The 95,056-nt window shown below is 72.8% G+C and carries 84 protein-coding genes, 3 pseudogenes and 1 riboswitch; of the genes and pseudogenes, 50 read left to right on the forward strand and 37 right to left on the reverse strand.

What is annotated here, in order from left to right:
• Positions 1 to 167: 167 nt before the first annotated feature.
• Complete coding sequence (locus AB0873_RS22130) at positions 168 to 347, reverse strand: hypothetical protein (protein ID WP_155329164.1); 180 nt, start codon at positions 345 to 347, stop codon at positions 168 to 170.
• 203 nt (positions 348 to 550) lie between these two features.
• Between AB0873_RS22130 and AB0873_RS22135 the strand changes: the two genes are divergently transcribed.
• Positions 551 to 1,201 (forward strand): dienelactone hydrolase family protein, encoded by a 651-nt coding sequence (locus tag AB0873_RS22135; protein ID WP_155329163.1) that lies wholly within the window; start codon positions 551 to 553, stop codon positions 1,199 to 1,201.
• Here the strand turns inward: AB0873_RS22135 and AB0873_RS22140 are convergent.
• On the reverse strand, positions 1,193 to 2,302 hold the full coding sequence (locus AB0873_RS22140; RefSeq protein WP_366601795.1) for an AI-2E family transporter: 1,110 nt from the start codon (positions 2,300 to 2,302) through the stop codon (positions 1,193 to 1,195). The two genes, AB0873_RS22135 and AB0873_RS22140, sit on opposite strands and share 9 nt — an antisense overlap.
• Positions 2,303 to 2,546: 244 nt before the next feature.
• Here AB0873_RS22140 and AB0873_RS22145 point away from each other — a divergent pair, with 244 nt between their 5' ends.
• Positions 2,547 to 2,729 carry an antitoxin gene (locus AB0873_RS22145; RefSeq protein WP_155329161.1) on the forward strand — a complete coding sequence of 61 codons (183 nt, stop codon included), beginning with the start codon at positions 2,547 to 2,549 and terminating at the stop codon, positions 2,727 to 2,729.
• Positions 2,730 to 2,784: 55 nt separating this feature from the next.
• On the opposite strand, the gene AB0873_RS22150 is transcribed toward AB0873_RS22145, so the two are convergent.
• Complete coding sequence (locus tag AB0873_RS22150) at positions 2,785 to 3,384, reverse strand: hemerythrin domain-containing protein (RefSeq protein WP_366601797.1); 600 nt, start codon at positions 3,382 to 3,384, stop codon at positions 2,785 to 2,787.
• Positions 3,385 to 3,541: 157 nt separating this feature from the next.
• Between AB0873_RS22150 and AB0873_RS22155 the strand changes: the two genes are divergently transcribed.
• The 7 genes from AB0873_RS22155 (at position 3,542) to AB0873_RS22185 (ending at position 11,382) form a co-directional block, all read left to right on the forward strand.
• Entirely contained in the window at positions 3,542 to 4,795 is a 1,254-nt protein-coding gene (locus tag AB0873_RS22155) for a cyanophycinase (RefSeq protein ID WP_366601798.1), read from the forward strand.
• A 147-nt stretch (positions 4,796 to 4,942) separates the two neighbouring features.
• The gene (locus tag AB0873_RS22160) at positions 4,943 to 6,379 is read left to right on the forward strand and encodes a pre-peptidase C-terminal domain-containing protein (RefSeq protein ID WP_366601800.1); all 1,437 of its coding nucleotides are present in this window, start codon (positions 4,943 to 4,945) and stop codon (positions 6,377 to 6,379) included.
• Positions 6,380 to 6,463: 84 nt separating this feature from the next.
• Positions 6,464 to 7,384, forward strand: a complete 921-nt coding sequence (locus tag AB0873_RS22165; protein ID WP_366601802.1) for a MurR/RpiR family transcriptional regulator — start codon at positions 6,464 to 6,466, stop codon at positions 7,382 to 7,384.
• A 91-nt stretch (positions 7,385 to 7,475) separates the two neighbouring features.
• Complete coding sequence (locus AB0873_RS22170; protein ID WP_366601804.1) at positions 7,476 to 8,420, forward strand: transporter substrate-binding domain-containing protein; 945 nt, start codon at positions 7,476 to 7,478, stop codon at positions 8,418 to 8,420.
• Between the two features lie 117 nt (positions 8,421 to 8,537).
• Positions 8,538 to 9,392 (forward strand): amino acid ABC transporter permease, encoded by an 855-nt coding sequence (locus AB0873_RS22175; protein WP_366601806.1) that lies wholly within the window; start codon positions 8,538 to 8,540, stop codon positions 9,390 to 9,392.
• Positions 9,389 to 10,183 (forward strand): amino acid ABC transporter ATP-binding protein, encoded by a 795-nt coding sequence (locus AB0873_RS22180; RefSeq protein ID WP_366601808.1) that lies wholly within the window; start codon positions 9,389 to 9,391, stop codon positions 10,181 to 10,183. Before AB0873_RS22175 ends, AB0873_RS22180 begins: the two co-directional genes overlap by 4 nt.
• On the forward strand, positions 10,180 to 11,382 hold the full coding sequence (locus AB0873_RS22185) for a M20/M25/M40 family metallo-hydrolase (RefSeq protein WP_366601809.1): 1,203 nt from the start codon (positions 10,180 to 10,182) through the stop codon (positions 11,380 to 11,382). Before AB0873_RS22180 ends, AB0873_RS22185 begins: the two co-directional genes overlap by 4 nt.
• A gap of 129 nt (positions 11,383 to 11,511) precedes the next feature.
• On the opposite strand, the gene AB0873_RS22190 is transcribed toward AB0873_RS22185, so the two are convergent.
• Together AB0873_RS22190 and AB0873_RS22195 are read right to left on the reverse strand one after the other, a co-directional pair.
• A complete protein-coding gene (locus AB0873_RS22190; protein ID WP_366601810.1) occupies positions 11,512 to 12,186 on the reverse strand; it encodes a C39 family peptidase in 675 nt (224 codons plus the stop codon).
• 303 nt (positions 12,187 to 12,489) lie between these two features.
• Complete coding sequence (locus AB0873_RS22195) at positions 12,490 to 12,879, reverse strand: TIGR03618 family F420-dependent PPOX class oxidoreductase (protein WP_366601812.1); 390 nt, start codon at positions 12,877 to 12,879, stop codon at positions 12,490 to 12,492.
• 203 nt (positions 12,880 to 13,082) lie between these two features.
• Between AB0873_RS22195 and AB0873_RS22200 the strand changes: the two genes are divergently transcribed.
• On the forward strand, positions 13,083 to 13,418 hold the full coding sequence (locus AB0873_RS22200) for a YkvA family protein (RefSeq protein WP_366601814.1): 336 nt from the start codon (positions 13,083 to 13,085) through the stop codon (positions 13,416 to 13,418).
• 52 nt (positions 13,419 to 13,470) lie between these two features.
• Here the strand turns inward: AB0873_RS22200 and AB0873_RS22205 are convergent, their stop codons facing one another.
• The 5 genes from AB0873_RS22205 to eccB all read right to left on the reverse strand — a co-directional run bounded on the left by AB0873_RS22205 (position 13,471) and on the right by eccB (position 18,351).
• Entirely contained in the window at positions 13,471 to 14,280 is an 810-nt protein-coding gene (locus AB0873_RS22205; protein WP_366601815.1) for a hypothetical protein, read from the reverse strand.
• 164 nt (positions 14,281 to 14,444) lie between these two features.
• Positions 14,445 to 14,864: a hypothetical protein gene (locus tag AB0873_RS22210; protein WP_366601817.1), complete on the reverse strand. Its 420-nt coding sequence runs from the start codon at positions 14,862 to 14,864 to the stop codon at positions 14,445 to 14,447.
• 245 nt (positions 14,865 to 15,109) lie between these two features.
• Entirely contained in the window at positions 15,110 to 16,435 is a 1,326-nt protein-coding gene (locus tag AB0873_RS22215; RefSeq protein ID WP_366601818.1) for a WXG100 family type VII secretion target, read from the reverse strand.
• Positions 16,428 to 16,796 (reverse strand): hypothetical protein, encoded by a 369-nt coding sequence (locus AB0873_RS22220; RefSeq protein ID WP_366601819.1) that lies wholly within the window; start codon positions 16,794 to 16,796, stop codon positions 16,428 to 16,430. The genes AB0873_RS22215 and AB0873_RS22220 overlap by 8 nt, the downstream gene beginning before the upstream one ends.
• Before the next feature lie 97 nt (positions 16,797 to 16,893).
• Positions 16,894 to 18,351: a type VII secretion protein EccB gene (eccB, locus tag AB0873_RS22225; RefSeq protein ID WP_366601821.1), complete on the reverse strand. Its 1,458-nt coding sequence runs from the start codon at positions 18,349 to 18,351 to the stop codon at positions 16,894 to 16,896.
• 152 nt (positions 18,352 to 18,503) lie between these two features.
• Between eccB and AB0873_RS22230 the strand changes: the two genes are divergently transcribed.
• Positions 18,504 to 19,688 carry a type VII secretion protein EccE gene (locus AB0873_RS22230; RefSeq protein WP_366601823.1) on the forward strand — a complete coding sequence of 395 codons (1,185 nt, stop codon included), beginning with the start codon at positions 18,504 to 18,506 and terminating at the stop codon, positions 19,686 to 19,688.
• Between the two features lie 42 nt (positions 19,689 to 19,730).
• Here the strand turns inward: AB0873_RS22230 and eccD are convergent, their stop codons facing one another.
• Positions 19,731 to 21,128, reverse strand: a complete 1,398-nt coding sequence (gene eccD / locus AB0873_RS22235) for a type VII secretion integral membrane protein EccD (protein WP_366601825.1) — start codon at positions 21,126 to 21,128, stop codon at positions 19,731 to 19,733.
• A gap of 152 nt (positions 21,129 to 21,280) precedes the next feature.
• Between eccD and eccCa the strand changes: the two genes are divergently transcribed.
• The 6 genes from eccCa (at position 21,281) to AB0873_RS22265 (ending at position 29,556) form a co-directional block, all read left to right on the forward strand.
• Positions 21,281 to 25,243, forward strand: coding sequence for a type VII secretion protein EccCa (eccCa, locus tag AB0873_RS22240; protein ID WP_366601827.1), 3,963 nt, complete (start codon positions 21,281 to 21,283; stop codon positions 25,241 to 25,243).
• A 218-nt stretch (positions 25,244 to 25,461) separates the two neighbouring features.
• A complete protein-coding gene (locus AB0873_RS22245; protein ID WP_155329143.1) occupies positions 25,462 to 25,770 on the forward strand; it encodes a WXG100 family type VII secretion target in 309 nt (102 codons plus the stop codon).
• A gap of 28 nt (positions 25,771 to 25,798) precedes the next feature.
• On the forward strand, positions 25,799 to 26,077 hold the full coding sequence (locus AB0873_RS22250; protein ID WP_155329142.1) for a WXG100 family type VII secretion target: 279 nt from the start codon (positions 25,799 to 25,801) through the stop codon (positions 26,075 to 26,077).
• 82 nt (positions 26,078 to 26,159) lie between these two features.
• Positions 26,160 to 27,611: a type VII secretion-associated serine protease mycosin gene (gene mycP / locus AB0873_RS22255; RefSeq protein WP_366601829.1), complete on the forward strand. Its 1,452-nt coding sequence runs from the start codon at positions 26,160 to 26,162 to the stop codon at positions 27,609 to 27,611.
• Positions 27,612 to 27,642: 31 nt separating this feature from the next.
• The gene (locus AB0873_RS22260; protein WP_366601831.1) at positions 27,643 to 28,185 is read left to right on the forward strand and encodes a hypothetical protein; all 543 of its coding nucleotides are present in this window, start codon (positions 27,643 to 27,645) and stop codon (positions 28,183 to 28,185) included.
• A gap of 15 nt (positions 28,186 to 28,200) precedes the next feature.
• Positions 28,201 to 29,556: a hypothetical protein gene (locus tag AB0873_RS22265; RefSeq protein ID WP_366601833.1), complete on the forward strand. Its 1,356-nt coding sequence runs from the start codon at positions 28,201 to 28,203 to the stop codon at positions 29,554 to 29,556.
• Between the two features lie 81 nt (positions 29,557 to 29,637).
• Here the strand turns inward: AB0873_RS22265 and mycP (AB0873_RS22270) are convergent, their stop codons facing one another.
• Together mycP (AB0873_RS22270) and AB0873_RS22275 are read right to left on the reverse strand one after the other, a co-directional pair.
• Positions 29,638 to 30,873, reverse strand: a complete 1,236-nt coding sequence (gene mycP / locus AB0873_RS22270; RefSeq protein ID WP_366601835.1) for a type VII secretion-associated serine protease mycosin — start codon at positions 30,871 to 30,873, stop codon at positions 29,638 to 29,640.
• A 9-nt stretch (positions 30,874 to 30,882) separates the two neighbouring features.
• The gene (locus tag AB0873_RS22275; RefSeq protein ID WP_155329138.1) at positions 30,883 to 31,245 is read right to left on the reverse strand and encodes a MarR family winged helix-turn-helix transcriptional regulator; all 363 of its coding nucleotides are present in this window, start codon (positions 31,243 to 31,245) and stop codon (positions 30,883 to 30,885) included.
• Positions 31,246 to 31,453: 208 nt separating this feature from the next.
• Between AB0873_RS22275 and AB0873_RS22280 the strand changes: the two genes are divergently transcribed.
• Positions 31,454 to 32,179: a carbonic anhydrase gene (locus tag AB0873_RS22280; RefSeq protein WP_366601837.1), complete on the forward strand. Its 726-nt coding sequence runs from the start codon at positions 31,454 to 31,456 to the stop codon at positions 32,177 to 32,179.
• Between the two features lie 108 nt (positions 32,180 to 32,287).
• On the opposite strand, the gene AB0873_RS22285 is transcribed toward AB0873_RS22280, so the two are convergent.
• Positions 32,288 to 33,304 carry a hypothetical protein gene (locus AB0873_RS22285; RefSeq protein ID WP_155329136.1) on the reverse strand — a complete coding sequence of 339 codons (1,017 nt, stop codon included), beginning with the start codon at positions 33,302 to 33,304 and terminating at the stop codon, positions 32,288 to 32,290.
• Positions 33,305 to 33,308: 4 nt separating this feature from the next.
• A riboswitch (cyclic di-AMP (ydaO/yuaA leader) is annotated at positions 33,309 to 33,439 on the reverse strand.
• 166 nt (positions 33,440 to 33,605) lie between these two features.
• Positions 33,606 to 34,949 (reverse strand): YibE/F family protein, encoded by a 1,344-nt coding sequence (locus AB0873_RS22290; RefSeq protein WP_366601839.1) that lies wholly within the window; start codon positions 34,947 to 34,949, stop codon positions 33,606 to 33,608.
• A gap of 512 nt (positions 34,950 to 35,461) precedes the next feature.
• Between AB0873_RS22290 and AB0873_RS22295 the strand changes: the two genes are divergently transcribed.
• Positions 35,462 to 37,465: a heavy metal translocating P-type ATPase gene (locus tag AB0873_RS22295; RefSeq protein WP_366601912.1), complete on the forward strand. Its 2,004-nt coding sequence runs from the start codon at positions 35,462 to 35,464 to the stop codon at positions 37,463 to 37,465.
• 20 nt (positions 37,466 to 37,485) lie between these two features.
• On the opposite strand, the gene AB0873_RS22300 is transcribed toward AB0873_RS22295, so the two are convergent.
• Positions 37,486 to 37,788 carry a metal-sensitive transcriptional regulator gene (locus AB0873_RS22300; protein ID WP_155329133.1) on the reverse strand — a complete coding sequence of 101 codons (303 nt, stop codon included), beginning with the start codon at positions 37,786 to 37,788 and terminating at the stop codon, positions 37,486 to 37,488.
• Between the two features lie 92 nt (positions 37,789 to 37,880).
• Here AB0873_RS22300 and AB0873_RS22305 point away from each other — a divergent pair, with 92 nt between their 5' ends.
• From AB0873_RS22305 to AB0873_RS22325, 5 genes are all read left to right on the forward strand, one after another.
• On the forward strand, positions 37,881 to 38,090 hold the full coding sequence (locus AB0873_RS22305) for a cation transporter (protein ID WP_366601841.1): 210 nt from the start codon (positions 37,881 to 37,883) through the stop codon (positions 38,088 to 38,090).
• Between the two features lie 28 nt (positions 38,091 to 38,118).
• A complete protein-coding gene (locus AB0873_RS22310; RefSeq protein WP_366601843.1) occupies positions 38,119 to 39,111 on the forward strand; it encodes a hypothetical protein in 993 nt (330 codons plus the stop codon).
• An 11-nt stretch (positions 39,112 to 39,122) separates the two neighbouring features.
• The gene (locus AB0873_RS22315; protein ID WP_366601845.1) at positions 39,123 to 41,381 is read left to right on the forward strand and encodes a heavy metal translocating P-type ATPase; all 2,259 of its coding nucleotides are present in this window, start codon (positions 39,123 to 39,125) and stop codon (positions 41,379 to 41,381) included.
• A 67-nt stretch (positions 41,382 to 41,448) separates the two neighbouring features.
• Positions 41,449 to 41,622, forward strand: coding sequence for a CsbD family protein (locus AB0873_RS22320; protein WP_366601847.1), 174 nt, complete (start codon positions 41,449 to 41,451; stop codon positions 41,620 to 41,622).
• Between the two features lie 147 nt (positions 41,623 to 41,769).
• A complete protein-coding gene (locus tag AB0873_RS22325) occupies positions 41,770 to 41,913 on the forward strand; it encodes a hypothetical protein (RefSeq protein ID WP_196255966.1) in 144 nt (47 codons plus the stop codon).
• A 50-nt stretch (positions 41,914 to 41,963) separates the two neighbouring features.
• On the opposite strand, the gene AB0873_RS22330 is transcribed toward AB0873_RS22325, so the two are convergent.
• Entirely contained in the window at positions 41,964 to 42,155 is a 192-nt protein-coding gene (locus tag AB0873_RS22330) for a DUF397 domain-containing protein (protein ID WP_366601913.1), read from the reverse strand.
• A 34-nt stretch (positions 42,156 to 42,189) separates the two neighbouring features.
• Positions 42,190 to 43,257, reverse strand: coding sequence for a helix-turn-helix transcriptional regulator (locus tag AB0873_RS22335; RefSeq protein WP_366601849.1), 1,068 nt, complete (start codon positions 43,255 to 43,257; stop codon positions 42,190 to 42,192).
• Between the two features lie 353 nt (positions 43,258 to 43,610).
• Between AB0873_RS22335 and AB0873_RS22340 the strand changes: the two genes are divergently transcribed.
• Positions 43,611 to 43,847 carry a hypothetical protein gene (locus tag AB0873_RS22340; RefSeq protein WP_155329126.1) on the forward strand — a complete coding sequence of 79 codons (237 nt, stop codon included), beginning with the start codon at positions 43,611 to 43,613 and terminating at the stop codon, positions 43,845 to 43,847.
• Positions 43,844 to 44,091 (forward strand): annotated as a pseudogene (locus tag AB0873_RS22345) (flavin reductase). Before AB0873_RS22340 ends, AB0873_RS22345 begins: the two are co-directional and overlap by 4 nt.
• Before the next feature lie 16 nt (positions 44,092 to 44,107).
• Here AB0873_RS22345 and AB0873_RS22350 read toward each other — a convergent pair.
• Together AB0873_RS22350 and AB0873_RS22355 are read right to left on the reverse strand one after the other, a co-directional pair.
• Complete coding sequence (locus AB0873_RS22350) at positions 44,108 to 44,611, reverse strand: N-acetyltransferase family protein (protein ID WP_366601851.1); 504 nt, start codon at positions 44,609 to 44,611, stop codon at positions 44,108 to 44,110.
• The gene (locus tag AB0873_RS22355; protein WP_366601853.1) at positions 44,608 to 44,973 is read right to left on the reverse strand and encodes a metalloregulator ArsR/SmtB family transcription factor; all 366 of its coding nucleotides are present in this window, start codon (positions 44,971 to 44,973) and stop codon (positions 44,608 to 44,610) included. The genes AB0873_RS22350 and AB0873_RS22355 overlap by 4 nt, the downstream gene beginning before the upstream one ends.
• 80 nt (positions 44,974 to 45,053) lie before the next feature.
• Between AB0873_RS22355 and AB0873_RS22360 the strand changes: the two genes are divergently transcribed.
• Positions 45,054 to 45,518 carry an ArsI/CadI family heavy metal resistance metalloenzyme gene (locus tag AB0873_RS22360; protein ID WP_366601855.1) on the forward strand — a complete coding sequence of 155 codons (465 nt, stop codon included), beginning with the start codon at positions 45,054 to 45,056 and terminating at the stop codon, positions 45,516 to 45,518.
• Positions 45,519 to 45,645: 127 nt separating this feature from the next.
• Here AB0873_RS22360 and AB0873_RS22365 read toward each other — a convergent pair whose 3' ends face one another.
• The 5 genes from AB0873_RS22365 to AB0873_RS22385 all read right to left on the reverse strand — a co-directional run bounded on the left by AB0873_RS22365 (position 45,646) and on the right by AB0873_RS22385 (position 50,083).
• Positions 45,646 to 46,281, reverse strand: coding sequence for a dihydrofolate reductase family protein (locus AB0873_RS22365; RefSeq protein ID WP_366601857.1), 636 nt, complete (start codon positions 46,279 to 46,281; stop codon positions 45,646 to 45,648).
• A gap of 29 nt (positions 46,282 to 46,310) precedes the next feature.
• The gene (locus AB0873_RS22370; RefSeq protein WP_366601859.1) at positions 46,311 to 47,537 is read right to left on the reverse strand and encodes a DUF2786 domain-containing protein; all 1,227 of its coding nucleotides are present in this window, start codon (positions 47,535 to 47,537) and stop codon (positions 46,311 to 46,313) included.
• Positions 47,538 to 47,807: 270 nt separating this feature from the next.
• The gene (locus AB0873_RS22375; RefSeq protein ID WP_366601861.1) at positions 47,808 to 48,770 is read right to left on the reverse strand and encodes a sensor histidine kinase; all 963 of its coding nucleotides are present in this window, start codon (positions 48,768 to 48,770) and stop codon (positions 47,808 to 47,810) included.
• Positions 48,767 to 49,579, reverse strand: a complete 813-nt coding sequence (locus AB0873_RS22380; RefSeq protein WP_366601863.1) for an MEDS domain-containing protein — start codon at positions 49,577 to 49,579, stop codon at positions 48,767 to 48,769. Before AB0873_RS22380 ends, AB0873_RS22375 begins: the two co-directional genes overlap by 4 nt.
• A 75-nt stretch (positions 49,580 to 49,654) precedes the next feature.
• On the reverse strand, positions 49,655 to 50,083 hold the full coding sequence (locus AB0873_RS22385; protein WP_366601915.1) for an ATP-binding protein: 429 nt from the start codon (positions 50,081 to 50,083) through the stop codon (positions 49,655 to 49,657).
• 240 nt (positions 50,084 to 50,323) lie between these two features.
• Here AB0873_RS22385 and AB0873_RS22390 point away from each other — a divergent pair, with 240 nt between their 5' ends.
• Positions 50,324 to 51,358 carry a PHB depolymerase family esterase gene (locus AB0873_RS22390; protein ID WP_155329116.1) on the forward strand — a complete coding sequence of 345 codons (1,035 nt, stop codon included), beginning with the start codon at positions 50,324 to 50,326 and terminating at the stop codon, positions 51,356 to 51,358.
• Positions 51,359 to 51,416: 58 nt separating this feature from the next.
• Here the strand turns inward: AB0873_RS22390 and AB0873_RS22395 are convergent, their stop codons facing one another.
• Positions 51,417 to 52,460 carry a sodium:calcium antiporter gene (locus AB0873_RS22395; protein ID WP_155329115.1) on the reverse strand — a complete coding sequence of 348 codons (1,044 nt, stop codon included), beginning with the start codon at positions 52,458 to 52,460 and terminating at the stop codon, positions 51,417 to 51,419.
• Between the two features lie 57 nt (positions 52,461 to 52,517).
• On the reverse strand, positions 52,518 to 55,640 hold the full coding sequence (gene ileS, locus AB0873_RS22400) for an isoleucine--tRNA ligase (protein WP_366601865.1): 3,123 nt from the start codon (positions 55,638 to 55,640) through the stop codon (positions 52,518 to 52,520).
• Between the two features lie 83 nt (positions 55,641 to 55,723).
• On the opposite strand from ileS, the gene AB0873_RS22405 reads away from it, so the two are divergent.
• Positions 55,724 to 58,813 carry a BTAD domain-containing putative transcriptional regulator gene (locus tag AB0873_RS22405; protein WP_366601867.1) on the forward strand — a complete coding sequence of 1,030 codons (3,090 nt, stop codon included), beginning with the start codon at positions 55,724 to 55,726 and terminating at the stop codon, positions 58,811 to 58,813.
• On the opposite strand, the gene AB0873_RS22410 is transcribed toward AB0873_RS22405, so the two are convergent.
• A complete protein-coding gene (locus AB0873_RS22410) occupies positions 58,803 to 59,354 on the reverse strand; it encodes a dihydrofolate reductase family protein (protein ID WP_366601869.1) in 552 nt (183 codons plus the stop codon). The genes AB0873_RS22405 and AB0873_RS22410 overlap by 11 nt on opposite strands.
• A gap of 181 nt (positions 59,355 to 59,535) precedes the next feature.
• On the opposite strand from AB0873_RS22410, the gene AB0873_RS22415 reads away from it, so the two are divergent.
• The 10 genes from AB0873_RS22415 to AB0873_RS22460 all read left to right on the forward strand — a co-directional run bounded on the left by AB0873_RS22415 (position 59,536) and on the right by AB0873_RS22460 (position 72,473).
• Entirely contained in the window at positions 59,536 to 61,614 is a 2,079-nt protein-coding gene (locus tag AB0873_RS22415; protein ID WP_366601871.1) for an amino acid transporter, read from the forward strand.
• Positions 61,615 to 61,687: 73 nt separating this feature from the next.
• Entirely contained in the window at positions 61,688 to 62,899 is a 1,212-nt protein-coding gene (locus tag AB0873_RS22420; RefSeq protein ID WP_366601873.1) for an FUSC family protein, read from the forward strand.
• Complete coding sequence (locus tag AB0873_RS22425; protein ID WP_366601875.1) at positions 62,892 to 63,149, forward strand: hypothetical protein; 258 nt, start codon at positions 62,892 to 62,894, stop codon at positions 63,147 to 63,149. Before AB0873_RS22420 ends, AB0873_RS22425 begins: the two co-directional genes overlap by 8 nt.
• Positions 63,146 to 63,235, forward strand: coding sequence for a K(+)-transporting ATPase subunit F (gene kdpF, locus AB0873_RS22430; protein ID WP_366601876.1), 90 nt, complete (start codon positions 63,146 to 63,148; stop codon positions 63,233 to 63,235). The genes AB0873_RS22425 and kdpF overlap by 4 nt, the downstream gene beginning before the upstream one ends.
• Positions 63,235 to 64,890 (forward strand): potassium-transporting ATPase subunit KdpA, encoded by a 1,656-nt coding sequence (gene kdpA / locus AB0873_RS22435; protein WP_366601877.1) that lies wholly within the window; start codon positions 63,235 to 63,237, stop codon positions 64,888 to 64,890. Before kdpF ends, kdpA begins: the two co-directional genes overlap by 1 nt.
• Before the next feature lie 128 nt (positions 64,891 to 65,018).
• Positions 65,019 to 67,106 (forward strand): potassium-transporting ATPase subunit KdpB, encoded by a 2,088-nt coding sequence (kdpB, locus tag AB0873_RS22440; RefSeq protein ID WP_366601917.1) that lies wholly within the window; start codon positions 65,019 to 65,021, stop codon positions 67,104 to 67,106.
• A complete protein-coding gene (locus AB0873_RS22445; RefSeq protein WP_366601879.1) occupies positions 67,106 to 67,987 on the forward strand; it encodes a potassium-transporting ATPase subunit C in 882 nt (293 codons plus the stop codon). Before kdpB ends, AB0873_RS22445 begins: the two co-directional genes overlap by 1 nt.
• A gap of 73 nt (positions 67,988 to 68,060) precedes the next feature.
• Entirely contained in the window at positions 68,061 to 70,616 is a 2,556-nt protein-coding gene (locus AB0873_RS22450; protein ID WP_366601881.1) for a DUF4118 domain-containing protein, read from the forward strand.
• Positions 70,613 to 71,296 (forward strand): response regulator, encoded by a 684-nt coding sequence (locus tag AB0873_RS22455; protein ID WP_366601882.1) that lies wholly within the window; start codon positions 70,613 to 70,615, stop codon positions 71,294 to 71,296. The genes AB0873_RS22450 and AB0873_RS22455 overlap by 4 nt, the downstream gene beginning before the upstream one ends.
• Positions 71,297 to 71,366: 70 nt before the next feature.
• Positions 71,367 to 72,473, forward strand: coding sequence for a magnesium and cobalt transport protein CorA (locus AB0873_RS22460; RefSeq protein ID WP_366601884.1), 1,107 nt, complete (start codon positions 71,367 to 71,369; stop codon positions 72,471 to 72,473).
• 70 nt (positions 72,474 to 72,543) lie between these two features.
• On the opposite strand, the gene AB0873_RS22465 is transcribed toward AB0873_RS22460, so the two are convergent.
• Positions 72,544 to 73,623, reverse strand: a complete 1,080-nt coding sequence (locus AB0873_RS22465; protein ID WP_366601886.1) for a glycoside hydrolase family 19 protein — start codon at positions 73,621 to 73,623, stop codon at positions 72,544 to 72,546.
• 187 nt (positions 73,624 to 73,810) lie between these two features.
• Between AB0873_RS22465 and AB0873_RS22470 the strand changes: the two genes are divergently transcribed.
• The 6 genes from AB0873_RS22470 (at position 73,811) to AB0873_RS22495 (ending at position 80,531) form a co-directional block, all read left to right on the forward strand.
• Positions 73,811 to 74,836 carry a LacI family DNA-binding transcriptional regulator gene (locus tag AB0873_RS22470; protein WP_366601888.1) on the forward strand — a complete coding sequence of 342 codons (1,026 nt, stop codon included), beginning with the start codon at positions 73,811 to 73,813 and terminating at the stop codon, positions 74,834 to 74,836.
• Between the two features lie 388 nt (positions 74,837 to 75,224).
• Entirely contained in the window at positions 75,225 to 76,604 is a 1,380-nt protein-coding gene (locus AB0873_RS22475; RefSeq protein ID WP_366601890.1) for an extracellular solute-binding protein, read from the forward strand.
• A 206-nt stretch (positions 76,605 to 76,810) separates the two neighbouring features.
• The gene (locus AB0873_RS22480) at positions 76,811 to 77,641 is read left to right on the forward strand and encodes a sugar ABC transporter permease (RefSeq protein ID WP_366601919.1); all 831 of its coding nucleotides are present in this window, start codon (positions 76,811 to 76,813) and stop codon (positions 77,639 to 77,641) included.
• Between the two features lie 12 nt (positions 77,642 to 77,653).
• Complete coding sequence (locus tag AB0873_RS22485; protein WP_366601892.1) at positions 77,654 to 78,541, forward strand: carbohydrate ABC transporter permease; 888 nt, start codon at positions 77,654 to 77,656, stop codon at positions 78,539 to 78,541.
• 83 nt (positions 78,542 to 78,624) lie between these two features.
• A complete protein-coding gene (locus tag AB0873_RS22490; protein WP_366601894.1) occupies positions 78,625 to 80,226 on the forward strand; it encodes a glycoside hydrolase family 13 protein in 1,602 nt (533 codons plus the stop codon).
• A 29-nt stretch (positions 80,227 to 80,255) separates the two neighbouring features.
• On the forward strand, positions 80,256 to 80,531 hold the full coding sequence (locus tag AB0873_RS22495) for a hypothetical protein (RefSeq protein WP_155329097.1): 276 nt from the start codon (positions 80,256 to 80,258) through the stop codon (positions 80,529 to 80,531).
• On the opposite strand, the gene AB0873_RS22500 is transcribed toward AB0873_RS22495, so the two are convergent.
• From AB0873_RS22500 to AB0873_RS22510, 3 genes are read right to left on the reverse strand one after another with little or no spacing between them, the layout of a single operon-like run.
• Positions 80,491 to 82,308: a hypothetical protein gene (locus tag AB0873_RS22500; protein WP_366601896.1), complete on the reverse strand. Its 1,818-nt coding sequence runs from the start codon at positions 82,306 to 82,308 to the stop codon at positions 80,491 to 80,493. The two genes, AB0873_RS22495 and AB0873_RS22500, sit on opposite strands and share 41 nt — an antisense overlap.
• Positions 82,305 to 83,351 carry a macro domain-containing protein gene (locus AB0873_RS22505; protein WP_155329095.1) on the reverse strand — a complete coding sequence of 349 codons (1,047 nt, stop codon included), beginning with the start codon at positions 83,349 to 83,351 and terminating at the stop codon, positions 82,305 to 82,307. Before AB0873_RS22505 ends, AB0873_RS22500 begins: the two co-directional genes overlap by 4 nt.
• The gene (locus AB0873_RS22510) at positions 83,348 to 83,959 is read right to left on the reverse strand and encodes an NUDIX hydrolase (protein WP_155329094.1); all 612 of its coding nucleotides are present in this window, start codon (positions 83,957 to 83,959) and stop codon (positions 83,348 to 83,350) included. Before AB0873_RS22510 ends, AB0873_RS22505 begins: the two co-directional genes overlap by 4 nt.
• A gap of 131 nt (positions 83,960 to 84,090) precedes the next feature.
• On the opposite strand from AB0873_RS22510, the gene AB0873_RS22515 reads away from it, so the two are divergent.
• Both AB0873_RS22515 and AB0873_RS22520 read left to right on the forward strand, forming a co-directional pair.
• Positions 84,091 to 86,220 (forward strand): TIR domain-containing protein, encoded by a 2,130-nt coding sequence (locus tag AB0873_RS22515; RefSeq protein ID WP_366601899.1) that lies wholly within the window; start codon positions 84,091 to 84,093, stop codon positions 86,218 to 86,220.
• Complete coding sequence (locus tag AB0873_RS22520; protein ID WP_366601900.1) at positions 86,198 to 86,485, forward strand: RyR domain-containing protein; 288 nt, start codon at positions 86,198 to 86,200, stop codon at positions 86,483 to 86,485. Before AB0873_RS22515 ends, AB0873_RS22520 begins: the two co-directional genes overlap by 23 nt.
• A 579-nt stretch (positions 86,486 to 87,064) precedes the next feature.
• Here the strand turns inward: AB0873_RS22520 and AB0873_RS22525 are convergent.
• The 3 genes and pseudogenes from AB0873_RS22525 to AB0873_RS22535 form a co-directional block, all read right to left on the reverse strand.
• Positions 87,065 to 87,710, reverse strand: a pseudogene (locus AB0873_RS22525) (nucleotidyl transferase AbiEii/AbiGii toxin family protein).
• Positions 87,711 to 87,712: 2 nt separating this feature from the next.
• On the reverse strand, positions 87,713 to 88,279 hold the full coding sequence (locus AB0873_RS22530) for a hypothetical protein (protein ID WP_366601902.1): 567 nt from the start codon (positions 88,277 to 88,279) through the stop codon (positions 87,713 to 87,715).
• A 95-nt stretch (positions 88,280 to 88,374) separates the two neighbouring features.
• Entirely contained in the window at positions 88,375 to 90,723 is a 2,349-nt protein-coding gene (locus AB0873_RS22535) for a DEAD/DEAH box helicase family protein (RefSeq protein WP_366601904.1), read from the reverse strand.
• Between the two features lie 61 nt (positions 90,724 to 90,784).
• Between AB0873_RS22535 and AB0873_RS22540 the strand changes: the two genes are divergently transcribed.
• Positions 90,785 to 91,096 carry a hypothetical protein gene (locus tag AB0873_RS22540; RefSeq protein ID WP_196255783.1) on the forward strand — a complete coding sequence of 104 codons (312 nt, stop codon included), beginning with the start codon at positions 90,785 to 90,787 and terminating at the stop codon, positions 91,094 to 91,096.
• Between the two features lie 6 nt (positions 91,097 to 91,102).
• Positions 91,103 to 92,254, forward strand: a complete 1,152-nt coding sequence (locus tag AB0873_RS22545) for a hypothetical protein (protein ID WP_366601906.1) — start codon at positions 91,103 to 91,105, stop codon at positions 92,252 to 92,254.
• Between the two features lie 58 nt (positions 92,255 to 92,312).
• On the opposite strand, the gene AB0873_RS22550 is transcribed toward AB0873_RS22545, so the two are convergent.
• The gene (locus tag AB0873_RS22550) at positions 92,313 to 92,588 is read right to left on the reverse strand and encodes a hypothetical protein (protein WP_366601908.1); all 276 of its coding nucleotides are present in this window, start codon (positions 92,586 to 92,588) and stop codon (positions 92,313 to 92,315) included.
• Positions 92,589 to 93,406: 818 nt separating this feature from the next.
• Between AB0873_RS22550 and AB0873_RS22555 the strand changes: the two genes are divergently transcribed.
• Positions 93,407 to 94,597 (forward strand): IS110 family transposase, encoded by a 1,191-nt coding sequence (locus tag AB0873_RS22555; RefSeq protein WP_366601910.1) that lies wholly within the window; start codon positions 93,407 to 93,409, stop codon positions 94,595 to 94,597.
• A gap of 228 nt (positions 94,598 to 94,825) precedes the next feature.
• On the opposite strand, the pseudogene AB0873_RS22560 reads toward AB0873_RS22555, so the two are convergent.
• Positions 94,826 to 95,056 (reverse strand): annotated as a pseudogene (locus AB0873_RS22560) (hypothetical protein); the annotation flags it as partial.

A 95,056-nucleotide genomic window follows, 5' to 3' on the forward strand; every position in this document is an offset into this window, starting at 1 on the left:
AGGTCTGTCTTCACAAACGACCATCGATGCCCTCTCTACTTGCGCTGGTCAACCTGCCACGCCGCTCAACCCAGAGTTGGGAATCACTCGTCTAGCGGGATGCAAGGAAGGGGCCCCTGTTAACGCCTCCGGTAGAGGAAGGGCCCCTTCTTAACACACGTGCCGGGTCAGAGCGCTCTGCCCTGCGACGGGCGACCCGCCGCGTCGCGGGGCGCCATCGCCCGCGGATCGTCAGCGGTACGCGCCTGCGCCGCCTCGTCCGCCCAGTCCCGGTTGCGCTCGGCGTCCTGTTCCCGTCGGTCCCGCTCTGCCGGCTGCTGCCGGGACCCTCGCTGCTGCTGCGCCATGGCGATCCTCGCGATCCGTCGGGGGCGCGGTGCGCGCCGGTACGGTCTGCGGTCGCCCACCGCCTTCCCGGCGCGCCGACGGGCAAACGCGCAGGCGGCTCCCGGCGGGCGGGTGTTAACAAGGGGCCCTTTCTCTACCGGAGGCGTTAACAGGGGGCCGTTCCTTGCACGCATGGCGGTGGGGTGGGTGGGAATGTGGGGGTATGGATGTGGGGAGCAGCGAGGTGACGATCCCGGCGGGGGAGGCCCGCCTCACGGCGGACCTGCTGGTGCCGGCGGAACCGGTGGGAGTGGTGGCCTTCGCGCACGGCAGCGGAAGCTCCCGGCACAGTCCGCGCAACGTGGCGGTGGCTCACGTGCTCAACCGGAGCGCCCTCGGCACCGTTCTGGTGGACCTGCTGACCCCCGCCGAGGACGCGGTCGACGCCCGTACCGCCGAGCTGCGCTTCGACATCGGCCTGCTCGCCCGCCGGCTGGCGGCGATCGTCGACTGGCTCGCCGCCGAGCGGCCGTTCGGTGCGGTGCCGATCGGGCTGTTCGGCGCCAGTACGGGTGCGGCCGCGGCGCTCGTGGCCGCTGCCGAGCGCCCCGACCTGGTCGGGGCCGTGGTGTCCCGGGGCGGCCGGCCGGACCTCGCGGGCCCGGCGCTCGGGACGGTCCGCGCCCCGACCCTGCTGCTGGTGGGTGGCCTCGACGAGCAGGTGATCGCCCTGAACGAGCAGGCCCAGGACGCGCTCCCGGAGACGGCCGAGCTGACGATCGTCCCCGGCGCCACCCACCTCTTCGAGGAGCCCGGTGCCCTGGAACAGGTCGCCCACGAGGCGGCGACCTGGTTCACCACCCACCTACGCTGACGCACCGGACGAGGGGGCGGCGCGGTGCTGTTGGACGGTGTCGACCACCCGCCAGAGCACCGCCGTGATCGGGACGGCCACGAAGGCGCCGGCGATGCCGGCGATCAGAGTGCCGGCGGTGACCGCGACCAGGATGACGACCGGGTGCAGGTTCACCTGTCGCTTCATGATCAGCGGTTCCAGCAGGTTGCCCTCGATCTGCTGCACCGCGATCACGGCGGCCAGCACCAGCAGGGCGGTGACCGGGCCATTGGCCGCGAGCGCCACCAGCACCGCCATCGCGCCGGTCACCGTCGCGCCGATGATCGGGATGAACGCGCCGAAGAAGACGATCAGCGCGAGCGGGAACGCCAGCGGCACCCCGAGCAGCACCAGGGCGAGCCCGATGCCGATGGCGTCGATCGCCGCGATCATCAGCGTGCCCCGGCTGTACGCGCCGAGCGTGTGCCAGCCGTTCCGGCCGGCCTCGGCGGCGACCGTCCGGTTCGGCCCGGTCATCCGGTCGAGCACCCACCGCCACATCGAGCGGCCGTCCTTGAGCAGGAAGAAGAGCAGCACCAGCGCGAGCAGGGCGGATCCGAGCACCTCGGCGGCGGTGCGCGCGCCGGACACCGGGTCGAGGCCGCCGCCTCCGCCGGCCGCCTGCCGGGCCTGCTCGATCAGCCGGTCGAGCTGCTGGTCGGTGACCGGCAGGGTGCGGGTCACGAAGTTCCGCGTCTCCTGCACGCCCCGGATCAGCTCGGCGCTCAGCTTGTCGAACTGCTCCGCCGTCAGGTTCCACACCAGAGCCCCGACACCGACGAGGGCACCGATCAGCAGCACCACTGTCAGCAGCGCGGCGAGGGATCCCGGCAGTCGCAGCCGGCGCAGCAGCCGTTGCACCGGGTCGAGCATCGCGGTCAGGAAGAGGGTGGCCGCCACCGCGATGGCGAGCGGCGCCAGCAGCACCGCGATCCGGCCCAGCAGGTACAGCCCGGCGGCCACCACCACCAGGCACGCGCTCCACAGCACCGCGGAGCGAACCAACCAGGGCAGGCCGGCCCACGCTGCCCGGGGCCCCCGGTCCCTCGACTCCTCAGTCGTCCGTCCGTCGTCGACCACTCGGCCCTCCTCGATCTCCGGGCGAGTCGGTACCCGGACAGCGCTCCCGCGACACCCACGCTAGGCCCTCGGCCGGCGTCGCGGCGCGAGTCGCGGCGCGGCCGGGCGGTGACGTCGCCGCCGGCCCTGCGGGCGACGCCCGACACGTGGAGCAGTGGGGCCGGTGCGGTACCGCACGTCCGCGTTTGTGCCATCCGCCCCAGGGAACGCGGGGGACCGAACCCCGATTCGAGGAGGATCCGCCGTGAGCGACTTCATGGACAAGGCCAAGGACTTCGCGGACAAGCACGACAAGCAGGTCGACCAGGGGCTGGAGAAGGCCGGCGAACAGGCTGACCAGCGCACCGGCGGCAAGTACGACGAGCAGACCGACAAGGGCGTGGACATGGCCCAGGCACGTACCGGCCAGGGCGACCAGGCCCGCTGACCGGCGTACCCGATCCCGGGCCGTCCCCCTGCGGGGCGGCCCGGGATCGTCTGCGTCAGCTTTCCCTGTCGCGCAGCTCCGTCATCGTGGTCGGGCGACCGCTCAGCGCGTCCCGTACCCGGTCCACGAGGCCGGTGCCCGGGGCGAGCAGCTTGTTCGCCGGGGGCCGGTCCGGAGCGGCCGGGTGTGGCCGGGTCGGCGCGGCCTTCTTGGCCGCCCCGACCTTGCCGGCCAGCTCCATCAGTTCCTCGTGGGCCATCGCGGCCCGCAGCCGGGGGAAGAGGTCGGACTCCTCGTCCTGCACGTGGTGCCGGATCGTACGGGTGAGGTGGGCGAGCAGTTCGTCGAACCGGGGGTCGCTGGGGTCCGCCGACTCCAGGTCCTTCATGGTCCGCTCGGCGTCGGAGTGCTCGGCGATCTCGTGTTCGGCGATCTGGTCGCCGTCCGGCAGCGCCTTGCGGGCGGCCGGGTAGACGTACATCTCCTCGGCGACCGCGTGGCGGACCAACTCGGCGATCACCACGTCGGCCAGGTGCCGGCGGTGCTCGGGGGTGCCCTGCCGGTTCTCCAGCTCGACGAAGAGGACCTCGACCTCGCGGTGGTCGGTGATGAGGACGTCGAGGACGTCGGGTCCCGTGGTCTGGGTGTCGGTCATGTCGTGCCCCTTACCGGTTGCGGAATCGGTGCGGGCCCTCCTACCCCGGGGCCGCCGGTCGAACCCACCGGCGTCGTCCGCGCGCCCGTTGTCATCGCCGTCCGGGCTGCCGTACGCTCGGCGCGGCCCGCCCTCACGGTCCCTGTGAGGAGCAGCCATGCCCTTGAATCGTCTGCTGGCCCTTGGGGTCGGTGCTGTCACGGCGGTCGCGCTGAGCGTCCCCCTGGCCCCGGCCGCCGCCGCGGCCGGCCCGTCCCACCACCGCACGGGCGGCAGCCTGGTGCTGGTCGGTGGCGCCCTCGCCGACGACAACGCCGCCATCTACGGCGGTATCGTCCGGCTCGCCGGTGGCCCCGGCAAGGCTCGGATCGGGATCTTCACCGCGGCGGCCCCGGTGCCGTCGGAGGACCCGGACGCCGGCACCCCCGACTGCAACAACAGCGTCTGCAACGGCGAGTACTACGCGAAGATCCTCAAGAGCTTCGGCGCCGCCGACGCGCAGTGGATCCCGATCGACCTGGACCATCCCGAGAAGGCCGACGAACCCGCCGTGGTCGCCCAGATCAACTCGATGACCGGCTTCTTCTTCGGCGGCGGCGACCAGTACCGGTACGTCACCACGATGACCCGGGGTGCGGCCCAGCGGGACTCGGCGGCGCTGGCCGTGGTCCGCCGCAAGTTGCGGCAGGGCGCGGTGGTCGCCGGCACGAGCGCCGGTGCCCAGATCATGGCCGGTCGCGACATGATCACCGGCGGCTCGGTCGACCCGGGACTGCGCGACGGCGCCAGGCCGGGGTACTTCGAGGATTCGAGCATCCTCGGTTACCTCCCCAAGGGCGGGTTCGGGTTCTTCACCGACGGCCTTCTGGACACGCACTTCTCCCGGCGGGGCCGGGAGGCCCGGTCGATCCGGCTCGCGTCGGACACCCGCAACCACCGGGTCTTCGGCCTCGACGAGAACACCGCTCTGGTGGTGACCGGCGTCGGCTCGCGGCATCAGCAGTTGCGGGTCGTCGGCCAGCATGGCGTGACCGTGCTGGACCTGCGCCGGGCGCGGGTGACCGGTACCCCGGTGTGGGGCGTCGAGGGCGTGCGGTGGACGCGGCTGACCGGGGGCGACGGGTACCGCGCCGACCGCTGGCAGCCGGTCTTCGGTCCGGGCAAGCAGCGGGTGACCGGCGCGGACACCTGTGACGTGACGCCCTCCGGGGACGTCTTCTGGAACTACGGCCTGGTCAACCTCGCCGAAGGGCTGGTCGACAACGCCGGCTGCGCGTCGGTGTCCGACGTGTCGTGGGAGAACGACCCGCAGTGGGAGGCGACGCTGACCCGGGGCCGCGGCTTCGTCGCGTACCGGGCCGGTGGGTCGACGGCGTTCGCCGACGTCGTGATCGGCATCGGCGCGAAGTGAGCACCGGAGGGCCCCCGGGGGTGCCGGGGGCCCTCCTTCCGCTACGCCCGGGCTCGTCATGCGCATGTAACAACGGTTACTTATTGAGGTTAAAGATTAATGGATGTAACTTCTGTTTCATCGATCCGTGGCCCCCCGGAGGTGCCCATGTCCCGTGCCCGCCACAACCCCGTCCGCACCCGCACGGCGGTCCTCGCCGCCGTCAGCCTCGCCGCCACCATCGCGCCGATCGGCGTGCCCGCGGCCCACGCCCAGGTCATCCGCGACCGGCAGGGCAGCTCGACCGACGTCAGCCGGGCGTCGTGGTCCGGCCCGGCCTACACGTTCAACGGATCCGGCGGCGTGGTGGCCGCCACGATGACCCAGGCGATCAACGCGATCCGTGGCGGCGCCGGCTCGATCGACGTGGCCGTGCTGGCGGGCTCGGACGGCGGCACGCCCGAGTGCGACGACATCATGGGTCTGTCCGGCGTGAACTCGTGCACCACGCTGACCCTGACGAGTTCGAACGACGGCAACAACAGCCAGGTCAACGCGGACGTCCGCAACGCCGAGTTCGTCTACTTCGCCGGTGGCGACCAGTGCCGCTACGCCGCGTGGAAGGGGACTCTGCTGGAGGCGTCCGTCGAATCCGTCGTGGCCAAGGGCGGCGGCGTCGGCGGTGGCAGCGCCGGCCACCACATCAACAGCGACATCGTGTACGACGCATGCGACGGCAGCGCCACCTCCTCGATCGCGTTGGACAACCCGTACGACCGGTCGATGACCTTCACCACCGGCATGTTCCGCTGGCCGAACTTCGCCAACACGATCAACGACTCGCACTTCGTCGCGCGGGACCGGATGGGCCGGACGATGGCCTTCGTGGCCCGGGCCATCAAGGACGGACGCACCAGTGGCGGTGCCGCCTGGGGCGTCGGCGTCGAGGAGGGCGGCTCGCTGTTCGTCGACCGGAACGGACGGGCGACGCTGAGCGGCACCAGCGCGTACGTGGTCCTCGGCGACCACCAGCCGGAGGTGGCCGTCGCCGGGCAGCCGTTGACGTTCTCGAACTTCAAGATCTGGCGGCTGTCCAACGGGCAGACCTACGATTTCGCCAACCGGCCGACCTGCGGCTACTACCTGAAGAGCGTGACCAACGGGGTCCCGAGCAGCAACCTCTACAGTGGTACCCCGGTCACCGACTGCTCGACGCCGCCGCCACCCGGTGGCGGATCCAGCTACACCGAGGTCGAGCCGAACGACACGCGCAACGCCGCCAACGACGTCACCGGCAACAGCTACCCGCTGACCGTCACCGGTGACATGAAGAGCAGCAGCGACCGCGACTACTTCAAGGTGAGCCTCGCCAGCGGACAGACGCTCGGCGTGAGCTGCGCCGTCCCGTCCGCGTACGACGCCGACCTGTACCTGCTGACCTCCAACGGGAGCACGGTGGTCCGCTCGGTGAACGACGGCGCGGGGGTGGACGAGTCGGCCTCCTTCACCCGGACGTCCTCGGGGTCGGCCACCTACTACGTCGAGGTCGAGGCGTACTCCGGCTCCGGTACCGCCGACTACACCTGCACCGTGTCCAAGTCCTGATCCCATTCGAACCGGGCGGCGCTGCGCGGCGCCCGGCGGCCGTGAGGAGGCCGGACGACGTCGGTCGACGGTTAGGCTCAGCGCGTGTCGACCTCCGATCTTGCCGGCGATCCCGGCCGTCCGGCCGACGACCAGGCCGCCACCGGTCCGGACCATCCGGGGGTGGCGGCCCTGATCCGGCAGCGCCTCGGTGAGTGCAGCCCGGCGGAACGGCGAGTGGCGCGGGCGTTGCTGGCGTCGTACCCGGCCGCCGGGTTGGGCACGGTGGCCTCGCTCGCCGAGCGGGCCGAGGTGAGCGCGCCGACGGTCCTGCGCTTCCTGAGCCGACTCGGCTTCGGCGGCTATCCGGAGTTCCAGCGCGCCCTGCGGGACGAACTGGCCGAGCGGGAAACCTCGCCGTTGACCGCGTACCGCGCGGCGGAGCGTACCGGCGTCCCGCTGGCCGGAGCGCGGTCCCGGGCCGCGGCCAGCCTGCCGGACGCGGTCGCCGGCACCCTGGCCGAGTTGCCGCAGGGCGAACTGGACGCCGCCGTCCGCCTCTTCGCCGACCAGCAGCTGCGGATCACCGCCGCCGGTGGCCGGTTCTCCGGCCTGCTCGCGCACTACCTGGTGCTGCACCTGATGCAGGTGCGGGGCAACAGCCGCCTGCTCCCGGCCACCCCCGTCGAACGGACCGACATGCTGGTCGACGTGGGCCGGCGGGATCTCTTCGCGCTGTTCGACTTCCGCCGCTACGAGGAGCCGACCCTCGCCCTCGCCCGCGAGGTCACCGCCCGCGGCGCCCGGATAGTCCTGTTCACCGACCGGTGGCTCTCCCCGGTGGCCGGTCTGGCCGAGGTGGTCCTGCCCAGCCGGGTCGAGTCGCCGTCGCCGTACGACAGCTTCGTGCCGACCTTGGCGCTGGTGGAGACGCTGGTGGCCGCTCTGATGGACCGGCTCGGGCCGATCGCCGGCAAGCGCCTGAAAGCGATGGAGCAGGCGCAGCAGACGTTCGAGGAGAGCTGACCTCGCGTTACAGAAACTTGTAACTTCACAACGATCGTAATGAGCGTTACAGTCCGGGGGCTGGTTCGTCTGGCCCCCGGAAGGACACCCCATGCGCATCCGTCAGTTCGCCCTGGCCGCCGCGGCCACGGCCCTCCTCGCCGGCACCGCCGGCTGCGGTGGTGAAACCTCCACCGCAGCGGCCGGCGAGGACGTCACGACCGTCACCGTCACCATCGAGGGTGTCGGCGAGGTCACCACCGACACCGAGCTCGCCGAGAGGGTCCCCGCCGACGTCCGCGGCCGGGGCACCCTCACCGTCGCCACCAACGCCCCCTACCAGCCCTTCATCGACTTCAGGACCGAGGGCCGCACCGACGAGTTCAAGGGCCTGGACTACGACCTGTTCATGGCCGCCTCCGCCCGGCTGGGCGTCAAGGCCACCTTCAGCCAGCAGCCGTTCGACGGCCTGGTGCCGGGGCTGCAGGCCGCCAAGTACGACGCGATCGTCGGCGGCATCACCGACAAGAAGGAGCGCCAGCAGGTGGCGACCTTCGTCGACTACTCGGCCTCCGGCACCGGCTTCCTGGTCAGGACGGGCAACCCGCTGGGCGTGAAGACCGTCGCCGACCTGTGCGGCCGCAAGGTCGCCGTGCAGAAGGCCAGCAACCAGGCGAAGAACCTCGCCGAGTACAGCAAGGCCAGCTGCGCCGGTAAGGCCGTCGACGTCAAGGAGTACCCGGAGAACCCGCAGGCGGTGCAGGCGCTGATCGCCGGCAACGTCGACGTGGTCGCCGCCACCAAGGTCAACCTGGTGGACGTCGCCCCCACCCTGACCGGCAAGGCCGAGCTGGTCGACGACCCGTCCGCCCCGAACGGGTGGCTGGCCAGCCCCAACGGCTTCGGCTTCCTCAAGGCGAAGAAGGAGCTGGCCGAGGCGTACCGGGCCGCCGTGCAGTCGCTGATCGACGACGGCACGTACACCAAGATCCTCGCCCGGTGGAAGCAGGAGCCGATCGCCGTCAAGCAGGCCACGATCGACCAGGCCATCGACTGAGCACGGCGGAGGCGACCCCCTGAACCGCGGTCGCCGGGCGCCCTTCCGACTCCGTGAGGGCGGGCCCGGAAGGCGCGCCCGGCGACCGCCGCACCCGTCCCCGCTGGAGGCACCTCAATGACGAGCGACACCGAGACCGTACGGGTCGTCCCCGTCCGGCACTACGGTCGCTGGCTGACCGCGATCCTCGTGGCCGGCGTGGCGGCCCTCTTCCTCCGGGCGCTGCTGGACAGCCCCAACCTCGAACCCGCCACCATCGGCGCGTACCTCTTCAAGGACTACATCCTCGACGGCGTCGTCACGACGCTCTGGCTGACCCTGCTGGCGATGCTGCTCGGCACGGCCGGCGGCGTCCTGCTCGCGGTGATGCGGCTGTCGGCCAATCCCGTGCTGCGCGGTGTCTCCTGGGCCTTCATCTGGGTGTTCCGCGGCACGCCACTGCTGGTGCAGATCATCTTCTTCGGCTTCCTCGATGCGCTCTTCCCCCGGCTCACGCTGAGCGTGCCGTTCACCGGCACGGTGCTCTTCGACCAGCCGACCAGCGTGGTCGTCACCGGCACCGTCGCCGCCGTGCTGGCCCTGTCGCTCAACGAGATGGCGTACGCCGCCGAGGTCATCCGCGGCGGCATCCTCGCCGTCGACGCCGGCCAGAGCGAGGCCGCCGCCGCCCTCGGCATGAGCCCGGCGCTGACCCTGCGCCGGGTGGTGCTGCCCCAGGCGATGCGGGTCATCATCCCGCCGATGGGCAACGAGACCATCACCATGCTGAAGTCCACCGCGCTGGTCTCGATCATCGCCGGTCGCGACCTGATGACCGCCGTGCAGACCGTCTACCAGGGCAACTACAAGGTGATCCCGCTGCTCGTGGTGGCGGCGATCTGGTACCTCGCACTGGTCAGCCTGCTCTCGGCCGGCCAGTGGTTGATCGAGCGCCGGTTCGGGCGCGGCTTCGCCCGGGGAGGAGTCCGATGACGGCGACCGACGGGACGGTGGCTACGGCGACCCGTCCGATGGTGAAGGCCGAGGGCGTCACCAAGCGGTTCGGCCACGTCGAGGTGCTCAAGGGCATCGACCTCACCGTCGCGCCCGGCGAGGTCGCCTGCCTGCTCGGCCCCTCCGGCTCCGGCAAGTCCACCTTCCTACGCTGCGTCAACCACCTCGAACGCATCGACGGCGGGCAGCTCTGGGTCGACGGCGAGCTGGTCGGCTACCGCCGGCAGGGCGACAAGCTCTACGAGCTGAAGACCCGCGAGGTCGCCCGCCGCCGACGCGACATCGGCATGGTGTTCCAGCGGTTCAACCTCTTCCCCCACCTGACCGCACTGGGCAACGTCATGGAGGCGCCGCTGCGCGTCCTCGGCGTCCCGCGCGAGAAGGCCCGCGCCGAGGCGCTGGCCCTGCTGGAGCGCGTCGGCCTGGCGGAGAAGGCGACCGCCTACCCGACCCAGCTCTCCGGCGGCCAGCAGCAGCGGGTGGCCATCGCCCGGGCGCTGGCCATGCACCCGAAGCTGATGCTCTTCGACGAGCCAACGTCGGCCCTCGACCCGGAACTCGTCGGCGACGTGCTCGATGTCATGAAGAGCCTCGCCGCCGACGGCATGACCATGGTCGTGGTGACCCACGAGATGGGCTTCGCCCGCGAGGTCGCCGACACCGTCGCGTTCCTCGACGGCGGGGTCGTGGTGGAGGCCGGCCCGCCCGACGAGGTGCTGGGCGACCCGAGGCACGCCCGCACCCGCGCGTTCCTGGACAAGGTCCTGTGAGCGTCCACAACCCGGTGGTGGAGAGCGCCGAGCTGCTCGCCGCGGCCGGCGACCGGCTCGCGTCGTACCACCAGCGGCTCGCCCAACTCGTCGCCGTCGACTCCGGATCCGGTCACGTGGACGGCCTGCGCCAGGTCGCCGACCTGGTGCAGACCTGGTGCCTCGCGGCCGGCCTGGCGGTCGAGCGTGAGCCGGTCACCCACCCGGGCGGCACGCCCCTCGGCGACGTGCTGGTCGGCCGCCGACGTGGGCGCGGTGACCGGCGGATCCTGCTCGTCGGCCACCTGGACACCGTGTTCCCGGCGGGGACCGCCGCCGCCCGCCCGTTCCGCGTGCAGGACGGCCGGGCGTACGGGCCGGGGGTCAGCGACGACAAGGGCGGCGTGCTCGCCGGCCTGGCCGCCGTCGAGGTGCTGGCCGACCTCGGCCTCGACGGGTACGGCGAGCTGCTGCTCGTCTGCACCCCGGACGAGGAGATCGGCTCCCCGGGGAGCCGGCCGCTGCTGCGTACCCTCGGCGCCGAGGCCGACGTGGCGCTCTGCCTGGAGTGCGCCCGCGACAACGGCGACCTGGTCTCCGCCCGCAAGGGCGTCGCCGACCTGGAGGTGACCCTCCGGGGCCGTGCCGCGCACGCCGGCATCGAACCGGAGCGGGGCGCGAACGCGCTGGTCGCCGCCGCGCGGTTGGCCGTCGCGCTGGACGCCCTCAACGGTCGATGGCCCGGAGTGACGGTCAACGTCGGGCACCTCGCCTCGGGAGACCGGCCCAACGTGGTCCCCGACCGGGCGCGGATGCTGGTCGACCTACGGGCGTGGCACACCCGCGAGTACGAGGCCGCCCTCGCCGAGATCCGCCGCCTGGTCGGCGAGCCGCAGGTCGCCGGCGTACGCGCCGACCTGGCGGTGCACGCGCCCACCCCGCCGTGGGAGCACGGGCCGGCCGGCCACCGGTTGGCCGAGCTGGCCGCCAAGGTGGGTGCCGGGCTGGGTGTACCGGTGTCGCACACGGCCACCGGCGGCTGCGCCGACGCGAACCTGCTGGCCGAGGCCGGCGCGGCGGTGCTCGACGGGCTGGGCCCGGTCGGCGGCGCCGACCACAGCCCGGCCGAGTGGCTGGACCTGGACTCCGTCGTCCCCCGCACCGCGCTGCTCGCCGGGCTGATCCACGAGGTCAGCCGGGGGTGGACCGTCACCCGTTGACCGGCGGGCGCCGGCATCCCGAGCGCGGCGACGGCCGGCGCGGCTGGGCGACGCGGCCACCGCTCGGACCGTCCCCGGAGACGCCGACGGGCCGACCTCCCCGGTGAGGGGAGGCCGGCCCGTGACCGGTCAGGAGGAGTAGCCGCGCTCCGCGATCCAGTTCGCGACCTTCTCCAGGGTCATCCAGTACTCGCCCTGCGGCGCGGCCGGGTCGGCGATGCGGACGAGGTCACCGCCGTCGCGGTAGCCCACCAGGGTCAGGTAGTGGCCGCCCTCGTACGAGTGCGGGGCGCCGTCGGTGTCGACGGCCGTGCCCTTGACGTTCGCCACGACCGGACGCCCAGCGTCCACCGCGTCGAGCATGTCCTTCCGCAGCCGGTCGACCTCCTCCGGCTTGGCCAGCGGGCCCCGGATCTCGGTGGTCCGGTACTTCCCACCGGTCAGCTCGTTGAGCACCCGGGTGGTGTCCAGCGCCGAGTCGGTACCGGCCTCGGTGGTGCCCAGCATCTTCGCGACCTCGTCCTGCGGCAGCGCCTTGCCCTGCGCCGACAGCGCGATCCGGGTCGCGGCCGGGCCGCAGTAGTAGAAGTTGGGCTGGGCCTCGTACTCGATGCCCAGCATGCGCTCGGCCCGCTTGTCCCGGCCCGGCTTGTCGTTCCGGTCTCCCTTGTCGGCCCGGACCGACGTGATCGGGTCGGTGCCGGCCGGGGCGGCGTGGGCGCTGGCGGTCGGCCCGACGACGCACCCGCCGGCGACGAGCAGGCAGGCGACGGACAGGCCACTCTTCTTCGCGATGAGACTCATAAGTCGGGCTCCATTCGGGGGGTCTGACGCCTCCGGCGGGCCGGAGACGGCAAGCACCAGGAAAGGCGCTCGGCTCAGCTACGTGAAAGCCCGGGGCGGGACGGCCCGCGGGCACACCGGTTCTGCAACGGGCCGGCCCGGACGCGATTCGCGTCGGGTTCGACCACCGGAGGAGACAACAGCAGGGGAAGGGCGGGGATTCCGGGGTACGGGTGGCGCCGGTCACGCGGTACGCCTGTGCTCGGGGTGCGGCGAGGGGGCCAGGCGGCTCGTGCGCCCAACTGGGCGCATCCGGTCAGCCGGTCACAGGCTTCCCAGCAGGCGCGTCACGGTGATCTCGATGACGACCCGGGCCGGATTGGGGCGCGGGGTGCGGTAGCGCTCGGCGTACCGGCGCTCGGCCTCGGCCACCGCCGCCGGGTCGGATCGCACGACCGCCCGGCCCTCGATGGTGAGCCAGCGCCGGCCGTCCACCTGGCACACCGCCACCGGAGCGCCCTCGGCGCCCGCGGCGGCCACGTGCCGGGCCTTGAGGGACGTCCCGCTGGTGATGACGCGGGCCAGACCGGCGGCCGGGTCGAGCGTGACCCCCACCGGTACGACGTGCGGGGTGCCGTCGGCGCGCAGCGTGGTCAACGTGGCGAGGTGCCGCTCCCGGCTGAACTCGACAACCCGCGGATCCCGCAGCTCCACCCGCTTCCCCCTCCGTCCGGCCGGTCCGATCCTCCCACGCCGCCCGTCCCGTCGATCATCGACCCGCAGCGGGCGGTCTGCCCCCGCATGCCGGGTTCGCCGGGCACCGCCACTCCAGGATCACGGCGAGCGGTGCCGGGCCACGGGCGGGAGCGGCAGCGTGCGCCGGGCGAGGGTGGCCGGGTTGGGCTAGCGTGACTGGTGTGTCGCGGGAGGCCTGGCTGATCCTCGGCGTCGTGGCGGTCGCCACGCTCGTCGGCGCCGTGCTGCTGGCCATCCGGGTGTTCCGCATGCGTCGCATGCTCGGCGACCTCGGCGTCGGGGGCCGGGTCGCCTTCTACGGCGCGCTGATCTACACGATCCTGCCGGTCGACGTGCTGCCCGACCCGATCTACCTGGACGACATGGCCGTGCTGGCCGGCACCCTGCTCTACCTGGGCCGTCTCGTGCGCCAACGGCGGGCCGTCCACCGCGGCGACGCCGGGCTGCCCGGCCAGCCGACCCCACCAGCCGTCACCCGCCGGCCGGGTGCCCGGTAGGCGGGGACGGCCCGGTCGGCTGCGCGGCCGGTAGGCCGGGACCGCAAGGCGGTCAGTAGGCCGGGACGGCCGCGCGGCCTCGGGCCACCGCCGCCGTCGGCGTCACCGCCGGAATCTCCCGGGTCTGCTCCGGCTCGCGCCCGCCGATCAACGCGAGCACCGACGGTTGCTCCTCGGGGCGGCGGCGGGTCGCCGCGTACGCCTCGGTGCGCAGGGCGCGTGCCGCCTCGGCGGCGCGCTCGGCGGCCCGCCACGCCGCCTGCTCCCGCTCCCGGGCCGCACAGTGGCGGGCGGCGAGGTTGTCGCGGGCCGCCCGGCGCAGCACCAGCTCCTGCTCGACCGGGTGCAGCCGGGGATCCCACCCGTCCTGATGGGCGAGGACGGCGGTGAGCTGCTCCACCGACAGTTCACCTCGCTCGTACGCGGCCCGCGCGGCCCGGTGCAGGAACCGCTCCCGCTCGGCGTACTCCGCCGGGGTCCGGACCGTACGCGGCAGGGGCAGCGCCGCAGCCGAGGTCAACCGGTGCACCTCGGCCTCCGCCTCCTGGTACGCCGTCCAGGCCGACTCGACCCCCTCCTGCGCGGCCAGCCACTCGGTACGCAGCCGGCGGGCGGTGGTCGCCGCCCGGTCCGCGGCGACGCCGACCTCCCCGGCGTACCGGCTCAACTCCCGTTCCTCCGCCGCCCGTTCCAACTCGCTCGGCATCGCGGCACGGTGGATCCGGGCGCCGACGCCGAGGCGCAGCCGGCCGGGCCGCAGCAGCAGGGCGGCAACGGTGACGGCGACCACCGCGAGCAGGCTGAGCCAGATCACGGCGGCACGGGGAACGTCGAGGAGAACGGCGGAGAGCACGGTCTGCATCAGGTGACACCTTGCGGTCGGAGGACGAACTCGACTGTGGTGGCCCGGTGACGGGCAGGAGATCGGTGTGCCGGCGGGAAGCCGGGAACGATGCGCCCCGCGCGGGGCTTGTTCCCTTCCACGACCCGAAGGAGGAGCGCGCGTCGCGCGTCAGGGGTGCCGGATCAGGCGGTGGGCGGGCCCCGGCGGGTGGTTCCACCCTCGCCCGGCTCGCCCGCCGGCTCGTGCCGGCCGTCGGTGACCACACCGCGGCTCACGGTCAGCTCGCCGAGCGGCCGGACGACGGCTCCGCCGGCCGGCGTGGACCCGTCCCACGTCGCGGGCACGGCGGCCCACGTCGCGACGGTGCTGGTCCGCAGGGTGGGCGCATCGGCCGGCCCGGACGCCGCCACGGGATCGGCGTCGATCACGATGCCCGGTCGGGCCGCCTCGACGACCGCCGGCGGCGGTGCGGCGGTGGCGATGGCCGGGGCGCCACCGAACCCGGCGCCGAGCGCCAGCGCGACGACCGCCAGCCGTGCCACCTCGCGCAGCGACCGCAGCACGGCGCCCCACAACGGGCGGGCGGGCGCGACGGACGACACCCGACAAACCTATCGCCGGACGGCGGCCGGCGCAGCCTTCGGCGGGCACCGAAGCGGGTGACCGCGACCACGTGTGCGATGTGGACCAGTGCGGGACCGGCGCAGGTGTGCCGGCGTCCGCCGAGCACGCGCCGTCCGCTGGGCGTCACCACGATCAATCCCACGGCACCACCCGTCCGACGGTGTTCCGGACACGCGGAAGGGGCCACCGACCGGGTGGCCCCTTCCCGGGCGTGCCTGACGAATCAGTTGCCGAGCACCGGCGGCGCGCCCTCCGGGCCGTCCCGCCAGACCATCTCGTCCTCGGTGAGCCAGGTCAGCCGCCCGTCGGACGGCTCGTCGTCGCTGCCACGGCCGGCGCCGAGCAGGCCCGGGCGGGCGCCGGCGGCGGCCGTGCGGCCCGCGTCCGTACGCCCGATGCCGCTGACCGCCCGGTCACCCGGCACGCGACTGGCAGCCGTGCCCTGGCGGGTGGCGGCGTCCCGGCCGGAGCCCTCACCGCGGCGGCCGTCGACGCTACGGCCGATTCCGGTCGCGGACCGGCTGTCCGGTGTGGCGGTGCCGCCGGCGGGCCGGGCCGAGGTGGGTGCGGCGCCGCTGGAGCCGGCCAGCGCGCCGGTGCCGACGATTCCGCCGGCCGGAATGCCGCCCGGAGTGCCGAACGTCAGGCCGGGGCCGGTGCCCGGGGTCGCCGTCGCGCCGCCGCCCCGGCCCAGCGCGGCCAGGCCGGCGACGGCACCGCCGGCCAGCGCGCCGCCGAGCAGCGGGTCGGCGCCGGCGAGCGAGGTGCCGCCGACGGGTGCGGCGCCGAGCATCCCGGTGCCCGCAGCGCCGCCCCCGGCCGGGTTCGCCGTGCCCCCGGTGCCGGACGTGGGCCCGCCCGACGCCCGGTCGGGCGTCGAGACCGTCGCCCCGCCCGTGCGGGCGGACAGCCCGCTCGCGGTCGGCGCGGCCGTCGGCGTGCCGACCGCCGGGCCGCTGCGCGGCGCCGTGCCGTCACGGTCGACCGAACCCGGCGTGTCCGGTGGTGGCGGCGGTGGGGGCACCAGCCGCCCGTACGCGGAAAGGTCGTAGCCGGCGGCCAGCTCGGAGACCACGTTGACCATCCGCTGGTGCGCCTTCTCCTGCTCGGCCTTGTCCTGCTGGTGGCCGAGCAGCCCGCCGACGACCATGCCGGGCACACCGAAGACCGCGCCCTTCGCCGCGCCGGAGACCGCCTGGTCGTGGTCGTCGGTCTCGGCCGGGCTCTCGGCCTGCTCCCGGGCGGTGCGCAGGTGGTCGGCCATCAGGGTCAGCCCGCGGCTCACGTCGGCCATGCCCTCGCCCAGCGACTCCGCGTACGCGGCGACGAAGCCCAGCCGGCGCTGGAACTCCTGGCCCGCCTCGCCCGTCCACGTGTTGGCCAGCTTCTCCAGATCGCCGTTGAGCTCGCGGCGGAGGTCGTCGACGATGCCCTTCAGCGTCGTCCACTGTGCTGCGACGCCCTCGATCTGACCGGGCTGACCGGCCATCACGCCGTCGTAGAGGGCCTGGTGGCTCTCGGGCTGGTAGCGCTGGGTGTACTCAGACACGCGGCTCCTCCTTCCGGGTGATCGCCTCGTCGACCCCGGCGAGGGCGGCGGCGATGTCGGCGGAGTTGGCGGAGTTGCGGGCCTCGGCCGTGCGGTAGCGGGCCAGGATCGTGGCGGTCGCGCTCTGCGCCGCCTCGACGGCGGTGCGCAGCCGGGCGACGTGCTGGGAGTAGGCCAGGTGGATGTCGCTGTACCGTCGGGCGTTGTCGGTCGCGTCGGCGAACGTGCCCAGTGCCGGCGGCCGGCACTGCATCTCGGTGTCGAGCTTGCGCACCGCCCGCTCCGCCTCGGCCAGCCGGTCGGCGAGCTTCCGGTGGAAGTCCTCAAGGGACATCAGGTCGACTGTCGTGCGCCCGGTCATGGCAGCATCCCCGTACGTCGTGAGTCGATAACCGTTGGCGACGCTCAGGTTAGTCGACCGGGGCGACGCCGGGCGACCCACCGACGGCCGGGTCCCGTCATTCGGCGGCCGGCGAGCCGGTCGCGGCCGGCGCCGCGGGCGGGGACGGGTCGGCCGGCGCGTACCGCGTCAGCGCGTCCTCCCGGTCCAGAGTGGGGCCGGTGGGGATGAGCGCCAGCAGCGAGGCCGGTACGACCAGCGGAGTCACTCCCTCGTACCCGAGCGCGGTCTGCGCGCCGGGACCGAGGGGGTGGCGGAGCCCCTGGGGGGTGACCAGGTGCACGGTGGCGCCGGGCGCGGGTGCGCCGCTCTCCCCCGAGCCGGTCGCGGCCTGGACCAGCACGCCCTTGCCGCCGGGAAGCAGCACGGCCTCCGCCGTGCGTACGCCGTCCCGCAAGGACTGCCGGACCGGCAGCGGGCCCTCCCGGTCGGCGGACAGCTCGGCCGGGGCCCGGTCGAACACCTCGATGGTGGTGGTGGGCGGCCCGCCGTCCGCGCCCGCGCGGTACGTCGCGCAGAGCACCGACCGGCCCGGCGCGACCGGGTGCAGCGCGGGCAGGGTCTGCGGGAGGCCCTCCGCCTCCACGCGCTGATCGGTCAGCAGCCGCCCCGCCTCATCCGGAGTGATGTCGGTCACTGTCCCGCCGACCCGCAGCAGCAGGAGCGCGCTCACCTCACCGATCGAGGTCAGCCCCTCGCGGGTGAGGACGTAGTGCCGGCCCGCCGCCCGGAAGACCTGACCGATCCGGGCCTCCGAGCCGCCCACCCGGACCCGGCCCGGTTCGTCGTCCCCCGGGATGGACGGCTCGCGCAGGGTCGGGCCGGCGGGCACCGCGTTGAGCAACTGCTGGCCGACGGCGACCGTGGGCGCCCCGGCCATCCGGAGAGCGGCGATCGCCGCGTCACCGCCAACCACCTGCAGCCGGGCGTCGCCGGTGAGCAGATGGCGCTGGCCGTCGACCTGGACCAGCACCGCCCGGTCGCCGAGCGGCGTGCCGCCGGGCAGCGCCCGGTCGATCACCAGGCGGGTGGCCGAGCGGCCGGCGCCGGCCGCGTCCGGCACGTCGCAGACCGACCAGGGCAGTCCGGTGAGGGACTTCCGGTCCGGCAGGGCGTCGGGGGCGCCGACGATGCCGACCGTACGGCCGCGCGGCCGGTCCCGGATCGACGCCTGCGACATCGTGCGGATCTCGGGGTCGGCCTCGCCGAGGATCAGGCGGGCCGAGGCGTAGTTGAGCGTGGGATGCAACTGGCCGTCGAGGAAGACGTACGTCGCGCCGGTCTCCCGCTCGATCACCAGCGTGTTCTGCTCCAGCGGGGCCGTGTTGCCGGTGAGCTGCCCGTACGCGCCGACGCCGCCGAGCACCACCGCCGCGGCGATCACGCTGCCGAAGACCGCCATGCCGAGCCGCCGCATCGGCAGGTTGTTCGTCTCCGGGTCGCCCGACAGCAGCGCCGAGACGATCCGACGGGTGACGAAGCGGTACGCCTGCACCTGGTCGCGGCGGGTCCGCATGGCTAACCTCCGGCGGGGGTGGGTCCGCGACGATCGGGTCCGTGTCGGCGCCGCGGGCTTCCCTACGATAAGGGGCCGTCGGCGGGCCACCGGGACCGCCGCCCGCGCCGGTGACGCCGCCGCCGCGGTCCGTCCAGGAAGGACTGCCACCGATGACGCAGGTTCAGGCGCCTCCGGGCCGCCCCCCGCAGACCGGCGCACCGGCCCGGGCGGAGCGGCCGGCCACCGCCCCGTCCGGTCCGGCGCCCCGACGGGGTCGGCTCGGGCCCGTCGCGGTGGGGCAGCTCGTCGTCCTGGAGCTGTGCGCCCTCGCGGTCGCGGCGACGCTGGGCGGGCCGACCTGGCTCGCCCCGATCGTCGCCGTGCTCGCCGCCCTGGTCGTGGTCGCCGTGCTCGCCCGCCGGGGCGGCCGCTGGTGGTACGAGGACCTGCTGCTGCGCCGCCGCCTGCGCCGGCGCGCCGAGCGGGCGCGGAGCAGCGTCAAGGCGGGCACCGCGGTCGACCCCCGCCTGGCCCCGCTGGCGCCCGAGCTGACCGTCGTCGAGTTGACCGACCGGGGTACCCGGCTCGGTGTCGGACAGGACGCCCAGGGCTGGTTCGCCGCCGTGGCGGTGCAGGGCCGGTCCGGGCCCGGACCGGTCGAGGCCGCGGTGGTGGACCGGGCGGTCCGCGTCCTCACCGAGTTCAGCGGTCCGGTGACCCGCGCCCAGGTGGTGTCGCACACCCTGGTCTGGTACCCGGCGCCCGGCGCGCCCCCGGCCGCCCACCGGACGGTCTGGGTGGCGCTGCGGCTGTCGGTGCGCGACGCCCGGGTGGAGTCGGTCAGCCGCGGCGGCGGGATGCCCGGGGTGCACCGCACGCTCTCGGCGGGTGTCGGCCGGCTGGGCAAGGCGCTGACCGCGGCCGGCCTCGCCCACCGCCCGCTCGGCCGTGACGAGCTGCGCGCCGCGGTTCTCTCGGCGGCCGGGCTGGACCTGGCGCCCGCCCCGCCCACCGAGACCTGGACCGGGCTGCGCGGCGGCGGCTGGACGCAGCGCTGCCTCACCCTCCGGCCCCGCGCCGAGGCGTCGTACGCCACGCTCGTGGACGCGGTCACCGCGACCTCCGCACCGTCGCACACGCTCGCTGTCGGGGTGCTGCCGGGCGGCCGGCTGGCAGCGCCGCTGCTACGCGTCGCGGCGCTCGACAACCACGTCGAGGCGCTGGTGAAGGTCGTCCGGGACGTCGCCCGCAAGTGCGGTGCGCCGTCCCGCCCGGTGGACGGCCAGCACGCGCCCGGCGTCTACGCCACCGCACCGGTGGCCGCAAGCGTCGACACCCTCGCCCCGACCGCCTGAGCGCGAGCCGGTGCCCCGTCCGCGCGGGCAGCTCCCCGCGGGTCAGGGGCGGAGGTTGACGATCCAGCCGTAGAGGCCGACGACCCAGACGGCCAGCGGTACCAGCGCGATGATGAGCAGGATCTCCACGATGTCGAGCAGCCGACCCCACACCGGGGAGATCCGCTTGCCGGCCACCGTGAGGCCGTAGATCAGGCTCACCACGGCGGCGAGCAGCAGGCCGCCGAGGATGAGACCGAGCCGCAGCGCCACGGATCCGTCCGTGAAGGCGGCCGCGGCCGCCAGGCCGAGCCCGGCGGTCCCCGCGACCAGCACCGGCGTCCGCTGCGCCCGGCCGAGGAACGGCCGCGCCCGCAGCAGGGACAGCAGGGCCAGGACGAGGCAGAGCAGGACGGCCGGCAGCCGCCCGTCCAGCGCGAGCACCAGCTCGGCGCCCAGGACCAGCAACGAGACCGTCCACACCAGACCGGTGAGGAACTCGTCCGCGCGTTCGCTGAGCTGGAGCACCCGCCGCCCGTCCACGGACTCGCTGTCGGTCTTCAGGTCCTCCGGGCCGGTGGGGATGGACGGGACGGGCAGCCGGGCCAGCCGGTACGCGGCCATGGGCAGCGCCGGGACGGCCCCGAACGCCACGGCGGCCACGACCGCCGCGGCAGCCGCAGGGCCGATGCCGAACGCCAGGCAGAGCAGCGCGCCGACCGCGGTGGCCGCGCCGACCGCGCCCGCGCCGAAGAACACCGGCAGCCGGTCCCCCACGGCCAGCGCCGCCACGGCCGCGCCGAGCACGACCGCCGTGGCGGCGAGCAGCACGTGCGGGGCGGCCAGCTCGGTCAGCGTACGGTCGCCGGCCAGCAGCAGCAGGCCGCCGACGGCCGCGTACCCCAGGCCGGCCAGGGCGAGCGCCGACCCGGTGGCGCTGTCGGCGGCGGCCCGGGACAGCACCGCGGCGCCGACCAGCAGCGCGACCGCGACGAGCAGCGCGGCGAGCGCGCCGGGAAGCTGCGGTGGGCCGGTGAACAGCGCGGCCAGGGCGCCGCCGCCGAGTGCCACCGCCGCGAAGAGCACCGCGAAGGCGCGCGTGGTGCCGACCTGCCAGGCCCCCGGACGCTGGTTGGTGGCGGTCGCCACCGCGTCGACCACGTCGTCGAAGACGATCTCCGGCGCGGCCGAGGTGCGCGGGTTGAAGTAGAGGACCTCGCCGTCGCGGATGCCGAGCTGCGCGGCCGTCCGTCCCCCGTCCAGCGGCGGCCCGCCGAGCCGCGCCAGGCGCCAGCCGCCGTGCCGGACGCCCTCGTCCGCCAGGTCCTCGCCGGCGTAGCGCAGCAGCGTGGGCAGCAGGTCTGCCAGGGGTACGTCGGACGGCAGCGCCAGGTCCATCCGGGTGCGCGGCGCCACGATGGTGATCCGGCTCAGCCCACCGGTCGCCGTCTTCGTCGCCACAGTGGCCTCCTCGCTCGTCCTCCGGCCGGCCGGGCCCGCGCCGCACGGGTCCGTGACGCCCACGGGAGATTACCTACGATGGCGGGCGCGTACGATGCCCACCCGACGACCCGGGCCGCCCGCGCGATCGTCTCAGGGGGAAGGGGACAACCGTGAGCACGGTGGTTTTCCGCCGACCGCCACGCCAGGCGGGCCCGGCCCTGCCGCGGGGCGAGGTCCTGCTGGAGTCGCCGCCGGAACTGCCGGAGCCGACGCCGCGCGGGATGGGTCAGCTGCTGATGATCCTGCCGATGGTCTGCGGCGTCGGCGCGATGGCGTTCCTCTACGCCGGACGTGGCGGCGGCATGATGACGTATGTCGCCGGTGGTCTCTTCGGCATCTCGATGCTGGGGATGGCGATCGGCTCGCTGAGCCACGGCAACAACGACAAGGCGGAGCTCAACGCCGACCGCCGCGACTACATGCGGTACCTGGCGCAGATGCGCAAGCGCACCCGGCGCGCCGCCGAGCAGCAGCGGGCCGCGATGGCGTGGCGCCACCCGGAGCCGGACGCCCTGTGGTCGGTCGCCGCGTCGCGCCGGCTGTGGGAGCGGCGGATCACCGAGGACGACTTCGGCGAGACCCGCATCGCCACCGGCCCGCAGCGCCTCGCGGTGGAGATCGTGCCGCCCGAGACCAAACCGGTCGAGGACCTGGAGCCGATGAGCGCGATCGCGTTGCGCCGGTTCGTGCGCGCCCACTCGACCGTGCCGGACCTGCCGACCGCGCTGTCGGTGCGCGCGTTCAGCCGGGTGGTGCTGCGCGGCGACCGCGAGCCGGTGCTGGACCTGGCCCGTGCCGCCCTCGGCCAACTCGCGACCTTCCACGCGCCGGACGACCTGGTCGTCGCGGTGGTGGCGGCCCCCGACCGCCAGGGCGCCTGGGACTGGGTGAAGTGGTTGCCGCACGCCCACCACAGTGGACGAAGTGACGCGGCGGGTGCGCACCGGCTGGTGTTCCCGAGCCTGGCCGAGGCGGAGGAGTCGCTCGCCGGCGAGCTGGCCGGCCGGCCCCGCTTCGCCCCGGAGGCGAAGCCGCTCACGACGCTGCCGCACCTGGTGGTGGTGATCGACGGCGGCGAGGTCTCGGCGACCTGCCAGCTGATGGGGGCGGGCCTGCTCGGTGCCACCGTCATCGACCTTTCCGGCGCCGTGCCGCGCGACGCCGGCCGCTGGCTGCTCTGCCTCGACGTGGGCGACGGCACCTCGCTGGAACTGGTCCGCGGCACCACGTCGTCCCGGCTCGGCACTCCCGACCGGCTGAGCGCCTCCGCCGCCGAGGGGCTGGCGCGGCAGCTGGCCCCGTTCCGGCTCTCCCAGCAGCAGGCCACCGCCGACGAGCCGCTGGCCCGCAGCATGGAGCTGCCCGACCTGCTCGGTGTCGGCGACGCCGCCACGCTGGACGTCCACCAGAGCTGGCGGCCACGCAGCCACCGGGACCGGCTGCGCATCCCGCTCGGCGTCGGGCCGGACGGCAACGTGGTGGAGCTGGACTTCAAGGAGTCCGCGCACGAGGGCATGGGCCCGCACGGTCTGGTCATCGGGGCCACCGGTTCCGGCAAGAGCGAGCTGCTCCGGACGATCGTCGGCGCGCTCGCGGTCACCCACTCCTCGGAGGAGCTGAACTTCGTCCTGGTCGACTTCAAGGGCGGCGCGACCTTCGCCTCCCTGGAGGCGCTGCCCCACACCAGCGCGGTGATCACCAACCTCGCCGACGAGCTGCCACTGGTCGACCCTATGCGGGACGCGCTCGCCGGCGAGATGACCCGGCGGCAGGAGGTGCTGCGTGCGGCCGGCAACTACGTCTCGAGGTACGACTACGAGAAGGCCCGGGCGGCCGGCGAGCCGCTGGAGCCGATGCCGAGCCTGCTCATCATCTGTGACGAGTTCAGCGAGCTGCTCGCCGCGAAGCCCGACTTCATCGACCTCTTCGTGATGATCGGCCGGCTGGGCCGCTCGCTCGGGGTGCACCTGCTGCTGGCCAGCCAGCGCCTGGAGGAGGGCAAGCTGCGCGGTCTGGACACGCACCTGTCGTACCGGATCGGTCTGCGTACCTTCTCCGCGGTGGAGAGCCGGATCGTGCTCGGCGTGCCGGACGCGTACGAGCTGCCGAACGCCCCGGGCCACGGTTACCTGAAGACCGACACCAGCACGATGCTCCGGTTCCGGGCCGCGTACGTCTCCGGGCCGTACCGGGCGCCGGGGCAGGTGGCCGCGGCCTCACAGGCGATGGTCCAGCGGCGGATCGTGCCGTACGGAGTGGACTACCTCCCGGTGCGGGACCCGCAGGTTCCGGTGCCGGCCACCCCGGAACCGGAGCAGCCGGCCGAGGGCAAGGCCGTGGCGATGCTCGACGTGCTGATCGACCGGATCACGGGGCAGGGCCGCCCGGCGCACCAGGTCTGGCTGCCGCCGCTGGCCGACCCGCCCGGCCTCGGCGAGCTGCTGCCGGCGCTCAGCGCCCATCCGACGTACGGGCTCTGCACGGCAGACTGGGGAGGCCGCGGCCAGCTCACCGTCCCGGTGGGCGTGGTGGACCGCCCGTACGAGCAGCGCCGCGACCCGTTGCTGGTGGAGCTGGGTGGCGCCGGCGGCAACGTGGTGATCGTCGGCGCCTCGCTCAGCGGAAAGAGCACCATGCTGCGGACGCTGCTGGCGTCGCTCGCGCTGACCCACACCCCGCGCGAGGTGCAGTTCTTCTGCCTCGACTTCGGCGGTGGCGCACTGCGCAGCCTGGACGGGCTGCCGCACACGGCCGGCGTCGCCGGCCGGCGGGACACCGAGGCGGTCCGGCGGACCGTGGCCGAGGTGGTGGCGGTCCTGGACGACCGGGAGACCCGGTTCGCCCAGTACGGCATCGACTCGGTGGCGAGCTACCGCCGCCGCCGGGCCGCCGGTGAGTTCGCCGACGACCCGTTCGGTGACGTCTTCCTCGTGGTCGACGGCTGGAACACGCTGCGCCAGGAGTACGAGGAGCTGGAGCAGACCATCACGAACCTGGCCAACCGCGGGCTGGGCTTCGGCGTACACGTGATCCTGACCGCCGTCCGGTGGGCGGAGATCCGGATCAACATGCGGGACCTGCTCGGCACGAAGCTGGAACTTCGCCTCGGCGACCCGAACGAGTCGGAGATCGACCGGCGGGCCGCCGCGAACGTCCCGACCGGCTCACCTGGTCGGGGCCTGACTCGCGACAAGCTGCACTTTCTCACCGGGGTCTCGCGGATCGACGGTCGCCGGAGCATCGAGGACCTGACCGAGGCGTCGGTCGCCCTCGCCCGGCACGTCGCGGCCGCCTGGCCCGGCCGGCCGGCACCGAAGGTGCGCCTGCTGCCGCGCAAGCTGCCCGTCACGGAGCTGGCCCGGATCATCGACCGGTCGGCGCCCGGCCTGCCGATCGGTGTCAACGAGTCGGCGCTCGCCCCCGTCTACCTGGACCTGGCCAACGAACCGCACCTGACGGTGTTCGGCGACGCGGAGTGCGGCAAGACGAACCTGCTGCGCCTGATCGCCCGGGGGATCACCGAGCGGTACACGCCGGCCCAGGCCCGCCTGGTCATCGCCGACTACCGGCGCGGGCTGCTCGGCGCGGTCGAGGGGGACCACCTGCTCGACTACGCCCCCTCGAACCAGGTGTTCGCGCAGGGGCTGGCCTCGATCCGCAGCGCGCTGTCGAACCGGCTGCCCGGCCCGGACGTCACCACGGCCCAGCTCCGCGACCGCAGCTGGTGGAAGGGCCCGGACCTCTACATCCTGGTGGACGACTACGACCTGGTGGCCTCGGGCGGGAGCAACCCGCTCAGCGCGCTGCACGAGCTGTTGCCGCAGGCCCGCGACATCGGCCTGCACCTGATCGTCACGCGGCGGGTCGGCGGTGTGGCCCGGGCCCTGTACGAGCCGGTGCTGCAACGTCTCCGGGAGCTGGACTCCCCGGGCCTGCTCATGTCCGGCAACCGGGAGGAGGGCGCGGTCTTCGGCACTCTGCGGCCCAGTCCGCAACCGCCGGGGCGCGGCACGCTGGTCCGGCGGCGGGACGGTCAGCAGCTCATCCAGACCGCCTGGACGGAGCCGGCCTGAGCGGTGTCCGATATGGACGCCGGTGCTGTCGGAGTCGACATTTGTGCCAGCAACGAACGCGTCACCGTCCGTCACATTTGAGGCCGGGCGGGGCTGCGCCGCGTTGCTCCGTTCCGCTACGGTCTCCTGAGGAGTGTCCGTCGGTGGGGTTGTGTGCCTTGCCGCGGGGGAGGGGCGCGGCAGATCCGCCGCCACAAGAAGACGGAGGGGTGTGAAGCATGGCGTTCGAGGTCGAAGCAGCGACTCTACATACCGCCGCGAGTGACGTGCGGTCCACGCGCAGCGAGGTCGACGGCGAGCTCAAGAAGCTGTGGAACGTGGTCGACGATCTGGCGATCGCGTGGAAGGGCCAGGCGTCCACCGGGTTCCAGACGCTCATGCAGAACTGGAACGACAACACCGCCAAGCTGCTGACGGCGATGGACAACATCGCCGACCTGCTCGACAAGTCGGGCACGACGCACCAGGTCAACGACGAAGAGCAGCAGCAGATGCTGGACAAGTTCCACTCTGCTCTCAACCCGTGATCCGACGAGACGAGCAGGGGAGGAACTCATGAGCATCAAGGTCGATTACGCGGTCCTCGAGAACGCGAACCAGCAGATGCAGACCATCTCGCGGACCATCGACGAGAAGCTGGACACGCTGCGCTCGATGCTGTCGAAGCTCCAGTGGGACGGCCAGGACCGGGCCGCCTACGAGCAGCACCAGGCCCAGTGGGACTCGGCGGTGCGCGACATCAACCGCATCCTCAACGAGATCGGTGGCGCCGTGGGCATCGCCCGCGAGAACTACGTCAACACCGAGATGAGCAACGCCAAGGTGTGGGGCTGATCCGAACGCCGACGCGGCTCCGGTCCGGTCAGACCGGGCCGGAGCCGCGTCGTGTTCGCAGCCGAGTGTTCCTGGGGGAGTCATGGGTACGGGGAATCGTTTCCGGCCACTGCTGGCGCTGAGCGCCGCCGTCGTGGCCCTGGCCGTCGGGGCCGGTCCGCTGGTCGCGCCCGCCCCGGCCCGGGCCGCCGACACGATCCGCGGGCTCCAGTGGTATCTGGACTCGCTCAAGATCGCGCAGGCGCACCAGATCACCAAGGGACGCGGCGTGACGGTGGCCGTCGTCGACAGCGGCGTCGATCCGACCGTCCCCGAGTTGCGCGGCCAGGTGCTCAAGGGGACCGGCGTCGGGAACGCCAGCGGCTCCGACGGCCGCCGCGACGACGACAAGGAGAAGGCGCACGGCACCTCCATGTCGGGCCTCGTCGCGTCGCGTGGCGGCGGCGAGATGCGGCACCTCGGCATCGCACCCGAGGCCAGGATCCTGCCGGTCGCGGTGGGTCGGCCGTTCGACACGGACGACGTCGCCGAGGGGATCCGCTGGGCCGCCGACAACGGGGCCGACGTGATCAACGTCTCCTCCGGCGAGAAGGGTCCGCTCCCGGTGACCGCGGGCCCGGAACGCGAGCGACTGGTGCAGGCGGTGCGCCACGCCCTCGACAAGGATGCGGTCGTGGTGGCCAGCGCCGGCAACCGGAAGCAGGGTGCCACGCGGGTGAACAGCCCCGCCAACATCCCCGGCGTCATCGCCGTGACCGGCCTGACCAAGCGCGGCACCGCGTTCGCCGAGAGCGTGCACGGGCCGGAGGCGGTGCTGGCCGCGCCGATGGAGGACATCATCTCTCCGCGTCCCCGGTCGGTGTCGCCCAACGGGTACGGCATCGCGAGCGGCACCAGCGACGCCGCCGCGATCGTCTCCGGCGTGACGGCTCTGGTCCGAGCACGGTACCCGGATCTCGACGCGGCCAACGTGATCAACCTGATGATCCGCACCGCCCGCGACGGGGGCGGGCCCGGGCGCGACGACCAGTACGGCTTCGGGGCCGTCGACCCGGTCGCCGCGCTCACCCGTTCGGTGCCGGCCGTCCGGTCGAACCCGTTGCTGACGTCCCCGGCCGACGCCTCGGCCGCCCCGACGCGCACGGCGGTGGCCGACGAGGACGACGGACCGGCCGTCGCCATCACCTTCAAGAAGGGCCCCGGCGCCTGGATCAGCGGCGCGTTCTGTCTCGCCGTGCCGATCGGCCTCGTGGTTCTCGTCGTGGTGCTGATCCGGCGCTCCCGCCGCCGGCCACCGGTGGGCCCGCCCGGTCTCCGGCCACCGGGCTACCCGCCGCCCGGCGCCGGCCATCCGGTGCCGCCGGGCTTCCCGCCGGGCCAGCCGGGCTTCCCGCCGGGCCAGCCGGTCGGGCCGGGATCGGTGCCGGGGCAGGCGTACCCACCGCCGACCGGCCAGTCCGGGGTCGCGTCCGGCCCCGCGCCGTCCGGCGCGCCCGTGCCACCTCCGCCCGCACCCGGTGGGCACCAGCAGTAAGTCACATCCAGTCGGCTAGGGGGAGGAACCGATGACGGAGGACCGGGCCCAGCAGCCGGAGGAGATCCGGCTGGACAATCCGATACCGGTGCCGATCACACCGTTGGTGCCCACGATGCACCTCGACGGCGTCACGATGGACAACGTCAACCGGGCGGATCGGCCGACGGCGCTGATGCCCGGGGCGAACGAGGCCGGTGCGCGGACGGAGTGGGACGCCACCAGCCTGGAGGAGGCCATCCGGTGGCTGGAGTCGCACGCCGACTTCCTGCACAAGCAGTCGTACCAGATGGTGGAGATCCAGGACCGGATGGGCGGCAGCGCCACCGCCGGCATGCCGACCGGCACCAGCCCGCTCGGCACGTTCCCGAGGGCGCAGGACCTGGCGACGAAGCACTCCTCGCTCTTCACCACCACCCAGCAGAACGTCCGCAACCTCGCCGCGGACCTGTACCAGGCGGCGAACGCGCTGCGCGAGGTCAAGGAGAACTACGAGACGGCCGAGCGTGCCAACGCGATGTCCGCCGCCGAGATGGAGCGCGTCTTCAGCGACGCCTCCAAGCAGAAGGCCTGACGGGGAGGGGGAGCGGTGCCGAGCTGGGAAGAGATGTGCCAGCAGGTGGTGGTGGCCGGCCGGCCGGGTGACGTGGCCACCGCCGCCTCGCTCTGGGAGCAGCTGCTGAAGAACGTGACGGCGGTCAAGGAGAGCCTGGACAAGAACGTCAAGGATCTCGGCGAGGTCTGGAAGGGCGAGGCGTACGAGGCCTTCAAGACGAAGGTCACGGGAATGGCGACAAGAGCCGAGACGATCGTCCAGGACGCCGAGGGCCACGACGGCATCGTCCAGTCGCTGCGGAACGCGGCGGACCGGCTAACCGCCGCGCAGTCGGCGTTCCCGGTCCCGGCGAGCTGCGTCAACGACGTCCTGGAGGCGCGCAACGGGCGGCTCGTCATCGACACGGGCCTGTTCGAGATGCGGGTGAAGCCCGACTTCATGGGTCTGCTCGACCCGTTGACCGGCCTCTACGACTGGATCAACGACAAGTCCGAGGAGGCGGCGAAGGTCTACGGCGACGTCAGCGGCGACTACGTCGCGGTTGACCAGGGGATGCCGGGATCGAGCCCGCAACAGGTCGACACGTCGCCGGACATGCGTACGCCGGACCTCGGCACCGGCCCGGCTGGCGCGGGCGGGCTCGGCGGCGCGCCGAGCGCTGGCGGGATGCCCTCCACGGGCGGCATCGGCGGCGGCGGGCCGTCGGTCGGCGCGGGTGGCCTGCCCGGCACCGGCTCCCCGGGCATCGGCTCCGGCGCCCACCCCGACCTGGCCGGCGCCGGCGGTTACGGCTCCGGCGGCGGGTACACGCCGGGCACCGGCAGCCTCGCCGACGACTACGGCAGCGGTCTGGCCGGTGCCGGCAGCGCCACCGCGCCCGGTCTCGGCACCGGTGGCCTGCCCGGCACCACGGGTCTCGGTGCCGGCGGCGGCGGTGGCGGTGCGGGGCTGGCCGGCGGCGGCATGATCCCGGGTGGCGGTGCGCTGGGCCGCCCGGTGACCCCGGGCATGGCCCCGATGATGGGCGGCGGGATGGCCGGCGCGGGCCGCGGTGGTGGCCGCGGTGCCGGCGGCCGGCTCGGCGGGGCCGGCAAGCTCGGTGCGGGTGCTGGGATGGCGCCGATGATGGGCGGCGGTGCGGCCGGTGCCGGCCGGGGCGCGGGTGGCCGGGGTGCCGGCCGGGGAGTGCCGGGTGCCGGCGCGGCCGGCGTCGGGGGCGCCGCCGGCCGGGGTGCCGGTGCGCGTGGTGGTGTCGGCGGCGTCGCCGGAATGGGTGGCCACGGCGGGGCGGGGTACGGCGACGAGGAGGTTCCCCGCAACACCTGGCTCGAAGAGGACGAGGACGTCTGGGGCGCGGACGGCGGCGGCGCGCCCGGCGTACTGCGCTGATCCGGCGTCACGCCACCGCCCGCACCGCCCCCCACCGGGGAGCGGGTGCGGGCGGCGGCGCGTCCGGGTCCGGCGGCCTGGTCAGCTGGTCGTGGTGGGGTCGGCCGGGCGGCGGCCCGGTCGCCAGCCGCGCCGACGGCCCCGATCCAGGATCGGCTTGACGGCCAGGAGCAGCACCGCCACCAGCGCGCCGGTGGCGGCAACCCAGAGCGCCACGTCGCGTTGCCAGGCCAGCGGATCCTCGGGCGCGGCCGGAGCGGCCAACGCGTCGGGCGGCGGGTCGCTCCGGTACCCGAGCAGGGCCGACACCGCCCGGTACGGGTTGACCACACCGTGCCCGACCTCGGCGTTGTGGCCGTCGGGCGGGCTGTCCGCCGTCCGGGCGAGCCGGTCGGCCACCTGCTCCGGGTCGAGGTCCGGGTACGCGGCGCGCACCAGCGCCACCACACCGGACACGTACGCGGCGGCGAAACTGGTGCCGCCCTGCGGTTCGGCGAGGTACCCGTCGCCGCCCGGGGCGGGGCCGACGATGTTCAGGCCCGGGGCGGCGATGTCGACGTACTCGCCGCTCACCGAACTGCCCACGTGGCCGCCCTGCTCGTCCACACCGGCGACCGCGATGACGCCCGGGTACGCGGCCGGGTACGCGGGCAGGTCCTGCTGATTCTCCTGCCGGTTGCCGGCCGCCGCGACCACCACGACGCCCTCGTCCAGCGCGTACCGCACCGCGTCGGCGAGGTCCGGCCGGTCCAGGGTGACCAGCGACAGGTTGACCACGTCGGCGTCGTTGTCCACCGCCCAGCGGATCGCCCGCGCGATCTCACCCGGCAGCCCTTCGTCCACTGTGGTGCGGGTGTTCGGCAGTACGCGCACCGGAAGGATCCGGGCCTGCGGCGCGATGCCACTGAACGGGACTCCGGTCCCCTCCCGGCCGGCGATGATGCCCGCCACGATCGTGCCGTGCCCGGCCAGGTCGCACTGGCCCTGCTCCTGGGGAAGGCCGTTGAAGTCGCGCCCCGCGCGCACCTGGCCCCGCAGGGTGGGGTGGGTGGCGGAGACCCCGGAGTCGATGACCGCCACGGTGACCCCGGCACCCCGCGAGAGGCGCCAGGCCGACGCCGGTTCCAGCCGGCGCAGCGGCCACGGCGTCTCGGTGGGCGCCGTCGTGCCCGAGGGCCCGCAGCGGGGCGCCGCCACGGCCGGAGTGGGCGCGACGACGACGGTGCCGAGCAGGAGGAGGGCGACTCCACTCAGGAGGACCCGTGCCCCGGCCCGGCGGGCGAAAGCGGGCCGGCCCGGTCGGAAGCTCTCGCGCACGCGGTGAGACTACCGCCGCCCGTCGCCGGCGCGGGTGCCGCCCGTCGCGCCGTCGTCCGCCGGTTCGTCGGTGAAGAGCGCCAGGAGGGCGCCGACCTGGCGGTCGGCCTCGGCGGGGTGCCGGAAGCGGCCGGCGGGGTTCAGCGTGTACTCGTTGCGCCGGCCCACCCGCGTGCGTTGGAGGTAACCACCCGCCTCGAGGTCGGCGACGATCGCCTGCGCGGCCCGCTCGGTGACGCCGACCTCGTCGGCCACGTCCCGCAGCCGGGCCGTGGGGTTGCGGGCGATGGCGAGCAGCACGTGCCCGTGGTTGGTGAGGAAAGTCCAGTTCCGGGTGCTCCCCTGCGCTCCTGTTGTCGCCATGCCCGACATCGTATTTCCGTCGTTCCGGTTCGTGGCACGCCCGACCCGCGGCTCTCGGGGGTGATCAACAGGGCGACTGCAAGGGGCCGACGACATATGAAGCGCATATCACGCATATCTTGACGTGCGTTGTGCTGCGTGTGACGGTGGGTGACAGCCCGCGTCCAGCGCCGGTCCGGGTCCCACCAGGTTCGCCCACCCAGGACGAGGTGAGGGGATGAGTCGTCCCGGAACGCCCGGCACGCAGCCGGGCCCGGATCGGAAAGCCGCCGGCCCTGCGGGCGGGGCTGCCGCCGTCGCTGGTCCGGCCGGGCCCGAGCAGGCGCTCGCCGAGCTGTACGCCGGCAACCGGCGGTTCGTGACCGGTGAGCCGCGCCACCCCAACCAGGACGCCGGACGTCGGGCGGCGGTGGCGGACGGGCAGCAGCCGTTCGCCGTGATCGTCGGCTGCTCCGACTCCCGCCTCGCCGCCGAGATCATCTTCGATCGTGGCCTCGGTGACCTGTTCGTGGTCCGGACCGCGGGGCACACCCTCGGCCCGGAGGTGCTCGGCAGCGTCGAGTACGCGGTCACCGTGCTCGGTACGCCGCTGGTGGTCGTGCTCGGTCACGACTCCTGCGGCGCGGTCCAGGCGGCCCGTCAGGCGGACGCGACCGGCACCCGGCCAGCCGGGCACCTCGGGGCCGTGGTGGACGCCGTGGTGCCCAGCCTGCGCCGGGCCGACGCCGAGGGTGTCACCGACCTCGACGGTATCGTCGACGTCCATATCGCGCAGACCGTCGAAGCGATGCCGGAGCAGTCGGAGGCGCTCGCCGCGGCCGTGGCCGCCGGCCGGTGCGCGATCGCCGGCATGTCGTACCGTCTCGCCGCCGGTGAGGTGCGGACGGTGGCCGGGATCGGTGACCTGCCCGCCGTGGACCCGGCCGCCCACGCCGCCGCCTGACCGGCGCCGCCCGCACGGCCGCGCCGCCGGACGACACCCGCCGCCGGCCGACCGACCTACGCGAAGGGCCGCCCCGCACATCGCGGGGCGGCCCTTTCCCGTCGTCGGCTACAGCAACGAGACGTGCACGTGGTCGGTGTGGTTGGACGGCCCGCTGTACGACTTCCAGCCGGTCGCCGGGAACCAGATCTGCCGGTTCCAGATCACGTAGTAGATGCCGAGCCGGTCGGCGTTGCGGACCAGGAACGCGGTCAGGTCGTTGCCGTACCGGCGCATGTCGTTGTTGTGCCACGAGCTGAACCCGCTGTTCTGCAACGACCAGTCGCAGGCGCGCCCCTTGGGGTGCTCGAAGGGGCCGCCGGAGCGGTGGCAGCCGACGAACCGTTTGAAACCGGCCCGTCGCACCTCGTTGTACATGTGCAGGGTCCGGGGGGTGACGCAGCCGGCGGTGGTCGGGTCGTTCTCGCTGCACGACTCGGACCGCCAGTCGCCGTCCGCGGTGCGGCCGGGGGCGATCCGGGCGACCGGGGACTCGGCGCTGACCAGGCCGCCGGTGAGCCCCTGTCCGCCGACCAGGCGGAGGGCCTTCTCGGCCTCGGTCTTGCCACGCTTCAGGTCGTTGGCCAGCTTCTGCTGTTCGCGGACCTCGGCGTCGAGGGCCAGCTTGGCCTGCTGGGCACGGTTCCGCACCGCGTTGACCACGGCGAGGCGCTTGTCGTTGACGAGGTTCAGCTCGTCCAGGGCCGACGCGCGGGCGATGAACGAGTCGGGGGTGTTCGCGCCGAGCAGCATCGACATCGCGCCGATCCGGCCGGTGCGGTACGACTGGGCGGCGATCTCGTTCACCTGGGGGGCCAGGGCGTCGAGGTCGGCCTGGGCGCGCCGGAGTTCCAGTTCGAGGACGAGGCGACGCTCCCGGGACTTCTCCAGCTGCGCCTGGGCCTTGACGAATTCGCGGTTCCGGGCCTCGATGAGGTCGCCGAGCAGCTTCGGCTCCGCGTCGTGCCCGGAGGGCTTGGGGGGTGCCGTGGGGGCGGCCGAGGCCGGTACGGGCCCGGCGAACACGGCCAGCGCGGCGAGCACGGCCACCACGGGTGTCGACCAGCGGCGTAGGGGTGCCGTCACAGTGTTCCCTTCCGTCGACCGCCGACCGGGTTAGCTGACGGGTTCGGGACGGAAGCGGCCCCTACCGCTGGCGCGGATTCACCCCACGTACCTGGTTCCCCGGCTCGCCTCGCGGCGATTGGGCGGTGGCCCCGCTGGCGCCGGTGCGCGCGTTCGGCGGTGACCGGCAGCGAGGTTACCTGACAGGTGTGCTGGGGATCTACGTCCGGAAGCCGACCAAATGCGCTATTCCGTATGTGCGCTGCGTGATCAGTGACGCGTTTATCAGGCGGGTGGGACGGCGTCGTCACCGTGCGGAGTGTCACCATCCGGCGTCCGTACTCCTGTCTCGGTCGGGCCACCCACCAGGGGCGGCGGGGGTGGTGGTGCCGGCGCGCGGCGTGCTCAGCGCCTCCAGCGCCTCCGTCCGTCCGGCGGCCGGGCGGGGCGCCGGAGCGGAGGCGTCCGCGCCCGCTCTCCCGCCACCGCGCCGCCCGGCGGTGGTGACCAGGGCGGCGAGCGCGGTGGTGAGCGGAACCGCGGCGATCAGGCCGAGCGTCGCGACGGCGCTGCGGACGATCTCCTGGGCGAGGAATTCGCTGGTGAGGATCTGCGTCGCGGCCCGCGAGTCGGCGGTCAGCAGGAGCAGTACGGGCAGCGAGGCACCCGCGTACGCCAGCACGATCGTGTTGACCGTGGAGGCGATGTGTGCCCGGCCGACCCGGGTCGCGGACCGGTAGAGCTGCCCCCGGGTCAGCCCCGGGTTGGCGTGGGCCAGCTCGGTGACGGTGGCCGCCTGGGTGACGGTGACGTCGTCGAGCACGCCGAGGGAGCCGATGACGATGCCGGCCAGCAGGAGGCCGTGCAGGTCGACGTCGGCCTGGAACATCGACAGGGTGGTGGCTTCCTCGCTGCCGTACCCGGTCAGGTGCGTGGCCGCGGTGGCGAGCGTGCCGAGCACGCCGGTGAGCACCAGGCTGCCGAGCGTGCCGAGGACCGCCACCGACGTCTGGGCGGTGACGCCGTGCGTGAGGTACAGCACCACGAACATGATCAGTGCGGCGCCCACCACCGCGACCAGCAGCGGCGGCCGGCCCGCGCTGATTCCCGGCAGGACGAACGTCAGCAGGATGGCGAAGCTCGCGGCCAGGCCGGCGAGCGCGGCGAGGCCACGCCACCGGCCGAACGCGACGATCGCCGCGGCGAAGAGCGCCACCAGCCAGACCAGCGGTTCACCGCGCTGGTGCTCGGCGATGTTGTACGCGCTGACCGACGGATCGGCCGGATCGGTCAGCTCGACCAGGATGATCTCGTCGCCGACCGCGACCTCGGGCGCGCCCGGCCCGGCCGGTACCGGAGTCTCGACCTGCTGCCCCGAGTCCGGCCCCTGCTCGACCCGGACCGTCACCGTGCCGCACGCGTCACCCGTCGCCGGGCCGCCCCCGGGTGCCTCCGGCGTGGGCGGGCACGGCTCGGTCACCACCTTCGTGACGGTGCCGTGGTAGCGGGGCGGCTCGGTGCCCGCGTCGGCCTCCCGGGTGTCACGAGGCCAGAGCACCAGGGCGGCGACCAGGGTGGCGAGGAAGAGGGGGACCACCGTCGCGATGAGGATCCGCCGCACCCCGGGCGGGGTGGGCGGAGCGGGACGGGTGTGGTCGGCGCCCATCGAGTGTCTCCCAACGAATCCAGGGCGGGGTACGGGCCGGCGGGTCGAACGGTTCAGCGGCTCCCGGAACTCCTCATGAGGGGTGTCCGAGGGTGGTTCCGTGGCCACGGACCGTGCCGGCCGTGCCGGGCCGGACGCGACCGCGCGCGGTCGTCGGCGGCGTCGGAGCCCCGGCGCGGACGCGGGCCGGGTGGTGCGGAATCCGTAGGGCCATCGGCCGAATGGTAGCCAGCGCGCTCCTTCGACGCAGGTCGTGCGCTGTGGTGTCGGCGGTCGGACCTGAGGGTTGGGGCCCGCGGGCGGGCGCGGGAAGGCATGTTGGGGGCATGGTTCGGCACGGGAAGCCCGGCGGGGACCGCCCGCACGGCGACCCCGCCTCGGGCGACCAACCGCACGGCGACCACCCGCCGGGCGGCGGCGCCCGCGGTGGGCACCCGCACGGCGGGCACGACAAGCACGGCGGGCACGACAAGCACGGCGGGCACGACAAGCACGCGGGGCACGACCCGGACATGTTCCGCCGCCGGTTCTGGGTCTGCCTGGTGCTCACGCTGCCGGTGGTGGTGGCCAGCCAGATGGTCATGGAGTGGTTCGGCTACCAGCTGGAGTTCCCGGGCCGGTCGCTGGTCGGGCCGGTGCTCGGGTCGGTGGTGTTCTGGTGGGGCGGCTGGCCGTTCCTGGTCGGCGCCGTCCGGGAGGTCCGCGACCGCGCGCCGGGCATGATGCTGCTCGTCGCCATGGCGATCACGGTCGCGTACGCCGCCTCCCTCGCCACCAGCCTCGGCGCCTTCGACCTGGACTTCTGGTGGGAGCTGGCCGCCCTGGTCACCGTCATGCTGCTGGGCCACTGGCAGGAGATGAAGGCGATCGGGCAGGCGCGCGGCGCGCTCACCGCGCTGGCCGCGCTGCTGCCGGACGACACCGAGCGGGTGGGCCCCGACGGGAGCGTCACCCGGGTGCCGGTGAGTGAGCTGCGGGTCGGAGAGGTGGTGCTGGTGCGGCCGGGCGGGCGGGTGCCGGCGGACGGGCGGATCACCGGCGGGGCCGCCGAACTCGACGAGTCGATGATCACCGGGGAGTCCCGGCCGGTCACCCGGTCGGTGGGGGACCGGGTGGTGGCCGGCACCGTCGCCACCGACTCCGCCATCCGCGTCGAGGTGGCGGCGATCGGCGAGGAGACCACGCTCGCGGGCATCCAGCGGATGGTGGCGCAGGCCCAGCAGTCCAGCGGGCGGGCCCAGGTCCTGGCGGACCGCTTCGCCGCCGGGCTGTTCTACGTCGCCACCGTCACCGCCGTGGTGACCGTGGCGGCCTGGAGCGCGCTCGGCGACGCCGACCAGGCGGTGGTCCGGACGGTCACCGTCCTGGTCATCGCGTGTCCGCACGCGCTGGGCCTGGCCATCCCGCTGGTGATCGCCCTGTCCACCGCGCTCGCGGCCCGCCGCGGGATCCTGGTGAAGAACCGGCTGGCGCTGGAGCGGATGCGGACGGTGGACGCGGTGCTGTTCGACAAGACCGGCACGCTGACGCGTGGCGAGCACGTCGTCAGCGACGTGGCCGCCGCGCCGGACGTCGACGAGGGCGAGGTGCTGCGGATCGCCGCCGGTGTCGAATCCGACAGCGAGCACCCGCTGGCCCGGGCGATCGTCGCCGCCGCCGGCCGCCAGGGCGGGCCCGCCGCCGCGAGCGGCTTCCGGTCGCTCCCGGGCCGCGGGGTGCGGGCCACGGTCGAGGGCCGGGAGTACGCGGTGGGCGGCCCCGCCCTGCTGCGCGAACTCGGCGTACGGCTCCCGGGCGCGCTCGCGGCGGTGAGCGACCAGTGGTCGGACCGGGGTGCCGCCGTGCTGCACCTGGTGCGCCTGCCGGACACCGTGCTCGGTGCGCTGGCGCTGACCGACGAGGTACGCCCCGAGGCGCGCCAGGCCATCGCGGAGCTGCGGGCGGAGGGCGTCCACACCATCGCCATGATCACCGGGGACGCCCGGCCGGTCGCCGAGGCGGTCGCCGCCGACCTCGGGTTCCGCCCGGGAGTGGACGAGGTGTTCGCCGAGGTGCTGCCGGCGGAGAAGGACGGCAAGGTCACCGAGCTGCAACGGCGGGGCCTGACCGTGGCCATGGTCGGTGACGGCGTGAACGACGCGCCCGCCCTGGCCCGGGCGGACGTCGGCATCGCGATCGGTGCCGGTACGGACGTGGCGATCGAGTCCGCAGGTGTGGTGCTCGCCTCGTCCGACCCGCGCGGCGTGAGCGCGGTGGTCCGGCTCTCCCGGGCCTCGTACCGGAAGATGCGGCAGAACCTGGGCTGGGCGGCCGGCTACAACGTGGTGGCCCTGCCGCTGGCGGCCGGCGTGTTCGCGTGGGCCGGCCTGGCGTTGAGCCCGGCCCTGGCCGCGGTGCTGATGTCCGCCTCGACGATCGTGGTGGCGCTCAACGCCCAGTTGCTGCGCCGCGTGCGGCTGGACAGCAAGGAAGGGCCCCCTGTTAACGCCTCGCGTGGTGAAAGGGGCCCTTCTTAACGCGCGCCGCCCCTTCGGCGTCAGCCGCGCTTCATCAGCCGGCCGACGGCGGCCATCATCTCGCTGGCCATCTCGTCGGCCCGGCCCTCGGCGGCCCCCTCGTGCATGCAGTGCCGCGCGTGCCCGTCGAGCAGGCCGAGGGCGACCTTGTCCAGGGCGGCCTGGATCGCGGAGATCTGGGTGAGGACGTCGATGCAGTACCGGTCCTCGTCGACCATCTTCTCGATGCCCCGGACCTGACCCTCGACGCGGCGCAGCCGCGCGAGCAGCTGGTCCTTCGTGGCGGTGTAGCCCCGGATCGGGGCGGGCGTGGGTGTGGTCATGCCGGCAAGGATAGCGTACCCCTGGGGGGTATGTTAGTGTCCTCGCAGTTACCCCCTGGGGGTATCGTTGGTGACGGAGAAGGAGAGGTTCCATGGTCACCACCACGTACCAGGTGCAGGGCATGACCTGCGGGCACTGCGTGAGCTCGGTCAGCGCCGAGGTCAGCGCGATCAAGGGCGTCAGCGACGTCCAGGTGGATCTGGCCACCGGCCAGGTCACCGTCACCAGTGAGAGCCCGTTGGACATCGAGACCGTGCGCGCCGCCGTCGACGAGGCCGGCTACGACCTCGTCGGCGCCTGACGGCGACACGGGGAGACCGAGGCACCCCATGAACACGGCGACGAAGCTGAGCGGTTTCGCGCTCGGGCTCGCGGCGGTGTTCGGCGCGGCGTACGGGGTCGGTCAGGTGACCGGCCCCGTCGCCCCGACCGCCGAGACCCGCCACGACGACACCGGGCACGCCGGCGAGACCTCGCACGACGACGGAACGGGGCACGCCGACGAGGCGGCCCACCTGCCCGGCGGCCTGCTGGTGTCCGAGCGAGGCCACACCCTCCGGCCGGTCGCGGCACCCGCCGGCCAGTTCGCCTTCCAGATCACCGGAACGGACGGCGCGCCGGTGACCGCATACGAGGTGGCGCACGACAAGCGGATGCACCTGATCGTCGCCCGCCGTGACCTCAGCGGGTTCCGGCACGTGCACCCCGAGATGTCCCCGGACGGCACCTGGCGGGTCGACTCACCGCTGGCCGGGCCGGGAGTGTGGCGGGTCTTCGCCGACTTCACGCCGGGCGGCGGGGAGCCGCTGACCCTCGGCGTGGACGTGACCGTCCCCGGCGTGCTGACCGACCGGCCGCTGCCGGCACCGGCGACCAGCACCACCGTCGACGGCTACACGGTCACCCTGGCCGGAACGCCGCAGCCGGGCCGGACCAGCGAGCTGACCCTGACGGTGAGCCGGGACGGCGTACCGGTCACCGACCTGGAGCCCTACCTGGGCGCGTACGGGCACCTGGTCGCGCTGCGCCAGGGCGACCTCGCGTACCTGCACGTCCACCCGGACGGCGCGCCGGGTGACGGGCGGACCAGGCCCGGCCCCGAAGTGACCTTCTTCGCCGAGGTGCCCTCCGCCGGCACCTACCGGCTCTTCCTGGACTTCCAGCACGACGGTGTGGTCCGCACCGCCGAGTTCACCATCGTCGCCGCGGCGGCCGGCGGGACGGCCACCGCCGTCCCGGCAGCACCGACGCCGACCGGCACGAGCGCACCCGCCCCGACCGGCGCCGCCGACCACGGCACGCCCGGTCACGGGCACGACTGACGGGAGGCGGGATGACCACCACGAGCAAGCAGCCCCTGCCGATGGCGCCGCACCGGATCGAGCTGGCGATCGGCGGGATGACCTGCGCCTCCTGCGCCGCCCGCATCGAGAAGAAGCTCAACCGGATGCCGGGCGTCACCGCCACCGTCAACTACGCCACCGAGAAGGCCACCGTCGCGTACGCCGACGACGTGACCCCGGGCGACCTGATCGCCACGGTCGAGAAGACCGGCTACACGGCCGTCGTGCCGCCCCCGCCGGTCCAGGCCGGTGGTGAGCCGGCCGCCGAGCCGGTGGACGAGCTACGCGGTCTGCGTACCCGGCTGTGGGCGTCGATCGCGCTGACCGTGCCGGTGATCGTGCTGGCGATGGTGCCGGCGTGGCAGTTCACGTACTGGCAGTGGCTGTCGCTGACCCTGGCCGCCCCGGTGGTGGTCTGGGGCGGCCTGCCGTTCCACCGGGCCGCCTGGGTCAATCTGCGGCACGGCGCGGCGACCATGGACACGCTGGTGTCGCTGGGCACCCTCGCCGCATTCGGCTGGTCGGTGTGGGCGCTGTTCCTCGGCACCGCCGGCACGCCGGGGATGACCCACCCGTTCAGCTTCGACATCGTGCGCGGCGACGGTGCGGGCAACATCTACCTGGAGGCGGCGGCCGGCGTCACCACGTTCATCCTCGCCGGCCGGTACTTCGAGGCACGGTCCAAGCGCACCGCCGGGGCGGCCCTGCGGGCCCTGCTCGAGCTGGGCGCCAAGGATGTGGCGGTGCTGCGCGACGGCGTCGAGACCCGCATCCCGGTCGACCAGCTCGCGGTGGGGGACCGGTTCGTCGTCCGCCCCGGCGAGAAGGTCGCCACCGACGGCGTCGTCGACGAGGGCACCTCGGCGGTCGACGCGAGCATGCTGACCGGGGAGTCCGTTCCGGTCGAGGTGGCCCCCGGCGACACCGTGGTCGGCGCGACCGTCAACGCCGGTGGGCGGCTGGTCGTCCGGGCCACCCGGGTCGGCGGCGACACGCAGCTCGCCCAGATGGCACGCCTGGTCGAGGCCGCGCAGACCGGCAAGGCGGCCGTACAGCGGCTCGCCGACCGGATCTCCGGGGTCTTCGTCCCGATCGTGATCGCGCTCGCCGTCGGCACGCTGGGCTGGTGGCTGGGGAGCGGGGCGGGGCCGACCGCCGCGTTCACCGCCGCCGTGGCCGTGCTCATCATCGCCTGCCCGTGCGCCCTCGGGCTGGCCACGCCGACCGCTCTGCTGGTCGGCACCGGCCGGGGCGCCCAGCTCGGCATCCTGATCAAGGGGCCGGAGGTGCTGGAGTCCACCCGGCGGGTCGACACGGTGGTGCTGGACAAGACCGGCACCGTCACCACCGGCCGGATGACCCTGGTCGACGTGCTCCCGGCGACCGGGGAGGACCGGGCGGAGGTGCTCCGGATCGCCGGGGCGCTCGAAGCCGCCTCCGAGCACCCGATCGCCCGGGCCGTCGCCGCGGGCGCGGCCGAGGCCGGCGGGCTGCCACCGGTGACCGGCTTCGCCAACCTCGAAGGGCTGGGCGTGAGCGGCTCCGTGGAGGGCCGCGAGGTGCTGGTCGGCCGGCCCCGGCTGCTGCGGGAGCGGGGTGTGGACGTACCCGGGGAGGTCTCGGCGGCGGTGACCACCGCGGAGGCTGCCGGGCGGACGGCGGTCCTGGTCGGCTGGGACGGGCGGGCCCGCGGCGTGCTGGCGGTGGCCGACGTGGCCAAACCGACCAGCGCGACCGCCGTCGCGCGGCTCCGCGACCTCGGACTCAGTCCGGTGCTGCTGACCGGCGACAACGAGACCGTCGCCCGGGTGGTCGCGACCGAGGTCGGGATCGCCGAGGTGATCGCCGAGGTGCTGCCCGCGGAGAAGGTGGACGTGGTCCGGCGGCTCCAGGGTGAGGGCCGGGTCGTGGCGATGGTCGGCGACGGGATCAACGACGCCGCCGCGCTCGCCCAGGCCGACCTGGGGCTGGCCATGGGCACCGGGACCGACGTGGCGATCGAGGCCTCCGACCTGACCCTGGTTCGGGGCGACCTGGCCGCCGCCGTGGACGCGATCCGGCTCTCCCGGCGCACCCTCGCGATCATCAAGGGCAACCTGTTCTGGGCCTTCGCCTACAACGTCGCGGCGCTCCCGCTGGCCGCGGCCGGGCTGCTCAACCCGATGATCGCCGGTGCCGCGATGGCGTTCTCGTCGGTCTTCGTGGTGGCCAACAGCCTCCGCCTCCGGGGTTTCCGCCCGGTCGGGTGACGGTTGGCGGCGGTTTCCCGGGGTACATCGGGAGGCAAGCGGCACCCCCGGATCCCTGGAGGTTGACATGGGTATCGAAGACAAGGCCAACAACACCGCCGAGAACGCCGCGGGCAAGCTCAAGGAGGGCGCCGGGCGCGCCACCGACAACGAGCGGCTCGAGGCCGAGGGCCGGAACGACCAGGCCAGCGCCAGCCTCAAGCAGGCCGGCGAGAAGATCAAGGACGTCTTCAAGAGCTGATCACGGTGTACGCGTCACCGCCGGGCCGGCCCCGCCGCCCGGCGGTGACGTGTCCCGCCGACGAGTCCACTCGTTGCCAGGACGGCGCCGTTCGCGGCGTCATCGGCGTCCACAGGGGACGTCGTGGTGCAGAACGGGGGTGAGCCGATGTCCCGGACCGTCGTGCTCGCGCGGCGTGCCGCCGCCATCGCGGCCCTGGCCGTGCTGGTCCTCGGGGCGCACGACGAGCGCCGGGGCGAGGCCGGAGCCCCGCCACCGCCGCCTTCCGCCCCGGCCAGCGCCACCCCCTGACGGGCCGGCGTTTGGAGACCTTGGATTCCTGCCCCTCGGGGGCCGTTTCCTCAGCCCCGCTCGGCGACCTGGATGACGAACGCCCGCCAGGCGCTGGGAGCGAAGGTCAGCGCCGGGCCGGCCGGGTCCTTCGAGTCGCGTACGGCGACCACGCCGGGGAGGTTGTCGGCGACCTCGACGCAGTTGCCGCCGTTGCCGCTGCTGCGGCTGCTCTTGCGCCACCGCGCGCCGTTCAGGTCCATGATTCCGCCACGTCCCTTCGTTGACATCGCCCCGTCATGCTCGCTCGACCTCGCGGAGCATCAGAGCGAGGCTCTGTGAGCGCCGCTCGGCCGCGAGGGCATCCCACGCCCGTCGCGCGTACGCGACACCGCCCGCCTTGTCGCCGGCCTTCGCCATGGTGAGCCCCCGGTGCAGTTCGATGTGCGCCGCGAAGCGCGGTAGACCCTCGGGCCGGGCTCGGTCGGCCTCCTCCTGCGCTTCGGTGCCGGGGCCCGGCATCCCGAGTCGGGCGTACAGCATGCTGCGGAAGGTCGCCATCCGCCACGGCGGGACGGCGGTGTCGGAGACCTCGCTGTCGGGTGAGGCAACGTGATCGAAGACCCGGCGCGCCTCGGTGTCGAGGGCGACCGCCCCCGCCTTGTCGCCACGTCCCGCCGCGACGTGTGCCCTTGCCATGAGTGCCTGGACGCGACCGAGTGACGGCTGGTCGGACAGCGCAATCGCCTGGTCCGCATATCGTCGCGCCGTCGGAAGCGCCGCCCCCTCGTAGGCGAGGGCGATCGCGGCGCGGCCCCGTACCCACACCCGGACGGTCAGGTCCTCGGAACGGTCGGCGGCAGTGGTCGCCAAGTCGTACCACCGGATCGCCTCGACCGGGTCCGGGGTGGTCTTCCCGTAGGTGACCAGCGCCCTTGCCGCGTGCGACCACATGGGCGGCGTGTCGAGGTGCTGTTGCAGGATCACCAGGTCGCCTGCGAGGCGCGTCTGAAGTACCGCTGCTCCGACCGCCATGTAGTCGCGCCCGTACTGGTCGACCCGCTCGCGCCAGTCCTCCTCAGCGGCACGGCCTTGAAGCGCGGCGCTGAAACCGGCCCGGATGAGTTCACCGGCCACGACCGGGCCGACGACACCCGCCGCCAGGCCGAGCACTTGCCGTCGGTTCACGTCGCCCTCCCCGAGCGCCCGCGTGTAGGCGAGCACGATGTCAGGGGTCGCCGCTCGCCGTCCAGCCTCGACGTTGCTCAGGTGCGATGCCGAGTAGCACGTCCGGGCAGCCACCGAGGCGAGCGTGACGCCGGCCTCGGTACGAGCCTGCCGCAGTTGTGCGCCGAGATGATCCACCGGTCCTCCTGCTGAAAGCCGCTGAAAGCATCGACCTCCTTCCGAGCGTAGTCCCACGATCGCACTCTGAAAGGGACGGTGCGGCCGGTGGAGGTGACCGGAACCCGGCGGCTGCGCTGGTCACGGGGCCGCCTCGACATGAAGGCGAGGCGGCCCCATCCATGACACGAGGTCCACCCCTTGCGACTCAGATCTTGGCGATGCGAGCCGGTGCCGCCGCTTCCCCGGCGCATCCGCGGGGCCAACCTGCCGGCGGCGCTGTTCGCGCCCACCCGGCCACTACCCGCAGTCCAGCCGGGCCGCCCCGGAAACCTCACCCCGGCGCAGCAGTGGCGTGCGAACGGAGGCCGCTGGTGAGTCTCGTCGTCGGCCACACCATCCGTGTCCCCGAGGACGGCTACAAGTTCGGCACCGGTCCGCTGACCCTGCACATCTCCGAGGTGATCGGCCGCAGTGAGATCGACGGGGTGGTCTGGGCCGAACTGAGGGGCCGGGAGGTTCGCCCCGACGGTTCGGTCGCCGTCCGCGAGCGGTACGCCCTCGTCCGCGTCGACCGGGTCCGCGAGGTGGACGGGGTGCGGGGCCGGTGAGCCGGCGTCCCGTCGACCACCGTCCCTCGCGGCCGACCTGGCGCTGCGCGGCGTGCGGGATCGCCTGGCCGTGCTCGCCGGCGAAGCTGCGCCTCCTGGGCGAGTACCGCGAGGACCGCACCGCGCTGCTGGTCTACCTGGCGACTCTCCAGGCCGAGGCCGTCGAACACCTCACGGGGCTCGACCCCGGCACCCGCCGGTCGACCTGGCCGACCGGTTCACCGGCTGGGCCCGCGCCCGCTAGCCGGGAGTCGTGCTGCTCAGGTGACGACCGGGCTGCGGCGTTCGATGAGGGTGACGTCGCGCCAGACCCCGTGGTGGCGGCCGACCCGCTCCCGGGTGCCGACGGTACGGAAGCCGCAGGCGGCGTGGAGCGCGAGGCTGGCGGTGTTCTCGGGGAAGACGCCTGACTGGATGGTCCAGATCCCGGCCCGCTCGGTGCCGGCGATCAGGCTCGCCAGCAGGGCGCGGCCGACTCCTCGGCCCCGAGCGTCGGGGTGGACGTAGACGGAGTGCTCGACGACCCCGGCGTAGACGCACCGGTCGGACACGGCCGTGCAGGCGACCCAGCCGAGGACGCGACCGGCCGCGTCGACGGCGACCCACCGGTGGTCGGGCAGGCGGGTCGCGGTGAAGGCGGACCAGGTGGGCGGTTCGGTCTCGAAGGTGGCGTCACCGGAGGCGATGCCGCGCCGGTAGATGTCCAGGACCGCGTCGGCGTGCTGGTCGCCCATGGCGGTGATCGTGATGCCGGCCGGGCTCATCGGGTCTCCGTGGCCCCGGCGGCCGCGGGCAGTTCCAGCAGTGCGCCGAGCTGGCGGAACGCCTCCGGACGGACCCGGTACCACACCCACGTCCCGCGACGCTCGGAGTCGACCAGGCCGGCCTCCCGCAGCACCTTCAGGTGGTGGGAGATCGTCGGCCCGGACAGGTCGAACGCCGGGGTCAGGTCGCACACGCACATCTCCGGCACCGAGGCGATCATCGACATGAGCCGCAGCCGGACCGGGTCGCCGAGGGCCTTGAACATCGGCGCGACCACCGACGCCTGCTCGGCGTCCAGCGGGCGTACCGCCAGCGGCGGGCAGCAGGCCACGGTTTGCAGGTCCACCGACTGTTTCGACATGCCTCTAGGTTGACAGATGTCAAAACAGGGTGCAACAGTGGGTGCGTTGCTTCGATAAGCATCTAGACAAGGAGAACCTCGTGTCCCGTGTCCAGCTCGCCCTGCGCGTCTCCGACCTGGAAGGCTCCGTCGCCTTCTACGCCAAGCTGTTCGGCGTCGAGCCGGCCAAGCGCCGCCCCGGTTACGCCAACTTCGCGATCGAGAACCCACCCCTGAAGCTCGTCCTGCTCGAAGGCGAGCCCGACCGGCCCACCGTCCTGGACCACCTCGGCGTCGAGGTGTTCAGCACCGACGAGGTCGGCGCCGCCACCCGGCGCCTCACCGACGCCGGCCTGATCACCCTGGAGGAGAGCGACACCGAGTGCTGTTACGCCCTCCAGGACAAGGTCTGGGTGCGCGGCCCCGGGCAGGAGCCCTGGGAGGTCTACACCGTCAAGGCCGACTCCCCCCAGCTCGAGAAGGCCGCCGACAGCACCTGCTGCACCACCACCGCCACCGCCGAGCCGGCCTCGGCCACCACCGGAGCCCGCACCGCCTGCTGCTGACCGTCGATCGTGCACGTCCCGCCGCGACAACGCTCGCATTCGTGGCGGAACGAGGGCACGAAGCAGGATCGCAGGCAGTGCCCGGCGCGGCGCGCGCCCCCGTGTCGCGCGCCGCGTCGGCCGGGCGTCAGGACCGGACGCGGTACGTCACGTGCGTCACCGTCGGGCCGGCGACCACCCGGGCCTGCTCCAGGCGCAGGTCGGTGAGGCCGTCGAAGAGGCGCTCGCCCGCGCCCAGCACGATCGGCACCACGTGCAGATGGAGGGTGTCGACGAGACCCGCCGCCAGATACTGCCGGACGGCGCTCGCCCCGCCCGCGATCGCCACCTCCCGCTCACCGGCCACCTTCCGGGCCTGCTCAAGCGCCGAGTGGATCCCGTCGGTGACGAAGTGGAAATCGGTGCCGCCGGCCATCGGCAGCGACGGCCGGGGATGGTGGGTCAACACGAAGACCGGCACCCGGAACGGGGGCTCCTCGCCCCACCAGCCACGCCAGGTCTCGTCCCACGGGCCGTCACCGCCGCCGAACATCCGCCGGCCCATCACGTACGCGCCGACGTCCCGGACCAGCTCGTCGACGACCTGGGAGTCCACCTCGGACTCACCCCCGGCCCGCCCGTGCTGCTCCCGCCACCGGCCGGCGGCGAAGAGCCACTCGTGCAGGCGCAGGCCGCCCCGGCCCAGCGGATCCTGGAGGCTCTGGTCCGGCCCCGCCACGTACCCGTCCAGAGAGATCGAGATCTGACACGTCACGACAGTCATACGGGGTGGACGTTCGGGGCGTACCGAAGTCATCGGTCGCGGCGCCGGCCGCCGCGGACCGGCCGGGCCGGGCGGCCCGGCGTGGCGCCCAGCGACGCCCGGTCGGCGGCGGCGGTGCCCGACGTCCAGCCCTCGGCGTCGCGGACGGTGAGCCGGGCCCGGGTGACGCCCGGGAACAGCGCGTCGAGGTGCTGCCGCACCGCCTCGTTGCGCGCGGCGAGCACCGGCAGCAGCCGGTCCGGGCCGGCCTCCTCGGTGGCCGCCCCGGTCGCCGCCCGCAGACGCTCGCCGATACGCAGGGCGAACGCGTTGAGGAACGACTCGTCGTAGCCACGGGTCCGCCGGCCGCCCGACTGCCGCCGCTCGCCCCGCCCCCGGAGCATGGCCGCGGTGGCCTGCACGAGCAGCGACGTGTAGAGCAGCTCCACCGCCTCCAGATCGGTCGGCCATCCGAGCACCGTGCTGAACCCCAGGTCGTCCGACCACACGGCCTCGCACCGGTTGGCCGCCGCGACCTCCTGCACCAGCAGCGCCTTCGCCCCCGCGTACGGGGAATCGGTGCCGAGGCGCACCCCGGTGGGCAGGTCGGCCGGGTCCGGCGCGGCCAGCAGGGTCGCCTCGATGCTGTGCCGGGCCATCAGCTCCTGGGCCTTCGCCGTCAGGGCCTCCGCCTCCGCCGGGAAGGTGGTCGACTCGGCCTTGGCCAGTAGGGCCCGGACCCGGTCGAGCATCCGGGAAGCACTGGGCGCCGGACGGGTCGTGGTGGCCGCCGGCGCGCCGGGCGGCGGCCGGAGCACCGCGATCGGCGGCAAGCCCTCGACCAGCGCCAGCGCGTCGACGGCCGCGCGCAGAGCCGTGAAGCGGTCCGAGCCGGTGCGGGCCGACCAGCCAACGAGGTGGGTGTCGTCCGCGTCCCACCACACCGTCGCGGCCAGCTCGCGAAGCTGCGCCGCCCACCAGTCCGGCACCGGATCGGCCAGGTCCCGGCGGTGCGCGGCGAGCGCGTCCACCACCAGTCCGGCGTCGCGCGGGCCCAGCCGGCGGGTCGCGATCCGGGCCAGGTCGACCGGCTGCCAGCCACGCGGCACGAGACGCCCGACGGTCCGCACCAGCCGGCGGAAGAGGGCGGCGTCCACTGCTCGTCCGCCGTCCGTGCCGCCGATCATCAGCCGGTCCAGCTGCCGCTCCGCGAGGCGTACGTCGGTGCCGCGCACCGCCGCCAGCGCATCGCTGACCAGCTCCTCGGCGTCCGGCACGGCCGCTTCCCCCTCGACAGGTCGGGCGCCCGACGGGGCCGGCCGCCAGCCGACCGTACCTCCGGTCGTCCGTGCGGCCCGGTCGCTCGTGACAGCCGCCACGTCCGCCCTCGTGCAGGAGCCCCGGGGCACGGCATGTGCGGCCCGCCCTCGCCGCGCGGCTCCCCGGCGCTGACCGGGAGGCGCGATCCGACCCGGCGCCGTGGCCTGCGGGAAGCCGCCGCGCCGTCGCGTGCCCGCGGCGCGACGGATCAACGCGCGGCGCGACGGTCAGCGCGCGGTGTACGGGGCGCCGGCGGTCAGCCGGAGGGTGAAGCCGTCCGGGCCGTCGTGCCGGCTGACGTGGTTGCACGACTGGTACGTGATCCACAGGCCCAGACCGCTCGGGTTGCCGTTCGCAGCCGGCAGCAGCCCGACGTACGGGTTGGCCGGGCCGGTGCCGGTGTCGCTGACCGTGACGACGATGCGGTCGGGAGCGGCCCACAGGCGCATCCGGACCGGTGCCCGGCCGTGGCGCAGCGCGTTGGTGACGGTCTCGCTGACCGCGACCACCAGGTCCTCGAGGTCGTCGACCGGCAGCCGGCCCTGGTCGGCCCAGTGGACGGCGGCGCGGGCGTCCGCCGCCGTGGGGTCGCGCAGGTCGACGATCGGCGGGGTCGCCTGGATCGGATCCGGCGTGACGGGCAGGTCCTCGCGAAGGAAGACCTCCGGCGGGGTCCAGGTCGGGCTGGGCACGTGCCCGCCGTCCGGGGTGGCGAACCGGGGATGGGTCCGGGCCACGTCCGCCAGCACCGCGGGCGGGACGATGCGGGTGTCGTACGCGCACATGCTCCAGAGCGGGAAGTCGTCGTACGCGTGGTTGATGGCCGACTCGTAGCGGGCCCACCAGTCCCACATGGCGCCGAGCGCCACCTCGGGGACCTCGCCGATGATCCGGATCTGCTTCGCGCCCCCGGCCACCTGCTCGGCGAGGAGCTGCCGGTAGGACCGGATGGCGGCGGCGGGTCGCGCGTACATGTCGCCGCCCGGTAGATAGTCCACGGCCGCTCCGGTGGGCAGTGCCGTCCGCACCAGCTTGGCGTTGCGCTCGCCCAGCGCCACGAACGTCGGCTCGCCCGCCTCGACACCGCCGAGCAGGAACGGCACCACGACCGCCAGCAGCTCGTCGTCGGTGTCGTAGCGGATCGCCTCGTGGTAGTAGCCCGTGTGCCCGGCCGCCGCCCCCGTTCTCATCGCACCATCTCCACCTGGATGCCGGTCAGCCCGAGCAGGTCGGCCAGCCGGGCCGGGGTCGGGCGGGACGTCCGCAGGACCACGGTGGCGTCCCGACGTCGCGCGTACGCCTGGAGGGCGATGAGCGTGCGGTGGTCGAGGAAGCGCAGCCCGGTGGCCTGGAGCACCAGCCGCCCGTCGGTCGGGCGCAGGTCGGCCCACTCCAGTGCGTCGCGGAACAGCTCGTGGTTCGACGGATCGAGCTCGCCGGTGAGGGCCGCGTGCCCGTCGGCGGGAGCGGTGGCGAACAGGTGGAACAGCGGGTCGGTCTGGTTGCTCTCGGGATGCATGCAGGCCAGCGCGGCGACGGTCGCGTCGCCCAGCGCGGACCGGTCGTAGGCGCACATCGCGGCGAACGGCCCGGTGCGCATCCAGCGGTCGATCTGGTGCTCGTAGCGGGTGAACGCGTCGAGCTGCTTCGCGGTGCGGACCATGTCGGTCGCCTCCGCGACGACCCGCAGGCCGGTGAAGCCGGCGGCCAGGGCCGCCTCGGTGGCAGCGGCGTACGCGGCGACCTGGGTGGGCGGGTCGACGACCGCACCGGAGGTGTAGGTCTCGCCGAGCGGCACCACGGCGGCGGCGCCGCGGTCGAGCGCGTCGGCGAAGCCGGGCAGGCCGGCCAGCCGCTCCGCCACCGGCCCGGTCGGCGTCGGCGTGACGAACCAGACCCGCTCGCCGCCGGCGAGGCCCGCCGCGACGTGGCGCTCCGCCTCGTCGGCGAAGACCTCCTGGTCGTCGTACGACCAGCAGAGGTGGCCATGCGGTGGCATCGGGTCCGTCACGTTGCTTGCCTCATGGCATCAGTCTATGCCGGGTCCCGTGACCGGCCACTCAGCCCGACCTGCTCACGTCCGGGGGAACGTCGCCCAGATGTTCTTCGTGGTGTCGGTCCCGTACCAGCCCACGTCCAGGGAGAGCTTCTGCGCGATCTGGAGGCCCCGCCCGCCGGAGCCGACCGGCCGGGTGTCGGCGAGCTCCGGGACGGTGCTCAGGTCGTGGTCGGCGACGTCGAGGACGAGGCAGTCGTCGGTGGCGAGCAGCCGCACGATGGTCGGCGGGATGCCGTGGCGCAGCGCGTTGGTGGCGAGCTCCGTCGCGATCAGCGCGATCAGCTCGGGCACCTCGTCCAGGGCGGCGCCCTCGGCGAGCACGGTGCCGGTCAGTTCCTCGTGCAGGGACGCGCGGAGCCCGCGCAGGTCCGTCGCGTCGGACAGCGTCCACCGCCGCAGTTCGGTGGCACGCGGCGGTGGTGGCGAGGTGCTCAGGCGGCCCATGGCCCTGTTGTACCCCGCCTTCGCCACCGCCACGCCCGCCGTGTCGGGGCGCACGGATGGCTGCCGGCGACATGGCGACGGACGCGTGGGTGTCGGCGCCGAGGATATCTGCTGTGGCCTATGTCACGCTACGGTCTCGGCACGCCGGCACCCGTCCCGCCGGTGTGGCACCCGGCACCGTCCGGCCGGCGTGGCGCGCCGTTACCCGTCCCGCCGGCGTACGCGGACAGGAGAGCCGTCATGAGGAGACCGCTGAGACTCGCCGCCACCCTCGCCACCGTCCTGCTGCTGGTGCTGTCGTCCCCCGCCCCCGTCGCCGCCGCCGCGGACCCGTACACGAAGACACCCGTGTCGGGGTCACTCGGCCGGTACAACATCTCCGCCGTCCACGTCGCCGGCGTCTCCTCCGGCGGCTACCTGGCCACCCAGCTCCAGGTCGCCTACTCGGCGCGGATCCGGGGCGCGGCCGTCTTCGCCGCCGGGCCCTACTACTGCGCGCAGAACAACGTCGCCCAGGCGCTGTACGGCTGCGGCGACAACCGCTACCCCACCAACCTGCCCAGCCTCACCAGTTACACCCGCACGTGGGCGTCGTACGGCTGGGTCGACGGGGTCGGCAACCTCGGCGGCCAGCCCGTGTACGTCTTCCACGGCGGGAACGACAACACCGTGAAGCGGTCGGTCACCGACGACCTGGTCCGCTACTACCAGCACTTCGGTGCCAGCGTGCAGTACGACTCGGGCAGCGCCGCCGGGCACGCCTGGGTGACCCCCTACGGGACCGTCGGCTGCACGGCCACCGCCGCCCCGTTCCTCAACGACTGCGGCACCGACCCGCAGGGGGCCTTCCTCCGCAAGCTGCTCGGCAGCGTGGCGGCCCCCAACACGGGACCGCTCGGCGGGACGCTCGTCCGGTTCGGCCAGAACACGTACGCCGTCAACGGCTGGGCCAACGGGCTGAGCATGGACAGCTCCGGTTTCGTGTACGTCCCGGCGTCCTGCGCGGCCGGGCAGTCGTGCCGGCTGCTCGTCGCGCTGCACGGCTGCCTCCAGGGCTACGGCCGGGTCGGCACCGCCTTCGTGGACCGGGCCAACCTCAACCAGTACGCGGACACCAACCGGCTCGTGGTGCTGTACCCGCAGGCGACCACGTCGGCGGCCAACCCGAACGGCTGCTGGGACTGGTGGGGTTACCTCGGCGCCACCAACTACCCGATCAAGGGCGGGGCGCAGATCGAGACGATCATGAACATGGTCCGCCGCCTCGACGGCTGAGCCGGCTCCGGGCGGCACCGGGCGCGACGCTGCCGCCCGGTGCCGCCCACCCCGTCGGTCACACCGCGAGGATGATCGTCATGGCGGCGTAGCCGGACAGCAGCAGGACGCCCTCGAAGCCGAGCCGCCCCCAGCCGCAGGCCTGCCGGACGAGCAGGCCGCCGAGCAGGACCGCCGTCATGAACAGGGCGCTGGCGGTGACGAACAGCTCGTCGGGCCCGGCGGTGTGGTAGATCGAGCCGCCGCGGTAGAAGGCGTCGCCGACGATCAGGTTGAGGGCGTCGAGGCTGTTGCCGCCGAGGACGGCGGCGATGGCCAGGGTGGGCGCGCCCCGGCGGACCGCCGCCACGGCGGTGACCGTCTCCGGCAGGGCGTTCACCGCGCCCATGAGGATCGCCCCGACGAAGCCCGCGCTGAGGCCGGTGACCATGACCAGGCTCTCGGCGGCCCGTGCGATGGCCCAGCCGCCCACCGAGACGAGCAGGCCGACCGCGGCGAACCGGACCCAGAGCCCGGTCGCGCTGGTCCGGTCGAGGCGGCCGTGATCGTGCGGGACGTCCGGCAGCGTCTCGGTGGTGGCCACGGCCTCCCACAGCGGATTCGTTCCCGAACGGCGGATCAGGTGCAGCCCGCCGAGGTAGGCGCCGGCCATGGCGAAGGAGGCCGGGTGCAGGCCGCCGACAGTGACGTCCGGGGCGAAGCTCCCGAGCAGGGCCAGCGCGAGCAGCGCGATGAGCAGGGCGCCGAACAGCACGTTCGACAGCGAAGCCGCGGCGTGCTCCAGGTTGACCCGGCGGTGGAAGGCGTCCGCCACGGCGACGGCGGTGGTCTGGGCCGCGATACCGCCCACGGAGTTGCCGTACGCGAGTTGCGGTTGCTCGGCGACGGCGCTCACGGCGGTCATCACGATGCCGGACAGCGAGGTCGCCAGGCCGAAGAAGACCGCGCCGAAGAACGCCTCGCCCCAGCCGGTCCGGTCGGCGAGGGTGTCGCCCAGGGTGACCAGGCGGATGCTCCCGACCACCGTGAGCGCGCCGGCGACGCCGAACACCGCGATGCTGAGCCCCGGTGGCCAGGGCAGACTGGTCAGAAGCCCCGGCACCGGCCGGGGGTTCCCACAACTACCCGGCCGAATCCCGGTTGACCGGAAATGTCCGGCCTAGGCTCGGGTGAGCCAGAAGGTCAGGCCGAGCGCGTCGTCGGTGAACGGCACGTCATCCGGCCAGGCCGGCTCGCCCTCGGCGCAGTCGGCCGCCAGCACCTCCTCGGCGACCAGGTCGCGGTGCTCCGCGAGGGCCAGCGCCGTCTCATCCCGGTCGGCCCGGTACCGCAGCCGGATCCGGTCGGTCACCTCCAGGCCGCTGCTCTTGCGGGCCTCCTGGATCAGCCGGACGGCCTCGCGGGCCGCCCCCGCCCGGCGCAACTCGGGCGTGAGGTGCAGGTCCAGGGCCAACGTCGCCCCCGCCTCACCGGCCACCGCCCAGCCGGCGCGGGGAGTCTCGGTCACCACGACATCGTCGGGGCTGAGTGTCACCGGCTCGCCGTCCACCACGACCGTCGCCGTACCGCTCTCCCGGAGGGACTCCTTGAGCGCATTCGGGTCGACGGCGGCGATGACCGCGGCCACCTGCTGCACCGCCTTGCCGAACCGCCGGCCGAGCGTACGGAAGTTCGCCTTCGCGGTCGTGTCGACCAGTGAGTCGCCCGCCCCGCCCAGCGCGGCGACCGACCCGACGTTCAACTCGGCCGCGATCTCCGCCAGCAGGTCCGGCGGCAGCTCCGCGAAGCCGGGGGCCGAGGCGAGCGCCCGGGACAGCGGCTGGCGTACCTTCATCCCGGAGTCGGCCCGGGCCGCCCGGCCCAACTCGACCAGCCGGCGGGCCAGGGCCATCCGCGTCGACAGCACCGGATCGACCAGCGCCTCGTCGACCACCGGGTACGCGGCCAGGTGCACCGATGGCGCGGCGTCCGGGCCGACCGGCACCACCAGGTCCTGCCAGACCCGCTCGGCGACGAACGGGGTGAGCGGCGCCAGCAGCAGGGTGAGGGTGGACAGCGCCTCGTGCAGGGTGGCGAGGGCCGCCCGGTCGCCCCGCCAGAAGCGCCGCCGGCTGCGCCGGACGTACCAGTTCGACAGGTCGTCGATGAAGCCCGCCAGCAGCCGGCCGGCCTGCTGGGTGTCGAACCCCGCCATCGCGGCGTCGACCTGCCGGACCAGGATGTTCAGCTCGGAGAGCAGCCACCGGTCGAGGACCGGCCGGTCGGCGGGTGCCGGGTCGGCGGCCGACGGGGACCACCCGGCGGTACGGCCGTACAGAGCCTGGAAGGCCACCGTGTTCCAGTAGGTCAGCAGGATCTTCCGGACCACCTCCTGGAGGGCCGTGTGCCCGACCCGGCGGGCCGACCACGGCGACCCGACCGACGCCATGAACCAGCGCACGGCGTCGGCGCCGTGCCGGTCCAGCAGCGGGATCGGCTCCAGGATGTTGCCGAGGTGCTTGGACATCTTCCGGCCGTCCTCGGCCAGGATGTGGCCCAGGCAGACCACGGTCTCGTACGGCGAGCGGTCGAAGACCAGCGTCCCCACCGCCATGAGGGTGTAGAACCAGCCGCGCGTCTGGTCGATGGCCTCCGAGATGAACTGCGCCGGGTACCGCTCGGCGAACGTGTCGGCACCCCGGTACGGGTGGCCGAACTGCGCGAACGGCATGGCGCCCGAGTCGTACCAGGCGTCGATGACCTCCTCCACCCGGCGGGCGGTCGCACCGCACCGGCACCCGAAGGTCACCTCGTCGATGTACGGCCGGTGCGGGTCCAGCCCGGTCAGGTCGGTGCCAGTCAGCTCGCCCAGCTCGGCCAGCGAGCCGACGCAGGTCAGGTGCCCCTCCGGGCACCGCCAGATCGGCAGCGGCGTGCCCCAGTAGCGGCGCCGGGACAGCGCCCAGTCGACGTTGTTGGCGAGCCAGTCGCCGTACCGGCCGTGCTTCACCGTCGCCGGGTGCCAGCTGGTCCGCTCGTTCTCCCGCAGCAGCGCGTCCCGGACCGCCGTGGTCCGGATGTACCAGGACGGCTGGGCGTAGTAGATGAGCGCCGTGTGGCAGCGCCAGCAGTGCGGGTAGCTGTGCTCGTACGGGACCTCCCGGAACAGCAGCCCCCGGGCCGCGAGGTCCTCGACCAGCGGCCGGTCGGCCGCCTTGAAGAACAGCTCGCCGACCAGCGGCAGGTCCGGCTGGAAGCGGCCGTCGGGGCGGACCGGGTTGACCATCGGCAGGCCGTACGCGCGGCTGGTGGCCAGGTCGTCCGCGCCGAAGGCGGGCGCCTGGTGGACCAGGCCGGTGCCGCTGTCCGTCGTCACGTACGACGCCAGGACGACGATGTGCGCGTCCGGGACGTCGACCAGCGTGAACGGCGGCCGGTAGGTCCACCGGTCCAGCTCCTTGCCGCGGAAGGACTCCCCGGTGAGGTCCCACCCGTCGCCGAGCGCGGACGCGAGCAGCGGCTCGGCGACGACGAGCTGCTCGTCGCCGTCGGTCGCGACGACGTAACGGACGTCGGGATGCACCGCCACCGCGACGTTCGACGGCAGGGTCCACGGGGTGGTGGTCCACACCAGCAGCGACGCGCGGTCGGCGAGCGGGCCGGAGGTCAGCGGGAAACGGACGAAGACCGACGGGTCGACCACCGTCTCGTACCCCTGGGCGAGCTCGTGGTCCGACAGGCCGGTCTCGTCGCGGGGGCACCACGGCGCGACCCGGAAGTCCTCGACCAGCAGACCCTTGTCGAAGATCTGCTTGAGCGACCACCAGACCGACTCGATGTACTCCGGGTCCATGGTCCGGTACGCGTCGGCCATGTCGACCCAGTAGCCCATCCGCTCGGTGAGCTCGGCGAAGGCGTCCGTGTGCCGGGTGACCGACTCCCGGCAGCGGGCGTTGAACTCGGCGACGCCGTACGCCTCGATGTCCCGTTTGCCGGTGAAGCCCAGCTCCCGCTCGACGGCCAGCTCCACGGGCAGGCCGTGGCAGTCCCAGCCCGCCTTGCGGGCGACGTGGAAGCCCTTCATCGTGCGGTAGCGGGGGAACACGTCCTTGAAGACCCGCGCCTCGATGTGGTGGGCGCCCGGCATCCCGTTGGCGGTCGGCGGCCCCTCGTAGAACACCCACTCCGGGCGGCCCCGCGACTGCTCCAGACTGCGCGCGAAGACGTCGTTCTCCCGCCAGAAGCGCAGGATCTCGTGGTCGAGCGCGGGCAGGTCGACCTGGCTCGGGACGCTGCGGTACATGAGTCCGGAGACTATCGCCGGGAATCGTTCCCCGCGCCGGTAATTCCGGGGGCGCTCCGGGCACCCCCGGTAGGGTGGCCGGCATGCGGTTCGGCGTCCTCGGGCCGCTCGCCGTCACCACCGACGCGGGCGACCCCGTCACCGTGCCGGGCGCCAAGGTCCGGGCGCTCCTCGCCGACCTGCTCACCAACCGCAACCGGGTCGTCTCGACCGACCGGCTGATCGACGACGTCTGGGGTGACGCGCCACCGGCGAACCCGGCCGGGGCGTTGCAGGTGCGCGTCTCGCAGCTGCGCAAGGCGCTCGACGACGCCGAGCCCGGCGCGCGGGACCTGGTCGAGTCGCGGGCGCCGGGGTACGTGCTGCGCACCGGGGCCGTCGACGCGGACCGGTTCGTCGAACTCGCCGCCGCCGACGACGCGGCGAGCCTCACCGAGGCGCTGCGGCTGTGGCGGGGTGAACCGTACGCGGACGTCGCCGACGAGGAGTGGGTACGGGCCGAGGCCACCCGCCTCGCCGAGGCCCGGCTGGTGGTGCAGGAGAAGCTGGCGGCGGCCCGGCTGACCGGCGGCGAGCACGCGCTGGTCGCCGCCGACCTGGCGGAGCTGGTCGCCCGGCACCCGCTGCGCGAGGGCCTGCGGGCGCTGCACATCCGCGCCCTGTACGCGGCCGGCCGCCAGTCGGAGGCCCTGGAGAGCTACGCCGACCTGCGTCGTCGCCTCGCCGACGAGCTGGGCCTCGACCCCGGGCCGGAGCTGGTGGCGCTGCACCGGCGGGTCCTCGACCAGGATCCGACGCTGACCTCCGCGCCGGCCGACGCCCACCCGCCCGCGCCGGGGCCCGCCGGCCTGCCCGCGCCGGTCCACGCCGGCCTGCCCGCGCCGATGGACGAGCTGGTCGGCCGCGCCGGTGCGCTCGCCGAGCTACGGGAGCTGGTGACCGGCCGGCGGCTCGTCACGCTCGTCGGGCCGGGCGGCGTCGGCAAGACCCGGCTGGCCACCGAGGTCGCCCGGGGGCAGTCGTTCCCCGACGGCACGCACCTGGTCGACCTGACCGCGCTACGGCCCGGTGGGCCCGGCGTCGCCGACCTGGTCCGCGCGACGCTCGACGTACGCGAGGTCGCCGGGGCCAGCGTGGCGGCCGACGACCACCTGGTGACGGCGCTCCGGCACCGGCGGGCGCTGCTGGTGCTCGACAACTGCGAGCACGTGATCGAGGCGGCGGCCGCGCTGGTGGCCCGCCTGCTGCGCGAGGCCGGCGGCGTGCGCGTGCTGGCGACCAGCCGCGAACCGCTCGGGCTGGCCGGGGAGACGCTGTGGGAGGTACGCCCCCTGCCGGTCCCGGCCGGGGACACCGACCTGGAGACGGTCCGGCGATCCGCCGCGGCCCGGCTGTTCGCGGCCCGCGCCGCCGCCCGGCAGCGCGACTTCCGGCTGGACGAGCGGACCGCGCCCGCCGTCGCGCAGCTGTGCCGCCGCCTCGACGGGCTGCCGCTGGCCCTGGAGCTGGCCGCGACGCGGGTGCGCGCGCTCGGCGTGGACGGCCTGGTGGCGCGGCTGGACGACCGCTTCCGGCTGCTCAGCACCGCCCAGCGGGACGTGCCGGAGCGGCAGCGCACCCTCACCGCCGTGATCGGCTGGAGCTGGGACCTGCTGGCCGACGACGAACGGGTGGTGCTCGCGCGCCTCGCCGTCCACCACGACGGGTGCACGCTGGAGGCGGCCGAGGCGGTCTGCGACGCCGACGTCGACGTGCTGACCCGGCTGGTCGACCGCTCGCTCGTGGTGCTCGACGAGTCCGGCGTCGAGCCGCGCTACCGGCTGCTGGAGTCGGTCGCCGCGTTCGCGCTGGCCCGCCTCGACGACGCCGACGCCGTCCGGGCGCGGCACGCGGCTTACCACACCGAGCTGGCCGAGCGCGCCGACCCCCTGCTGCGCGGCGCCGGCCAGCGGGAGTGGCTGGCCCGGCTCGACGCCGAGGGCGCCAACCTGCGGGCGGCGCTGGCGCACGGCGGTGGCCTGCGCCTCGCCAACGCCATGACCTGGTACTGGTTCCTGCGCGGCCGGCTGTCCGAGGCGCGCCGCGCGCTGACGCTGGACGGCGACGCCGCCGCCCGCGCCGAGGCCGCGGTGTGGCGGGTGGGGTTCGCGTTGCTGCAGGGCGATCCCGTCCCGCCCGCCGACGTCGGGGCGGCCCTCGACGGGTACGCCGACAGCCGCGCCACCTGGTTCGTGGCCGCCGCCCTGGTCGAGCGCAGCGAGCTGGCCGCCGCCGAGGCGTTGCTAAACCGGGCCGGCGCCGCCGGCGACGACCCGTGGGTCGACGCGGCCGTCCACGTGACGCGCGCCCGGCTGGCCCACGTCGCGAGCGACCTCGTCGCGCTGGAACGCGAGGGCAGCCGCGCCGCGGCCAGCTTCGCCGAGCTGGGCGACGCGTGGGGCCGGTTGCAGGCCACCGACTGGGTGGGCGGCCGGGCCGAACTGCTCGGGGAGTACGAGCGCGCCGCCGCGCTGCACCGCGAGGGGCTGCGGTGGGCCGAGGAACTGGCCCTGTGGCCGGAGGTCGGCAGCAAGCTGTCCTGGCTGGCGTGGATCGCGACGCAGACCCGTGACCACCAGCAGGCGCGGGAACTGGCCGAGCGGGCCCACCGGCTCGCCGTCGAGCAGGGGTCACCGGCGGCCCGCGTCTTCGCCGAGCTGTGCCTCGGCATCGCCGCGCGCCGCGACGGCAAGCTCGACCTGGCCGTCACGCACCTGGAACGCCTGGTCGAGGACGGCGGCGACGACGCGGTCTTCCTGCCGATGGTGCTGACCGAGCTGGGGCGCGCCGTCGCGGACGACGAGCCGGAGCGGGCGCTCACGCTGCACGCCCGCGCGTACGACCTGGCCGGGACGATCGCCGCGCCGCTCGACGTGGTCGGCGCCCTCGACGGGCTGGCCTCGGCGGTGCCGGAGCCGACGGTGGCGGCGCGCATCCTCGGGGCGGCGGCGGCCGCGCGGGCGGCCTCCGGCGTGCCGGTCGCGCCGGCGGAGCGGGACGACACCGACCGGCTGACCGCCCGCCTCGTCGCCGTGCTCGGTGCGGCCGGCTTCGCCGCCGCGTACCGGGCCGGGCACGACCTGAGCCCGGGCGAGGCCCGGGCCCTGGTCGTCGCGCCCGTCGTCAGCCCTTGACCGGCCGGTACGAGGCGATGATGACGCCGCTCTTCATGACCCGGCTGTCGGCCAGGGTGAACGTCGTCGGCAGCTGCCCCAGCGGGGCACTCACCGACACGCCGCCCTGGAACACCGGGTGGATCCAGAACCGGACCTCGTCCACCAGACCGGCCTGGACCAGGGCGTGGGTGACCACGCCGTAGCCGTACATCAGGATGTCCCGGCCCTCGGTGGCCTTCAGCCGGGTGACCGCCTCGATCAGGTCGCCCGCCAGCACCTCGGTGTTGTTCCACTCCGGGTCGGTGAGCGTGGTCGAGGCGACGTACTTCTTCACGCTGTTGAAGTACTTCGCGCCGGTGGTGGGGTCGCTCTCGTCCATGTTCGGCCAGGCGGCGGCGAAGCCGTCGTACGTGCGGCGGCCCATGAGCAGGGCGTCGGCCGCGTCGGTCTGCTCACCGGCGAAGGCGGAGGCCTCGTCGTCGAAGTACGGCATGGTCCACGCCGGGTTCTCGATGACGCCGTCGAGGGTGAGGTAGGTCGAGTTGATGATCCGGCGCATGGTGTTTCCTCCTGGCTTCGGTGCCTTCTCTCTGGTGACACCCGGAACAGTGCCAGAGCCCGCTTACGATCCGCTTCAGGTGCGCTTTCGGCTGCGTACCGGGTGCGGGGGGCCGGCGGCGCCGTCCGCGTACCGGACCGGGTGCGCCCCAGCACGTCGGCGGAACGGGACGGAGGCGTGGATGAACCCCGGTGACGAGCCGACCGCGCCGTTGTCTGGTGAGCGGACGGCGGCGGAGGGGCCGATGGTTCCGGTGGCCGACGCCGGCCGGCGCTCCCGGACCGGCCCGCTGCGGCTGCCGGCCTGCGTGGACACGCCGCGGGTCGCGGCGCCGGCCGCCAGCCGGCTCGGCCGGTGGCTGCTGGAACACCAGGTCCAGCCGGCGGGTCCGGAGACCGGCGAGTCGCACGCCCGGCCCCACGCCTGGTGGAAGGTGATGTGCCTGACCGGTGTCGACTACTACTCGACCCTGTCGTACCTGCCGGCCATCGCGGCCCTCGCGGCCGGGGCGCTGTCCCCGCTGGCGACCCTGCTGATCGTGGCGTTGACGCTGCTCGGGGTCCTGCCGATGTACCGGCGGGTGGCGCGGGAGAGCCCGCACGGGCAGGGCTCGGTGGCGATGCTGGAACGGCTGCTGCCGTTCTGGAAGGGCAAGGTCTTCGTCCTGGTGCTGCTGGGCTTCGTGGCCACGTCGTGGATCATCACGATCACCCTGTCCTCGGCGGACGCGACGGTGCATCTGCTGGAGAATCCGATCCTCCCCGACGGGTTCCCGCACGGCACCACCGCTGCCGTGCTCGTCACGGTGGTCCTCCTGCTGATCCTGGGCGGCGTGTTCCTGCTCGGGTTCAACGAGGCGGTCGGCGTGGCCATCCCGCTGGTGGCGGTCTTCCTGCTGCTGAACGCGATCATCGTGGCCGTCGGGTTGGCGGAGATGACGCGCGATCCGGCCCTGCTCGCGGGCTGGACCGACACGTTGACCGCCGGTACCGGGGGGATCGGCGGCGTGCTCGGTCCGGCGCTGCTGGCGTTCCCGCTGCTCGTGCTCGGCCTGTCCGGCTTCGAAACCGGGGTGAGCATGATGCCGCTGGTGCGGGGGGACGGCCCGGACGAGCGGGCCCGGCTGGAGGCGCGGATCCGCAACACCCGGAACCTGTTGACCACCGCCGCGCTCATCATGAGCGGGTACCTGGTGACGACCACGTTCGTCACCACGGTGCTGATCCCCGCCGACGAGTTCCGGCCCGGCGGGGAGGCCAACGGCCGGGCGCTGGCGTACGTGGCGCACGAGTACGTGGGCGAGGCGTTCGGCACCGTCTACGACATCAGCAGCGTGCTGATCCTGTGGTTCGCCGGCGCGTCGGCCATGGCCGGGCTGGTCAACATCGTGCCGCGCTACCTGCCCTCGTACGGCATGGCGCCGGAGTGGGGCCGCGCGGTGCGGCCCGTGGTGATGGTCTACACCCTGGTCAGCATCGCGATCACGGTCGTGTTCCGCGCGGACGTCAACGCGCAGGCCGGCGCGTACGCCACCGGCATCCTCGCGATGATGGTCTCCGCCGCCGTCGCGGTGACCATCTCCGCCGCCCGCCGGCGCCAGCGCGTCGCCGCCGCCGGGTTCGGGTTGCTCACCCTCGTCCTGCTGTACGCGCTCGTCGAGAACGTGATCGAGAAACCGGACGGCATCACCATCTCCGGGATGTTCATCGCCGGCATCGTCGTGGTGTCGCTCGTGTCCCGGGTGTCCCGGACCACCGAGCTGCGCGCCGAGCGGATCGAGTTCGACGGGCCGGCCCGCCGCTTCGTCACCGAGTCGATCGAGTTCGACGGTCGCCTCGACCTGATCGCCCACCGGCCGGACGTGGTCAGCGGAGCGGTGTACCACAGCAAGGAACGCACCCAGCGGGGCATCAACCCCGTCCCCGGCGCCGCCGACGTCCTGTTCCTCGAGGTGGAGGTCATCGACCCGTCGGAGTTCAGCGACGTCCTGCGGGTGCGCGGCCTGACGGTCGGCGGGCACCGGGTGCTCCGGGTGCAGAGTCCCGCCGTGCCCAACGCCATCGCGGCGATCCTGCTGGCACTGCGCGACGCCACCGGCGTCCGGCCGCACGCGCACTTCGAGTGGTCCGAGGGCAACCCCGTCGCCCATCTGCTGCGGTACCTGATCCTCGGTCGCGGCGACACCCCGCCGGTGGTCCGGGAGATCCTCCGCAAGGTGGAGCACGACCCGGCCCGCCGTCCCGGCATCCACGTCGGCTGACCCCCGTCGCCGACCCACCGGGAATGGGCCCACCGCGGGGGATTGCAAGGCCGGGGACGGGGTAGGCGCGGCCATGCCCGACGCCGGTCCGCCGAGAGGAGGCAGCGGCCCGGAGCCCACCGACCGTGACGCCCCGGCGGTGGCCCGCGTGTTCCACCACTCGGTCGCGGCGGTCCCGGAGCGGCTGCGCCGGGTCCGCGCCGGCCTCGGCCTGGCCACCCAGGCCGGGTTGGCCGCCGGCCTGTCCTGGTGGGTAGCCGACGACCTCCTGCACATCCCGCAGCCGCTGTTCGCACCGATCTCCGCGGTCGTCACGCTGGCCGCCTCGGTGGGCCAGCGGCTGCGCCGCACGATCGAGCTGATCCTCGCGGTGGCCATCGGCATCCTCGTCGGCGACGCCCTGCTCTACCTGGTCGGCACGGGCCCGTGGCAGCTCGCCCTGATCGTCGTCCTGGCCATCCTGGTCGCCGGGTTCCTCGGCCGGAGCCCGGCCTTCGTGGTGCAGGCGGCGGCCACGGCGGTGCTGATCGGCACCCTCACGCCGTCGGTGCCGGACCTGGAACTGCCCCGCTTCTACGCCGCACTGATCGGCGGCGCCGTGGCGCTGGTGGTCACCACCGTGCTGCTGCCGCTGAACCCGCTGCGGGTGATCAACCGGGCCGGCGGGCCGGCACTGGACCTGCTCGCCGAGCAGCTCGACGCCACCACGACCGCGCTTCGCGAACGGGACGCCGGCCGTGCCCAGGCCGCCCTGGACCGGCTGCGTGACAACAAGCAGGAGATCGGCGCGTTCACCGAGGCGGCGCAGGCGGCGAGGGAGGCGAGCAGCCTCTCGCCCGTGCGCTGGGGCAGGCGGGACGGTCCGATCGACCGGTACGTCCACGCCGTGGAACCGGTCGACCGCGCGATGCGCAACAGCGGAACCCTGATCCGGCGCAGCGTGACCCTGATCGAGGACGGGGAGTCGATCCCCGAGGCCATGCCGCCCGCGGTCGCCTCGCTCGCCGAGGCCGTGCGGGTCCTGCGCCGCGAATTCACCCGTGGCGCGGAGCCCCAGCGGGCCCGGGAACAGTTGGTGCGGGCGGTCGGCGAGGCGGGCAAGGCCTACCGGGCCGGCGTGGGCTTCTCCGGAGCCGTCGTGGTGGCGCAGGTCCGCACCACGGTGAGCGACCTGCTGGTCGCCACCGGCCTGAAGCAGGAGGAGGCGAACCGCCTGGTCCGCCGCGCCTTCGGTCCGATGCGGCCGACCGCCGGGTCCGGGCGACCCTCCCGCGCCGGTGCGTGACCCGCTTCACGTGATCAGCGGCGGGCGTCAAAACCGCGTCAAGAAATCCCGTACCCCCGTCATGGTCGCGTTATGGACCGTGCCGGCGCGGTCCACCCGGCGTTGGAATGGCTCGGCGCGGCCGGAAGGCGGCCGTGACGATTCGTTCCGCGATGAGGAGTCAGACGTGTCTGACGTGGTGTTCGTGCTGGTGACGATGGCGCTGTTCGCGGCGCTCGCCCTCGTGGTGAGGGGCGTGGAGAAGCTGTGAGCGCCGTCAACGTCGTCGGCCTGGTGCTGGCGATCGGCCTGGCCGTCTTCCTGGTGGTCGCCCTGCTGTTCCCGGAGCGCTTCTGATGACCACGACGACAGCCGGTGTGCTGTTCATCCTCTCGCTCGTGGTGGCGCTGGTCGCCGTCCACAAGCCGTTCGGCGACCACATGTTCCGGGTGGTCTCCGGCCAGCGGCAGTCCCGCGTCGAGCGGGGCATCTACCGCCTGGTCGGGGTCGACCCGGCCGCGGAGCAGTCCTGGGGCGTGTACGCCCGCGGCGTGCTCGCGTTCTCCGCCGTCTCGATCCTGTTCCTGTACGGATTCATGCGGCTGCAGAACCACCTGTGGCTCTCGCTCGGCTTCGACCCGGTGCTGACCCACGGCGCGTGGAACACGGCGGTGTCGTTCGTGACCAACACGAACTGGCAGTGGTACTCGGGTGAGTCGACCATGGGCCACCTGGTCCAGATGGCCGGTCTCGCAGTGCAGAACTTCGTGTCCGCCGCGGTGGGCATCGCGGTCGCGGTCGCGCTGGTCCGCGGCTTCGCTCGCCGCCGGACCGGCGACCTCGGCAACTTCTGGGTGGATCTGACCCGGATCACGCTGCGGATCCTGCTGCCCCTCTCGGTGCTCGGCGCGCTGGCCCTGATGGCCGGCGGAGTCGTGCAGAACCTCTCCGCCGGCACCGAGATCACCACCCTGACCGGCGGCGGCCAGACCATCACCGGTGGCCCGGTGGCCAGCCAGGAGGTCATCAAGGAACTGGGTACGAACGGCGGCGGCTTCTACAACGTCAACAGCGCCCACCCGTTCGAGAACCCGACCAGGTGGACCAACTGGCTGGAGATCTTCCTGATCCTGGTGATCCCGTTCAGCCTGCCCCGGGTCTTCGGCCGGATGGTCGGCCAGAACCGGCAGGGCTACGCGATCGCCGCGGTGATGGCGATCCTGGCGATCGCCAGCATCGCCCTGACCAACGCCTTCGAGCTGGCCGGCGACGGCACCGTCCCGCAGGCGGTCGGCGCGGCGCTGGAGGGCAAGGAGGTCCGGTTCGACGTGTCGAACTCGGCCACCTTCGCCGCCGCCACCACGCTCACCTCCACCGGCGCGGTGAACTCGTTCCACGACTCGTACACCGCGCTGGGCGGCATGATGCCGCTGGTCAACATGATGCTCGGCGAGGTGGCGCCCGGTGGCGTCGGCGCCGGCCTGTACGGCCTGCTGATCCTGGCCGTGATCACCGTGTTCGTCGCCGGCCTGATGGTCGGCCGGACCCCGGAGTACGTCGGCAAGAAGATCGGCTCTCGCGAGATCAAGCTCGCGTCGCTGTACTTCCTCGTCACCCCGGCCCTGGTGCTGACCGGCACGGCGGCGGCCTTCGCCACCGGCAACAACTCGACCGCGCTCATCGTGGGTCCGCACGGCCTCTCCGAGGTGCTCTACGCGTTCACCTCGGCGAGCAACAACAACGGCTCCGCGTTCGCCGGCATCACCGTCAACACGCCGTGGTGGAACACCGCGCTGGGCCTGTGCATGCTGCTCGGCCGCTTCCTGCCGATCATCTTCGTGCTCGCCCTGGCCGGCTCGCTGGCCCGCCAGCAGCCGGTACCCGCCTCCGAGGGCACCCTGCCGACCTACCGGCCGCTGTTCGTCGGGATGGTCGTCGGCGTCACGGTGATCCTCGTCGCGCTGACCTTCCTGCCCGCGCTCGCGCTCGGACCCCTTGCTGAGGGGCTGTGACCATCATGAGAGAGAAGGACATGACCACCTCCACGCCGGCACCGCACGGCACCGCCGACGCGGCGACCGCCGGCACACCGGCCACCCACGGCGACCGGGTCGGCGGCGGCCTGCTCGACCCGAAGCAGATGATCAGGTCGTTGCCGGACGCCCTGCGCAAGCTCGACCCGCGTACGTTGTGGCGCAACCCGGTGATGCTGATCGTCGAGATCGGCGCCGGCTTCACCACGGTGCTCGCGGTGACCGACCCGACCGTGTTCGCGATCGCCGTCACCGTGTGGCTCTGGCTGACCGTGCTCTTCGCCAACCTCGCCGAGGCGGTCGCCGAGGGCCGCGGCAAGGCGCAGGCCGCCGCGCTGCGCAAGGCGAAGACGGACACCATCGCCACCCGGCTGATCGGTTGGACGCCGGGCGCCCGGGCCAACGGTTACCGGGAGGAGGCCGTCCCCGCGCCCGACCTCAGGCAGGGCGACATCGTCCTGGTGGAGGCCGGCGACATCATCCCCGGTGACGGCGACGTGGTCGAGGGCATCGCCAGCGTCGACGAGTCGGCCATCACCGGCGAGTCCGCCCCGGTGATCCGGGAATCCGGCGGCGACCGGAGCGCGGTCACCGGCGGCACCAAGGTCCTCTCGGACCGGATCGTCGTGAAGATCACGCAGAAGCCCGGGGAGAGCTTCATCGACCGGATGATCAATCTGGTGGAGGGGGCCAACCGGCAGAAGACGCCGAACGAGATCGCGCTGAACATCCTGCTCGCCGCGCTCACGATCATCTTCCTGTTGGCCGTGGTGACCCTCCAGCCCCTCGCGATCTTTTCCAAGGGCTACCAGGGCGGGTCCCCCGACACCCAGGCGATCACCGACGCCGGGGTCAGCGGCATCGTGCTGGTGTCCCTGCTGGTCTGCCTGATCCCCACCACGATCGGGGCGCTGCTCTCGGCCATCGGCATCGCCGGGATGGACCGCCTCGTGCAGCGCAACGTCCTCGCGATGAGCGGCCGGGCGGTCGAGGCCGCCGGTGACGTCAACACCCTGCTGCTGGACAAGACCGGCACCATCACCCTGGGCAACCGGCAGGCCGCCGAGTTCGTCCCGGTCGAGGGCGTGGACGCGGCCACCGTGGCCGACGCCGCGCAGCTGTCCAGCCTGGCCGACGAGACCCCCGAGGGGCGCTCCGTGGTCGTGCTCGCCAAGAACGAGTTCGGCCTGCGCGAGCGGGAACCGGGCCTGATCCCGCACGCCACCTTCGTGCCGTTCACCGCGCAGACCCGGATGAGCGGCGTCGACCTCGCGGCCGGGAGCGTCGACGGCGGTGTCCGCCGGATCCGCAAGGGCGCCGCCGCGGCGGTCATGAAGTGGGTACGCGAGCACGGCGGCCACCCCACCGAGCAGGTCGGCCAGCTCGTCGACGAGATCAGCGGCATCGGCGGCACCCCGCTGGTGGTCGCCGAGCACCCCGCCGGCCAGCCGGCCCGCGCCCTCGGCGTCATCCACCTCAAGGACGTGGTGAAGGCCGGCATGCGGGAGCGGTTCGACGAGATGCGCCGGATGGGCATCCGGACCGTGATGATCACCGGTGACAACCCGCGTACCGCCCGGGCGATCGCCGACGAGGCGGGCGTCGACGACTTCCTCGCCGAGGCCACCCCGGAGGACAAGCTCGCCCTGATCCGCAAGGAGCAGGAGGGCGGCCGGCTGGTCGCGATGACCGGCGACGGCACCAACGACGCGCCGGCGCTCGCCCAGGCCGACGTCGGCGTCGCCATGAACACCGGCACGTCGGCCGCCAAGGAGGCCGGCAACATGGTCGACCTCGACTCCGACCCGACCAAGCTGATCGAGATCGTGGAGATCGGCAAGCAGTTGCTGATCACCCGGGGTGCGCTGACCACCTTCTCCATAGCCAACGACATCGCGAAGTACTTCGCGATCATCCCGGCCATGTTCGCCGGCATCTACCCGAGCCTGGACGCGCTGAACATCATGCGGCTGTCCAGCCCGGAGTCGGCGATCCTCGCGGCGGTCATCTTCAACGCGATCGTCATCGTCGCGCTGATCCCGCTGGCCCTGCGCGGCGTCCGGTACCGGCCGGCGTCCGCGTCGAAGCTGCTCAGCCGCAACCTGCTGGTCTACGGCCTCGGCGGCATCGTGATGCCGTTCGTCGGCATCAAGCTCATCGACCTGCTCATCCAGTTCATCCCAGGGATCTCGTGATGCGCCTTCCCGCCTGGCTCGCCCAACACCTCGCCGCCCTGCGCGCGCTGCTCGTCTTCACCGTGCTGCTCGGGCTGGCGTACCCGCTGGCCCTCGTCGCCGCCGGCCGGATTCCCGGCCTCGCCGACAAGGCGAACGGGTCGCTCGTCTCCGCCGACGGGCGGATTGTCGGCAGCGCGCTGATCGGCCAGTCCTTCACCGACGCGGACGGCAACCCCGTCCCGCGCTACTTCCAGTCCCGCCCCTCGGCGGCCGGCGACGGGTACGACCCCACCGCCACCGCCGCCAGCAACCTCGGCCCGGAGAGCGTGGTCGACACCGTCGCCACCGACCCGGAGGAGTCGACGCAGAGCCTGCTCACCCAGGTGTGCCAGCGCAGCAAGGCCGTCGGCGAGCTGAACGGTGTCGACGGGCGGCGCCCGTACTGCACCACCGACGGGGTCGGCGCGGTGCTGGCGGTGTTCCGCCGGGACGGCCTGACCGGCCCGGTCACCCGGGTGGTCAGCGTCAACCAGGTCGCACCCGCCGCTCCGTTCGTCACCCGCTACGAGGGCGTGCCGGTGGAGCCGGCCCGGGCCGGTGAGGACTACGTCGCCGCGGGCGGCCTGGTCACCCCGATCCGGGGCGACGCTCCGGCCGAACCGGCGGTGCCGGCCGACGCGGTCACCGCCAGCGGCAGCGGACTCGACCCGCACATCTCCCCGGCGTACGCGGAGATCCAGGTCGGGCGGGTGGCCCGGGAGCGCGGCGCGGACCCGGCGGCGGTCCGGCGTCTCGTCGAGGCGCACACCACCGGCCGGTCGCTCGGCTTCATGGGCGAGCCCGGGGTGAACGTCCTGGAGCTCAACCTGGCGCTGGACCGCGAGTTCCCCGCCCGTTGAGGTGATTGGAAGGGCCCCTTGTTATACAAGAGGCGATAACAAGGGGCCCTTCCTTCGGAAGGGGAGGGTTGCGATGGCGCGAGGGGAACTCCGCATCTACCTCGGCGCCGCCCCCGGCGTCGGGAAGACGTACGCGATGCTGGAGGAGGCACAGCGGCGCGTCGAACGCGGCACCGACGTGGTGATCGGGTTCGTCGAGACCCACGGGCGCCGGCACACGGCGGCGATGATCGGCGACCTGGAGCAGGTCCCCCGGCGCACGATGACCCACCGGGGCGCCGAGTTCACCGAGATGGACCTGGACGCGGTGCTCGCCCGGCGACCCGAGGTGGCGGTCGTCGACGAGCTGGCGCACACCAACGTGCCCGGATCCCGCAACGAGAAGCGCTGGCAGGACATCCAGGAACTGCTGGACGCCGGGATCACCGTCCTCTCCACGGTCAACATCCAGCACCTGGAGTCGCTCAACGACGTCGTCGCCCAGATCACCGGCACCACCCAGCGGGAGACCGTCCCGGACGCCGTCGTCCGCGCCGCCGAGCAGGTCGAACTGGTCGACATGACGCCGGAGGCGCTGCGCCGGCGGATGGCGCACGGCAACATCTACCGCCCCGACCGGATCGACGCCGCGCTCGGCAACTACTTCCGCGTCGGCAACCTCACCGCGCTGCGCGAGCTGGCCCTGCTCTGGCTCGCCGACAAGGTCGACGAGCAGCTCGACGCGTACCGCGCCCAGCAGGGCATCTCGGCCACCTGGGAGGCGCGGGAGCGGGTGGTCGTGGCGCTCACCGGGGGGCCGGAGGGGGAGACCCTGATCCGGCGGGCCGCGCGCGTCGCCGCCCGCAGCAAGGGTTCGGACCTGCTGGCCGTGCACGTCGCCCGCAGCGACGGGCTGGCCGGCGCGGACCCGGCCCAGCTCGCCCGGCAGCGGGTGCTCGTGGAGAGCCTCGGCGGCACGTACCACCAGGTTCTCGGCACCGACATCCCGGCCGCGCTGCTGGACTTCGCCCGCGGTGTCAACGCCACCCAGCTCGTGCTCGGCGCGAGCCGGCGCGGCCGGTTCGCGCAGGTCTTCGCACGCGGTGTCGGGGTGACCACGACGGCGCTGTCCGGGTCGATCGACGTCCACCTGGTGACCCACGCCGAGGCCGGCCGGGGCCGGCGGGCGGCCGGGGTGCCGGCGGCGCTGTCCCGGCGGCGGCGGATGCTCGGCTTCGCGCTGGCCGGGCTGGGCATGCCGCTGCTCACGCTGCTGCTCCGGGCGCTGCCGGACATCACCCTCACCAACGACATCCTGATCTTCCTCGCCGCCGTGGTCGGCGTCGCGCTGGTCGGCGGCCGGTGGCCGGCGCTGATCGCCGCGCTCGGGAGTTCCCTGCTGCTCAACTGGTTCTTCACCCCGCCCGTCAACACGCTGACCATCGCCGAGGTGGACAACCTGCTCGCCCTCGCCGTCTTCGTCGGCGTGGCCATCGCGGTCAGCTGGATCGTCGACGTCGCGGCCCGGCGTACCCGGGAGGCGGCCCGCGCGTCGGCCGACGCGCAGACCCTCGCCACCGTGGCCGGCAGCGTGCTGCGCGGGGAGCGGGCGCTACCGGCCCTGCTGGACCGGCTGCGCGAGACGTTCGCGCTGCGCTCGGTCAGCGTCCTGGAGTCGGTGGAGGCCACCGAGGGCCGGCCGGGCCGGGCCCGCGACGAGGGCGCGTGGCGGGTCGTGGCGAGCGTCGGCGAGGCCCCCGCGACGAATCCCGGGTCGGGCGAGACCGCCGTGCCGGTGGACGACCGGCTCACCGTCGTGCTCTGCGGCCGCCGGCTGGAGGCCGCCGACCGGCGGATCGTGGAGGCGTTCGCCGCGCAGGCCGCCGTCGCCCTGCGGCAGGAGCGGCTGGCCGAGGAGGCCGCCGCCGCCCGGCCGCTCGCCGAGGCCGACCGGATGCGGACCGCGCTGCTCGCCGCGGTCAGCCACGACCTGCGTACGCCGCTGGCCTCGGCGAAGGCGGCGGTGACCAGCCTGCGCAGCCCCGACGTGGAGTTCGACGAGGCGGACCGGGCGGAGCTGCTCGCCACCGCCGAGGAGTCCCTGGACCGGCTGGCCCGCCTGGTGTCGAACCTGCTGGACATGAGCCGCCTCCAGGCCGGTGCCCTCGGCGTTCGCCCGGTCGCCGTCGGGCTGGAGGACGCCGTCCCCCGGGCGCTGGACGAGCTCGGGCCGGTGGCCGCCGACGTGGTGACCGACATCCCGGCCCACCTGCCCGCCGCGCTCGCCGACCCCGGCCTGCTCGAACGCGTCCTGGTCAACCTCGTGGCCAACGCCCTGCGGCACAGCCCGCCCGGCCAACCACCCACGATCACCGGCAGCGCCCACGCCGGGCAGGTCGAGCTGCGGGTCATCGACACCGGCTCCGGCATTCCCGAGGACCAGTGGGAGCACGTCTTCCTGCCGTTCCAGCGGCTCGGCGACCGGGACAACCAGACGGGCGTCGGCCTCGGACTCGCGCTGTCCCGGGGTCTCGCCGAGGCGATGCGTGGCAGCATCACCCCGGAGACCACGCCCGGAGGAGGACTCACCATGGTGCTGCGGCTGCCGGCCGCCACCGACACCGGCACGTCCGGAGGGCCACCGGAATGACCCGCATCCTGGTCGTCGACGACGAACCCCAGATCCTGCGCGCGCTGCACATCAACCTGCGCGCCCGCCGGTACGACGTCGAGGTGGCCGCCACCGGCACCGCAGCGCTGAAGGCCGCCGCCAGCCATCCGCCCGACCTGGTCGTGCTCGACCTCGGCCTGCCCGACCTGGACGGCATCGAGGTCATCCGCGGCCTCCGCGGCTGGACCACCGTGCCGATCATCGTGCTCTCCGGCCGCGCCGGCAGCGAGGACAAGGTGGCCGCGCTCGACGCCGGCGCCGACGACTACGTCACCAAGCCGTTCGGGGTGGACGAGCTGCTGGCGCGGATCCGTGCCGTCACCCGGCGGCTCGGTGCCGGCACCGAGCCGGCCAGCGCCAGCGTGCGGGTCGGCCGGCACACCGTCGACCTGGCCGACCACGCGGTGACCAGTGACGACGGCACGGAGGTCAAGCTCACCCCCACCCAGTGGGGTGTGCTGGAGAAGCTGCTCCGCAACCCCGGCAAGCTGGTCAGCCAGCGGCAGCTCCTGCACGACGTGTGGGGGCCGGAGTACCAGAACGAGACGAACTACCTGCGCCAGTACATGGCCCAGCTGCGGCGCAAGCTGGAGGACGACCCGGCCCGCCCCCGGCACCTCATCACCGAACCCGGCATGGGCTACCGGTTCCGGCCCTGACCACGCCCCGGTTTGAGTGGTCCCGGAGCGGGGATCCCCGGCCGGTCGGGGCGGGACATCCGGGAGGGGCATGGGCGGGAACGGATGGTCCCGTTCGACCGGGGGGTTCGGGCGGCGTCTCGACGAGCACGAGCCCGGCCGCGAGACGCCCGGCCGGGGCGGCCTCGTCGACAGCGCCGTGTACCTCCGGGGTCGCCGCCACGCCACGCCGGCGAACCTCGCCGACACGTACCGGTGCCTTCAGGAACTCGGCGACGCGATGGCCTGGATCGGGCTCTACCGGCCCGGCCGGGGCCAGATCCACTCGCTGGCCCACGAGTTCCAACTCCACGAACTGGCCGTCGAGGACGCCATCAACGCGCACCAGCGGCCCAAGCTGGAGCGCTACGGCGACACCCTGTTCGTCGTGCTCCGCGCCGCCCGCTACGTCGACGTCCGGGAGGAGGTGGAGTTCAGTGAGCTGCACCTGTTCATTGGGCCGGGCTTCGTCATCACCGTCCGGCACGGCGAGGCGCCCGACCTGGTCGCGGTCCGCCGGCGGATGGAGGCCGAGCCGCAGGTCCTCACGCTCGGGCCGGAAGCGGTCCTCTACGCCGTACTCGACCAGGTCGTCGACGGGTACGCCCCGGTCGTCGCGGGACTGGAGAACGACATCGACGAGATCGAGACCCAGGTGTTCGGCGGCGACCCCAACGCCAGCCGCCGCATCTACGGGCTGAGCCGGGAGGTCGTCGTGTTCCAGCGGGCGGCCCGGCCGTTGCTCGGCGTCCTCGACGCGCTCATCGCCGGGTTCGACCAGTACGGCACCGACGAGGAACTGCGCCGGCGGCTGCGCGACGTGGCCGACCATCTCACCCAGGTGGTCGAACGCGTCGACGGCTTCCGGCACCTGTTGCAGAACATTCTCACGGTCAACGCCACCCTGGTCACGCAGGCGCAGAACGAGGAGATGCGCAGCCTGACCGCCGCCAGCTACGAGCAGAACGAGGAGCTGAAGCGGGTGTCCGCCTGGGCGGCCATCCTGTTCGCGCCGACCCTCATCGGCACCGTCTACGGCATGAACTTCGCGGTCATGCCCGAACTCGACTGGCGGTACGGGTACCCGTTCGCGCTCGGGCTGATGGTGCTGGTCTGCGTCACCCTGTACCTGGTCTTCAAGCGTCGCGACTGGCTGTGACCAGCCGGGGCCGGGCGGGTGCGGGCCCCGCCGCCGAGGGGGTGCGGTGCAGCGGGGCCCGGATCGCTGGTCAGCAGTACAGGTTCGCTCCGGCGGGTACGCCGAGGACACCGACGAACTGCTGGTACCGGTTGACGCGGCTCTGCACCTGGGCGGGGTTGCCGCCGTTGCACTCGATCGCGCCGTTGATGCTGCGGATGGTCTCGCCGAACCCGGCGCCGGTGACCATCGCGGTGTGGGCGGTCATCCGGCCGGGCCCGTTCTGGGTCATCCAGTACCAGATGGCGGTCTTCCAGGCCACCGCCGCGTCGTTCTGCACCAGCCACGGGTTGGTCAGCAGAGGCAGCCCGAGGGCGTTGCCGGCGGCGTTGTAGTTGAAGTTCCAGCTCAGCTGGATCGGCCCGCGCCCGTAGTAGGCGGCCTGGCCGGCGGGGCAGCCGTACGGCTGGCTCCGGTCGCAGTAGTGCGGGTAGTTGTTCGTGTTCTGCTCGACGATGTGGACGAGCCCGCCCGTCTCGTGGTGCACGTTCGCCAGGAACGCCGCGGCCTCCTGCCGTTGCACGGTGGTGCTGCCGGTCTTCGTGAACGCCGGGTAGGCGCTCAGGGCGGCGACGAGGCCGGAGTACGTGTAGAACGGGTTCCGACCCGGGAACATCTGGTTGAACTGGGCCTCGGTGACCACGAAGCCGCCGGGGTTGGGGGGCGGCGGGTTGCCGGTGGGCGGCTGGCTGCCGCAGGTGTACGGGTTCCAGTACCAGGTGCTGATGGTTGGGTCGTAGCCCGGGTTGTCGTGCTCGGCGATGTAGTACTGCCCGTTGGTGTACCGGACGATGCTGCCGGCGGGGTACCAGGTGCCGGCGACCCAGTTCGGGTGGTTGCAGGTCCCGCCCGGCGGTGGCGTGGAGCCGCCGCAGGTGCCCAGGTCCTGCCAGACGCCGGTGGTGCCCGGCGGGGCCTCGTTCTGGGTCCACCACTTCGCCTGGTAGTTGCGGCCGTTGTGGGACACCTGCATGCCACCGGTGTAGACGGCCGAGGACTGCCAGGGGGTCGCGCAGGCGGCGGCGGACGCCGCGGTCGACGGGACGATCGCCGCCAGTCCACCGGCGACGGTGAGCGCCGCCACCGCGAGCAGGGTGCGCAGTCTCGACATGTGATCGCTCCTTCCTGAGGATCCACGGGGTCGACGACGCGGAGCGCGCATCGACGATGCTCACTGTAGCATTACTGTTCACAAACTTTTCTATTAAGTTGTGGCGGCGGACCGGCCCGGCTCGGCCGGTGCCGCTGCCGAGATCCCCCGTTCGAATCTTTCGGCTGTTTGCCGTAGCCTTTCAACGGTGACGAAGCGGCTGACCGATGTGGCCCGGAAGGCGGGCGTGAGTGAGGCGACCGTCAGCCGGGTGCTGAACGGTCGTGGAGGCGTGTCCGAGGCGACCCGGACGGCCGTGCTGACCGCCCTCGACGTGCTCGGCTACGAACGCCCCACCAAGCTGCGCGGAGAGCGGGCCCGGCTCGTGGGGCTGGTGCTCCCCGAACTGCAGAATCCGATCTTCCCGGCGCTGGCCGAGGTGGTCACCGGCTCGCTGGCCCAGCGCGGCTTCACCCCGGCGCTCTGCGCGCGCACCATCGGCGGTGTCTCCGAGTCGGACTACGTCGACATGCTGCTGGACCACCAGGTCTCCGGGATCATCTTCGCCGGCGGGTCGTACGCGCTGGGCGACGCGTCGCACGAGCACTACCGGCGGCTGACCGACCGGAAGCTACCGGTCGTGCTGGTCAACGCGGGCGTGGAAGAGCTGACCTTCCCCCGCGTGTCGACCGACGACGCGGTGGCGGTGGAGCAGGCGCACGGCCATCTCCGCTCGCTGGGCCACGAGCGGATCGGTATGGTGCTGGGCCCGGAGGACCATGTCCCGTCGCAGCGCAAGTTGGCCGCGATGGCGCGGATCGCCCGCTGGGCCGACGGGGGCCAGGAAGTGGAGCGGACCAGCTTCTCGATGGAGGGCGCCCGGGTCGCGGCCACCAAGCTGGTGCGCCGTGGGGTCACCGGGGTCATCTGTGCCAGCGACGTGCTGGCGTTGGGCACCGTCCGTGCCGTGCGCCGGCTCGGCTGCGCGGTCCCGGGCGACGTCTCCGTGGTGGGCTTCGACGACTCCGCGTTCATGACCTGCACCGACCCGCCGCTGACCACGGTGCGGCAGCCGATCGAGATGATGGGTCAGGCGGCTGTCGACCTGCTGGTCACCCAGATCGAGGGCGGCGGAGTGCTCGCCGACGAGCTGCTCTTCGAGCCCGAGCTGGTGGTGCGCGGCTCCACCGCGCCCGTCCCCGGCGGGGGCCCGGGCCGGTCCCGGTCTCGCTGACCGCACTTCCCGGCGCGGCCGCCGGTCGCCGCGCCGATCCCTGACCGGCACCCGGCGGAGACCGCCTCCCCGCCGCTGAACGACGCTCCGGCCGTCGACCGCTGCTCGTGGTCGGCGGCCGTTTCGTCGTGGTCCGACGAGGAACGGCCCACTTCCAGCCCCCCGTCGCACGCTCTCTGGCTACAGTCGCATCTTTTCAGTCCCAGATCGAAATCTTGCTGAAATGAGTTCGCCTCGCTACAGTGACTCCACTCACATCGGGCCCTGGAGCGGTTACCGCGCGTCAGGGCGCATGGCGGAACCGATCAGTAGCAGGACACGCGGCGGTGGCGATCACCGCGGATCAGCGAACTTCACGGAGACACCTCGTTCCCGAAGGGATGGACAGATGTCCGTACCGCAGTACCGGAAGGCCGCGGCGTTGGCGCTCGCGGCCGGCCTGGGGCTCGCCCTCACCGCCTGCTCCACGAAGAGCGACGACGCGACCGACGATGCGAGCGGCAAGGTCACCATCACCGTCGACTGCCAGCCGGTCGGCGCCCAGAAAGAGCTGCTTCAGAACTGGAACGAGGACGTCGCCGAGTTCCAGCGGCAGAACCCCGACATCGTCATCAAGAGCGTCAGCGTCGGCGAGCAGTGCAACAACCCGCCGGACTTCACCGCCCGCCTGGCCGGCGGCACGGTGACCGACGTGTTCTACGGCTACATGACCGACCTCCAGCAGGTGCTGGACTCCGGCCAGGCGATGGACATCACCGGGTACGCCACCAAGGACACGATCCCCACCTGGGACAGCGTCGACCCGGCGCTCAAGGAGGTGTTCAGCGACGGCGGCAAGCTCTACGCCGTCCCGGTGAAGAACTACTCGATGGGGCTGGTCTACAACAAGGTCCTGTTCCAGCAGGCGGGGCTCGACGTGAACAACCCGCCCAAGACGTGGCCCGAGGTCCGGGAGGCCGCCAAGAAGATCGCCGCGATCGGCAACGGCATCGCCGGGTACGCCGAGTACAGCGCCGGCAACACCGGGGGCTGGCACTTCACCTCGCTGCTCTACTCCCAGGGCGGTCAGGTGCTGACGCCGGACGGCAAGAAGGCCGACTTCAACAACGCCATGGGCAGGCAGGTCCTGCAGAACCTCAAGGACATGCGGTACGGCGACAACAGCATGGGCAGCCGCCAGCTGCTCCAGTGGGGTGACCTGCTGACCAACGCCGCCGCGGGCAAGGTGGGCATGTTCATCGGCGCGCCGGACACCACCCAGGCGATCGTCAGCCAGTTCCAGGGCAAGTTCCAGGACTGGGCGATGGGGCCGCTGCCCGGCCAGGACGGCCCGGCGAAGGCGACCCTCGGCGGTGGCGAGGGCTACTTCTTCAAGAAGGGCCTCTCCCCGGAGCAGGTCAAGGCCGGTCTGAAGTGGATTGCGTACCAGAAGCTGACGCCGGGCACGGGCCAGTTCGACTACGTCCGGGCCAAGCCGCAGAACTACCCCGTCGGGCTGCCCCAGCCGCTGCTCTTCGCGGCCGGTAGCGACGCGCAGAAGCAGGAGCTCGACCTGCGCAAGGCGAACGCGAACGTCGACACCACGAACTTCGCGATCTTCGAGGCGAACCCGGTGCCGATCAAGGGTGAGCCGCGCAACGCGCAGGCGATCTACGCGGTGCTCGACGCGGCGATGTCCGGGGTGCTGACGAACCCGAACGCCGACATCGACGCGTTGCTCAGGACGGCTGAGGACAAGGTCAACCAGCTCCTCGCCGCCGAGAGCTGATTCGCTCGGGTGGGGGCCGGAGCGCCGGCCCCCACACCGTCCGCGCCGCATTGTCGGTCACCGACCCACCAGGAGTTGCCTTGGCGATCACCTCCGCCCCGGGGACCGTCGGAACAGCGGCTCGTCCCGCGCCGCCGTCCCCGGCCGGGCCTCGGCGTACGAGCCTCGGCCGCAAGCTACGGGACAACCTCACCGGGCACGCGTTCCTGATCGGTGCGGTGCTCTGCTTCGCGGTCTTCGCCTGGTATCCGATGGTCCGCGGCGTCGTCATGAGCTTCCAGCGCACCCGACGGGGCGAGACGACCTGGGTCGGCTGGGACAACTACGTCCGGATCCTCGACGACCCCAGTTTCTGGACCGCCTGGAAGAACACGTTCCACTTCACGATCCTCGCGCTCGTCCTCGGGTACGCGGTGCCGTTCTTCGTGGCGATCCTGCTGAACGAGCTCCGTCACGCCAAGGGGTACCTGCGGATCCTGGTCTACCTGCCGGTGATGCTGCCGCCCGCCTCGGCGCTCTACCTCTTCAAGTTCTACGCGTACGACCCCAGCGACGCGGGGCTCTTCAACGCGATCCTCAAGGCCCTGCACCTGCCGACGTCGCAGTGGATGCAGTCACCGGAGATGACCATGCCGGCAATGGTGATCGCGTCGACCTGGATGAACATGGGCGGCGCCGTGCTGATCTACCTGGCGGCGCTGCAGAACATCCCCGGCGAACTCTACGAGGCGGCAGAGCTCGACGGTGCCGGGATCTGGCGGCGGATCCGGCACGTGACCATCCCGCAGACCCGGCTGATCCTCGCGCTCCTGGCGTTGCTCCAGATCGTCGCCACCATGCAGCTCTTCATCGAGCCACTGATCCTCGCCAACGGCGCGGGTGCGGAGGACTCGGCCACCTCGGTGGCGTACCTGATCTACCAGCACGGGTTCTTCCAGAACGACCTCAACGGCGCTGCGGCGCTCGGCGTGATCATGCTCGTGGTGCTGGCCGGCTTCTCCGCCGGCTACCTGCGACTGACCGCGAAACAGGACTAGGACGGACGACCCATGGCACAGGACTCCGGCACCCGTACCCTCATCTCCCAGGCCCAGCTCCGACGCGGGCGCGGCCGGGCGATCTACTGGACGCTGCTCGCCGTCGTGATCATCGGGTTCACGCTCGTCTTCCTCGGGCCGCTCTACTGGATGGTCACCGGCGCGCTCAAGTCCGGCCAGGAGATCGCGCAGACCCCGCCGTCACTGTTCCCGCAGGACCCGCAGTGGCGGAACTACGCCGACGCGTGGAACAACCTGGACCTCGCCAAGCTCCTGTTCAACACGTTCTACTACGCGGCCGGGGCGGTGCTGTTCCAACTCGTCCTCGACACCGCCGCGGCGTACTCCCTGTCGAAGCTGCGACCGATGTTCGGCAACGCGATCCTCGGCCTGATGCTGGCGACGTTGATGATCCCGGCGATGGTCCTCATCGTCCCGCAGTACGTGACCGTGATCGACCTGCCGATCCTGCACCTCAGCCTGCTCGACTCGCCGTTCGCGATCTGGCTGCCGCTGGTCGCCAACGCGTTCAACATCTTTCTGCTGAAGCGGTTCTTCGATTCGATCCCGGAGGACCTGATGGCGGCGGCTCTCATGGACGGGGCGACACCGCTGCGCACGCTCTGGTCGATCATCCTGCCGATGTCGCGCCCGATCCTCGGCGTGGTCTCGATCTTCGCCGTGACCGCGGTCTGGAAGGACTTCCTCTGGCCGAAGCTGGTCATGCCGTCGCCCGAGACGCGGACGGTCAGCGTCGGCATCTACGCCTTCGCCGGTGGCACGCCCATGAACGTGGTGATCGCCGCGTCCGTGATCACCGCGATACCGACCGTCATCCTCTTCCTGCTCTTCCAACGCAACATCATGTCCGGCCTGACCACCGGCGGCCTCAAGGGATAGCCCCGGCGAACCCGCCGACGTACCGACGCAGAAAGCAGGTGCCCGTGTCCGCAGCAGACAGTGGTCCGTGGTGGCGTGAAGCCGTGATCTACCAGGTGTACCCACGTAGCTTCGCCGACGGCAACGGTGACGGCATCGGCGACATCGCCGGCATCCGGTCCCGGCTGGGCTACCTGTCCGCGCTCGGCGTCGACGCGATCTGGTTCAGCCCCTGGTACCCCTCCCCGATGGCGGACGCCGGCTACGACGTGGCCGACTACCGCGACATCGATCCGGTGTTCGGCACCCTCACCGAGGTCGAGGCGCTGATCGCGGAGGCGCACGCGCTGGGCATCAGGACCATCGTCGACGTGGTCCCGAACCACTGCTCCGCCGCGCACCCCTGGTTCCAGGCGGCTCTGGCCAGCCCGGACGCGCCGGAACGGGAGCTGTTCTGGTTCCACCCCGGACGGGGCCCGGACGGCGCGCGGAAGCCCACCGACTGGGTTTCCCCGTTCGCCGGCGACACCTGGACCCGGACCACCAACCCGGACGGCACGCCGGGCGACTGGTACCTGCACCTCTTCGCCCCCGAGCAGCCGGACTTCAACTGGGACCACCCCCGGGTACGCGCCGAGTTCGAGGACATCCTGCGGTTCTGGCTCGACCGGGGCGTGGACGGCATCCGGATCGACTCGGCGGCGATGCTGGCCAAGGACCCGACGCTGCCGGAGGCGACGCCGGACGGCCCGAGCCCGTTCGTCGACGTGGACGCCGTGCACGACATCTACCGGAGCTGGCGGCGGATCACCGACAGCTACCCCGGCGACCGGGCGCTGATCGGCGAGGTGTGGCTCCCCGACCACCGGCGGTTCGCCAACTATCTGCGCCCCGACGAGTTGCACGCCGCGTTCAACTTCGACTTCCTCGGCTGCGCCTGGGACGCGGACGCGCTGCGCGCCTGCATCGACACGACGCTGACCGCCCACGCCCTGGTGGACGCCCCGGCCACCTGGGTGCTCTCCAACCACGACGTCACCCGGCACGTCACCCGGTACGGCCGGGAGGACACCACGTTCAGCTTCGCCACCAAGCGCGAGGGAGTTCCGAGCGATCTGGAACTCGGCACCCGCCGCGCCCGGGCGGCGGCCCTGCTCTCCCTCTCCCTGCCCGGCGCCGCCTACGTCTACCAGGGCGAGGAACTGGGCCTGTGGGAGGTCGAGGACATCCCGCACGACCTGCGGCAGGACCCGATGCACGTCCGCTCCGGCGGGGTCGACCCGGGCCGGGACGGCTGTCGGGTGCCGATCCCCTGGTCGGGCGAGACGCCGCCGTTCGGCTTCAGCCCCGACAACGCCACCGCGACGCCGTGGCTGCCGCAGCCGGCGGACTGGAAGGACCGGACCGCCGCCGCGCAGGCCGGCGACGGGCAGTCGATGTTGGAGCTGTACCGGGCCGCCATCGCCACCCGCCGGGCCGAGCGGGCGCTCGGCGACGGCGGGATGACCTGGCTGCCCGCCCCGGACGGAGTGCTCGCGTTCCGGCGCGACCCCGGCTTCACCTGCGTGGTCAACCTCTCCACGACGGCGGTGCCGCTGCCGCCGTACACCGGGCGGCTGCTCGCCAGCGGGCCGCTCGACGACGACCTGCTGCCGCCCGACACCGCCGTCTGGCTGCGGACGCCGGAGACGACGCCGGCGACCTGACCCCCCACGTCCACTACTCCAAGCAGCGGGTGACGGAACTCGTGCCGGGGGAGCGGGTCGTGTGGCGCGTGGTCGACGCGAAGCTCACCTTCGCCAGCAACCCCAGCGAGTGGACCGGCACGGAGATCAGCTTCGACATCGCGGAACAGGGAGACCAGACGGTGGTCCGGTTCGCCCACGAGGGCCTCGTGCCCCGCTTCGAATGCTTCGACAACTGCTCCAACGCCTGGAGCTTCTACCTCAACGGCAGCCTGCGCCGCCTGATCACGACCGGGGAGGGGCCCACCCCGCCTCCCTGGGCCTGATCCGGGACCGGACCCGGTCGAGCAGGAGGCGACCGAGCAGGCGCACCCGGTGCCAGCCGCCGAACTGCACGGCAGCGCACCCGACGACCGCCTCACGCAGCGTGAACACCTCCCCGGCCCGAGGGAGCAGGAGCACCCGCCAGGACGCCGCCGTGGAGCCGAGGATCTCGGCCCGGCGCCGCTGCGCGCGGTAGAGCCCGCCCAGCTCGGCGACGAGCGTCTCGACGCGATGATTGTCCCGCAGACGCCGGTGCTGGTAGGAGAGGGCCGCGTGGACGTTGCCGGCCTCCAGGAACCACTCCTGGGTCTCGGCCGCCTCGGACTCCGGCCGAGGGGTGGCTGCTGTGGAGTGCCTCAGGCTTCCGGAGACGTCGGCGAGTCGCCGGAATTCGTGCAGCCCGTCCTGCTGGCGGGGTGCCGGCAACCAGCGGACGGCGTTGCGGCCCAGGCGGCGGCCCAGCCAGCGCAGGTCGGGCACCAGCCTCATGTGCTCGATGACCCGGGCCTCGGTCTCGGCGATCAGCCGCAGCTCCGCTTCATTCGAGGCGCGCCGCCGGTGCCACGTCAGCCACGCGTAGGCGGGCAGCAACCGGCCCTGGGCCCAGAGCGTCGCCCCGATGCGTTCGGTGCGGCGAAGCGACGGTGGCTGCCGCCGCCACCAGCGGCGCAGGTCGGCGTACCGACCCTCCTCCCACATGAGGTCGGATCGAGCCAGGATCAACTCCTCGGCGGCAACGTCCGGCTCCTCCGGAAGAAGCCGACGGACCTCGGGAACGAGACCGACCGCGCGGAAGAACAGGAAGGTACCGGCCAGCCGGCGTCGGTCGTCCACGACGACGCTGACGGCGCGCGGTGGCCGCAGGACCGGCGGCGGCACCGGGTCGCAACCCCAGCAGGCGGCGAGCCCGTCGAGGAGTTCGGTGGTCGGCCCGCAGAGAAACGCGACGGTGGCCCCGGCTCTCCGCAGATGCCCGGCCAGGGCGGGCAGGGTACCGCCCGGGTTGCCGTGCTCAACGCCGAAGACGGCGGTGGACCGCTGCGGGACCGGCCGGTGCCAGGCGCAGGACGAGTGGTTGACCCAGTGGACGGTCCGGCCTTCCAGCGCGCCCGGCGGGAGGTCGGCGACCGCCACGTCCACGTCGAAGAAGTCGCTGCCGCTGTAGCCGACGATGACGATCCGGCGAGCCGGCCCCCGCAGTCGGTCGACGAGCGCCGCCCGGTCGTTGTCGTCGAAGCCGCGTTCGATGCGCGCGAGGGTGGCGCCCAGGCGGGCCGGATCCGACCCGTCGGAGAAGGCGTTGTGGAAGTGGTGGATCTGCCCGGGACGCGGCGACCGCCCGTGCCGTTCGAGGAATGCGCGTTCGACGCACAGGTCGAAGTTGGCGGTGAGCTGCCGCCCGCCCGCGTGCAGGTGAGCGGCGAGGAACCTGTGCGCCGGGTTGGGCCGGGCGTCCCGCACGTCGGCGAGGATCTCCCCGACCAGGTCGGGGCTCTGCTGCGCGCCGGCGCCGAGCACGGTCTCCAGCCGGGGCACCCGGGTCCCTGCCGGCTCGGCCGGACAGATGGACCCACGCCGCCAGCCCAGCAGTTCGTGGTACGCGAGGACGGTGTCCAGGGTGAACGGGCGGAACAGCGCCGAGAAGGTGCGCTCGGTGAGCTGCCAACCGGTCGGCAGGCAGCTCGGCGCGCCCCGGGAGATGCCGGCCCCGGTCCAGAAGAGGACACCCGCCGGGCCGGCCTCCGCGATCGTCTCGACCGCGTCGGCGAGCACGGTCATGCCGACTCGAGACCGCTGATGTCGCGGTGTTCGGTCAGCACCAGGCGGACGATCCGCTCCTCCAGGTCCGTGAAGGCGAGCAGATAGACGGTGCGTATCCGGCTGGTTGGGTGCGCCCGGAAGTAGTCCAGCGCGGCCTCGACCATGATCTGGGCGGTCCGCTCCAGATCACCACCGCCGTTACCGGTGCCGAGCAGCGGCAGGACGACCGTACGCAGCTGGTCGCCGCCGGCGTTGAGCCGGTCCATCTCGGCCAGCACGTTGCGCATGCAGCCGCCGATGTCGGCGACCTGCCGGTAGCCGGTGCCCGGTGAGCCGTCCACCGAGGCGACGTGCAGGACCCGCTTGACGCCGTTGTCCACCGCGAGCGTGCCGGAGGAGGTGGTGAAGACCGTGGCGGGGGCGACCGGGGTGCGCAGCGCCACCTCGCGCAGCTCGTTGTAGATCAGGTCGTCGACCAGGTTGCCGGCCGGGTCACGGCGGCCGCCCCGGTAACGGATCGTGCCGGAGATGGTCGGCTCCGTCGGGCGGGCCATCTCCATCTGGGTGTTCTCGGCGTTCACCCAGACGTCGACGCCGGTGACGTTGGCGATGTTGCCGGTGATGATGCCGAGCCGGTGCCGGCGGTCCTGCCGGATGAACGCCACGGTCCGGGTCGTGCGTTGCAGGCGTTGGGGCTGCTTTGCGGCCTCCACGATGGTGAGCCGCAGCTTCAGCTGCTCGACCTCCTGCCCGGCGCGGCGGACTTCGGCTTCGAGCGCGTCGCGCTTGCCGGCGCGGGCCAACCACTGGAAGGAGAGGGTGGTGAAGACCAGGACGAACGCCGCGGCGCCGCCGATGCTGAAACCGAGGGCGCGACCGTCGGCGTACGATTCCGGGAAGATCGAGAACATCAGCAGCGAGACCGCGACCGCATAGAGCAGCACCGACGGCAGTTGCATCGCGGCCTGCCGGCCGGCGCGCCGTGGGTCGGAGAACCAGATCTGCAGCAGGATTCCGATCAGCACCAGGGCGCCGGTGACGCCCAGCAGCAGCGGGTTCACGACCGTGACCTTTTCAGGTGCAGCCAGAGCAGCCCGGCCAGGGTTTTCGCGTCCTGGATCGTGCCGCTGTCGATCAGCGCCGGGAGATCGCCGAGCGGCACCGCGCGGCGGGCGATGTTCTCCGCCTCGTCGGCGCGACCGCCACCCTCATTCACCTGCAGACTGTCGTCGATCTCCGCGTAGAAGAGAATGACGCGTTCCGAAGATCCTCCGGGCGAGGGATAGAACGTCGCGATCCTTTCCAGAGCGCACACGTCGTACCCGATCTCCTCTTGGATCTCGCGGCGGATGGCGGTCTCCGGCGCTTCGTCGGCGTCGACCATTCCGGCCACCAGCTCGACCAACCACCCCGATCCGTGTCCCAGGGTCGGGAACCGGAATTGCTCGACGAGAACGAGCTCGTCGCGCGTGGTGTCCACGACGACCGCTGCCACGGAGTCGCCGCGGTCGGCGTTGACGAGGGTGACCGCCCTGCTCCAGTCGCCGGACAACGAGCGGTCCGCGCCATAGGTGCGGTAACGGAGTTCGGCTTCCCGGATGGTGAAGATCCGGGTTGTGAGGAGCACCTGCTCGGAGAGGATTTCGACGTTCCGCTGGCGATCGGGCACGTTGCCGCTCCTTGATCAAAAAACGCGCGCGTTCCTCACAAAGCGCGGCGGTTAACCTAAGCATAACTCCGATTCCAGCGTCGTTGATGTTGGGACGATCTGTCGGATTATGGCGTCACAGGAGACCAGAGATGCTCGACGAGCGCCCGGCGGCCTACTTCAGCCACAGCTACGACGTCCTGGACCGGCGGGTGACCGACTTCTTTCTGGAGGCGCTGTCGGAACGGTTCGCGCTCGCCGTCGACCCGCGCTCGGCGACCCTGTCCACGATGCACCTTGAATTGATGATGCGGCGAACCGCCTGTTTCGTCGCTGTGGTCACCCGTCGGGAAAACCAGCCGCAGTACCGCTGCTCGCCGTTCGCGGTGCACGAGTACGGGATGGCGGTACTGGCGAACCGGCCGAGGCTGGTAATCCCGGAGATCAACATTCCGGCGCGCCATTTCATCGGCGCGGACCTGGCCCGTCCGTTCAACCGCAACCGGCTCGCCGCGTACCGGATGCCCCTGGACGCTCTCGACGAGCTGGTGGCCCGCGCCCGGGAGCACACGGACGAGGTGGACCGCCCCTTGGGCGCCGCCGCGCTGATGCTCCCACCGACCCCCGAGTACGCGGCGGCCGAACCGGAGCTGCGCCGGCTCATCTCCCAGGCCGGTTGGCAGGTGGACAACATCTCCGAGGCCCTGCTGCGCGACGAGGTCGACGCCGCGGGCGCGGCGACCCTGCTGGACCGGTACGACTTCGTCCTCCTCGACGTCCTGGACCCACGGACACCGTCCTGGGTGCTGCCGTTCCTCCAGGCCCGTGGCGTGCCGACGGTCCGGCTGGTGTGCCACCGCGCCGACGACACCGCGATCCGGCAACTGCCCCGGCTCGCGGTCAGCCACGCGCTGCAGGCGTCCAGCGCGGTCAACCGGCACGCCATCTGGTGGTCCGACCTGGACGTGCTGCTGCCGGAGCTGGGCCGGGAGATCGGCCGGCTGCAGATGCCCCGGCTCCAGTTCGCCGGCCTGGAGGAGGCCCGCCGGTACGTGTGGAGTCTCGGCCGCGACCAGGGCCCCGTCTTCCTCAGCAGCGCCCAGGGCGACAACGACCTCGCGCAGCTCATCGCCCAGGAACTGGACCTGCGCAACGTCGAGCACTTCCACTACCTGTTCAACAGTGACCTACCGCGTGGCAAGGCGTGGGAGCACCGCCTGCTCGCCAAGGTGGGTGAGTGCCGGATCTTCGTGCCGCTGGTGAGCCGGCACTACCTGAACAGCATGTGGTGCAGGAAGGAGATGGACATCGCGCTGGAGCTGAGCGGTCAGCGGCGCATGCGGGTCCTGCCGTACTTCCTCGACCACGACGCCGGTGCCACGGTCCCGATCCAGGGCACCTCGATGATGCACCTGAGCGACACGGCACGGGTGCGGCGCATCGTCGACGACGTGGACCGGGCGCTCACCGACCTGACCGACCGGCGGCGCCGCCCCCGCATCGAGATCACCGTGGCTGGCGGGCGGACGGCGCCGGACGTGGACGTGGTCGTGCTCGCCACCGGCCCGACGGAGTACGCTGCGGCGGCCCGCATGCTGCGCGAACCGTCCCCGGTGGTCGGCACGGCCGAGCACCCCAACCGCTTCGACTGGCTCGGTGGCACGGTGTCCCGTCAGCAGGGCAGCGGCTATCAACTGGTGCTCTGCCGGGCCGGCGCGGACGGCGGCCGGGAAGCGTTGCGCGCGGCCGTCGAGGCGTTCGGGCCCGAGCACGTCGTGCTGCTCGGCACCGCGTCGGCCGTGGTGCCGGCCGGCGTGGTGGTGGCGGACCGGATCTGCGGCTTCCACCGGTTCAGCGTGGACAGCTCGTTCGTGCCCAGTCTGCACCGGGACTACCCGACCGATCCGGGTGTCGCGGCATCGGCGGAGGGGCTGCCATCGGTGGTACGGGGGACACTGACCGTCGGTGACGAGGTGGTGCACGCGCCGGACGCCCCCGCCTTCGCCCCGGTGCTGGACACGTGGCCCGACGCGGTAGCGGTGGGCGTGCTGTCGGTGGACACGGTCGAGCAGTTGGAGGACTTCCGGACGTACGGGCGGATCAGCCACTTCAGCGCGGTCGTCGGTGTCGCGCCGCCCGACGCGGACGATACGGCCCGGGGGACGGCGGCAGAGCGGGCGTTCGTCGTCGTCAGCCGGCTAGTCTCGGCGCACTGGCCGCGACCGCCGCGCACGGACGCGGCAGACGAGGGGGCATTCGGTGTGGCAGCCGCAGCCGATTGACACCAGCGGAATCGAGGTGCCGCAGGCGGTGCGCAAGGAACAGGAGACGCTCTCCCGCCAGGCGCACGACATCTGGGCCGCGAAACGGCTCGCGGACGGCTGGAGGTACGGCGAGGTTCGGAACGACATCGAGAAGACCCACCCGAACCTCGTCGCCTACGAGGAACTGAACGACGACGACAAGTCCTACGACCGGGATCTCATCGAGGGGACCATCCGGCTTCTGATCAAGCTGGGTTTCCGGATCGAACGCGACCCCACCTGAGGACGTCCCGTCACCCGGCGACGGTCCATCCTGACCGGGTCGGGGCGCTGGTGACCGCGACGCCGCACGCCTTCTACGGTCGGGGCTACCCCGATGCCACACCACTCCTCGAATGCCAGACAGATCCGCAACGCCCCGGCTGGTCGCGGCGGCGGCACGCCAGCATCTGCAGCGCTGGGACTGCACCGGCGGGTGCCTGCCGGCGACGGCGGCAGGCTGGCGCTGCCGTGTCCGCTGGGCCGGGAGTGGGAAGGGTTCGTGTGCTCGGGTGTGGTCCTGGGCTGGGAGAACGGCGGTGCGGGTGATGGGGGTGAACGTGGGGCACTCCCTGCCGCCCCAGGTGAACCCCCAGGTCGCTAGACTTGGCGCTCGCGCCCTCGTAGCTCAGGGGATAGAGCATCGGTTTCCTACCCGACGCTCCGTCGGTGTCCGCAGGCCGATGACCTGCGGCTTCCCAATCGTCCCCCGTTGCGTGCCGGTCGCTTCGCGGGCTCGCCGCGATCGCTTGCCGAAGATCAGCTGGAACGTTGTGGGTCCTGCGGGTGCAGGCCTAACGTTTGCCGCGAGTCGGGAGCCGAGTCATCCTTCTTCCTCATCGAGCAGTTCGCGGCGCCATTCGGCGAATCGGCTTCGGAGATTGTCCAGCGCTCGGCCGGTGACGCCGTACTGGGCGAAGTCATCCGATCGAGCTGGGTGGCTTGTCCGAGGGCGTCGGCGAAGATTCGCGGTTCGAAGCCACGGTCGGCGCGCTGCGCGAGGGTGAGGAGGGCGTCGCGGGTGTAGCGGCCGGATCGGAGGGTGGCGTCGATGTCGATGAAGTTCGGGCGAACGCTCGCCCGTAGAGGGCGCTCATCTTGTTCGCGACCGCGTCGTCGGGGTGCAGGACCGGTCCGATGGCCATGAGGATCGGTTCGTTGGCGCGCCAGTCCACGCCGAGTTCGACCTTGGAAACCCGGCTACCGTCGGTGACGGCCAGCCGGGCGAAGGTGTCGTACTGGCGCTCGGTTTCGACGGTGAGGCCGTCGTCTCGGTAGGCGTGTACGACGGCGGTGACCGCGGCGGTGAACTCGTCGCGGCGGTCCCAGGCGGTGAACAGGTCGACGTCCTCGCTGGGCCGCTCGAGAAGTCCGGCGGCCTGGACTGCGTAGCCGCCGGCCAGGGCGAAGCCGTATCGATCGGCCGCCGCGAGTCCGGTACGGGCGAGGCGTTCGTGGAAGGGGTCCACCGCTATGCCGCATCGCTGCGGGTGGCGGCGAGTTCGGGGAAGGCGTCCTCCCAGCGCTGGCGGAGCTGGGGTGGCAGCCAGAGGGTGGGCCAGAGCCGCCGGAGGAGTTCGGCGTCGAGCCAGGCGTTGAGATCTTCGACCGTGCTGGCTTCGGTGAGCACCACCTTGTACATGCTGGCCAGGCGTGCGGCCCGGCTCAGGTCGTACTCGGCGTGCCCGGACCAGTCGAGATGACGCGGAAGCGTCACCGTGCCGTCGGTCGGGCCGTGCATTGCGGCGAGGGTTTCGGCGATCACGTATGGCTTCCGGTCGCCGTAGGGCCGGTAGTCCGCCGGCGGTCGGGGTGATGTCCTGCGCCGGCTGATGTTGGTCGCCCGCCGAACCTCCGGTCGTAGCGCCTGACGGATCGTCTCCCGGCTGTATCCGGTGACCCGCTGCAGATCCACCGGCCGCCACCCGGCCGCGTGAAACGCCCGCAGCTGCTCGTCCCGCTCGGTCAACGCGGCCGCCCTCGTCGCCTCGTACCGGGAGACAACCGCGTGCAGCTCGTCCTCGGAAAACCGGCCCACACCCTTAGCCTACTACGCTAGGCCCAGCACGCTTGGCGTCTGGTCGTATCTCGTGACCGGCGGCAACCAGTCGTGGTGATCGCGATCGGATGCACTCATGTTCTCGTGAACCCGAGTGCCCGATATCCGGGCATACGGCGTGGGAGCGAGGCGGCGAGGATGGGTGAGGCCGGGTCGTGGTAGTCGTGGACCTCGGCGAGGTCCTTGCCGGGCGCGGCGCGGATGACGCGGCCGGCGCATTGGACGAGTAGGCCGTCGTAGGAGATCGGGCCGGCGAGGAAGAGGGTGTCGAGGGCGGGGGCGTCGAAGCCTTCACCGATGAACGGTGTGGTGCCGATGACGAGCAGGCCGTCGCCGGTCTTGGCGCCGTCGAGCCCGTCAACGACGGTCCGCCGTTCGCTGGTGCTCATCGTTCCTTGCAGCACGAGTGCCTGGTGTCCGCGTGCGGCGAGCAGAGCGGTGAGTGCCCCGACCTGGGCGACCCGTCGGGTCAGGACGAGACAGTTGCGACCGCGGGTCAGGGCTACGGCGACATCGTCGGCGATCTGGGTGTTGCGGGGCTCGTCGAGGGCCAGTCGCCGGTGTACCTCGGCGAGCGCGCCGGGCGCGTCCAGGTCGACGTCGCCGGGCTGGAATGTGGTCTCGTGGATGAACAGCGCTCGACGGGGTCCGGCGTCGGCGTGCATCGCTGCGGCGAGGGTGCCTTGTTCCTCGTCGGTCAGGGTGTGCCGGACGGGTCCGAGTTGCCAGGTGACGAGTTGGCCGAGGCCGTCGCGTCGTGTAGGTGTGGCGGTGAGGCCAAGCCAGAACTGCGCGGCGATCCGTTTGACCGAGTGCTCGTACGCGGCGGCGCCGAGGTGGTGGCATTCGTCGACGATGACGTGCCCGTACCCCTGGGTCAGGATGGCGACGTCGTCGCGCCGCGCGAGGGAGGGCAGCAGCGCGATGTCCACCGTGCCCGTGAGCTTGCGTCGGCCGCCGCCGAGTTGCCCCGGCCTCAATCCGAGGAACTGTTGGATGCGGGTGCGCCACTGGTCGGCGAGGGCTTTGCGGTCGACGAGGACGAGGGTGGAGGTGTTGCGTTCGGCGATCACGGCGCAGGCCATGACGGTCTTGCCGGAGCCCGGTGGGGCGACCAGGATCCCGTCGTCGTGGGCGAGAAGCGCGCCGACCGCGTTGGCCTGCCTGCTGGTGAGTTCGGCGGTGAACGCGGCGTCGATCTCGGTCCCGGGGTTTCGTGCGTCCGTGATTGCCAGCCGGGATCCGGCGCGCTCGACGATCGTGGTGATGGTGTGCCGCAGGCCCCGCGGGAGGACCAAGCGGTCATCGAGGGTGAGGTCGTAGCCCTGGATGAAGCGTGGGGTGTCCCAGGTGGACTTGCGGAGTCGCTGCAGCTCGTAGAACTTCGGGTTGGCCATGGCGGCGGCGTGTTTGAACGTCGCCAGTGCGGCGGGGGTGAGCTGTCTGGCGTCGATGCTCAGCCCGGCGCCTACCTCCGCGTGGACCACCGGAGGGAGCGGAGGGTGGACCTGGGTCGCGGCGGACCGGCTCATCGTGGCGACGTCGGCACCGGTGGCGGCTTGCTTGGCCTGCCGGGCAATCCGTTCGGCGTCGCCGGGGCTGAGCCGGTCCAGCGTCGACAGGAACGCCCACTGGTCCGCGTGCGGCTCGAGGGTGCCGAGGTCGAGAAACGTGGTCAGTCCGTCCTTGCGGCGGCGTCCCTGTAGCGGTGCGGCGATGAGGTTGCCGAAGCCACCCTCGGGCAGGACGTCCTGGTTGGGGAAGAGACGGTCGTACGAGCGCAGGTCCATCGACCCGCGCAGCACCATCGCCTCACGCAGCAGGACCGTGCCGACGGCGCGCGCGGTGGCCGCGGGAACAGCGCCGGCGAAGAAGACCCATACGTGGGCGCCGCGGCCTGACTGGGAGATCTCCAACGCGGCGGGCACCGCGCTGGCTCGTGCCGCCTTCACGTAGGCGAGGGCGTCGAGCATCGCCGTCGGCCCGTCGAAGTCGGCCACGACGAAGTGGCAGGTGTTGCCGGGCATCAGCGGGTACAGGCCCATGAACACGTCGCCGACGAGATGCGCCGCGACGACCTCCGTCGTGCGGGGCAGGTAGGTGGCACCGCGCCGGTCCATACCCTTACGCCAGCCTCCGGCGACCGCAGGCATCCACCCGGCAGCACCGGTACGGGCGTTCTCCCACCGCACGGCGTACACGTCGACCCGGGCCCGGAACCGGTCGGCGAACAGCACCAGCTTGTCCTGCGCCGGCGAAGCCATGGTGACCAGCCCTGGCGGCTCAACCGGCGCGGACAACTGCTCCGGCGCCGCCGTCGTGTCCTGGCCGCGCAGCTCCAGCAGACGCGCCAGCCGGGCGTTCTCCGCCCGTAACCGCTCCACCTCCCGCCGAAGATCGACGAACTCGGCCACCGAACCCATGCCGACCATCCTCGCGCATCAGGCTCCGAACACCTCGACACCGGTCCGCTATCCTCCGCCGATGGCATCGAAGGGAAACGCCGCGCTGGAGGCGATGATCGAGGAAGCCACCGTCGACGCGTACGGAGACGACGAACAGCTCACCGGCCTGTTCACCATGATTGAGGAGCACCTGGCGGTGCCGTTCACCACCACCGTCATCGGCGTCGAGGTCACCGTGCGGAAGATCGACCTGACCGCCGACAGCATCGTCGCGGTCTGCGCCCGAGGCCGCCACCGGCAGAGGATCGACCTGCTCGACCTGCCGCTACCCACCCCTACGCCGGACGGCGCCGCGTGGATCGAGGCCTACCGGCACTGGGCCGGAAGGTAGGCCCCCGTGAGCGAGTACCAGTACTACGAATTCACCGCCGTCGACCGGCCCCTCACCAGCCGGGAGCAGGCCGAACTGCGGTCGCTGTCCACCCGGGCCGACATCACCGCCACCAGCCTCGTCAACACCTACGAGTGGGGCAACTTCAAGGGCGACCCACGCACGCTGATGGAACGGTACTTCGACGCACACCTGTACCTGGCCAACTGGGGCACCCACCAGCTCATGCTGCGGCTACCGAAAAACGTGCTCGACCCCGCCACCGTCGCCCGGTACTGCCAGAGTGACAGCGCGTCCGCCTGGACCGCCGGCAAACACGTCATCATCGACCTCCACGACGAGGACGAGGACGGCACCGACGAGTGGGACCTCGACGGCCACGGCCTGCTCGCCTCCATCATCCCGGTCCGGGCCGGCCTCGCCGCCGGCGACCTGCGCCTGCTCTACCTGGCCTGGCTCCGCTGCGTACAGTCCGAGGAGATCGCCGACGACGAGCCCGAACCGCCCGTCCCAGCCGGACTGGGTACCCTCGACGCGGCCCTCACCGCCGTAGCCGAGTTCCTGCGCCTCGACCCCGACCTGATCGCGGCCGCAGCGGCCGGGTCGGCGCCGGCCGCCTCCGGTGAACCGACCGCCGCGCAACTACGCACCTGGGTCGTCGGGCTGCCCGCCCCAGACAAGGACGCCATCCTGACCGACCTGATCACCGGCGGCGACAGCCACCTACGCAGCCGACTGCTGCGCCGCTACCGCGACGCACACCCCACCGACGCGTCCACCCCGACGGCCGCCCGCACCGCCGGAGAACTACTCGCCACCGCCGCGGACCTGCGCGCCGAGAGGGAACGACGGGACGCCGAGCAGCGCGAACGCGACCGGACTCGCCGCGAACGGTCCGCCGCAGCAGCCCGGCAACGACACCTCGACACCCTCGCAGTCGACCAACCCGCCGCCTGGCAGCGGGTCGACGAACTCATCGCCACAAAGAAACCCCGCGAGTACGACACCGCCGTACAACTCCTCGTCGACCTGCACGACCTCGGCGAACGCGACGGAGACAGCTCATCGTTCCGACACCGGCTGGCCGAGCTACGGGCGGTGCACGCCCGCAAGCCCAGCCTGCTCGAACGCCTCAACCTCGCAGGCCTCGACACCTGACCGCACGGTTCGCCGCCCTACATCAGCCGCCGTATATCACCGCCAAGCAGTACCCGGATCAGGGGTTGAGGTCGGCCCACTGCGCCTGCGTCAGCAGGCCCTCATGCTCCAGCCGGTGGGCGATCTTGGCCTTCGTGGCCGCATCCAGCGTCTCGGGTAGATCCTCGAACGAGGCGGGCAGAACATCCAGCAGGGAAAAGATCTGCTGGCCGTCTCGCACCGTCAAAAGCAGCATGCACCGCCAGTGCGGCGAAGACTCAGGCCGGTGCCCCAACCGGTGCACCAGTACCGGCCACAGATAGTGCACCGCTGCTGGATCGGCGAACTCCGCCAACCACCCTGCCCCGTGAATTGCGGTTCAGTCCGCAATGAATCGCCTCGGTGTCGAGCCGGATCAACTCTGACGTGTCGACTGCCTTGATCGTCCGGGGAACACCTGAGCTCACAGCGAGAGTTTCCCATGCGAGAACGAGCCGCCCGACACGCCGATCCCGGCCCGCCCGCCCGCGGACCGGCCAGGACAAAGGTCAACCTGACCGGCAAGCCTAGGACCCATCAGGAGATCGTCAGGCAATTGCTCACCCGCTCCGCCGAACGCCGGCACGCGTCGGCCTCGTGCTGATCCAGCCTCCGAAGTCCGCGGACGATCTCCCTGAGGCCCGTCGCCTGCCCGGCTGCACGCTTCCACGCCCGGGAGCGGGCAGCCTGTCGACGCCGCGTGGAACCTTCGGCCGGCGTTGACACGCGGGCTCGCACATCGTGTCCGTGGTGCCGGCCGGCAACGGCGACAGGCTGACGCTGCCGTGCCCGCGGGGCCGGGAGTGGGGATGGCTGTGTGTGTTCCGCCGTGATCGTGGCTGAGCCTCGAGGTGCCACCCACTTCTCGCTCCGCGGGCGCGCCGGGTTGAACGGGCGCGGCACCAACAGCCGTAGACCCTGATGCCCGGGAGCGGTGGGTATGGCTGCGTGTGTTTCGTCGAGATCGCTTGGCTCACGGTAGGAGATGCCACCCGCCGCTTCGTCGTCTGCGAGATTCGGTAGACCGCTGATGGAGACCCGCGACCCTGATCGCATTGGTAGAAGGTACCGGCAAACCCGAACCCACAGACGACGGGCCGACCGAGAAACCCGATCAAGTGAAGGAGCGCGAGGGTGGCGAAGCTGTGGATCGGCGTGGACATCGGCAAGACCCACCACCACATGGCCGTCGTCGACGGCGACGGCCGCTTGGTCTACTCCCGCCGGGTCGCCAACGACGAGACCGCACTGCTCACGGTCATGGCGGAGGTGTCGACGTATGGCCGGCCGGTGTGCTGGGCCGTGGATGTCACCACCGGCCTGTCGGCGCTGCTGCTGACCCGGCTGTGGCGGCGGCAGGTCCAGGTCCGCTACGTCTCCGGCACCGTCGCGTTCCACATGGCCGCCGCGTTCGCCGGGGAGAACAAGACCGACGCCCGCGACGCGGTCGTCATCGCCCAGACCATCCGCATGCGCCCCGACATCCCGATCCTGGAACCCTCCGACCGGCTCCTGGCCGAGCTCACCGTGCTCACCGGCTACCGCGCAGATCTCGTCGGGCAGCGCGTCGCGACCCTGTTCAGGTTGCAGGAACTCCTCACCGGGATCAGCCCCGCCCTCGAACGGGCCGTGGATCTGAACCGGAAGGCCCCGATGATGGTCCTGGCGTGTTGGCAGACGCCGGCGGCGATCCGGCACGCCGGTGTCGATCGGATCACCGCCCTCCTCCGTCGCGGGCATGTCAAGAACGCCGTCCAGGTCGCCGAGGCCCTTGTTGCGGCTGCCCGGCAGCAGACCGTGAACCTGCCTGGCCAACGTGCCGCTGCCGTGGTCGTCGGGCAGATGGCCACCGAGATCCTCGCCCTCGAACAACGCATCGCCGCCGTCGACGACCTCATCGCCGAACAGCTCGACCAGCACGCCCTCGCGCCGATCATCGGGAGCCTGCCCGGCATGGGCCCCCTGCTCACCGCCGAACTGCTGGTGCACACCGCCGGCATGACCGAGTACGACAGCCCCACTAAACTCGCGGCTCATGCCGGCCTGGCGCCGGTTTCCCGCGACTCAGGAACAATCTCCGGGAACCATCGGCAGCCTCGCCGCTACCACCGACGACTGCGGCACATTCTGTGGATGGCCGCGTTCACCGCCGCCAGGGAATGCCCCACCTCCCGCGCCTACTATGAGAAGAAGCGCGCCGAAGGAAAGAACCACCGGCAAGCCATCCTCGCCCTCGCCCGACGACGCGTCGATGTCCTCTGGGCACTCATCCGCGACCGCAAAACCTTCAGCCGACCGGCAGTAACCGCCCGCGCCGCAGCCTGAAACGGCCCGCTCTCCGCCGACGCGACCCCATCGGGTCGGCAGCTTCACCCTGCCCGACAAGATCACCCGGAGTCATATGGAGACTCCTAACCCGACGCTCCGCTTGTGTCCGCAGGCTGTCTGACCTGCGAGTTCTTGTCATCGACCTCTGTGTGCCGCTCGCTTCGGGGCCTTGCTGCGATCGCTTGCCGAAGATCAGCTGGAACGTTGGGTCCTGCATGTGCAGGCTTATCGCTGCGGCGAGTCGGGAGCGGAGTCATCTTCGGCGGGTTGCTCCTCGCCGAGCAGTTCACGGCGCCATCCGGTGAATCGGCTACGGAGATTGTCCAGCGCTCGGCCGGCGACGCCGTACTGGGCGAAGTCATCAGGGGGTCGAGCAAAGTGGCTTGTCCGAGAGCGTCGGCGAAGACGCGCCGGTCGAAACCACGGTCGGCGCGCTGCGCGAGGGTGAGGAGGGCT

The sequence above is a fragment of the Micromonospora sp. NPDC047707 genome (assembly GCF_040704235.1).
GTDB lineage: Bacteria > Actinomycetota > Actinomycetes > Mycobacteriales > Micromonosporaceae > Micromonospora.

Coding starts and splice junctions, on each gene's coding strand:
- AB0873_RS22130 (WP_155329164.1), bottom strand. CDS start 347: ATGGCGCAGCAGCAGCGAGGGTCCCGGCAGCAGCCGGCAGAGCGGGAC.
- AB0873_RS22135 (WP_155329163.1), top strand. CDS start 551: ATGGATGTGGGGAGCAGCGAGGTGACGATCCCGGCGGGGGAGGCCCGC.
- AB0873_RS22150 (WP_366601797.1), bottom strand. CDS start 3,384: ATGACCGACACCCAGACCACGGGACCCGACGTCCTCGACGTCCTCATC.
- AB0873_RS22155 (WP_366601798.1), top strand. CDS start 3,542: ATGCCCTTGAATCGTCTGCTGGCCCTTGGGGTCGGTGCTGTCACGGCG.
- AB0873_RS22160 (WP_366601800.1), top strand. CDS start 4,943: ATGTCCCGTGCCCGCCACAACCCCGTCCGCACCCGCACGGCGGTCCTC.
- AB0873_RS22170 (WP_366601804.1), top strand. CDS start 7,476: ATGCGCATCCGTCAGTTCGCCCTGGCCGCCGCGGCCACGGCCCTCCTC.
- AB0873_RS22175 (WP_366601806.1), top strand. CDS start 8,538: ATGACGAGCGACACCGAGACCGTACGGGTCGTCCCCGTCCGGCACTAC.
- AB0873_RS22180 (WP_366601808.1), top strand. CDS start 9,389: ATGACGGCGACCGACGGGACGGTGGCTACGGCGACCCGTCCGATGGTG.
- AB0873_RS22190 (WP_366601810.1), bottom strand. CDS start 12,186: ATGAGTCTCATCGCGAAGAAGAGTGGCCTGTCCGTCGCCTGCCTGCTC.
- AB0873_RS22205 (WP_366601815.1), bottom strand. CDS start 14,280: ATGCAGACCGTGCTCTCCGCCGTTCTCCTCGACGTTCCCCGTGCCGCC.
- AB0873_RS22220 (WP_366601819.1), bottom strand. CDS start 16,796: ATGACCGGGCGCACGACAGTCGACCTGATGTCCCTTGAGGACTTCCAC.
- eccB (WP_366601821.1), bottom strand. CDS start 18,351: ATGCGGACCCGCCGCGACCAGGTGCAGGCGTACCGCTTCGTCACCCGT.
- AB0873_RS22230 (WP_366601823.1), top strand. CDS start 18,504: ATGACGCAGGTTCAGGCGCCTCCGGGCCGCCCCCCGCAGACCGGCGCA.
- AB0873_RS22245 (WP_155329143.1), top strand. CDS start 25,462: ATGGCGTTCGAGGTCGAAGCAGCGACTCTACATACCGCCGCGAGTGAC.
- AB0873_RS22250 (WP_155329142.1), top strand. CDS start 25,799: ATGAGCATCAAGGTCGATTACGCGGTCCTCGAGAACGCGAACCAGCAG.
- mycP (WP_366601829.1), top strand. CDS start 26,160: ATGGGTACGGGGAATCGTTTCCGGCCACTGCTGGCGCTGAGCGCCGCC.
- AB0873_RS22260 (WP_366601831.1), top strand. CDS start 27,643: ATGACGGAGGACCGGGCCCAGCAGCCGGAGGAGATCCGGCTGGACAAT.
- AB0873_RS22275 (WP_155329138.1), bottom strand. CDS start 31,245: ATGTCGGGCATGGCGACAACAGGAGCGCAGGGGAGCACCCGGAACTGG.
- AB0873_RS22280 (WP_366601837.1), top strand. CDS start 31,454: ATGAGTCGTCCCGGAACGCCCGGCACGCAGCCGGGCCCGGATCGGAAA.
- AB0873_RS22290 (WP_366601839.1), bottom strand. CDS start 34,949: ATGGGCGCCGACCACACCCGTCCCGCTCCGCCCACCCCGCCCGGGGTG.
- AB0873_RS22295 (WP_366601912.1), top strand. CDS start 35,462: ATGTTCCGCCGCCGGTTCTGGGTCTGCCTGGTGCTCACGCTGCCGGTG.
- AB0873_RS22300 (WP_155329133.1), bottom strand. CDS start 37,788: ATGACCACACCCACGCCCGCCCCGATCCGGGGCTACACCGCCACGAAG.
- AB0873_RS22305 (WP_366601841.1), top strand. CDS start 37,881: ATGGTCACCACCACGTACCAGGTGCAGGGCATGACCTGCGGGCACTGC.
- AB0873_RS22310 (WP_366601843.1), top strand. CDS start 38,119: ATGAACACGGCGACGAAGCTGAGCGGTTTCGCGCTCGGGCTCGCGGCG.
- AB0873_RS22315 (WP_366601845.1), top strand. CDS start 39,123: ATGACCACCACGAGCAAGCAGCCCCTGCCGATGGCGCCGCACCGGATC.
- AB0873_RS22320 (WP_366601847.1), top strand. CDS start 41,449: ATGGGTATCGAAGACAAGGCCAACAACACCGCCGAGAACGCCGCGGGC.
- AB0873_RS22325 (WP_196255966.1), top strand. CDS start 41,770: ATGTCCCGGACCGTCGTGCTCGCGCGGCGTGCCGCCGCCATCGCGGCC.
- AB0873_RS22330 (WP_366601913.1), bottom strand. CDS start 42,155: ATGGACCTGAACGGCGCGCGGTGGCGCAAGAGCAGCCGCAGCAGCGGC.
- AB0873_RS22350 (WP_366601851.1), bottom strand. CDS start 44,611: ATGAGCCCGGCCGGCATCACGATCACCGCCATGGGCGACCAGCACGCC.
- AB0873_RS22355 (WP_366601853.1), bottom strand. CDS start 44,973: ATGTCGAAACAGTCGGTGGACCTGCAAACCGTGGCCTGCTGCCCGCCG.
- AB0873_RS22365 (WP_366601857.1), bottom strand. CDS start 46,281: ATGACTGTCGTGACGTGTCAGATCTCGATCTCTCTGGACGGGTACGTG.
- AB0873_RS22375 (WP_366601861.1), bottom strand. CDS start 48,770: ATGAGAACGGGGGCGGCGGCCGGGCACACGGGCTACTACCACGAGGCG.
- AB0873_RS22380 (WP_366601863.1), bottom strand. CDS start 49,579: ATGCCACCGCATGGCCACCTCTGCTGGTCGTACGACGACCAGGAGGTC.
- AB0873_RS22385 (WP_366601915.1), bottom strand. CDS start 50,083: ATGGGCCGCCTGAGCACCTCGCCACCACCGCCGCGTGCCACCGAACTG.
- AB0873_RS22390 (WP_155329116.1), top strand. CDS start 50,324: ATGAGGAGACCGCTGAGACTCGCCGCCACCCTCGCCACCGTCCTGCTG.
- ileS (WP_366601865.1), bottom strand. CDS start 55,640: ATGTACCGCAGCGTCCCGAGCCAGGTCGACCTGCCCGCGCTCGACCAC.
- AB0873_RS22405 (WP_366601867.1), top strand. CDS start 55,724: ATGCGGTTCGGCGTCCTCGGGCCGCTCGCCGTCACCACCGACGCGGGC.
- AB0873_RS22410 (WP_366601869.1), bottom strand. CDS start 59,354: ATGCGCCGGATCATCAACTCGACCTACCTCACCCTCGACGGCGTCATC.
- AB0873_RS22415 (WP_366601871.1), top strand. CDS start 59,536: ATGAACCCCGGTGACGAGCCGACCGCGCCGTTGTCTGGTGAGCGGACG.
- AB0873_RS22420 (WP_366601873.1), top strand. CDS start 61,688: ATGCCCGACGCCGGTCCGCCGAGAGGAGGCAGCGGCCCGGAGCCCACC.
- kdpA (WP_366601877.1), top strand. CDS start 63,235: ATGACCACGACGACAGCCGGTGTGCTGTTCATCCTCTCGCTCGTGGTG.
- kdpB (WP_366601917.1), top strand. CDS start 65,019: ATGATCAGGTCGTTGCCGGACGCCCTGCGCAAGCTCGACCCGCGTACG.
- AB0873_RS22445 (WP_366601879.1), top strand. CDS start 67,106: ATGCGCCTTCCCGCCTGGCTCGCCCAACACCTCGCCGCCCTGCGCGCG.
- AB0873_RS22450 (WP_366601881.1), top strand. CDS start 68,061: ATGGCGCGAGGGGAACTCCGCATCTACCTCGGCGCCGCCCCCGGCGTC.
- AB0873_RS22455 (WP_366601882.1), top strand. CDS start 70,613: ATGACCCGCATCCTGGTCGTCGACGACGAACCCCAGATCCTGCGCGCG.
- AB0873_RS22460 (WP_366601884.1), top strand. CDS start 71,367: ATGGGCGGGAACGGATGGTCCCGTTCGACCGGGGGGTTCGGGCGGCGT.
- AB0873_RS22465 (WP_366601886.1), bottom strand. CDS start 73,623: ATGTCGAGACTGCGCACCCTGCTCGCGGTGGCGGCGCTCACCGTCGCC.
- AB0873_RS22475 (WP_366601890.1), top strand. CDS start 75,225: ATGTCCGTACCGCAGTACCGGAAGGCCGCGGCGTTGGCGCTCGCGGCC.
- AB0873_RS22485 (WP_366601892.1), top strand. CDS start 77,654: ATGGCACAGGACTCCGGCACCCGTACCCTCATCTCCCAGGCCCAGCTC.
- AB0873_RS22500 (WP_366601896.1), bottom strand. CDS start 82,308: ATGACCGTGCTCGCCGACGCGGTCGAGACGATCGCGGAGGCCGGCCCG.
- AB0873_RS22515 (WP_366601899.1), top strand. CDS start 84,091: ATGCTCGACGAGCGCCCGGCGGCCTACTTCAGCCACAGCTACGACGTC.
- AB0873_RS22535 (WP_366601904.1), bottom strand. CDS start 90,723: ATGGGTTCGGTGGCCGAGTTCGTCGATCTTCGGCGGGAGGTGGAGCGG.
- AB0873_RS22540 (WP_196255783.1), top strand. CDS start 90,785: ATGGCATCGAAGGGAAACGCCGCGCTGGAGGCGATGATCGAGGAAGCC.